At 45.4% G+C, this 88,253-nt stretch carries 80 protein-coding genes and 6 pseudogenes; 51 read left to right on the plus strand and 35 right to left on the minus strand.

Annotated features, from left to right (window positions below):
* Positions 1 to 276 precede the first annotated feature (276 nt).
* The 4 genes from ACLGGO_RS08755 (at position 277) to ACLGGO_RS08770 (ending at position 1,746) form a co-directional block, all read left to right on the plus strand.
* Positions 277 to 750, plus strand: a complete 474-nt coding sequence (locus ACLGGO_RS08755) for a helix-turn-helix domain-containing protein (protein ID WP_446419009.1) — start codon at positions 277 to 279, stop codon at positions 748 to 750.
* A gap of 175 nt (positions 751 to 925) precedes the next feature.
* Positions 926 to 1,270 carry a hypothetical protein gene (locus ACLGGO_RS08760; RefSeq protein ID WP_446338157.1) on the plus strand — a complete coding sequence of 115 codons (345 nt, stop codon included), beginning with the start codon at positions 926 to 928 and terminating at the stop codon, positions 1,268 to 1,270.
* A gap of 82 nt (positions 1,271 to 1,352) precedes the next feature.
* Positions 1,353 to 1,571 (plus strand): hypothetical protein, encoded by a 219-nt coding sequence (locus ACLGGO_RS08765; RefSeq protein WP_446419010.1) that lies wholly within the window; start codon positions 1,353 to 1,355, stop codon positions 1,569 to 1,571.
* A complete protein-coding gene (locus ACLGGO_RS08770) occupies positions 1,546 to 1,746 on the plus strand; it encodes a hypothetical protein (RefSeq protein ID WP_446419011.1) in 201 nt (66 codons plus the stop codon). Before ACLGGO_RS08765 ends, ACLGGO_RS08770 begins: the two co-directional genes overlap by 26 nt.
* A 64-nt stretch (positions 1,747 to 1,810) precedes the next feature.
* Here the strand turns inward: ACLGGO_RS08770 and ACLGGO_RS08775 are convergent, their stop codons facing one another.
* The 4 genes from ACLGGO_RS08775 to ACLGGO_RS08790 all read right to left on the minus strand — a co-directional run bounded on the left by ACLGGO_RS08775 (position 1,811) and on the right by ACLGGO_RS08790 (position 8,087).
* Positions 1,811 to 3,580: a peptidoglycan D,D-transpeptidase FtsI family protein gene (locus tag ACLGGO_RS08775; protein WP_446419012.1), complete on the minus strand. Its 1,770-nt coding sequence runs from the start codon at positions 3,578 to 3,580 to the stop codon at positions 1,811 to 1,813.
* A gap of 114 nt (positions 3,581 to 3,694) precedes the next feature.
* Positions 3,695 to 4,210 carry a hypothetical protein gene (locus ACLGGO_RS08780; RefSeq protein ID WP_446419013.1) on the minus strand — a complete coding sequence of 172 codons (516 nt, stop codon included), beginning with the start codon at positions 4,208 to 4,210 and terminating at the stop codon, positions 3,695 to 3,697.
* 200 nt (positions 4,211 to 4,410) lie between these two features.
* Positions 4,411 to 6,570: a GAF domain-containing sensor histidine kinase gene (locus ACLGGO_RS08785; RefSeq protein WP_446419014.1), complete on the minus strand. Its 2,160-nt coding sequence runs from the start codon at positions 6,568 to 6,570 to the stop codon at positions 4,411 to 4,413.
* Positions 6,571 to 6,854: 284 nt separating this feature from the next.
* Positions 6,855 to 8,087 carry an RNA-guided endonuclease InsQ/TnpB family protein gene (locus ACLGGO_RS08790; protein WP_446338162.1) on the minus strand — a complete coding sequence of 411 codons (1,233 nt, stop codon included), beginning with the start codon at positions 8,085 to 8,087 and terminating at the stop codon, positions 6,855 to 6,857.
* Between the two features lie 253 nt (positions 8,088 to 8,340).
* On the opposite strand from ACLGGO_RS08790, the gene ACLGGO_RS08795 reads away from it, so the two are divergent.
* Together ACLGGO_RS08795 and ACLGGO_RS08800 are read left to right on the plus strand one after the other, a co-directional pair.
* Complete coding sequence (locus ACLGGO_RS08795; protein ID WP_446419015.1) at positions 8,341 to 8,499, plus strand: hypothetical protein; 159 nt, start codon at positions 8,341 to 8,343, stop codon at positions 8,497 to 8,499.
* Between the two features lie 156 nt (positions 8,500 to 8,655).
* Positions 8,656 to 10,371: a glycosyltransferase family 39 protein gene (locus tag ACLGGO_RS08800; RefSeq protein WP_446419016.1), complete on the plus strand. Its 1,716-nt coding sequence runs from the start codon at positions 8,656 to 8,658 to the stop codon at positions 10,369 to 10,371.
* A gap of 159 nt (positions 10,372 to 10,530) precedes the next feature.
* Here the strand turns inward: ACLGGO_RS08800 and ACLGGO_RS08805 are convergent, their stop codons facing one another.
* From ACLGGO_RS08805 to psb27, 6 genes are all read right to left on the minus strand, one after another.
* Positions 10,531 to 11,514, minus strand: a complete 984-nt coding sequence (locus tag ACLGGO_RS08805; RefSeq protein WP_446338165.1) for a heme o synthase — start codon at positions 11,512 to 11,514, stop codon at positions 10,531 to 10,533.
* A 164-nt stretch (positions 11,515 to 11,678) separates the two neighbouring features.
* Positions 11,679 to 12,614, minus strand: a complete 936-nt coding sequence (locus ACLGGO_RS08810) for a COX15/CtaA family protein (RefSeq protein ID WP_446338166.1) — start codon at positions 12,612 to 12,614, stop codon at positions 11,679 to 11,681.
* An 87-nt stretch (positions 12,615 to 12,701) separates the two neighbouring features.
* Positions 12,702 to 13,865 (minus strand): RRXRR domain-containing protein, encoded by a 1,164-nt coding sequence (locus ACLGGO_RS08815; protein WP_446419017.1) that lies wholly within the window; start codon positions 13,863 to 13,865, stop codon positions 12,702 to 12,704.
* A gap of 485 nt (positions 13,866 to 14,350) precedes the next feature.
* Positions 14,351 to 15,592: a response regulator gene (locus ACLGGO_RS08820; protein WP_446419018.1), complete on the minus strand. Its 1,242-nt coding sequence runs from the start codon at positions 15,590 to 15,592 to the stop codon at positions 14,351 to 14,353.
* A gap of 76 nt (positions 15,593 to 15,668) precedes the next feature.
* Positions 15,669 to 17,150: a family 10 glycosylhydrolase gene (locus tag ACLGGO_RS08825; protein WP_446336696.1), complete on the minus strand. Its 1,482-nt coding sequence runs from the start codon at positions 17,148 to 17,150 to the stop codon at positions 15,669 to 15,671.
* A 284-nt stretch (positions 17,151 to 17,434) separates the two neighbouring features.
* On the minus strand, positions 17,435 to 17,833 hold the full coding sequence (psb27, locus tag ACLGGO_RS08830; protein ID WP_446419019.1) for a photosystem II protein Psb27: 399 nt from the start codon (positions 17,831 to 17,833) through the stop codon (positions 17,435 to 17,437).
* 254 nt (positions 17,834 to 18,087) lie between these two features.
* Here psb27 and ACLGGO_RS08835 point away from each other — a divergent pair, with 254 nt between their 5' ends.
* Positions 18,088 to 18,279, plus strand: a complete 192-nt coding sequence (locus ACLGGO_RS08835) for a hypothetical protein (protein WP_446419020.1) — start codon at positions 18,088 to 18,090, stop codon at positions 18,277 to 18,279.
* 135 nt (positions 18,280 to 18,414) lie between these two features.
* On the opposite strand, the gene pstB is transcribed toward ACLGGO_RS08835, so the two are convergent.
* The 4 genes from pstB to pstS form a co-directional block, all read right to left on the minus strand.
* Positions 18,415 to 19,224 carry a phosphate ABC transporter ATP-binding protein PstB gene (gene pstB / locus ACLGGO_RS08840; protein WP_446419065.1) on the minus strand — a complete coding sequence of 270 codons (810 nt, stop codon included), beginning with the start codon at positions 19,222 to 19,224 and terminating at the stop codon, positions 18,415 to 18,417.
* A gap of 149 nt (positions 19,225 to 19,373) precedes the next feature.
* Entirely contained in the window at positions 19,374 to 20,285 is a 912-nt protein-coding gene (gene pstA / locus ACLGGO_RS08845; RefSeq protein ID WP_446419021.1) for a phosphate ABC transporter permease PstA, read from the minus strand.
* A gap of 127 nt (positions 20,286 to 20,412) precedes the next feature.
* Positions 20,413 to 21,363 carry a phosphate ABC transporter permease subunit PstC gene (gene pstC, locus ACLGGO_RS08850; protein WP_446419022.1) on the minus strand — a complete coding sequence of 317 codons (951 nt, stop codon included), beginning with the start codon at positions 21,361 to 21,363 and terminating at the stop codon, positions 20,413 to 20,415.
* A 208-nt stretch (positions 21,364 to 21,571) separates the two neighbouring features.
* The gene (pstS, locus tag ACLGGO_RS08855) at positions 21,572 to 22,708 is read right to left on the minus strand and encodes a phosphate ABC transporter substrate-binding protein PstS (protein WP_446419023.1); all 1,137 of its coding nucleotides are present in this window, start codon (positions 22,706 to 22,708) and stop codon (positions 21,572 to 21,574) included.
* Between the two features lie 240 nt (positions 22,709 to 22,948).
* Between pstS and ACLGGO_RS08860 the strand changes: the two genes are divergently transcribed.
* The 6 genes and pseudogenes from ACLGGO_RS08860 to ACLGGO_RS08885 form a co-directional block, all read left to right on the plus strand.
* On the plus strand, positions 22,949 to 23,191 hold the full coding sequence (locus ACLGGO_RS08860) for a hypothetical protein (RefSeq protein WP_446419024.1): 243 nt from the start codon (positions 22,949 to 22,951) through the stop codon (positions 23,189 to 23,191).
* A 49-nt stretch (positions 23,192 to 23,240) separates the two neighbouring features.
* Entirely contained in the window at positions 23,241 to 24,377 is a 1,137-nt protein-coding gene (gene bioB / locus ACLGGO_RS08865; protein ID WP_446419025.1) for a biotin synthase BioB, read from the plus strand.
* 29 nt (positions 24,378 to 24,406) lie between these two features.
* Positions 24,407 to 24,991, plus strand: coding sequence for a biotin transporter BioY (locus ACLGGO_RS08870; RefSeq protein ID WP_446337846.1), 585 nt, complete (start codon positions 24,407 to 24,409; stop codon positions 24,989 to 24,991).
* Between the two features lie 88 nt (positions 24,992 to 25,079).
* Complete coding sequence (locus tag ACLGGO_RS08875; RefSeq protein ID WP_446419066.1) at positions 25,080 to 25,361, plus strand: hypothetical protein; 282 nt, start codon at positions 25,080 to 25,082, stop codon at positions 25,359 to 25,361.
* 104 nt (positions 25,362 to 25,465) lie between these two features.
* Positions 25,466 to 25,651, plus strand: a pseudogene (locus tag ACLGGO_RS08880) (PfkB family carbohydrate kinase); the annotation flags it as partial.
* A 481-nt stretch (positions 25,652 to 26,132) separates the two neighbouring features.
* Positions 26,133 to 26,402, plus strand: a pseudogene (locus ACLGGO_RS08885) (PfkB family carbohydrate kinase); the annotation flags it as partial.
* A 47-nt stretch (positions 26,403 to 26,449) separates the two neighbouring features.
* Here the strand turns inward: ACLGGO_RS08885 and ACLGGO_RS08890 are convergent.
* Entirely contained in the window at positions 26,450 to 26,725 is a 276-nt protein-coding gene (locus ACLGGO_RS08890; protein WP_446337847.1) for a MoaD/ThiS family protein, read from the minus strand.
* 213 nt (positions 26,726 to 26,938) lie between these two features.
* Positions 26,939 to 28,243, minus strand: coding sequence for a threonine synthase (thrC, locus tag ACLGGO_RS08895; RefSeq protein WP_446337848.1), 1,305 nt, complete (start codon positions 28,241 to 28,243; stop codon positions 26,939 to 26,941).
* A gap of 317 nt (positions 28,244 to 28,560) precedes the next feature.
* Between thrC and ACLGGO_RS08900 the strand changes: the two genes are divergently transcribed.
* From ACLGGO_RS08900 to ACLGGO_RS08970, 15 genes and pseudogenes are all read left to right on the plus strand, one after another.
* Positions 28,561 to 32,175, plus strand: coding sequence for a WD40 domain-containing protein (locus ACLGGO_RS08900; protein WP_446419026.1), 3,615 nt, complete (start codon positions 28,561 to 28,563; stop codon positions 32,173 to 32,175).
* 257 nt (positions 32,176 to 32,432) lie between these two features.
* Positions 32,433 to 32,942, plus strand: coding sequence for a diguanylate cyclase (locus ACLGGO_RS08905; protein WP_446337850.1), 510 nt, complete (start codon positions 32,433 to 32,435; stop codon positions 32,940 to 32,942).
* A gap of 237 nt (positions 32,943 to 33,179) precedes the next feature.
* Entirely contained in the window at positions 33,180 to 33,491 is a 312-nt protein-coding gene (locus ACLGGO_RS08910; RefSeq protein ID WP_446337851.1) for a hypothetical protein, read from the plus strand.
* Between the two features lie 181 nt (positions 33,492 to 33,672).
* A complete protein-coding gene (locus ACLGGO_RS08915; protein WP_446419027.1) occupies positions 33,673 to 35,400 on the plus strand; it encodes a succinate dehydrogenase/fumarate reductase flavoprotein subunit in 1,728 nt (575 codons plus the stop codon).
* Between the two features lie 183 nt (positions 35,401 to 35,583).
* Positions 35,584 to 36,240, plus strand: a pseudogene (locus tag ACLGGO_RS08920) (NAD-dependent epimerase/dehydratase family protein); the annotation flags it as partial.
* Between the two features lie 32 nt (positions 36,241 to 36,272).
* Positions 36,273 to 37,859: a GDP-mannose 4,6-dehydratase gene (locus ACLGGO_RS08925; protein WP_446419028.1), complete on the plus strand. Its 1,587-nt coding sequence runs from the start codon at positions 36,273 to 36,275 to the stop codon at positions 37,857 to 37,859.
* Between the two features lie 16 nt (positions 37,860 to 37,875).
* Positions 37,876 to 39,168, plus strand: a complete 1,293-nt coding sequence (locus ACLGGO_RS08930) for a TIGR04295 family B12-binding domain-containing radical SAM protein (protein ID WP_446419029.1) — start codon at positions 37,876 to 37,878, stop codon at positions 39,166 to 39,168.
* 299 nt (positions 39,169 to 39,467) lie between these two features.
* Complete coding sequence (locus ACLGGO_RS08935) at positions 39,468 to 40,667, plus strand: glycosyltransferase family 4 protein (protein WP_446419030.1); 1,200 nt, start codon at positions 39,468 to 39,470, stop codon at positions 40,665 to 40,667.
* Positions 40,664 to 41,773, plus strand: a complete 1,110-nt coding sequence (locus tag ACLGGO_RS08940) for a CgeB family protein (protein WP_446419031.1) — start codon at positions 40,664 to 40,666, stop codon at positions 41,771 to 41,773. The genes ACLGGO_RS08935 and ACLGGO_RS08940 overlap by 4 nt, the downstream gene beginning before the upstream one ends.
* Before the next feature lie 76 nt (positions 41,774 to 41,849).
* Positions 41,850 to 42,953: a CgeB family protein gene (locus ACLGGO_RS08945; RefSeq protein WP_446419032.1), complete on the plus strand. Its 1,104-nt coding sequence runs from the start codon at positions 41,850 to 41,852 to the stop codon at positions 42,951 to 42,953.
* Positions 42,954 to 43,147: 194 nt separating this feature from the next.
* A complete protein-coding gene (locus ACLGGO_RS08950; protein WP_446419033.1) occupies positions 43,148 to 43,348 on the plus strand; it encodes a type II toxin-antitoxin system VapB family antitoxin in 201 nt (66 codons plus the stop codon).
* A complete protein-coding gene (locus tag ACLGGO_RS08955; RefSeq protein WP_446334605.1) occupies positions 43,345 to 43,710 on the plus strand; it encodes a PIN domain-containing protein in 366 nt (121 codons plus the stop codon). The genes ACLGGO_RS08950 and ACLGGO_RS08955 overlap by 4 nt, the downstream gene beginning before the upstream one ends.
* A gap of 88 nt (positions 43,711 to 43,798) precedes the next feature.
* The gene (locus ACLGGO_RS08960; protein WP_446334606.1) at positions 43,799 to 44,269 is read left to right on the plus strand and encodes a helix-turn-helix domain-containing protein; all 471 of its coding nucleotides are present in this window, start codon (positions 43,799 to 43,801) and stop codon (positions 44,267 to 44,269) included.
* 3 nt (positions 44,270 to 44,272) lie between these two features.
* On the plus strand, positions 44,273 to 44,845 hold the full coding sequence (locus ACLGGO_RS08965; protein WP_446419034.1) for a PIN domain-containing protein: 573 nt from the start codon (positions 44,273 to 44,275) through the stop codon (positions 44,843 to 44,845).
* A gap of 365 nt (positions 44,846 to 45,210) precedes the next feature.
* Positions 45,211 to 45,471, plus strand: a complete 261-nt coding sequence (locus ACLGGO_RS08970) for a hypothetical protein (protein WP_446419035.1) — start codon at positions 45,211 to 45,213, stop codon at positions 45,469 to 45,471.
* Positions 45,472 to 45,734: 263 nt separating this feature from the next.
* Here the strand turns inward: ACLGGO_RS08970 and ACLGGO_RS08975 are convergent, their stop codons facing one another.
* On the minus strand, positions 45,735 to 46,655 hold the full coding sequence (locus ACLGGO_RS08975; protein WP_446419036.1) for a hypothetical protein: 921 nt from the start codon (positions 46,653 to 46,655) through the stop codon (positions 45,735 to 45,737).
* A 182-nt stretch (positions 46,656 to 46,837) separates the two neighbouring features.
* Here ACLGGO_RS08975 and ACLGGO_RS08980 point away from each other — a divergent pair, with 182 nt between their 5' ends.
* Both ACLGGO_RS08980 and ACLGGO_RS08985 read left to right on the plus strand, forming a co-directional pair.
* Positions 46,838 to 47,896 carry a CgeB family protein gene (locus ACLGGO_RS08980; protein WP_446419037.1) on the plus strand — a complete coding sequence of 353 codons (1,059 nt, stop codon included), beginning with the start codon at positions 46,838 to 46,840 and terminating at the stop codon, positions 47,894 to 47,896.
* 92 nt (positions 47,897 to 47,988) lie between these two features.
* Entirely contained in the window at positions 47,989 to 48,783 is a 795-nt protein-coding gene (locus tag ACLGGO_RS08985; RefSeq protein ID WP_446419038.1) for a TIGR04290 family methyltransferase, read from the plus strand.
* Between the two features lie 215 nt (positions 48,784 to 48,998).
* Here the strand turns inward: ACLGGO_RS08985 and ACLGGO_RS08990 are convergent.
* A pseudogene (locus ACLGGO_RS08990) lies at positions 48,999 to 50,118 on the minus strand (AAA family ATPase).
* A gap of 509 nt (positions 50,119 to 50,627) precedes the next feature.
* On the opposite strand from ACLGGO_RS08990, the pseudogene ACLGGO_RS08995 reads away from it, so the two are divergent.
* The 3 genes and pseudogenes from ACLGGO_RS08995 to ACLGGO_RS09005 form a co-directional block, all read left to right on the plus strand.
* Positions 50,628 to 51,092 (plus strand): annotated as a pseudogene (locus tag ACLGGO_RS08995) (NAD(P)H-quinone oxidoreductase subunit 4); the annotation flags it as partial.
* 99 nt (positions 51,093 to 51,191) lie between these two features.
* Positions 51,192 to 52,529, plus strand: a complete 1,338-nt coding sequence (locus tag ACLGGO_RS09000; RefSeq protein ID WP_446419039.1) for an RNA-guided endonuclease InsQ/TnpB family protein — start codon at positions 51,192 to 51,194, stop codon at positions 52,527 to 52,529.
* A 39-nt stretch (positions 52,530 to 52,568) separates the two neighbouring features.
* A complete protein-coding gene (locus tag ACLGGO_RS09005; protein ID WP_446419040.1) occupies positions 52,569 to 52,874 on the plus strand; it encodes a hypothetical protein in 306 nt (101 codons plus the stop codon).
* A gap of 189 nt (positions 52,875 to 53,063) precedes the next feature.
* Here ACLGGO_RS09005 and ACLGGO_RS09010 read toward each other — a convergent pair whose 3' ends face one another.
* From ACLGGO_RS09010 to ACLGGO_RS09025, 4 genes are all read right to left on the minus strand, one after another.
* A complete protein-coding gene (locus ACLGGO_RS09010; RefSeq protein WP_446419041.1) occupies positions 53,064 to 53,216 on the minus strand; it encodes a hypothetical protein in 153 nt (50 codons plus the stop codon).
* Positions 53,217 to 53,385: 169 nt separating this feature from the next.
* On the minus strand, positions 53,386 to 53,844 hold the full coding sequence (locus ACLGGO_RS09015) for a Stf0 family sulfotransferase (protein WP_446419042.1): 459 nt from the start codon (positions 53,842 to 53,844) through the stop codon (positions 53,386 to 53,388).
* Between the two features lie 32 nt (positions 53,845 to 53,876).
* A complete protein-coding gene (locus tag ACLGGO_RS09020; RefSeq protein WP_446419043.1) occupies positions 53,877 to 54,488 on the minus strand; it encodes a hypothetical protein in 612 nt (203 codons plus the stop codon).
* A 148-nt stretch (positions 54,489 to 54,636) separates the two neighbouring features.
* Positions 54,637 to 55,830, minus strand: coding sequence for a DNA double-strand break repair nuclease NurA (locus ACLGGO_RS09025; RefSeq protein ID WP_446334615.1), 1,194 nt, complete (start codon positions 55,828 to 55,830; stop codon positions 54,637 to 54,639).
* 424 nt (positions 55,831 to 56,254) lie between these two features.
* Here ACLGGO_RS09025 and ACLGGO_RS09030 point away from each other — a divergent pair, with 424 nt between their 5' ends.
* A complete protein-coding gene (locus ACLGGO_RS09030) occupies positions 56,255 to 57,328 on the plus strand; it encodes a radical SAM/SPASM domain-containing protein (RefSeq protein ID WP_446419044.1) in 1,074 nt (357 codons plus the stop codon).
* A gap of 153 nt (positions 57,329 to 57,481) precedes the next feature.
* Here the strand turns inward: ACLGGO_RS09030 and ACLGGO_RS09035 are convergent, their stop codons facing one another.
* The 3 genes from ACLGGO_RS09035 to ACLGGO_RS09045 form a co-directional block, all read right to left on the minus strand.
* Complete coding sequence (locus tag ACLGGO_RS09035) at positions 57,482 to 58,363, minus strand: methyltransferase domain-containing protein (protein WP_446419045.1); 882 nt, start codon at positions 58,361 to 58,363, stop codon at positions 57,482 to 57,484.
* Between the two features lie 139 nt (positions 58,364 to 58,502).
* Positions 58,503 to 59,291: an HAD family hydrolase gene (locus tag ACLGGO_RS09040; protein WP_446419046.1), complete on the minus strand. Its 789-nt coding sequence runs from the start codon at positions 59,289 to 59,291 to the stop codon at positions 58,503 to 58,505.
* 120 nt (positions 59,292 to 59,411) lie between these two features.
* Positions 59,412 to 60,731 (minus strand): D-alanyl-D-alanine carboxypeptidase, encoded by a 1,320-nt coding sequence (locus tag ACLGGO_RS09045; protein ID WP_446419047.1) that lies wholly within the window; start codon positions 60,729 to 60,731, stop codon positions 59,412 to 59,414.
* A gap of 216 nt (positions 60,732 to 60,947) precedes the next feature.
* On the opposite strand from ACLGGO_RS09045, the gene plsX reads away from it, so the two are divergent.
* From plsX to ACLGGO_RS09065, 4 genes are all read left to right on the plus strand, one after another.
* Positions 60,948 to 62,033, plus strand: a complete 1,086-nt coding sequence (gene plsX, locus ACLGGO_RS09050; protein WP_446419048.1) for a phosphate acyltransferase PlsX — start codon at positions 60,948 to 60,950, stop codon at positions 62,031 to 62,033.
* Between the two features lie 84 nt (positions 62,034 to 62,117).
* A complete protein-coding gene (locus ACLGGO_RS09055) occupies positions 62,118 to 63,113 on the plus strand; it encodes a beta-ketoacyl-ACP synthase 3 (RefSeq protein ID WP_446419049.1) in 996 nt (331 codons plus the stop codon).
* Positions 63,114 to 63,412: 299 nt separating this feature from the next.
* Positions 63,413 to 65,734, plus strand: a complete 2,322-nt coding sequence (locus ACLGGO_RS09060) for a linolenate 9R-lipoxygenase (protein WP_446334622.1) — start codon at positions 63,413 to 63,415, stop codon at positions 65,732 to 65,734.
* A gap of 27 nt (positions 65,735 to 65,761) precedes the next feature.
* The gene (locus tag ACLGGO_RS09065) at positions 65,762 to 65,980 is read left to right on the plus strand and encodes a hypothetical protein (protein ID WP_446334623.1); all 219 of its coding nucleotides are present in this window, start codon (positions 65,762 to 65,764) and stop codon (positions 65,978 to 65,980) included.
* A gap of 308 nt (positions 65,981 to 66,288) precedes the next feature.
* Here ACLGGO_RS09065 and ACLGGO_RS09070 read toward each other — a convergent pair whose 3' ends face one another.
* Genes ACLGGO_RS09070 through ACLGGO_RS09080 form a run of 3 tightly spaced genes read right to left on the minus strand, consistent with a single transcriptional unit; the run spans position 66,289 to position 68,190 of the window.
* Complete coding sequence (locus tag ACLGGO_RS09070) at positions 66,289 to 67,536, minus strand: hypothetical protein (RefSeq protein WP_446419050.1); 1,248 nt, start codon at positions 67,534 to 67,536, stop codon at positions 66,289 to 66,291.
* Positions 67,476 to 68,006, minus strand: coding sequence for a hypothetical protein (locus tag ACLGGO_RS09075; protein WP_446419051.1), 531 nt, complete (start codon positions 68,004 to 68,006; stop codon positions 67,476 to 67,478). The genes ACLGGO_RS09070 and ACLGGO_RS09075 overlap by 61 nt, the downstream gene beginning before the upstream one ends.
* Before the next feature lie 43 nt (positions 68,007 to 68,049).
* Complete coding sequence (locus ACLGGO_RS09080) at positions 68,050 to 68,190, minus strand: hypothetical protein (protein ID WP_446419052.1); 141 nt, start codon at positions 68,188 to 68,190, stop codon at positions 68,050 to 68,052.
* Positions 68,191 to 68,250: 60 nt separating this feature from the next.
* On the opposite strand from ACLGGO_RS09080, the gene ACLGGO_RS09085 reads away from it, so the two are divergent.
* The 3 genes from ACLGGO_RS09085 (at position 68,251) to psbM (ending at position 70,512) form a co-directional block, all read left to right on the plus strand.
* Complete coding sequence (locus tag ACLGGO_RS09085; protein ID WP_446419053.1) at positions 68,251 to 69,714, plus strand: DASH family cryptochrome; 1,464 nt, start codon at positions 68,251 to 68,253, stop codon at positions 69,712 to 69,714.
* Between the two features lie 228 nt (positions 69,715 to 69,942).
* Positions 69,943 to 70,239, plus strand: coding sequence for a 2Fe-2S iron-sulfur cluster-binding protein (locus ACLGGO_RS09090; protein ID WP_446334627.1), 297 nt, complete (start codon positions 69,943 to 69,945; stop codon positions 70,237 to 70,239).
* A 156-nt stretch (positions 70,240 to 70,395) separates the two neighbouring features.
* Complete coding sequence (gene psbM / locus ACLGGO_RS09095; protein ID WP_446334628.1) at positions 70,396 to 70,512, plus strand: photosystem II reaction center protein PsbM; 117 nt, start codon at positions 70,396 to 70,398, stop codon at positions 70,510 to 70,512.
* Between the two features lie 183 nt (positions 70,513 to 70,695).
* Here the strand turns inward: psbM and ACLGGO_RS09100 are convergent, their stop codons facing one another.
* A complete protein-coding gene (locus ACLGGO_RS09100) occupies positions 70,696 to 71,544 on the minus strand; it encodes a universal stress protein (protein ID WP_446419054.1) in 849 nt (282 codons plus the stop codon).
* A 389-nt stretch (positions 71,545 to 71,933) separates the two neighbouring features.
* Between ACLGGO_RS09100 and ACLGGO_RS09105 the strand changes: the two genes are divergently transcribed.
* The 3 genes from ACLGGO_RS09105 to ACLGGO_RS09115 all read left to right on the plus strand — a co-directional run bounded on the left by ACLGGO_RS09105 (position 71,934) and on the right by ACLGGO_RS09115 (position 74,084).
* Positions 71,934 to 72,497 carry a hypothetical protein gene (locus ACLGGO_RS09105; protein ID WP_446419055.1) on the plus strand — a complete coding sequence of 188 codons (564 nt, stop codon included), beginning with the start codon at positions 71,934 to 71,936 and terminating at the stop codon, positions 72,495 to 72,497.
* A 276-nt stretch (positions 72,498 to 72,773) separates the two neighbouring features.
* Positions 72,774 to 73,370, plus strand: a complete 597-nt coding sequence (locus tag ACLGGO_RS09110; RefSeq protein ID WP_446419056.1) for an SH3 domain-containing protein — start codon at positions 72,774 to 72,776, stop codon at positions 73,368 to 73,370.
* Positions 73,371 to 73,400: 30 nt separating this feature from the next.
* On the plus strand, positions 73,401 to 74,084 hold the full coding sequence (locus ACLGGO_RS09115) for a Crp/Fnr family transcriptional regulator (RefSeq protein ID WP_446419057.1): 684 nt from the start codon (positions 73,401 to 73,403) through the stop codon (positions 74,082 to 74,084).
* 161 nt (positions 74,085 to 74,245) lie between these two features.
* Here ACLGGO_RS09115 and ACLGGO_RS09120 read toward each other — a convergent pair whose 3' ends face one another.
* The gene (locus ACLGGO_RS09120) at positions 74,246 to 76,558 is read right to left on the minus strand and encodes a GumC family protein (RefSeq protein ID WP_446419058.1); all 2,313 of its coding nucleotides are present in this window, start codon (positions 76,556 to 76,558) and stop codon (positions 74,246 to 74,248) included.
* 729 nt (positions 76,559 to 77,287) lie between these two features.
* Between ACLGGO_RS09120 and ACLGGO_RS09125 the strand changes: the two genes are divergently transcribed.
* The gene (locus ACLGGO_RS09125) at positions 77,288 to 78,595 is read left to right on the plus strand and encodes a glycosyltransferase family 4 protein (RefSeq protein WP_446419059.1); all 1,308 of its coding nucleotides are present in this window, start codon (positions 77,288 to 77,290) and stop codon (positions 78,593 to 78,595) included.
* A gap of 317 nt (positions 78,596 to 78,912) precedes the next feature.
* On the opposite strand, the gene fabG is transcribed toward ACLGGO_RS09125, so the two are convergent.
* The gene (fabG, locus tag ACLGGO_RS09130) at positions 78,913 to 79,674 is read right to left on the minus strand and encodes a 3-oxoacyl-[acyl-carrier-protein] reductase (protein WP_446419060.1); all 762 of its coding nucleotides are present in this window, start codon (positions 79,672 to 79,674) and stop codon (positions 78,913 to 78,915) included.
* 89 nt (positions 79,675 to 79,763) lie between these two features.
* Here fabG and trxA point away from each other — a divergent pair, with 89 nt between their 5' ends.
* The gene (gene trxA, locus ACLGGO_RS09135) at positions 79,764 to 80,081 is read left to right on the plus strand and encodes a thioredoxin (RefSeq protein ID WP_446419061.1); all 318 of its coding nucleotides are present in this window, start codon (positions 79,764 to 79,766) and stop codon (positions 80,079 to 80,081) included.
* 103 nt (positions 80,082 to 80,184) lie between these two features.
* Here trxA and psb29 read toward each other — a convergent pair whose 3' ends face one another.
* Positions 80,185 to 80,910, minus strand: coding sequence for a photosystem II biogenesis protein Psp29 (psb29, locus tag ACLGGO_RS09140; RefSeq protein ID WP_446334652.1), 726 nt, complete (start codon positions 80,908 to 80,910; stop codon positions 80,185 to 80,187).
* Positions 80,911 to 81,212: 302 nt separating this feature from the next.
* On the opposite strand from psb29, the gene ACLGGO_RS09145 reads away from it, so the two are divergent.
* The gene (locus tag ACLGGO_RS09145; protein ID WP_446419062.1) at positions 81,213 to 81,827 is read left to right on the plus strand and encodes a CpcT/CpeT family chromophore lyase; all 615 of its coding nucleotides are present in this window, start codon (positions 81,213 to 81,215) and stop codon (positions 81,825 to 81,827) included.
* Between the two features lie 19 nt (positions 81,828 to 81,846).
* On the opposite strand, the gene ACLGGO_RS09150 is transcribed toward ACLGGO_RS09145, so the two are convergent.
* Positions 81,847 to 82,215, minus strand: coding sequence for an STAS domain-containing protein (locus tag ACLGGO_RS09150; RefSeq protein ID WP_006101536.1), 369 nt, complete (start codon positions 82,213 to 82,215; stop codon positions 81,847 to 81,849).
* Between the two features lie 266 nt (positions 82,216 to 82,481).
* A complete protein-coding gene (hemF, locus tag ACLGGO_RS09155) occupies positions 82,482 to 83,516 on the minus strand; it encodes an oxygen-dependent coproporphyrinogen oxidase (protein ID WP_446419063.1) in 1,035 nt (344 codons plus the stop codon).
* Between the two features lie 257 nt (positions 83,517 to 83,773).
* Between hemF and ACLGGO_RS09160 the strand changes: the two genes are divergently transcribed.
* The 3 genes from ACLGGO_RS09160 to rodA all read left to right on the plus strand — a co-directional run bounded on the left by ACLGGO_RS09160 (position 83,774) and on the right by rodA (position 86,915).
* Entirely contained in the window at positions 83,774 to 84,256 is a 483-nt protein-coding gene (locus ACLGGO_RS09160; protein WP_446334655.1) for an SRPBCC family protein, read from the plus strand.
* Between the two features lie 134 nt (positions 84,257 to 84,390).
* Positions 84,391 to 85,458: an Mrp/NBP35 family ATP-binding protein gene (locus ACLGGO_RS09165; protein WP_446334656.1), complete on the plus strand. Its 1,068-nt coding sequence runs from the start codon at positions 84,391 to 84,393 to the stop codon at positions 85,456 to 85,458.
* 197 nt (positions 85,459 to 85,655) lie between these two features.
* Positions 85,656 to 86,915 carry a rod shape-determining protein RodA gene (rodA, locus tag ACLGGO_RS09170; protein WP_446419064.1) on the plus strand — a complete coding sequence of 420 codons (1,260 nt, stop codon included), beginning with the start codon at positions 85,656 to 85,658 and terminating at the stop codon, positions 86,913 to 86,915.
* A gap of 98 nt (positions 86,916 to 87,013) precedes the next feature.
* On the opposite strand, the gene tnpA is transcribed toward rodA, so the two are convergent.
* Positions 87,014 to 87,418: an IS200/IS605 family transposase gene (gene tnpA / locus ACLGGO_RS09175; protein ID WP_446334658.1), complete on the minus strand. Its 405-nt coding sequence runs from the start codon at positions 87,416 to 87,418 to the stop codon at positions 87,014 to 87,016.
* A gap of 77 nt (positions 87,419 to 87,495) precedes the next feature.
* Between tnpA and ACLGGO_RS09180 the strand changes: the two are divergent.
* A pseudogene (locus tag ACLGGO_RS09180) lies at positions 87,496 to 88,253 on the plus strand (RNA-guided endonuclease TnpB family protein); the annotation flags it as partial.

An 88,253-nucleotide genomic window follows, 5' to 3' on the forward strand; every position in this document is an offset into this window, starting at 1 on the left:
TTGGGTAAGACTCTGGCTCCACCCCTAATAATCAAGGCAACCTTTTCACTCACAAGGGTGAACCTGAATCCTTACATACACTCAATTTATATTTTCTTCTATGGCTTCTAGTGCATCATGGCAGGAAGAAGCGATCGCACGCCCCAATCTTCTGGCATCCTAGAGATGATTACCTGTCCCCTAGAACAGCTTCATGCCCCTTTCCCACTTCACCAAAAAAGAAATCCCGCCAGCATCTCAACCCACAGACGTTGATTGGTGTAGAGGTTTTGCAGCATGAAGCCAGATAGCAAGTACCAGCCACTCTGGGCATTTCTGCAAGAGAGTAATCAAGATGAAGTCATTCTCACCTTTGCAGAAATTGAGGAACTCATGAATGACACCTTACCCGACTCAGCACGGAAAAAACGGGCATGGTGGAGCAATCGCAGCAAAGGCGCACTGCAAGCAAATGCCTGGATGGAAGCCGGATATCGAGTTGAGGATGTTGATTTGGAGCAGCAACGGGTAACATTTCGTCAACCTACCGCTAAACCTAAAGTTCAGCGCGTGGGTGACACTGTGCTGTGGAACGCTCAACTCATCAAAGCACTGCGCCGCCACATGGGTTTGACACAGGCAGAGTTTGCTCAAAAGCTTGGAGTGTATCAGCAAACGGTTAGCCAGTGGGAAAATAGCGCTTATGAGCCGACTCTCGCTACATCGAAATATCTAACTTTAATCGCTCAACAAGCTGGATTCGAGTACTGAGAGGAAAGCTAGAGGTTCAGAATATTTTTCAACGGATGTATTGACATTTTACAATGTAAGTTTTACTATAACAAAATACAATCTACATTGTATTTAAGGGTAAATCCTTACTGCGGCTCACCCAAAGTCCTCTCCGTTTTCAAGAGACGGCAACATCTACCCCAACAGTGAAATCATGCAACGCATACGCCATCACATCAACCCCAAAACCTTCGTTATCACCCTTGGGCAAATCGCCAAACTCCTGAGAATCCCCCAAGAGCGCATTCTCAACTGGGAAAAATGGCATAACGTCCTCTGGGTACATATCAAAGGAATCGGTGGTTACTTCGTCAGTTATCGCCAGATTGAACAGTGGATTGCCGCTTGTCGCACGCTTATACGCTACTGTCCCAATCTAAATGCCCTCGATCGCCTATGGCAATCAATCTGTATTGAAGCCCAACGCTATACACCAGAGGCATTATCCCGACTCGAAATAATCCACCAGCAGCGATATGTCTATTTATCCAACCGCTAACAAATCCCAAATCACAAGCCAGCACCAAGTTTGCGACGCTTCCTGCCGACTTGTGACTACCCCGTAAACGGAGACTTTTTCTATGTTAAAACCAAACTGTCCCCCTGGTGAACTCACCTACCAGCAAGGCTATCAACAAGCGTTAGAAGATTTCGAGATCGCGCCTCTGTTCACCCACCTTTCTACCTACTCTGACGCTGACTTTGACGCTACTTGGATGAACCTGACCCAATCGGAACTCGACAGAGAAAGCCGCTATCCTTGGAGGAAATCCGATGAGAAGTCCCCGTCCAATCACTGAACGTGAACAAGCCTTAATTGATCTCTACGGCTACTGTCAACTGGGAATGACGCCGCAACAATTCTACACCAAATGGCAGGTGAATCATGAAACCATCGCCTTTATCTGCGATCGTTCCATGTCTACTAGGGTTTGCTGCACAAGTGAAGAAACCCTGACCCATCAAGGTGATTAGCCAGTCCGCGCAGGCGGACTTTGTTTGTGTAGCAGCGATTTTAATCGCCGTGGCAAAATGACAGTCATTCTGTCGCTATTGTTGGCTGACTTGGCGGAATCTGCTCGATCCCAATTAATACTTCCATGACTGACTTAACAATCGGTGCAGCTACCGTAGAGCCAAAGGCATTTCCCTTCGGTTCATCCACCACCGCCATCACCACATAACGAGGAGAATCCACACTTAAAATTCCCACAAAGCTGGTAATTTTGGCATTAGTAAAATACCCCCCCGTGGGACTGGCTTTCTGAGCTGTTCCCGTCTTTCCCGCCACTCGATACCCTGGAATGTCAGCCGTTTTTCCCGTTCCTTCGCTAACTACTGTTTCCATCATTTCCAGAACGTTCTGGCAAGTGGCGGGCGAGAAGATGGGGCGGGGCGCACTCAGACGTGGTTGCCAATAAAGCTGACCTTGACTATCAAAAAGTCCCTGTACAACATGAGGCACAACCAACTTACCCCCATTAGCTAACGTAGCATGGAGTTGAACAAGCTGAAGCGGCGTTAGGGAAAAGCCTTGACCAAACGCTGTTGTTGCTGGTTCGATCGGGGAACTGGTAAACTTTTGCTGGTTTTTGAGCTGTCCGGCGGTTTCAAATGGCAAATCTGTTTCCAGTTTCTGTCCCAATCCCAATCGTTCTAACCAACCATAATAAACCTCCGGCTTCATTTGTTGCATCATCCGCACCATTCCCACGTTACTGGAATGTTGCAGGATTTGGGCGGGATCGATCATGCCACGAGCTTGTTTATCATAGTTAGAAATGGGCCACCGACCGATCTGAATCGAACCTGTATCGTTGAATACCTGATCCGGACGAACTGCGCCAGATTCCAGCGCGATCGCTACATTCAAAGGCTTAAACGTGGAACCCGGTTCATACAAATCTGCCAATGCCCAATTTTTAAACAAACTAATGTCAGAGGTATAGAATTGGTTCGGGTTATAGGTTGGTTCTGACACCAACGCTAACAAGGAACCATCCCGGGCATCCATAACAATTACAGTACCTCGTTTGGCATTAAATTCCTTAATTTTTTGCTTGAGCGCAGAACGTGCCGCACGTTGTAAGCGACTATCTAGGGTCAGTTGCAACCGCAGATCATCAGAGTGGAGAAATCCTTCTGGAATATGATCAGGCATCAATGTTCCATTACCCGACCGACTCATTCGCAGCGTGCGAACTTCTCGTTCTAACAATTTTTCCTGAGAATACTCAATTCCTGCCTGACCTTGATGATCAACGTTGACATACCCGACCACATCGGCTGCTAACTCTTGCTGAGGATAAAGGCGAGAATATTTAGGAATCAGTTCAATCCCATCCAAACTTAATTGAGCGATTTTGTTAGCCACATCTTCAGTTAATGAACCGCCAACTCGAATTCCCGTATTTTTTTTGTTAAATAGCATTTCCAAATCCGCAGACGACTTATCCAGGATTGGCGCTATCTGAGTGGCTATATTTTGTTTAGGCAGTTTAAACAGTTTGGGATGAACATAAAGGGTATAGACTCGCCGATCCACCGCCAAAACATTCCCATTACGGTCAACAATTGGACGACGGGGAATAAACGGACGCATATAAATCATCTGCTGTTGCCGTGCTTTTTCTTCCAAGCTGGGAGAGATAACGACTTGCAGCCGATATAGATTAAATAAAAGCCCAAAACTCCCTGCCATCATGATTGCCCAAATTAACAGCAATCTAAACCCAGGACGTTGAAAAAGTTTTGACCCTTCCCTAGGCTCAAGGGCATGGTTTGGACCCTTCGCTTTGCTTAAGGGCATGGTTTTAATTTTTGAGTTCTGCATTCGATTACTCATCTTGCCCAACTAAAGTTTAGAGATTAGCTAGGCACAATAAATATATTATCCCCCCTGTCGCCCTATCCCCCTGCAACCTTAGTATCCCAAAGGAGTCTTTGCCAAAGTTTCTGGCTCAGGCTTCTGATTCGGAGATTCCCGGAATTGGCGCTGAGGTGCCGGAGGGAGCAAAATGGTATTGGCGGTAGTGGGTGTCACCAAACCTGTAGCTGGGCGTTCCGCTTGTTGAGCGAGTTGATCTTTGATGATTTCATTCGTCGTTGTCAGGTCACGTTCATTGCGTTGTAGTGTTCCCAATTTCCGGTATTCTTGCGTCCACTGCTGCTGGGTATATACAGTCCAGGAATAAATGGTTAGTGTGGCAATGCCTAGGATCAGGGTGATCACATCTGAACCGCGTTGCAGGATCATCAGCGATCGCAGCCAGCCTGGAGTCCGCTCTCGTGAGGTATTAAGCCGTTCTACTTTTTGCTGGCTGGTTCTAGGCTTCAGGGGGGACAAGTGGCTTGATCGAGATGAGCGCACCCTCGAGTGAACTGGAACTTGGCGAGAGGGACGACGTTGAACTGGAACTTGGCGAGAGACAGCATTCATAAGCTTATGGCAGATATTTGCATTTTGAGTTTTGTGTAGGAGCAGGCTTTACTATTATCATTTTTTACCTCACAAAGGATGCGACTCGTGAGAGTTCCAACCGATTTTTGAGTGCAAGAGTCTTGGCTATTGACTATTGAGTGGGAAATTTCTTTTATGTTTTCCCATCTCCCCCATCTCCCCTATCTTCCAAATCTCCCCTATCTTTCCTGTAAACTCGCTTGGGCGACTTCCCGTGAAAAATCAGAAGCCGGATCGGGGGATTGAGAGGACGAGGGACTCGATTGGATAGCATGAGGATGACGCACTGGGATTTGCAAAATAAACTCAGTCCCTTGACCGGGTTGCGATCGCACGTCTAATTGACCCTGGTGTTGGTTGACAATGGTTTGATAGCTCACGGTTAAACCCAAACCTCGACCTTCTCCAACGGCTTTGGTTGTGAAAAATGGCTCAAAGATACTCGATAGAATGTCTGGATTAATCCCTGAACCATTGTCAGCTATACTAATTTGTACCCGATCCTCCTCTGCGGAAGGGATGCTGGGTAGCCATTGCGTTCGCAGGGTAATTATTTTATCAGAATTAGGCGAACGATCGAGCGCTTCAATGGCATTTGTCAGAAGATTAAGAAATACCTGATTGATGGGCTTAGGGTAACATTCAACATGGGGGAGGTTATCGTAATGCCGCTCTATCTTGATCCTGTTGACAAATTGGTTGTGCAGGATTAATAATGTGTTTTCCAAAGCGGCGTTGATATCGATCAGTTTCAACGAGGCTTCGTTGTGCCGCGAAAATCTCTGTAATAACTGTACGATTTCCTGGATTCGCTGGGTTCCCGATTCCATGGATTGCAAAATTTTTGGTAAGTCCTTGCTTAAAAAATCAATTTCTACCTCCTCTAAGATGTTTTCGAGTGTCGGTGAGGGATTGGGATATTCAGTTTGGTAGGCTTGCACTAAGCGCAGCAAGTCATTGACATAATTTTCTAGGTAAGGAATATTGCCATAGATGAAACTGATGGGATTATTAATTTCATGAGCCACCCCAGCGACCATTCTGCCTAAACTGGACATTTTTTCACTCTGAATCAGTTGGACTTGGGTGAGTCGCAGTTCTTCAATCATTTCTGCCAGTTTTTGGGCTTGCATGGCATTATGTGCCGCTTGTTGCTGGGTGCGGGTATATAAATATGCCTGTTGTAGAGAAATTGCTAGCTGATCGGCAACAGCTTGTGCTAGTTCTTGATCGTGTTTTGACCAATAGCGAATGTAAGCACATTGATTGAGATACAAAATGGCATAGAGTTTTCCATGGGCTTGCACCGGAACCACTAATGAGGATTTGATTTGGGCATGTTGGTACTCTTGGTTGTTTACATCAATCCGCTCATCTTGGGTTACATCAGGAATCACTACAGCCTGTCGGTGCTGAATAATCCACTGTGTAATCGGGCCATGGGGATTGAATGTATCCTTGCAAGGGGCAAAGGGTTGGCGATACACCTCATAGAGATGGTTCTGGTGTAATGAATCGCTGTTATTCTTGGTGATTGGGGTTTCTCGGTTGACAGATGGTACATCTGAAGTCTGGTAATCCTCCACTAAATGCACCAAGCATCGATCCACTGCCAACGCTGAGCACATCTGGGTAATTGCTTCCGTTAATATGGTCTGGGGGTCAAAACTCTGGCGAGTTTGGCTAGTAATATGATTAACGAGCTGCTCCCGAATGGCTTGGTTCTGGGTTTGTTCATAGAGTTGGGCTTGACGGATTCCAATTTCTAAGGATTCTGCTATCGACTCTAAAAATTGAATTTCTGGAGTTGCCCAAAACCGGGGTTGTTCACAAAGACAAGCAATAAATCCAATTCCGTTTTCTTTACCTGTGACGGGAATAAATAAGTTTGCCTTATAGCCCCAGAGGGGGAGATAGGGGACGAGTGATGGGGGATTGGCAGGGGATTTCTGTAAAAGCCGTTGAATTCTCCATCGTAGTCCTGTGGGTGTCAAGTGCGCTGTTCCGTGATTAACGATCCGTTTCCCTTCTGCGATCGCCCGTGCTAGAGTGCCAAAATATTCCAATGGATACTCTCCCAAATATGAAGGCTGATGCTCATGCTGACGGCGTTCGCAGACAATCTCAACTTGCCCTCGTTCTTCCCAATACCAGAAAAAACTACAACAATCAAGTCGAAGCAACGCCGCAATTTCGTCTACGGCTGTTTGCACAACAACTTGCAATTCCAGGGAATTACGGATACGATCAACGATTTTTTGGGTTAGTGCTGCTTGCCTTGGGGGATACTTGATCCAAGCTTGGATCGATTGAAAAGCGTGATAAAAATTAGAAAACACAATGCATTCCTTAAACAATCCTCCGCACCCACCTTGACGGCTTGTCCTGATTTTATAGGCTAAACCGCAAAAAAACCCTATATTAACAATTATGCAGCTAATTTAGTCATACTACGTAATTCTTCAGAATTTATCTGAATCATAAGTAACATTCCGACAACTAGGTCAGGTAAGCGGGTGAATGTCATTCCAGCCTATCTTGGCATCTTCCTTCACTCTCAAGGCAAGTAAAGCGGCGTGTAAGCGCAGTGTAGCGAAGTGCCACCCTTATCGGTTAGAATAAACTACCCAGACCTGCTATCGCAGAGGTCTGGGTTTTCAGTAGCCCTGAAGTCATCAAACAAGTTAAGCTGAACGTATCTGGGAGTTCTGTTTAACTTGCACGATAACCCCGTGCCTCCAGGCTGGTTTATAGACAGCCCCACAAGTGCAATATTATTGGCTCCATTAAAGTCGGCATCCCCATGCCAACCACAATGACCACACCTGAAAGTCTTGCCACTGCGATAAGACTTTCCCTTTACAGGGTGAATGTGTAGGCAGTTGTGACACATTTGGGAGGTATAGGCAGGGGGGATTGGGGTAACTCGAATCCCAGCAGAAGGTGCTTTGTACTCAATAAACATTCGCAGTTGATAAAATGCCCACGAATTTGAGCGTCGCCGCTCTGTCTTGTTTCTCGGCTGCTGGTTAGTTCTGTCCCTGATGCCTGTTAGGTCTTCTATGGCAATTGATGCACTCAGTTCAACTGCCCGTTTGACCACTGACTTAGAAATGTTGTGATTGAGCCATTGCTGATAGCGCTTTTCCCTCCCCGACAGCCGTTTCAAGATTTCTCGACATCTACGCCGAGTCGTCCTTGTGCCTTTCGGGGCACTCTTCTGGAGAGACGCCCTAATCTTGGAAAACTTGTCTCTAACTTCCTGGATACCCGTACCGTCCCACTTTTTTCCTTCCGAGGTAACCGCAATGTCGCGGCGTCCTAGGTCGATACCAATTACTTTATCGGTATCCTTTGGGTCGGGTGCGCCATCCTTAATCTGAATATGCAGGTAGAACTGACAGTCACGGTGCTTGCACAGTTGAGCTGAGGTAGGGTTCCTTCCTTTGAGTTTTCCTCTTTGGTAGTTGCCTACCTTCAACTCAATCCGTTCTCTGCCGTGAATGGTGGCAAGGCTTACCGTCCAGTCTTTCTGTGTGAACCGAAACAAGTCCTTATCACAGTCCATGCTGCTTGGGTGAAACCCTTTAACAGGCTTGCCTTTGTGCAAGGCTACCTTTCGGTTAGCCGCTACTCTTGCACAAGCTCTGACTGCCATGTTTGCCACCAAATTAAATTCGCTTTTGATGGTTTGATAAGTCAGAGATTGGATAGCAATTTTGTTGGTCAGCTTTGGGTTTGTATGTGTGTTCACATAGTTGCAAGCATCCGCAAACGCCTGAAGGGTTGCCTCTAATTTAGCCACTTGTTCAGGAGAGGGTTGGAGCTTTACAACTATCGTGAGAACTTGTTTCATGGCTAAGATTATACCACTCACCTAGCGGGAAATAATGGGAAATACGAAAGGACATTGAGTCCTCGTATTTCCCGCTCTCCCCCTGCGGCTTACCTCCACTTCGTCAAGGTTGAAGCCGTAGCCCCTCGCAATCCCGGTGGGTTGATTCTAGCTGGATTAAGGAAAAAAACAAGTAGTCGTGTTAAAACTATAAAGTTATAGTAAGCTAACATAACGTCTAATTTGACGAAGACCTTAACAAAAGGGGGAGTGTATGACTAAAAAATTACTGAGTTTGCTGCTGGTGTTGGCTTTGGGAGCTACTTTGGGTGCTTGCCAAAATGAAGCAGGCTTAGACGATACTGAACCAGTAGAGGGTGGAGAAGCCATAGAGGAACCCGTTGAGTCTCCTACTGAGTCTCCTGCTGAGTAGCCTAGCCACAGAGGAATAGCGATCGCCCATAGATCGCCCTATCCCTAAAGCTTGAAAGTATTTCTTAAGCCAAAGTGCGATATCGAGACATTCTTGTCAGGTATCGCTTTTTGTTTTCAACCTTGGCACCAGCTTCTTTGCCATAGAGCATCAACCATGAACTCTAAACAACAACGTTGGTTGCACTTAGGGCTACTCATGTTATGGATAGCTCTGGGTACAATCCTGCGCTTGAGTCGTCTTTTGTCTCTACCCCCGTGGACAGATGAATGTGCCACGATGGTCTTTAGTTTAGGTAACAGTTTTCAAACCGTGCCACTGAATCAGTGGATTGGTGCGGATGTCTTGCTCTCTCCTTTGTCGCCTATAGTTGATGCAGATATTAGTTCAGTTGTCAACCATTTAATCCAAGAAAGTACCCATCCACCCATTTATTTTTTCCTAACCCATTGGTGGATAAAGTTCTTTCCCACCGATGACGGATTGGTATCATTATGGGGGGCGCGATCGCTCTCAGCATTGTTGGGAATTGCGGTTATTCCTAGCCTATTCGGTTTGGGGTATCTGGCGTTTGGTTCTCGGTTAGTCGGTCAAATCGCCACCGCAATGATGGCGGTTTCACCTTATGGGATTTTTCTCGCCCAAGATGCACGTCACTACACCTTGGCGATTTTATGGGTGATTGCGTCTTTATCCTGTTTAGTCATGGCGATTCAAGCCATCCACCGTCATCAGCCGTTATCTGTTGGCATGGGATTAGTTTGGGTGGGTGTCAATAGTTTGGGAATCGCCACTCATTATTTTTTCAGCTTAACCCTATGCGCTCAAGGGGTTGTGCTGTTGACGCAGGCTTGGCAACAGGGAAGGAAAGATCCTCAGAGTTTGACGCGATCGCATTGGCGGCGTATCTATGGGGTTTCGGTAGGGACGCTTATCGGCTGTTTAGTCTGGCTACCTGCTTTATACAGTATCTACGGTAGCGAACCCACCGCCTGGATAGCTGACGGGGATCTAACCGGTGAATGGTTAGCACCCATCGGGCGGCTGTTAATATGGGGGCTGAGTATGATCCTGTTGCTTCCTACCGCCACAACTATTTTGCCGATTGGGATTATAGTCTTGTCTGGTATAGTGACGGTTTTATTTACCGTTAGCCTGATACCGAAACTTAGTAATGGCTGGAAACTTCAACAGCATTTTCCCGATCCCCGTTTAGCCTTGCAGGTTTTCAGGGTATATTTAGTGAGTGCGATTGCCTTAGTCTTTGGCATCACCTACGGTTTAGGTATGGACTTAACCCTAGGGGCACGGTTTCAGTTTTTTTACTTTCCGGCTGTAATCTTGGTATTCGCCGGGATACTCGCTGGAGTTTGGCAGCAGGAAACGTTCGATCCAGCTTCTGAGATAAAGCATAGCAAAGCAATTGTGGCAATGATTTGGCTAATGGGATTAATCGGAGGATTTACTGCAATTGGGAATTTAGGATACTTACAAAATCACCGTCCTGATTTACTTGCACCCGTAATTCAAGACGCTTCTCAATCTCCCGTATTCATTGCCACCACTCACAAGCATCATGGACAAACCGGACGACTGATGGGGTTAGCTTGGGAATTTAAACAGTTATCGGATAGGAATGGTTCTGTTCAATTCTTCCTAGCCGATCGCGATCCCCAAAAGAGAACCTATACAGACGCGATCGCACTCTTGCAAAAAACGTTAACTGAACTGTCACGCCCCTTCGATTTATGGTTAGTGGATTTTCGGACTAAGGTTGATTTAGACGCGCAGCATTGTTTTCGGGATCGGTTATCTGGGTCATGGGCTGGTGAATATAAATATAAACTTTATCGTTGTTTGGCAGAAAAATAAAATAATGGGGTTTTCAAGTTAGTGGGATACCTTATTTTATTCCTCATCCCTGATTAATGTACTGTCCGATTTTTTAGGGCTTCTTCTCGTATCTCACCAACCCGTTCAGGTAGTAGAGACGTTCCGGCGGAACGTCTCTACCACAGTTTTTTATTCCCATTAAACCGGAAACGGCAAAAACGGGATAGAACTCACCAAAGTTTGTAAATTGTCAGCTAAAGCTGTCGAGAGTTGCTGGGTGATCGGTAAACTATCAACCACGATGCCAGTACACAAAAGCATCATGTACAGAATAGAGTATTTAAACAGTCCTCGAGCCAGTTGGTTACTGGTTGGGTTTTGTAATAACTGCCACGCTTTTTGCAGAAAAATACTCCCCAACAACAGCGCGATCGCGCCATAAACGACACCCGATACCCCCAACGGATAAATGAATAACAGCGACGCGGGGACAACTAACAACGTGTAAACCCAGATTTGACGGGTTGTAGACTCTTCACCTGCTACTACGGGTAACATGGGAATTCCGACTTTGGCGTAATCCTCGCGAATCATCAAAGCCAGCGCCCAGAAATGGGGAGGAGTCCACAAAAAGACGACAGCAAACAGTAACCAGGCGGGTAAACTCAACTCTCCCGTCACCGCCGCCCAACCCACCAGCGCTGGAATCGCACCTGCTGCACCGCCAATCACGATGTTCTGGGGTGTATGGCGTTTGAGTAAGTGGGTGTAAATCCCCATGTAGAAGACAATGCCCGACATTGCCAATAATGCAGCTAGAAGATTGGCAAATACAACCAATAGGGTAAACGATGCCGAGGCTAAAGCGATCGCAAATAACAAGGCATCACGAGTCTGTATCCGCCCTGAGGGAATCGGACGGTTACGGGTGCGTAGCATCTCATAATCGATATCACGATCATAAATGCAGTTGAGGGCTTGAGCCGAAGCAGCGGCTAAGGTTCCTCCAAGCAGGGTAATGAGTAGCAAAAAGGGATCAACTTGCCCCTCAGATGCCATCCACATCCCGGCGGCTGTCGTAATCAACAGCAGGGGAATGATACGAGGTTTTGTGAGTTGGTAGTAGCTCTGAATCACTTGCCGAACGTTGTCATGTTGACGGGATACAGTTGTCCCAATCATTGAACACCAATTCCTTTTTGTTGAAACACTACGTACACTTTGACACAATCGTCACTTTTATGCTGTAGGGGCATAAGGGAGCGGGGGGCATTGGTGACGGGGAGACGAGATGGGCCAGATGAAGGAGTTAACTCAAAACCTCAAAACTCAAGACTTCCCCAATGCTATAGGCTGGAGTTTGCCACGGCTAGCCCAGTGGTGCGATCGCGTAATGCCAAAACGGTAAAGACAAGCAAATCTCCTAGTAATGCCGCACCTACGGCTTGATGGGACACGGTTAGGGGTTCAACCTGTAGGTGTAACCAGAACGTCGCCACTCCCAGAAGAATCTGTAAAATGACTAATCCACCAGCCAGATTGGCTAACTGTCGCAACAGGGGATGGAGGGCAGGTGTGCGCCATGCCACAATGACAAGAGTCAAGGTGGCTAACGTAGCTGGGACTACACCCGCAATGTGACTATTCATCACGGTGCAAAGTTGAGAAGCGCCAAAGCATTGATGTAATGCCCAACGGGAAGCAACCAAACCCCCCAACAAGCTTTGTAAGTAAACCAAAATAGCTGCCGTCAAACCCAGCCACGGTAAGGGTCCAGCCGCTCCTGTACCCTTGTAAGGCATGAGGGCTGTACCAATAATCAGTAAGGTTGAGAAAAACAACAAGGCTGTACCCAAGTGAGCCGTCACAATATCAAACCGTAACAGTTCGGTAACCGTTAAGCCACCCAAGACGCCTTGAAACACAATTAAACCAAAGGCAAACGTTGTTGCCCAAGGCAGCCACTTGGGTAAAAAACGGCGATCCCACCACGACAAACCCATTAGGGCGATCGTACTGACGCCAATTAATGCAGCATCGAGGCGATGGAACCATTCCAAAAAGACTTGAAAATTCATTTGCTGACTTGGCACTAACTGTCCGTAGCACAGGGGCCAATCGGGACAAGCGAGTCCAGCATTCATCACCCGCGTCGCACTTCCTACTGCCATCAACAGCAATGTAGCGATCGCGATTTTCCAAACAAGGCGGCGGTTACGATCCCTGGCTTGGGAGCGATCGGGGGACTTAATCGTATGTTGATGAAGGACGGATTCAGTCATAGCACTCATCATAAACCTCGTGAGACTCCAGGTTCAGCGTTCGCTTGCGTGCGCGTAGCGCGTAAGCAACCTGGAGGGGGATAGAGGTCAAACCGCTCCACTCAACGTGGACAAGTTTGACAATCCAGTTGAAGGCACAACGATTAAACCTGTGCTTCGCTGCAACAACTGGACTTTTTTAGCAGTAAACTGCCCAATTCGTTTCCAATGGCAATTAGACACAGAAATCTGTGTTTGGGTATCTCCGGAACACCAGCCTGTATAAACTTTTCCAGCTTTTTCAGCAATTACCTTATCACCTTTTCTGATTCCGTGACGAGTGATTGTACCGCCATACTTGCGTCGCTTACCACCCTTTGATGGAGCGCACAAGTGTAATTGTCTGCGGACCATAGGTGGTCTACGAATTGTCGCAAACGGCGCGGGTGTGATTCGGACATCACCTTCCCAGTTTCCATGTTTGTTGGAACCGGAATACCACTCTTGCCATTGGACAAACTCAAACGATGCCAAGCTCACCCCATCAACCGCATGGGTTTCGGGGACTTGGGATGACTTGTTCTTGTCTTTAGACAGCCCTAACCATTTTCTTAATTGGCTAGTTCCATTACCATCGCGCTGCCATCCTTGGTGAGTTTTAACCGGAGCCAACTCGGAGAGCCACTTTAAGACCTTCCGCTGACCTACCATTACCGGAGAAAAACCAACACCAGAACGAGCTGCTCGCCTACCACGGGTTCGATCCACATCAGCCATGACCAACTCGTAATGAATTGAACTGATGGGGAATAGCTTAAACAACTCCTTGATAACTCGAAACTCCAACTGTTTGTTGGCTCTAATTGAAGGAGGCAGTTTAGCCTGTTTGCGGTTATCAAACCTTTTTTGACGGTGACAACGTTTGTTGTAAGGAATTTTGCGATTGATTCGCCGTCCCCGTCTTGAACGGCGCATAGCTTGCCGTAACTCCATTCGGTCTTTGACTGTTTTGAACGGCAGAATCAAATGCGCCATCCATAAGGTAGCACGACTTGATTGAACTCCGATTCCCGAATAGAGTTTTCCTGGATCTAACCCCACAGCAATAGGCTGCAAATCTTTTCCGGATTCAACGCTCAATTGCACCGCAAAGCATTCAATGTCGTTGTGTACGATTTTGGCTTTTCCTTCTTTCAACCAACGTCTAGCTCTACTAGCTTTGGTTGGCATTAAGGGTTTGCCTGATTTTGATAAAACTGGTACTCGTAACATGGATATAATCCTCTGGTGTAGAGACACGCCATGGCGTGTCTGTACGAAGTACATAGTCCCTTCCCGCCATCTCAACGAAGATGTCCTGACTCAACAGCGACTCGACAAAAAGCCTTAGAGATAATCCGAACTAGGGAGGTATCCGGAAGTCTGTGCCACGCTGAGACGATGGTGCGGTATTCGACAGTTTAAATCGCTATTTGTCTAGCAATCCCTGACTTCAACGAAGTAAGTCAGGGTTGTGAATCTCTCCAATGAACTACTCACACGATAACGCGCCAGCACCTAATCTGGGTGAGGAGGGGATGGGGGATATGGGGAAGTGTTGAGTGTTGAGTGTGTAGGGGTGGGTTTCACTACTATCAATTCTGCATCCAGATGTGAATAAACCCGCCCCGACTGAGTGTTGACCCTTCGCCCTTGCTCAAGGGCATGGTTTTAAGTTAACGGCTTATCTCCCCCTGCTTCCCTGCTCTGTTGCACCTCTACTCTCCCTGTTTATCCGTCTTTGAAGTCAATAATGCCGGAATCGTGAAATAAAACGTTGTTCCTACGCCCAGAGATGATTCGACCCAAGTTTGCCCACCGTGATGTTCCACAATTTTCTGACAAATCGATAAACCAATCCCTGTTCCTGGATATTCTTCATTGGTATGTAAACGCTGGAACACCTTAAAAATTCGTTCAAAATATGCCGATTCTATGCCAATACCATTATCCTGAACCCTAAACACCCATTCATTAAACTCAGTGGGTTCTGGCGGAATCGGCGGCACAATAGCGGACTCATAACTTGATGGAGAACTTTTTTGGCGCAATTCTGCCGCAATTTTAATCTCTGGTGCCACCTCAGGGGAGCAAAATTTGAGGGCATTACTGATTAAGTTTTGAAACAGTTGTACCAGTTGGATGCCATCTGCCATGACAATAGGTAAATGTTCGCAGGTAATCACAGCACCCCGTTGTTGAATCACACTGTCTAAATTTGCCAAAACGGACTCGATCACCTGATTGCAGTCTGTTGGTTCAAACTCTGCCCCCTGAGTTTCAACTCGTGAATAGTTAAGCAAATCTTGAATCAGCTTTTCCATGCGATCGCCTGCCTCTAAAATCCGATTCATGTAATGATCAGCTTTGTCATCCAACAAACCCTGGTATTTTTGGCAAAAGAGCTGACCAAACGCCTTCATCGTTTGCAGGGGCGAGCGCAAATCATGAGAGGCAATGCGGGCAAATTCTTCCAAGTCTTGATTCGAGCGGATTAGCTCCCCGTTGAGTTGCTGAAGTTGTTGATTCTGTTGCTGCAATTGCCAATTTTGCTCCACAATTTGCTGTTGCTGGCAGACAATCGTCAGTTGGTTCTTCACCCGCGATAACACTTCTTGCACATGAAAGGGCTTGGTAATATAGTCTGATCCTCCCACCTCAAAGGCTTTTACCTTATCCCATTCATTATCCAACGCGCTCAAAAAAATAACGGGAATGTGCTGGGTTCGTTCATCGGATTTTAAGTGCTGACATAGTTGATACCCATCCATTTGAGGCATCATAATATCCAGCAAAATTAGCTGTGGCAGAGCCTTTTCGATACCCATTAATGCCATTTTTGCGCTAATAGCATTTCTCACCTTATATCCCGCCTCGCTTAGAGTTGTCGATAACAGACGCAAATTGTTGGGTTGATCATCGACAATCAAGACATAGCCGGGAGTTTTTAGGTTAGTCATGGTAAAGGGGTTGAGTCAGGTTCACTAAAATGTCAAAGCTAAACTCATGCTATTACACCGACTGAGGCTTGAAACTTTACTGTAGCCGACAGAACTTGCGATCGCGGTCAAATTCTGGATCTTGCCAGGAAAAGGCAAAATGACTCACGCTACTTATACCAGGAATTCGCTGACGGATTGCTTCCATCTGCTTTTCTAGAGAGGGGCGATTGCTGACAGATTTACCCCAGGTTCCGGCTAGGGCTGGTATTATTTTGGTATTCATCGGCGCCCGATCCACAACTCGTCGGACTAAGTTCTCAATGCAACCTGTGTGACCGCAAACGCCATAAGACATGGGATGCCACTCTAAAGTTGGGGCAAAATGATCCCAAGGCTGCAGTCGGGAATCATACCCTCCTTGACCAACAACTTGATTACCGTCGGGAAAAAATACAGCTCCGGCTTTGATTCCAGCACGCTGAGCGGGTAATGTCGCCATGGACAGAAAATCTAACACCCCTTGAGCTGCATGAGCAACGCTAAGCTGCCACAATTGCCAGTTTAGGGCGGCTGTACTATCTGCCTCGGAGGGCGATCGACCTTGCCACATCGGTGTGGGTTCGTTGGGATAGCGTATCTTGACTGATTCTACATCTTTCGTACTAATTGAACCATCCTGCACGTAGCGTTGAATCAGTTCGCGTCCTTGATTGTTGAGAGCGCGATTATATAAGGCTTGTTGGGAAGCTTCACTATATATCCATAAGTCTTTAACCTTAGTGGCAACCGAATCTGAGCCGCTACCACGAGGATAACGAATATAGTCAAATAACATACCATCAGGGCGACGTTTCGTCACTGCCTGAACCAGTTGGTAGTAATCCGTTTTAGCTTGATTATTATAGGGATCGATAAAGACTTGGGACTGGTCGTGAACAAAGGATAAACTGGTTTGACCTCGACCATTGCGAGCGAGGACACCTTGCCTATCCATACGCTGGGCATAAGTGTAACCGAAGTTCATCGAGAACATCCAAGCATCAACCCGCAATCCCCGTTCATGCCCTTTTTGAATAGTCTGGGCTAATAAATCCACACGTTCATATCCTGGTGTTCGCACGACTGGGGGCCAGGGGGTGGGGTTGTCTGAGGCGGGGAGCAAGACTTGACCATCAGAAAAGACTTCCACATAAACCTTGTTGTAGCCTCGATTTACGATACGGTCAAGAATCTCGTCAATCGCACCCGTGCGAACATCACAGGCATATAGGCGTAGCCATATCGCTTGATCTTGGGGGAAGGTGCGAGAGCGACATTGGCGCAAAACATCAGCATGTTGTTTGACGATGGCTTTATAGCGGTTATCAAAATCTGGGTTCCCTTTGATCGCACCCAGGCGAAGGCTTTCTTTTTGCGCGATCGCATCATCAGCAAATTGGCAATAAGCAGCCGTTTGAGCCTGCGCCGTTTTAGCCGCATAGCCCTGAGTGATGACACTACTTGTCAACAAAGCTGCAACCAGTGAGCGATAATAATATCGCCAATGCCATCCCCTAGGGACAAGACTGTTGGACATTCCTATAAAAACCACAAAAGAACGACAAGTCGGTGTCTTTAGTATTAACAGACGATCGAACGAATCGACAAATTATGCCATAAGGAGTGAACACATCTTTTGTATTGTTCCGGTGCGGAGGGGCATCCCGTGTCGTCAATAAAGCTCATCGCCTCCTAAGCAATAGCTGGATTGGATGAGAAGCCCACACTGCAAGCAGTCAGTGTGGGAGTATGTCACTTCTAAGCCTTGTGTCCTATTTCCGGATCATTGCACTTGGCTCCCCCTGCTCCCCTTAAATCAGGTTAAGCTCCACGTCTTATCGCTCGTTCCACCTGTCGGAATTCTTGATCTAGACGATCTTTGAGCTTCTGGGGTAAGGGACGATTGGGATAGGAGCTATAGTAACCTGCCAGAGAATTGAGGGCTGTTCTCATGGTGGAGAACGAACTTAGGTTAGCCACAGAGCTATCTCGACGATAGCGCGAAATATACTCATTAATGCTTTGACGCGCTTTTGACTGAGCCTCTGATTTATTAGGCGCATCGTCTGGTATTTCAATAGCCGCTCTCAAGGATTCTAAAGCGGTTAGAGTATCTTGGCTATAATTGCCAACCAAACCAGTACTGCTCGACGAACACCCCGTTAGCGAGATCGCAACCACGAGGACAAGGGCAACAAGACGGGATAAGTAGCGCTTCATAAGCATCATTCACAATAGACGAAATTTCAAGGTAAAATTGATCCTAACCCGGATTGGTGTCACATAGTTTTGAGTTTTGACCCTTCACGACCTTCGAGGGCATGGCTCGTGAGTTTTCAGTGTAAGGTAATGAGGAGAGCGAAGCATGAGTGAAGCGAAAACATCTGGAAAAGTGTCGTCACTGAGACGCTCACACTAGCTTTGTCATCTCAAAATATCGTATCCTTGCCAGAGATACTGGATGGGTGTTAACCATGGATTCAAAAACGAACGAAGTCAAACAAATGGCATCTCAATTACTCGCAGGTATGCTGGCTAATCCTCATATTTACACCACAATCAGTGATGAGGGACACCAAGGACAGCTAGAACAGAAACTGATCCTGATGGCGGTGGAGATGGCAGAGGACTTGATTGACAAGGCTGAAAGTCGTCATCCTTCATAAACCCCGTCCTACTTCTTGAGGGCGGGGATTCGCGCGAATTATGTTGAGTTAGCCGGAAACTGTCCAGTCGATTCAATCCCCTTGGGAACAGTATATCCCTAGGGTGAAGCGAGGATTTGTTGGGGACGATGGAACTTAACCGAATCGTCCGCTTACATAGTCTTTCGTGGCTTCCTCCTTGGGATTTTGGAAGATATTTTCAGTTTCGTCATACTCGACTAAGTACCCTTGCTTTCCGCCCTTTTCTGTGGCTTTGGCATTGAAGAAGGCGGTCATATCAGCAACCCTTGTGGCTTGCTGCATATTGTGGGTCACAATCACAATACTGTACTTTTGTTTCAGTTCGTGCATTAAATCTTCAACCTTAAGGGTTGAAATCGGGTCAAGAGAAGCACAAGGTTCGTCCATTAATACCACATCTGGGTTAATCGCGATCGCACGGGCAATACATAACCGTTGCTGTTGTCCCCCCGATAAAGACATTCCGTTGGTTTTTAGCTTATCTTTGACCTCATCCCATAAAGCTGCAGCGCGTAGGGAGTTTTCAACTAATTCATCTAGATTACCTTTATAGTTATTCACCCTGGCACCATAGGCAATATTGTCATAAATTGATTTGGGGAACGGGTTGGGTTTTTGGAACACCATACCAATCCGTCGCCGTACCTCTACCGGATCGACCTTTTTGTCATAAAGGTTTTTCTGGCGATAGTAAACTTTACCCTCAATGTGAAATGAATCAATTAAATCGTTGAGACGGTTGAAGCAGCGGATCAATGTGCTTTTACCACAACCCGAAGGACCGATAAAAGCCGTGATCCGGTTTTTGGGAATTGCTATAGACACCCCCTTAACCGCTAAAAATTTGCCATAGTAAATATCTAGGTTTTCCGTTCGTAAAACCGTTTCTGTTGATTGCTCATTGGCTTGATTTGGCTCGGACATTTTCCGATGAGATTCCATGATAATTTCCACTGATTTTTGAGTTGGCATCTTGTTCCAACAAGTAGGTTTTCTTTAGAACTTAGAACTTTATTGAACTTCAGATTTTATTCTATATAGGTCGGTTAATTTGATAATTCATAATCAATAAGTCAGTAAATGCTTTTCCGAGTTGCCCAGCGAGAAATTACACTGGTTAATAAGACCAAAGCCACCAGGATTAAAGAAGCCGCCCAAGCTAATTCTTGCTGATCCGAAAAAGGCGAGGTGGCAAAATTGTAAACTAACACAGCCAGGGAGGGAGTCGGTTGACATATCCCTGAGGGCCAGAAGAAGGTGAATAGAGCTGTGAAAATCAGCGGGGCTGTTTCGCCAGCGGCGCGAGCAACCGCCAAGGTAGTTCCCGTCAAGATGGCGGGTAAAGCGGCGGGTAGAACCACTCTCAATACGGTTTGATATTCCGAAGCTCCCACACCCACAGACGCCCAGCGCACGTCCTGAGGCACAATTTGCAGGGCTTCATCTGTGGTTCTGATGATGATCGGTAGCATTAGTACCGCCAGTGCTACGCCTCCGGCCAATGCAGAAAAGCTACCTGAACAGGGGATGAATCCAGGTCCAAGCACAATCAGCCCGTAAGCAAATATCCCGGCAATAATTGAAGGGACACCACTCAAAACATTAGTGGCAAAGCGAATCCAGCGAGCAATTGAACCCGAACTAAATTCTGACAGATAAACGGCGGCTAAAACCCCAATGGGAAAACTAATCAGCGCCCCAATCGCAATCACAATCAACGTACCGACAATCGCATTGCCCACACCACCACCGGATAAACCCGCCGCCGGGGGCAATTCCGTAAATAAGTCTAAGTTCAGGCGGTTAAATCCTTTGATGATCACATAGATAATAACGGCAAACAACGGAATCAGGGCAATAACTAGGCAAGCTCCGGCTAGGATAGTCATCACGATGCCAAACAGCGATCGCCCACTCGTGTATGAACGAGTAAAACTGTGAGTGGGAAAGTCTTCAGGTTGTTGATCTTGGATATTTTCTGACATAAAGTTTTCAAGTTTTGACGTTTTGACCCTTCGAGAGAGGGAACCTGGTTTTGAATGAACTTAAAATTCCCTTTGTGAAGACGTTCCACGCCTTACGTCTCTACTTTCCTGCTCCCACTATCTCACCTTAAAACTTCTTAACTTGGCGCACAATCAACTCCGCCAGAATATTAACGATTAGTGTTAAGACAAATAGCACGAACCCGGCATACATTAAAGCCGCAACCTGTAAACCTGAAGCTTCAGCAAATTGATTCGCTAAAAGGGAGGCGATGGTGTTGGCTGGAGCAAGTATAGAAAAATTAAGTTGATTGGCATTACCAATCAGCAAGGTCACTGCCATGGTTTCTCCCATCGCTCGACCTAGCCCTAACATTATGCCACCGACAATGCCCGAAAATGCAGCCGGAATCAGAACCCGAAAGATAGTTTGCCAGCGGGTGGCTCCCAAGCCCAGAGATGCTTGTCGCAGATCTGGAGGTAGAGACGCCAGGGAATCGCGAGAAATTGCCGTGATAATTGGCAAAATCATAATCGTTAAAATAATACCCGCCGGAAACATACCCACCCGTGTAGGCTCTGTACTAAACAGAGGAATCCAGCCGAAGTTGTTATGCAGCCACTCCTCAAGAGGAATCAGGACAGGAATCAAAACATAAATGCCCCATAGCCCGTAAACCACACTGGGAATCGCCGCTAACAGTTCCACCATAAACACCAGAGTCATCCGCGCTGATTTGGGCAGAAAGTTTTCGCTCAAAAACACAGCGGTACCAATTCCCAGAGGTACAGCAAACAGCAGTGCGATCGCGGCACTCATCAGCGTCCCGTAGATCATGGGTAACGCCCCATAATTGTCTTCTACGGGGTTCCAGGCGCTGTTGACCAGAAAATTCAGACCAAATTCCCGGATCGCGGGCAAGGCTTCTATGCCCACTGTGATCGCGATGAAGATTAAAATTCCCGCAACTGACAGCGCCAAGATGCGAGCCAGCCAGACAAACCCCCGGTCCAGAGTCTTTTCAACCCTCGACCGTTCGGGGAGTACTGCTGAATGGGATTCAGCTTGTGTGGTCATAATTGATCAAAGTGAACCAAGTTATCAGAATTTCCACAATACCAGCGAACAGTTCAAACGTAGCATCTGAGGAAGGTAGAGTTTTATGTAGGGGCGGGTTTAACTGTTATCTTTTCTTGTTTACCCTGATGGCACTAAACCCGCCCCAACGAGTGGAATAATTGTGAATAAACTCACAACTGCCTCATCTCCCTCAGGTCGCGTAATCCTATTGCCTAACGTCAATGTCATAATCTGGGCTAATCACATCAGCCGCTTCTGCCACTTTTTCCCTCACATTTTGCGGTAGCTTCACATACCCTAACTCTGGGGCAATTTCTTGACCTTCAGTCAACATATACTCAATTGTTGCTTCTAAAGATTTCGCCGTCTCCGGCTCAGGATAGTCCTGGTAAGCCAAAAGCCAAGTATAGGTGACAATGGGGTAGGATTCCTCGCCTTCGGGATCGGAAATAAATGCCCGCAGGTTTTCTGGCAAAGTCACAGCTTCTAACGTTTTTGACGCCGATTCATCAGTAGGCTTGACAAAATTCCCCGATTGGTTTTCCAAGGCAGCATAGTTGAGGTTATTCTGCTTGGCGTAGCCGTATTCGACATAGCCAATTGCACCGTCTGTTTGTTGAATCTGAGCCGTAACCCCTTCATTTCCCTTTGCCCCAATCCCGGTGGGCCACTCGACGGTTTTGCCTTCCCCAACTTGCTCTTGCCACTCTGGACTAATCGCACTCAGGTGTTTGGTAAAGACGCCTGTGGTTCCACTGCCGTCGGAACGGTGAATCACGTTAATCTTTTCATCGGGCAACTCTACACCCTCGTTTGCCGCCGCAATTGCTGGATCATTCCAGTTGGTAATGTTACCGAGGAGAATATCCACATAGACATCCCGTGGCAGTTGCAGGTTTTCTATCCCATTCAGGTTGTATGCCAGTACGATACTACCAGCCGTCATCGGCAGCATGAGAACGCCTCTATCAACTTGCTCTATTTCTTCGTCCTTCATGGCAACATCACTGGCGCCGAAGTCTACCGTACCTTGGAGAAACTGTTCCACACCAGCGCCACTACCGACGGATTGATAGTTGACCCGGAGTTTGGGATATTGAGTGCTGAGTTCTTGAAACCAGCGCTGGTATATCGGGGCGGGAAACGATGCACCAGCACCAGTGAGCGCTACAGGTTCAGCCAGGGCGAGTTTGTCGCTTCCCTCACCTGCGACACCTGTTTGATCGGTCTCTCCCGTGTCAGTGCTTTGATTTCCGCACGCCGCTAGGCTGACGGCTAGAGCGAGTACAGAAACGGAGCGGACTAAACGAGCTGGATTAATGAAAGCGAGACGGAACACCATTTAACTAAGCCTCAAAGACAATTACACTACGGTAAGTCTCTTGTAGGATACCCCTCATTCGTAAAGAGAAGGTTAACGGGTTTCAATTGAATTTCTGTAGGGGTTTGGTGCCAAAACCCCTAGTATTAATTATCCGTTGACGCTCTCCCTCCTAGAAGAAGGGAGATTCTATGGAAATTTCGTTCCATATATCCCGGTAAACGGGTTCCCAGGCACACGATATTCGCCATCTAGGGCATCGTGTTATCTCCTAACACCCTGTCGATTCAGGGCTGGGCGTTTCAAACCTTTGCGGTTTGGGTTCCGCCGAGTCCCGGCGTACCTGATAAGTTGACTTCGACTTTGCAGCCGCAAGCCAACTGCATTGTATCATACTATCCTGGGGTGTTTATCCGGATAAAAGCCGTCCTAGAAGGACGGGGCTTCAGACCCTTTATTTCCGGTAAGACAGAATTGGTGCAGCATGTCGGATATACGGTATAGTGTGAAGTTGCGGTTCTATCGGTTGTGACATCACGACCAAGCCGTCGAAGTGCAAAGCGAGGGTTTAAGTGTGGTTCAAACGCCATTACGACAGTCTGACAATTCACTCCATCCGGATGGGGCAAATTCCCCAGCCTCAGCGCCAAGCTCAGTGCGAGATTGGCTCGCCTCTGTCGCCCAACGGATCATAGCAGGCGATCGCATCAATCGAGAGGAAGCGTTGAAACTGACGCAGATAGAGGGACAAGACAATATTCTGCTCCTATGTGAAGCGGCTGATCAAGTGCGCCAAGCTTGCTGTGGCAACACTGTGGATTTATGCAGTATCGTTAACATTAAATCCGGTAGCTGCTCAGAAAACTGCGGTTTTTGCGCCCAGTCTGCCCATCATCCCGGAAAGGATTCTCCCATTTACGGACTCAAATCCCCAGAGGAAATACTGGCACAAGCGAAAGCAGCAGATGCAGCAGGGGCAAAACGTTTTTGCCTAGTGAGTCAAGGGCGTGGACCCAAATATCAATCCCCCAAATCTACAGAATTTGAGCAAATTCTCCAAACCGTCCAGCGTATTATTAGCGAAACCAGTATTAAACCCTGTTGTGCTTTAGGCGAAGTGACACCAGAACAGGCACAGGCATTAAAAGAGGCAGGAGTCACCCGATATAACCATAACTTAGAGGCATCGGAGAACTTTTTCCCAGAAATTGTCACAACTCATCGTTGGCGCGATCGCGTCGAGACGATTAAACACCTAAAAGCAGCAGGAATTCAAGCTTGTACGGGTGGCATTTTGGGGATGGGGGAAACCTGGGCGGATCGGGTGGATTTAGCCCTAGCCTTGCGGGAATTAGAGGTGGAATCTGTACCCTTGAACTTGCTGAATCCGCGTCAAGGAACTCCTTTGGCAGAACAGAATAAACTTGATCCATACGAAGCCCTAAAAGCGATCGCGATTTTCCGGCTGATTTTACCCGAACAAATCATTCGCTATGCTGGCGGACGAGAAGCGGTGATGGGCGAACTCCAAGCCCTTGGATTAAAAGCTGGGATTAATGCTATGTTAATTGGTCATTATCTAACTACTCTAGGACAGCCGCCAGAACAGGATCATGCCATGTTAGAGTCATTAGGATTAACGGGAGGCGAAGCACCGATTCCCGGAGAGCATCAATCCCAGACAGTATAGAGGGGGAGTTTAAAACGATTCGCGTAAAAGTGTCTGCTCCCCATGAACTCGTTTGGGCTTTCATTGGCTTATTACTGACTATCGGCGGCACATTTTTAGAAGCCTTCGTGACAAATCCGCCCTGGGATTGGTCAAACCAAGGAATTCAGCCTGTTTCCTTAGGCGTTACCTGTCAGATTGGGGCAGTTCTACTGGTTGGTTGTTTAGGCGGAAAAAATGCAGGTGTCCTGTCTCAAATTGCTTATCTGGTCTTAGGCTTAATTTTACCCGTCTTTGACCAAGGTGGGGGTATAGGCTATTTAAGAGAACCCAGTTTTGGGTATTTATTAGGATTTATTGCCGGGGCTTGGGTTTGTGGTTTTTTGGCATTTCGTCTGCCTTTGCGATTAGAATCGCTAGGGTTTAGCTGCCTTGGCGGCTTATTTACGATTCATATTTATGGTCTAGGCTATTTAACCATTTTCCATCTTATTTTTAATATGACAAGTATGGATGGTTTGTCGCTTATGGATGCGATGTTGAAATACTCGCTTTACCCTTTACCAGGACATTTAGTGATTGTTTGCGCGGTTACAGTTGTGGCGTATACCCTGCGGCATTTATTGTTTTATTAATCATTTCATGATTTTATGCTCAAGGCTTCCTGAATTTACCACTAATGAATGAGACGTGAGCATCCCAGAAGTAAGTACACTGAAAATTATGGAAAATAGCTTATTCGATAAAACATTCCGAGACAGCCAGGGCAATATTGTCATTGCTCAACCGCCAAATCTGCCGCTTTTAGTTGGCATTACAGCGGCTGTACTCAGCTTAATGGTGAAAAGCGGCAATATCCATATAGGTGTAGACGCAATAGCTTTTGGCTGTTTGTTTACTTGGGCGTGGCAGGAGTTATTCGAGGGGGTGAACTACTTTCGTCGGGGGTTAGGTTTACTCGTGCTGATTGGTGTAATCGCTTCCAGGTTTTTCAACAACTTCTGAGTGTTGCTCGGTTTATAATGTTTAGGATAGTAAGCGTACATCGAAACAATATACAGCATTGAACTAGGGAAGTTTAGGAGTACGTCACTAAAACTATTTGTCCGATGAAATCTATCCTAGTTTTCGGTAGCATCAATATTGATTTAGTTACCAAAACTCCCCGCTTACCTGTCGCCGGTGAAACACTACAAGGATCTGAATTTTTTACCGCCCCTGGGGGGAAAGGGGCAAATCAAGCCGCCCCTATCCTACAACAACGGGGCGTTAAGACTGCGATTCTGACCGAAATAATGGGTTTCAAGCCTCCCCCTGCCATCGGGACTTTTGAATTTTCCGGATATTCTCTTTCGTAAGTGTATACTAAAAAAGTAGCCTAGCGCAAAGTGGGATTCGTGAGTACCACCAATCGAGAAATCGATACTTATCACGTAAAGTAGACGCTAGTACGTGAGGCGCGAGAAACCTCTTAAAAAACCCATGGGCTTAAACGAGTGCCGATACCAGAAAAGTAAAAACATTAGTCAATCAATGGACTAAGAACAAGCGTACTGTCGGGCGGACAGGAACGCAGGGAAAGAGAGCAAACGGATGAGTCAGACACTCTCATAAAGTACCATTACGCTTGGGGAGACAAGCCCTCTGGGATCATCTAACTTAGGCTCGACGCTTGGTAGTTTTCTACGGGCTTTTGGTTTAAGGATTGCCGCAAGGATAGGTGGTTGTAAGGTGTGTCTATGAACCAAGAATCCTCGCCCTAAAAGTGCGAGGAGCGTCAAACTGGGGAACCAAGGCGTTTACTGTAGCACCTCATCAGAAAGCTTTTTTGTGCCAGCATTTCCGGTTCAGGTTGTGGATACCACGGCGGCGGGTGATGCGTTTAATGGCGCATTAGCGGTTGCGTTGGCAGAGGGATTATCGATACAACAGGCAGTTATCTGGGGCGCAGCAGCGGGGGCAATTTCAGTTACCAAAGCCGGGGCGCAGCCTTCGCTGCCGAATCGCGAAGCATTGGCACAGTTCCTTACCCATGTAGAGACGTAGAATGCTACGTCTCTACACCAAATTCGTAGCGTTTTTTCTAGTTCAGATTAACCGCCAGCCACAGCAGGTACAATGCTGACTTCATCGCCATCGCTGAGTTGGGTATTTGTGCCATCGAGAAAGCGAATATCTTCGCTATTGACGTAGAAGTTTAAAAAGCGACGAGGCTTTCCTTGATCATCACACAAACGTCCTTTAATTCCAGGACAACTAATTTCGAGAGAGTCCAAAAGTTCAGCAACATTGCCAGCGCTGCATTCAATCATTGCTTTATCGTTGGTGAATTTCTGGAGAGTGGTAGGAATTAGAACTTTTACAGCCATAGATTAGGAATCAGTAGTTAATGGGTAGATGTTGGAAATGTTTCCCAGCACAGACGTAGCATGATATCTCTCAAAACCAGGTTTCTTTGAGCCTAGGGTTGTCGGGGCGGGTTTAGTCACATCTAAATGCAACAGAAACGATAATAGTGAAACCCGCCCCTACAGAAACGCCATGGTATGTTCCAGACGTAGTATGCTACGTCTGGAACATGATTAAACCAGGACTTGTTGCCATTCCAAACGGTCAAGGGTACGCGCCCGTTCTAAGGCTCGCTCAAAACTATCTAATTTCGGTTCAATGGTGAGGGGTTCACCAATATATCCTTGTACCGCTTCTTGGGTTTTTAGTCCATTCCCGGTGATATAGGCAACGGTGGTTTCATCGGGGTCAATTTTTCCAGCTTCCACCAATTTCTTGAGAACGGCTATTGTTGTACCACCAGCGGTTTCGGTAAAGATCCCTTCGGTTTCAGCTAGCAGTTTCATTCCTTCAACAATTTCGGCGTCGGTGACGGATTCAATGGTGCCGTTGGTTTTCTGGGCGAGCTCTAGGGCATAGATTCCATCCGCTGGATTTCCAATCGCGATCGATTTAGCTATTGTACTGGGTTTTACCGGAGTCACGAAATCCCGTCCTTCCCGGAAGGCTTGGGCAATGGGAGAACAGCCTTCGGCTTGTGCGCCACTGAAGCGAACGGCTTTATCGGCGACTAAACCCGTTTTAATGAATTCTTGGAAGCCTTTATGAATTTTCGTGAACAGAGAGCCGGAAGCTAAAGGCGCCACAATATGATCTGGTAGCTGCCAACCCAGTTGTTCGGCGACTTCAAAGCCCAGGGTTTTTGAGCCTTCAGAATAGTAAGGACGCAAATTAATATTGACAAATCCCCAACCCTGGGTATTGGCAACCTCACAACAGAGGCGGTTGACCTGATCATAGTTGCCTTGAACTGCCATTACTGTGGGGTTGTAGATTAATGTGCCTAAGACTTTCCCCGCTTCTAAGTCAGCCGGAATAAATACACAACAATCGAGTCCTGCGTGTGCCGCGATCGCAGCAGTAGAATTGGCTAAGTTGCCAGTACTCGCACAAGATACTGTAGAAAATCCTAATTCTCTAGCTCTAGTCAGTGCGACGGAAACGACCCTATCCTTGAAACTCAGGGTGGGCATGTTTACCGCATCATTTTTAATATAAAGATTTTTTAGACCCAGGCGTCGTGCTAAGCGATGGGATTTGACCAAAGGTGTCATCCCTGTGCCTACATCAATGGGATTGTCCGTAGCTACGGGTAAGAAGGAACGATAGCGCCAAATTGAATTCGGTCCTGACTGAATTGTCTCACGGCTAACGTGGCGGCGCAGGGCGTCGTAGTCATACGTGACTTCCAACGGACCGAAGCAGAACTCGCAAACGTGGATGGCTTGAGGTTCGTATTCGGCGCCACACTCTTTACAGGTGAGGTTTTTGAATGTGGCAGCGGTGCTGGATGTATGGGGGATGGTTGCCTGGGTCATGGGTGGTCTCTCTCTATTCGTCAACGTTTCGCTGATAGTATCACAGCTCAAAACTACCGTCAAACATACCCGACTTTTTTTGTCGGGTTTAAATTTTAGTGATCACGTAGTCCGTAGCTAGGGAAACCAGGGGCTTTATCCATGCAGACAGGAAAGATGCGCGTTACCCTGAGTGCAAGTAACATTAGGGCAATCAGGGCGGGATTTGCACAAACGCTATCATCAATAGCCAAGCCTAAAGTCCCATTACCCGTCCCTATACTCAAAACTCACCCACCCTATCTCTTGTCTCATCTTTCCAGATATCTTCAACAACGATGAATCCTTATCAAGTGGGTGGGAGTCTGCACAAAGATGCTCCCATCTATGTTCAACGAAAAGCCGATCAGCAACTGTATCAATTACTTAAACAGGGTGAGTTTTGCTATGTTCTCAACTGTCGGCAAATGGGCAAATCTTCCCTATTGGTAAGAACCTGCCATCGCCTGCAACAAGAGGGGTTTATTTGTGCCACTATTGATATGACCATGATTGGCTCGGAAACGATTACACCGACTCAGTGGTATAAGGGACTGATTCTGGATTTAAGTCGAAAATTAAAACTATTTAAAACGGTTAATATAAAAACTTGGTGGCAACAGCAAGAGGATATTTCTTTACCCCAGCGATTCAATAAGTTTATCTGTGAAATAGTTTTAAGTCATTTTCCTAACCAAAACCTGATTATTTTTATCGATGAAATCGATAGCATTTTAAGTTTAGATTTCCCCATTGATGACTTTTTTGCCTTAATTCGATATTGCTATAACCAACGCACTTTAGAACCCGACTACAATCGCCTCACTTTTGCCCTATTCGGTGTGGCAACACCCAGCGATTTAATTGCTGACAAAAAACGCACTCCATTTAATATTGGCAAAGCCATCGAACTGCAAGGCTTTAAACTGGAAGAATCTCAACCCTTAGCCCAAGGATTCAGCCAAAAATTTGCTAACCCTCAAGCCATCCTCAAAGAAATATTAGCTTGGACAGGAGGGCAACCTTTTTTGAGCCAAAAACTGTGTCAACTGGTGCTGGAAGTAGCGCAACAGACAGTCAGTGAGCCGCTCAAAATTCCACCAGGAACCGAAGCCTTTTGGGTAGAATCCATGGTGCGCGATCGCATCATTCACCATTGGGAATCCCAGGATGAGCCAGAACACCTACGTACCGTCCGCGATCGCCTCTTGAGAAACGAAGCACGAGCGGGCAGATTACTGGGAATTTATCAACAAGTTTTACAGGGTATTGATATCGAAACAGATGATAGTCGCGAGCAAACCGAATTATTACTATCCGGTTTGGTTGTCAAAGAAAAGGGTATTTTAAAAGTAAAAAATCGCGTCTATAGAGCCGTTTTTAACCCCGACTGGGTTGAGAAACAATTAACCAATCTGCGCCCTTACTCTCAAACCTTAGCAGCTTGGGTAGGATCACAATTTCAGGATTCATCACGACTCTTGCGCGGACAGGCTTTAAAAGATGCCCAAACTTGGTCTCAGGGCAAAAGTTTGAGTGACTTAGATTATCAATTCTTAGCCGCCAGCGAAACCTGCGATCGCAATGAGGTTCAACAACAGATAGAAGCCGAACGCATCAAGGAAGTGGAAGCCCGACTCGCCGCTGAACGTGAGATTGGCAAAAAGCAGCGATTACTGTTGGTAACCTTTGGGACAATGTTGGTTCTCGTCAGTGGATTAGCCGGGGCAATTCTGGTGCAAAATCGCAGGTTAGCGATTAGTGAAATTGAGGCAATTACCACATCTTCAGAAGCACTATTTGCCCTCGATCAACGATTAGATGCTTTAATTGCTGCCCTGAGAGCCAAGCAAAAATTACAAGCCTTAGGTCGAGTGGACACTCAGACAAAAAAAACGGTTGAAAAAGTGCTACGAAAGGCAGTGTATGGCGTCAAAGAATATAACCGCCTCTCTGGTCATCGCCAGCAAGTACATGACGTAGAATTTAGTCCAGATGGTTCAATGATTGCCTCAGCGGGTGAAGACAAAACGATTAAACTTTGGCAACCTGATGGAACGTTATTAACCACAATTCAAGCACACAGCGATACAGTAAAAAGTGTAACATTTAGCCCAGACAGTCAACTCATTGCTTCGGCAAGTAAGGATAAAACTGTGAAACTGTGGCGGCGCAATGGTACGTTAGTTGCCACATTGAATGGGCATAAAAATCAGGTGAATAGTGTCAATTTTAGTCCTAATGGTCAGATGTTAGTCTCTGGTAGTGATGATCAAACGATAAGACTTTGGAGAATTGATCGGACTTGCATTAGTTCTCAATCAACAATCAACAATTCCCAAGAATGCTTTATTCCTAAGATTATCAAAGAACATAGCGCAGAAGTTCGTCGTGTAGCCTTTAGTCCAGATGGTCAATACTTTGCCTCTGCCAGTTGGGATAAAACCGTTAAAATTTGGACAGATAATGGTATGTTGCTAAAAACCATCAAAGGTCATGATAGTTTGGTAAATTATGTAAAATTTAGTCCCAATGGTCAACTTGTGGCTTCAAGTTATATAGATGGAACAGTCAAACTCTGGCAGCCTGATGGGATGTTATTGAGAACCTTAGAAGGACATACTGATGGAGTTTTTGGTTTGGCGTTTAGCCCGGATGGTCAAACCCTTGCTTCTGCGAGTTGGGATCAAACCGTTAGACTTTGGCAAACCAATGGAACCGAACTCACTGTTTTGAACGGGCATCAAAATGGACTCTGGGCGGTAGCGTTTAGCCCCGATGGTCAAATGTTGGCTTCTGCGAGTTTGGATGGCACAATTAAACTTTGGACGCTGGAAAAAACTTTGTTAACGTTTCTCCAAGGACATCAGGATACTGTTTGGGGTGTTGATTTTAGTCCGAATAGTCAAACTCTGGTTTCTGGGAGTTGGGATGGTGAAATAAAACTCTGGCGACGTGATGGTCAGTTGTTGGCGTCTTTTGAGGGGCATGATGAAGCCGTGTTCGATGTTGCTGTTGCTCCCACAGTGAATGCTAATAGTTCCTCTGAAAATGGTATTGTGACGAAGAAAGAAACTAATCAAGGCAATAGCGAAATTATTGAATCACTGCCAACCAATGAGCTAATAATTGCCTCAGCGAGTGTAGATAAAACTATTAAAATTTGGCAGGGTGATGGGACTTTATTGAAAACGTTACGGGGACATAGTAGCACCGTTTACGGTGTAGCATTTAGCCCAGATGGTCAGTTGCTTGCCTCTGCGAGTAGCGATCAAACCGTCAAACTCTGGACGCGGGATGGTAAATTCCTTAAAACCTTAACCGGACATAACGATGCAGTTTATGACGTGGTATTTAGCCCAGATGGTGAGTTAATTGCTTCTGGAAGTGAAGATAAAACGATTAAAATTTGGAAACAGGATGGCAGTTTACTGAACACCTTAACCGGACATGGTGATAGTATTCGTGCTTTAGCCTTTAGTCCCGATAGTCAACGCCTTGCGTCTGCGAGTTGGGACAATACGATTAAACTCTGGACAAGGGATGGCACATTACTAGCCACTCTAAACGGGCATCGCGATCGCGTCAACGATATTGCATTTAGTCCCGATGGGCAAATGCTGGCGTCTGCGAGTTTGGATAAGACGGTGAAGCTGTGGCGCAATGACGGTACACTTCTCGTCACCTTAGAAGCCCATAGCGATCGCGTCTATGATATTACCTTTAGTCCCGATGGTCGCACCCTTGCCTCTGCTAGTGTAGACAAAACTGTAATTCTGTGGGATTTAGACCAAATCATTGATCTCGATCAGGTCTGGACCTTTGGTTGCCATTGGGTGCAGGACTATCTGCGGACAAATTCCCAAGTGAAGGAACAGTCTGCAAAAATTTGTGATAATAGAGGTAAGCCTTAACCTAGCAGGTGTTTTAATTCTTGAGTACTGAGTAGAGATGTTCCGGTGGAACGCCTGGATTTCGGTGCAATGTCTGTACAAAATTATAAGTCATAAACGATAAAGTTTGTTAATGTATGTTACCTTATTTTTAATAAATTAATGTTGTAGTTTAATGATTATTTGTTATGTTTTTATATAGACTAGCTATCTATATTTTTAAGAATACCGTGTGATCAGAAAGAACAGCAAACCTATAATTCTATTCCTTTGATAGTATGGATACTCTGACTCAACTTGCTACTCGCCGTTATTTTGACCAAAAACTCGAACAAGAGTGGCATCATTTAAATGTAGAACAGTCTCCTCTATCCTTAATCTTGTGCGATATTGATTGTTTCAAACTCTACAACAAAGTCTATGGCATAGCAGCAGGAGATGAATGTTTGCGACGCATTGCTTATTGCCTGCGTAGCTGTGTCAAGCGGACAACGGATGTCGTGGCGCGTTATGGGGGAGAAGAATTTGCTATCCTTTTACCTCATACGAATGCCACGGGAGCGTTTCAAGTAGCAGAAAGGATGCGAGACAAGGTTAAATCTCTGGCGATTGAATTTAAACCGCCTGAGACGTTAAAGTTGCCTGCTTCTGTGGTAACGGTTAGTTTAGGTGTGGCAAGTCTGGTTGACCCCCATACTGACATCGATGCCTTGATTATGGCGGCAAATCAAGCCCTGTATCTATCGAAACAGCAAGGACGCGATCGCGTTACCCTGAATTCAGTATAAGTCATAAGTCTGACTTGTTCCTTGAGTGCAACCAAGGGTCATGCATTCGTAGGGGAGAAGCATTCGCGTCCAGATGTCTCGGTTTTCTATCAACGTCCCAACGCGAATGCTTCGCCCAATTCCCAATCCCCAATTGTAAACAGATGTTGCGACCAATTTAAAAATATGTTGAGAAATGCGCCAAACCTCAAATACGGTCTTATCCTGGGAACTTAAAGAAATGTGTCGAGGTTGATAATGGAACAATTTAACAAATATCGCTTGATCTGCACCCTGAGTTTTGGCGATATCTATGGACAAATCATTGTGTGGTTAATCGTCATTTTCATAAGTCTTGCCTCTGCACTGGCGTTGTGGAGTGCCGAGCGCCAAATTTATGCGTTGGCAACGGTGGGATTAGTCTTGGTCTTGTCTTTGCCCTTTTTACTCTTTGCCTTTGTGACCACATTGCTCAATCATATTGAAATATTAGCGATGGAGGAGCAGGAAACAACGGCTGCCAATCGGAGCAGTCGCGGTGCATCCCAACCGGCTCAGGCAACTAGCTAGTCTGAGGAGGAGCTGGGGGAGCTGGGGGAGCAGAGGGGCGGAGGAGATTTACAGATCAGTTATTTCCGCGCCTGCCGCACAAGTACGGCAGGCGCGGAAATCTAAAAAGTTCCCTGCCTTTTGGTGGGGAATTTTAGTAATCGGTCAAGATGGATAACAGCAGAAATTCAATCGAGTTGAGATGCGAGAACACGATGTGATTATTGTCGGCGGTGGTTTAGCCGGGTGTCGGGCGGCGTTGGAAATTAAACGCACTGATCCGAAGCTGAATGTGGCACTGGTTGCCAAAACCCATCCCATTCGTTCCCACTCCGTTGCTGCCCAAGGGGGGATGGCGGCGACGCTGAAAAATGTGGATGCTGAGGATACCTGGGAAGCCCACGCCTTTGATACAGTTAAGGGGTCAGATTATCTGGCTGACCAAGATGCGGTAGAAATTCTCACCCGCGAAGCACCGGATGTGGTGATTTATTTAGAACATCTGGGGGTACTCTTTTCCCGCTTACCCGATGGTCGCATTGCCCAACGTGCCTTTGGGGGTCATTCCCATCGCCGTACCTGCTATGCTGCCGATAAAACGGGTCATGCCATTCTTCATGAACTGGTGAGTAATCTCCGCAAGAACGACGTGACGGTGTACGAAGAATGGTACGTCATGCGGCTGATTTTGGAAGACGGGCAGGCAAAAGGGGTGGTGATGTTCAACATCATGAAAACTCACCTGCAAGTGGTACGGGCAAAAGCGGTGATGTTTGCCACAGGGGGCTATGGACGGGTGTTTAATACCACCTCCAATGATTTTGCCTCGACGGGGGATGGCTTAGCCATGTCAGCTTTGGCGGGGGTACCGTTGGAGGATATGGAGTTTGTCCAGTTTCATCCGACGGGGTTATATCCTGTGGGTGTGTTAATTTCCGAAGCGGTACGGGGTGAAGGGGCGTATCTGATTAATAGTGAAGGCGATCGCTTCATGGCAAATTATGCCGCGAGTAAAATGGAACTCGCCCCACGGGATATTACCTCACGCGCGATCGCATTAGAAATTCGTGCCGGTCGAGGGGTTTATCCGGATGGGAATCCTGGAGGTCCTTGTGTCTATCTGGACTTGCGACATCTAGGTAAGGAAAAAATAATGAGTCGCATTCCCTTCTGTTGGGAAGAAGCCCACCGACTCGTCGGGGTTGACGCGGTATACGAACCGATGCCCGTGCGTCCTACAGCCCATTATTCCATGGGTGGCATTCCCGTCAATACCGATGGACAAGTGCGAAGTGGACCCGATGGATTGATTGAAGGATTGTTTGCCGCCGGGGAATCGGCTTGTGTCTCGGTGCATGGTGCTAATCGCCTAGGGAGTAATTCCCTGCTAGAATGCGTGGTTTACGGCAAACGGACTGGGGCTGCGATCGCGCAATATATTCAAAACCGCAAATTACCGGACATTGATGAACAAATCTATCTCAATGCTGCCCAGAATAAGATTAATGCATTGCTAGGTCAATCCGGAAGCCTACGCATCGATAAACTACGTCAAAACTTCCAAGACTGCATGACTCAATACTGCGGCGTCTTCCGCACTGAGGCATTAATGCAGGAAGGATTGAATCAACTGCAACAGTTGAAACAGCAGTACCAAAATATCTATTTAGATGACAAAGGAAGCTGCTGGAATACGGAATTAATCGAAGCTTTGGAACTGCGGAATCTCATGGTAGTTGGGGAAATCATTCTCACTTGTGCCCTAAATCGCCAAGAAAGTCGGGGTGCCCATTCTCGCGAGGATTATCCCCAACGGGATGATACCAACTTTTTGAAGCATACCCTGGCGTACTATTCCTCAGCCGGAATTGATTTGCAGTACAAGTCAGTGGCGATTAGCCGCTTTGAACCCCAAGAACGAAAGTATTAGGCACTTTTGACACTCCCCCGCTTGAAAGACGGGGGATTCTTCATTCATCCAACCAACCACCAAGCGAGTAGTAAGGCGCGGTTCATGAAGAGTCTGCCTTTAGGATGATGACTCAGAGTATAGATTCAGGAATACTCCTATTTTTAGGACTATAACGGCAATTTATCCTATTTTATTACCAATTTAATTGTTGGGGATGTACGCAACCCAGAGGCAGTCCGAAAAGCACTCAAAGGAATTGATGCAGTCTATCATTTTGCCGCCGTTGTCGGTGTGGGGCAAAGTATGTACGAAATCGTCAACTACACCGATACGAACAATCTGGGCACTGCCGTATTGCTAGAAGCCCTGATTGAGCGACCGATTGATCGGCTAATTGTGGCATCAAGTATGAGTATCTACGGTGAAGGTCTCTACCAAACTCCTGATGGTCGCTGCTGTAAGGGACTTGAACGCAGCCAAGAGCAGTTAAAAGCAGGAGAATGGGACGTCCGCAATCAAGAAGGTGAGGTACTCCAGCCAATTCCCACCCCAGAAACGAAGCAGCCATCGTTGGCATCTGTGTATGCTCTGTCTAAATACGACCAAGAGCAGATGTGCCTGATGATTGGACAGTCTTATGGGATTGAAACCGTGGCGCTGCGGTTTTTTAACACCTACGGCACAAGGCAAGCCCTGTCTAACCCCTATACTGGTGTTCTGGCAATTTTTGCCTCGCGGATTTTAAATAACAACCCGCCCCTGATTTTTGAAGACGGTTATCAACTGCGCGATTTTGTCAGCGTTAGCGATGTGGTTCAAGCGTGCCGACTTGCTCTGGAAGTACCGGGAGTGACTGGCGGCTCGATCCCGAATGGAGAATCTTCTGCGACATGATGCATATGGCGGCGTATTGGGCGCAGCATCGGGGAAAAAAAACGGTGCTGGCGGGGATGGCTCCTATTGACCCAAACTGGCTGCGCTTGATGTGCGATCGCGGTGTATTATCGTCTTTTGATGCCATTGGTCTTCATGGCTTTCCTGGCACTTGGGAATTCGACTGGCAAGAGTGGTCAGTGAATGTTCAGAACGTGCAGGCAGTTCTGAATCAATACGATTTAGAGCCGCAATTGTGGATTACGGAAACAGGATTTTCTACCTGGAGACATGACGAATACGAGCAACTGCGGGCATTTCTCCAAGCACTCGCCGCCCCTGTCGATCGCCTGTACTGGTACTCTCTTTATGACCTGCACTCGGATCTTCCGTCCCAAGAAGGGTTTCATGTGGATGAGCGACACTACCATACAGGACTGGTGCGCCAAGATCACACACCAAAACTGCTTTACCGTTTGTGGGCGACAGGTGGATTGGAGTCTGTGCAAGATATGGGGCAGCTTAAAGCCAGGGAAACCCACCAACATCCCCAATTCCCCATCCGACAGTCTTCGGTTTTAATCACCGGCGGGGCTGGATTTATCGGCACAAATCTGGCACATCGGTTACTCAGTGCGGGTCAACCTGTTGTCCTACTCGATAATCTATCACGACCCGGTGTGGAGAATAATTTGCGCTGGTTGCGCCAACAGCACGGGGACAAGGTAAACATTGAAATCGCCGATGTACGCGATCGCTGGTTGTTACGGCGGGTGCTACAAAATGCCCGGATGGTGTTCCATTTAGCCGGACAAGTCGCAGTGACAACCAGTCTGAAAAACCCCCTCCAAGACTTTCAGGTCAATGCCCTAGGGACGCTAAACTTGCTCGAAGAGATGCGATCGCTCCCCAGTCCCCCCCCTATCGTCTTTACCTCCACAAACAAAGTCTACGGGGGTTTAGAGGACATTCACCTGCGCCGAAATTGTACCCGCTATGAACCCACAGATAGCTTCATTCGTTTAAATGGCATTAATGAAGGGCGTCCCCTGAGCTTCTACAGTCCCTACGGTTGCTCCAAAGGGACAGCCGACCAATACATTATTGACTATGCTCGCACCTTCGGACTACCTGCTGTTGTCTTTCGCATGAGCTGTATTTATGGACCCCATCAGTGCGGCTGCGAAGATCAAGGATGGGTGGCTCACTTTTTGATTCGCGCTCTCAAAAACCAGTCTATAACGTTGTATGGAGATGGGCTTCAGGTACGCGACGTGCTATTTGTGGAAGACTTAATTGATGCCTTTTTGCTAGCGCAGGCAAATATCGATACCCTGACCGGTCAAGCCTTTAATATCGGTGGGGGTTCAGAAAATACAACCAGCTTATTGGAATTTATTGAACTCATTGGCAATGTCCAGGGTCAAGAGCCCAGGGTGCTGTTTGACCAGTGGCGTTCAGGAGACCAACGATATTATGTCTCTGATGTCAGAAAGTTTCAAGCCGCAACCGGTTGGAAACCGCAAGTCAGTATTCGCCAAGGCGTCGAGAAACTCTATCACTGGCTGCTGCAACGAGAGCCATTAGCTGCTGCTGTGCGATGAACGGAGAAACTGCGTTATGAAATATGCACTGGTTAACCCAAACTGGACATTTACCGCCAGCACGTACTTCGGCTGTCGGGAACCTCACCTGCCATTAGAATACGGCTATGCCAAGGTTCTACTGGAGCAAGAGGGTCATCAGGTTATTATTGTAGACGGGCAGTTAGATAATCTTTCCCGCCAAGACATTCAGCAACAGGTGGCAGAGTTTCAGCCCGACTTTACTGTGATCACAACAGCGCCGAGTTATCTGTTCTGGCGTTGTGCGCCACCGGAACTGCGCGTTCCCCAAGAAACTGTCTTAGACTTAAAAGACTGCGGCGGTATCCTGGTTGCTGTTGGACCTCACGCCTCCACAACTCCCACAGCCACCTTGAAAAAGTTAGGGGTGGATGGTGTTGTTTTGGGAGAATGCGAGGATATTCTACCTAAATTAAGTCAAGACTGGCAGACGGTATCCTCGATTTGCTACTGGGATGGCGATAAACCCCGCATCCAAGGCAGTCTCAATGCAACGGATATAAACAGATTGCCAGCCTTACACTGGTCTAAGGATACCATCCAGAAGCATCATCACCATCACCACCGTTTTGACGCCCCCCCTATTGGTTTTGGTGCGGAAATGGAAACCTCACGCGGTTGTCCTTTTCACTGTTCATTCTGCGCTAAAGACAATTTCCGCGATCGCTATCGTAAGCGCCCTCTAGAGATAATTCTCGAAGAATTGGATGGTTTAATTGCTCAAGGTGTGGAATACGTCTATTTTATTGATGAGATTTTCTTACCCAATCGCACTTTACTTAAAGCATTAGTTGAGCGAAATGTCAAGTTTGGCGTACAGACCCGAATTGACCTGTGGACGCCACCTCTGTTGGAATTATTGGGGCGTGCGGGTTGCGTTTCCTTAGAAGCAGGTGTTGAGAGTATTTCGCCCGCCGGACGAGAACTGCTTGATAAACAGTGTAAGTTGTCTACCGATGAACTGACCAAGTTATTGATTTTTGCGAAGAAACATATTCCATTCGTTCAAGGGAATTTGTTAGATAGCAAAGTTGATGATTTAGAAGCTATTGCCGCTTGGCGTCAGCATTTACAGCAAGCAGGGGTTTGGGCAAATAAACCGGTGCCGATGTTTCCCTATCCAGGTTCTCCTGACTATACTAAAAAATGGGGTATTCCCGATGAAAAAGCTTGGGAAAGGGCGAATGAATATTACCTGAATGTTTATGCCGAGTTTAGCGATATTCAGGAACAACAGCCGCTTCCTTTAGCTGAGTTGGAATTTGAGCCGCTGAGTTCTAAAAAATGAGGTTCGTAGTAAGCACTTTAGTGCTAGAAGCGAAGACAGCGCTTACTACAAACTCTAAAGTCAGTGAAGTTAGACTTAGGTTGAATGGTACTCAATTAAGGCTGGTGGGCGATGCCCACCCTACGGTATATCAAAGGTTTCGATGATAAAAGAATGCAAATTTTCAGTGCCATTGAACTCAGAGAGAGCCCGTTGGGTTTCGCTTACGCTCTACCCAACCTACAAAAACTGCTGTTCCCTGTTCCCTGAATTAAATGATTCATGGTAATCAAAAATTAACAATACCAAAACGCATTTTGATGACGGCTGACACTATCGGCGGTGTCTGGACTTATGCGTTAGAATTGGCAGCTGCTTTAAGAAAATATGAGATAGAAATCGCCCTCTGTACCATGGGCGCACCGCTAACCCCGCAGCAATGCACCGCCGTAGATGCTATTTCTAATGTGACAGTATTCCAGAGTGATTTTAAGCTGGAGTGGATGGATAATCCGTGGGATGATGTGCAACAAGCCGGGGAATGGTTGCTGGAGTTGGTAGAACGGCTGAAGCCGGATGTGGTGCATCTCAATGGCTATGCTCATGGTGCATTACCTTGGAGGATACCCGTTTTAGTGGTGGGACATTCCTGTGTTTTGTCGTGGTGGGAAGCGGTAAAAAGGGAAGCTGCACCTACTAGCTGGGAGCAATACCGTGAGCAAGTCCGGCAAGGTTTACAATCAGCAGATAAAGTGATTGCGCCATCTGCGGCAATGCTGGCGGCGCTTGAGCGACATTATGGTACATTGGCGGATGGAAAGGTTGTGCCGAATGGTTGTAATCCCGATCAGTTTTATGTAGCCCAGAAACAAAACGTTATCTTCACGGCGGGGCGTTTGTGGGATGAGGCAAAGAATGTAGGACTATTAAAAGATATTGCGCCTGATTTATCTTGGTGTGTTTGTATTGCTGGGGAACAGCAGCATCCAGAATCCCCCCAACCTTCCTTAAAAAGGGGGGCTATGGAGAAGAGGGATAGATTCCAAAAATTCCGCTTAAAAAGGGAGGCTCAGCCAGAGGATAAATCCCCCCAACCTTCCTTAAAAAGGGGGGCTATAGATAAGACGGATAAGAGGAATAAAACGGATCAAAAGACTGTATGTTGGTTAGGGCGTCTGTCTGCTGAGGAAATGGCGTTTTGGTATGCTCGTGCTTCAATTTATGTATTACCTGCACGATATGAACCCTTTGGGTTATCAGTGCTGGAAGCAGCGCTGTCAGGATGTGCGCTGGTATTGGGAGATATTCCCAGTTTGCGGGAAATTTGGCAGAATGTGGCTGTATTTGTGCCACCGGATAATCGAGACGCCCTGAAAGATGCGATTGAGGGTTTAATTACAGATTCAGCCAAACGCCGTCAACTAGCAAATTTAGCACGCGATCGCGCCCTGAAATTCACACCCCAACGCATGGCAAATAGCTATTTAAACACCTATCAAGCCTTGATTGACCAAAAATGACGCAAAACCCCTTACACATTGTTATGTTCTGTCATTCCCTGTTATCTGACTGGAATCACGGGAATGCTCACTTTTTACGCGGAATTGTGAGCGAGTTGCGATCGCGCGGTCATCAGGTTAGTGTTTATGAACCCCATGATGCTTGGAGTCTCCAAAATCTCTTAGCCGAACATGGGGATGCACCCATTGCCCAATTCAAAGCCATTTATCCGGGTTTAGAGAGTATCCGTTATCATCAGGACACCCTGGACTTGGATAAGGTGCTCGATGGTGCAGATTTAGTCATTGTCCACGAATGGAATAACCGGGAGTTCGTGGCTAGGATTGGCGAACATCGAGACAAGGTAGGTGGCTATCGGCTGTTATTTCACGATACTCATCATCGGTCAGTGAGCGATCGCACGAGTATGGCAGCCTATAATCTTTCTAATTATGATGGAGTCCTAGCATTTGGCAGTATTATCCGCGACATTTATTTAACCGAGGGCTGGACAAAACAGGCTTGGACATGGCACGAAGCCGCCGATACTCGTATTTTCCACCCAATTACAGGGGTTGAATCAGTCGGCGATTTAGTCTGGATTGGCAATTGGGGAGATGAAGAACGAACGGCTGAGTTATACGAGTTTCTGATTGAACCCATCAAGGCGTTAGGAATAAAAGCAAAGGTACATGGAGTACGCTATCCTAAAGACGCGATCGCATCCCTCAACGCCGCAGGAATTGATTATGGGGAATGGTTGCCGAATTACGAAGTGCCGCAAGTCTTTGCTCGTTTTCGCGTTACCATACACGTTCCGCGACGCTTCTATACCCAAATCCTCCCTGGTATTCCCACAATTCGCGTCTTTGAAGCCCTCGCCTGTGGGATTCCCCTGATTTCAGCACCGTGGGACGATGTAGAGGGTTTATTTACACCCGGACAAGATTTTCTCATCGCTCACACGGGTGAGGAAATGCAGCAACACTTAAAAGACGTACTTCACGACCCAGATATAGCACAAAACCTTGCCCAAAACGGACGCCGTACCATCCTAGAGCGACATACCTGCGCTCATCGCGTGGATGAACTCCTGGACATTTACACCACACTGCATTCCATATAGCCTCGTTCCTAGGCTCTGCCTAGGAATGCTCCTGAGGAGGCTCTGCCTCCCGTAGTAAAGGTTCAATCAACTTAATATGACAAAAAAGATTAACATCGCCTTTTTCGGCTCCAGCTTAGTATCCGCTTACTGGAACGGTGCAGCCACCTACTATCGCGGTATTATCCGAGCCTTACACGAGCGCGGACATCAGATTACCTTCTACGAACCCGACGCTTATGAGCGCCAAAAGCACCGTGATATTCCTGACCCAGATTGGGCGAAGGTTGTCGTATACTCAGCAAACGGTAATCAGGGAGTCAACCGCGCCCTTGAAGATGCCAGCAGCGCCGACTTAATAGTCAAAGCCAGTGGGATTGGCGTCTTTGACGAACAGTTAGAAGCGGCTGTTTTAGACATCAAAAAACCCGACGCCCTCGTCGCATTTTGGGATGTAGATGCACCAGCCACCCTTGACCGGGTGCAAAACAACTCTGCTGACCCTTTCCGCCCTCTAATTCCCAACTATGACCTCATCCTCACCTACGGTGGCGGCGAACCCGTTATCAACGCTTATAAAGCCTTGGGAGCGCGTAAATGTATCCCGATTTACAATGCCCTTGATGCCACCACTCACTACCCCGTTTCTCCTGACTCTCGATTTGCGGGTGACCTAGGTTTCTTAGGGAACCGAATGCCAGACCGAGAGACTCGTGTTGAGGAATTTTTCTTTCGGGCAGCGGCTCAACTCCCTGACTATAAATTCATCTTAGGCGGTAATGGTTGGAGGAGTAAACAAATGCCAATCAATGTTAATTATCTGGGACATATTTATACTCATGATCACAATGGCTTTAACTGTACCCCCAAAGCCGTTTTAAATATTAGTCGTGAAAGCATGGCACGCTATGGGTTTTTTCCAGCCACGCGAGTGTTTGAAGCAGCGGGGGCGGGGGCTTGTATCATTACCGATTTCTGGAAAGGGATAGAGCTATTTCTGGAACCGGAGCGGGAAATTCTTGTTGCTGAAAATGGTGATGAAGTTGCTGAAATTTTGCGCCAACTGAGCCCGGAGAAAGCCAATAAAATTGGTGAGGCGGCTCGTCAGCGCGTTTTGGCTGAACACACCTACGCACATCGGGCTGAACAACTAGAAGCCATCCTATTTTCCGGCTTTGATTCCCGAAAAACTAATTCTTGATAAGCTTTAGCTACAAAACAAATCATTCAAGGGCAAACCCAATTGTAGGGTGGGCAATGCCCACCAGCCTTAAATCAGCAACATTGAGCTTAAGTACAAGAGAGTAGATGTAGGTTAGGATATAGTCTGGCTTTCTCTGCCCTATGCCTTATAATTAAATATGTTGTCATAGTTAAATTGCACGATAAAAATAAATGATAACTAACCTTAAAATTGACGAAAAACTTCTTGAAAAAGCTCTTGCTTTGTGCGATCATTCAACAGCAGATTTGGTAATTGAAGCAGCTTTACGTGAATATATTCAACGCCGCAAACAACTGAAACTTTTGGAGTTATTTGGAACTATAGATTATGAAGAAAATTATGATTATAAGCAACAAAGACAAATAAGATGAACGTTATTGTTGACACCTCCGTTTGGTCACTTGCATTGCGGCGCAACACACCAGACGATAGGACTTCTATCGTTAATGTGCTGCGAGAGTTGATTGCAGATGGACGAGTCGTTTTACTGGGAGCAATTCGTCAAGAAGTGCTTTCTGGAATTCGCTACACGGAACAGTTCGTTAAATTACGAGACTATCTTCGTGCTTTTCCAGACTTGGAGATAACCACGAAAGACTATGAACTAGCCGCAGAATTTTTCAACACCTGTCGCCGTCATGGTATTCAAGGTTCAAATACTGATTTTCTCATCTGTGCAGTCGCTCATCATCGTGGCTACAGTCTTTTCACTTATTTCGATAATTGCGTTTAATTCGTTGGCTGTCTATAGTAGTATTAGTGAACCCAAAGGCTATCTCTAGCTTGAACTCAGGCTTACCTCAACATCTGGAGGACTTCCCATGGCGATTGCTACTGCTTACGGCAAACCTTTTATTCCCACAGAATCCGACACCAGGCACTCTCAACAGAGTAGTCGCATCCTTGCTTCTCATATTACCCCTGACAGTGCTACCCATCGTCTCAAAATTGTTGAAGATGACGGCAGTGAGCAAGATGTTGTTATTCCTGCTGCTGCCTTTCATTTGCTTATAGACATCCTGTCACAAATGGCTCAGGGAAATGCCATCTCCCTAATTCCTATCCATGCAGAACTTACAACTCAGGAAGCAGCAGACATCCTTAATGTTTCGCGTCCCTTCCTAGTGAAATTGCTCTCATCCGGTGAAATTCCCTATCGCAAAGTGGGACGACACCGCCGCATCCGCTTTGCAGACTTGATGAACTATAAAGAACAGATTGATAGTCAACGGATGCACGCCCTTGATGAACTCGCTGCTCAGGCTCAAGAGTTGAATATGGGCTATGAGTGACGTATGACATCCAACTTCACAGTCCTCTACGATTCGTGCGTCCTATACCCAGCTCCACTGCGAGATCTGCTGATGCAGTTAGCGCTGACTGACCTCTTCAGAGCTCGCTGGACAAATGCCATTCAAGAGGAATGGAGCCGTAACGTTCTTAAAAATCGCCCTGATTTAACGCTGGAGCAACTTACTCGCACCCAAGAGTTAATGAATAGCTGTGTTCGTGATTGCCTAATCACGAATTATGAAGACTTAATTCCCTCCCTTCAATTGCCTGATCCAGATGATCGACATATCTTGGCAGCAGCAATTAAAGGAAGTGTAAATGTAATCGTGACATTTAACCTTTCAGATTTCCCTGAATCTACACTCAATCAATATGAAATTGAAGCCCAGCATCCTGATGATTTCATCTCTGATTTGATTGATTTGAGACCAGGCAAGGTTGCTGAGGCAGCACAGATATGTCGGAAGCGACTCAAAAATCCACCCAAATCGGTTAATGAATACCTGGAAACCTTGCTGAAACAGGGATTAACTGTTTCTGTGTCGATACTTCGAGAAATCGATGATAAGACTTAGTATAGCAACCGCCATAGCTGTTAGGACACATCATTTAGTAGAGACGTTCCGGCGGAACGTCTCTACAACAGTTCGTTTGTCTTAATCGATGTGTCTACTGCTATACCAGAAATGCGCTTCCAATCCTCATGAGCTGATCTACGTCAATTAACTGTACTTATGTACTAATATTTCAGGTACAGGAGCGGTCACGTCCACTATTGGAGGCGCGAGCGCTAAATCTTCATCAACTCTTCATCCAGATTTGCCATTTCTTTACAGAATTTTACCTTTTGGATAGAGGATGATAAAGGGGAATAATGTTTGCTTATTTTGCCTGGTAAACATTGTGACAAGCAACCTATAAGTTATCTTCGGTCACTAACATGGATTTGACAAACTTATTAAATTTTCTCAATCAAGCTATAGATTCGATTGTTAAAACATCTCCCGATAAAGTCATAGATTATGTAGATAATATTCGTTCAGCCAATCCAAAGTTATCTAAAAAAGAGATTGCCACAAAAATTGTTGATGAACAATCTCTAAGTGCTGTTACAGGATTTGGTTTCGATTGGTTTAGCACAAAAGCTATAGGTAAACTAGCAATTGAATTTTACGAGAAAAGACCAGAGTTGATGAAGTAGCTTTCCCTAGAGTTAGATAACTGATTAGCTCATTAACAACTTCAAATAATTACGTGGCACTTTTCCACAACGGTTAAGAAAGTACCGTAAAATTCTGTTCCCAATAGCACTCATCGCGTTTCAAGATTTGTCTGGTGGTGTATTCTCTTCTGATTGCCAGCCCTGAATAGCAGCAAGCGCTAAATTTAAATACATGTTATTTCCTCTTAACTCTTTCACGGCTTCAGATCCAGCAACTTTTAAGGTGTTAATAATTCGTGCTTTCAGAACTTTATTGTTAACAGTGACATTTTCCGCAATTGTTTTTTTTCCTCTTCTGATATCTCAATTTCATCAAGTTTATCAACGGCAGTTTGTAGTTTTTCCTTTAATTCACTAACAAGAGATTCAATTTTTATAAATTCATCTCTTGTAATTGTATTATTGTGCGCGACTTTACATCTTAATTGATAAAGCTCTTCCCATTTCTTTTGTAACTGACTATCTTCATACTCAACTAAGTCTGAAAAATATCTTTGCCAATTTGATTTAGGAATAAAATTGTTTAGTTCATCAATACTTAAATCTTCAGGACGTTTAGCTTTTTTAATTTTATGGTAAAGTTCGTCAATAGGTTGATTATGATAAGGTTTAAACAAAAAATCCGATAAATGAATGAAATCAACTTCATATAAAAAATTATTCGATTCCTTCCTAGCTATAGCTTTAGTAGTTTCAATAACTGATTTTATCTCTTTGGGCAAAGTTTCCTTTTCCCAATTAACTCCTACATTGGTAATCATAAATTTAGTCAGCAACTTTCGCATAAGATTTTCTATCTCATGGATCAGGGGATATGCTTGGAGCGAATAGTAAGCCGAAATATCATCCCACAGGCAATTAAGTTGTATAGGCAAAGCATGAAATACTGTTCTAATACTTTTGAGAAATTGACTGTAATCATTTAAATGATCTTCAAGTTTATTTTCCCAATTATAATTAAACCTTAAATGGAAAAATCTTTCGTTTTTTAATTCCCTGACTTGAATGTCGTAATAAACAATTATTTCCCTATATTTAATTTCATTGTTTTCTACACTAAATTCAGAATTAGCTTTTAACAAATGCTTTAAAGCTTCAATATTTTCACAAAAAGCACCTTGTTTTTCGATAGAGACTAAATACTCAACTCTCAAAGTATCCATTGTTTATATAATTCTCTAGAGCTTGTTTTGTCTTTAAAAAAAAATAATTCATTCGGTTGGCTGTTTACCCAAACTTTTAGCCTGTATTGCCGCTCAATTTAGAGTAATATAGTTTAAATCTAGTATATAGCCTTTTTAAAATCAAGTGAACTCCTATAGCGGACAGCCCTATTAAATAATCAATGAAAATCGTCATCCTAGGATTATCCATTACCTCCTCGTGGGGAAACGGACACGCGACAACCTACCGGGGACTGGTGCGCGAACTGGTCACACGAGGTCACGATGTTCTATTTTTAGAGAGGGATGTACCGTGGTATGCAACTAACCGAGACCTTCCCAATCCGCCTCATGGTCACACCCAGCTTTATGCCAATCTTGACGAACTCAAAGATAGCTTTACCCAAACAGTACAAGATGCTGATTTTGTCATGGTGGGGTCTTATGTGCCAGAAGGTGTCGCCGTAGGGGAATGGGTAACCGCAACAGCACAGAGAGTTACAGCATTCTACGATATCGATACGCCCGTTACCCTCGCCAAGTTGGAACGGGGAGATACAGAATATCTCTCACCTGACTTAATTCCTCAATACAACCTATACTTATCCTTCACAGGGGGTTCAACCCTACAGCGTCTGGAACAGGAGTACGGGGCGCATAAGGCAAAAGCCCTCTATTGTTCAGTTGACCCAAGCTTGTATTATCCACAGGAATGCGATCAAACCTGGAATCTGGGGTATATGGGTACTTACAGTGATGACCGACAACCGCCCTTAGAACGCTTACTCTTAGAACCCGCCCGTCAGTGGGGAGAAGGGCGCTTTGTGGTTGCAGGTCCTCAATATCCCTATACAATTCAGTGGTCGAGTAATGTGGAGCGCATTGAACATCTCCCACCGGCTGAACATCAACGCTTTTATAATGCCCAGCAGTTTACGTTGAATATTACCAGAGCGGATATGGTGCGGGCGGGATATTCCCCCAGTGTGCGTCTGTTTGAAGCGGCGGCTTGTGGAACGCCGATTATCAGCGATTATTGGCAAGGATTGGAGACGATTTTTGAGATTGACAAGGAAATCCTGGTGGCTTCCTCTCCAGAAGACGTTCTCAACTATTTGCGGGAAATACCTGACTCAGAACGTCGTGCTATTGGTCTTCGCGCCCGTAAGCGCGTCCTAGCAGAACATACGGCTGCTCATCGCGCCTTAGAATTAGAACAGTATATTATGGCAGCGAGATGATCAAATCTTCAGATTTCTCTGACTCATGAGGGATGACAGGAATCTAGATAGGTTTGATAGGGTTATCAGTTATGAAGATAGCCTAGTATTGGATGATCAATCCCCCTAAATCGGAAAATTTACCAGACGCGATCGCACAACTCGCCCCTTGGTTCCACAACCTCCATCTCCCCAATGGCACTCAAACCGCACCCAATCATTTCCTGGGTGATTTTCCGGCGTTTAAATGGCAGCAACTTGCCCCCCACCTACCGGAAAAATTAGACGGCTGGCGGGTTTTGGATATTGGCTGTAATGCTGGATTCTATAGTTTTGAACTTGCCCGTCGTGGTGCAATAGTAACCGGGATTGACCATGATGTCCATTATCTGGCACAAGCTCAATGGGCGCTTAAGCAATTTGACTTAGCGGATCGGGTTGAGTTTAAGCAAATGCAAGTTTATGACTTAGCTCACATTGAGGAAACCTTTGACCTAGTTTTGTTTATGGGGGTTTTCTATCACCTACGCTATCCCTTACTTGCCCTAGATATTGTGGCACAGACGGTTAAACGCTTGTTGGTATTCCAAACCCTTAGCTTACCCGGTGAAGATATTTTCCAGGATACAGGCGATCGCCAAATTAATGATCGCGATGCTTTAAATCAACCGGGGTGGCCCAAAATGGCGTTTATTGAACATCACTTTGCTGGTGATCCTACGAATTGGTGGATTCCTAATCATGCAGGGATTGAAGCAATGTTACGTTCGAGTGGTTTGCAGGTTATCGGATATCCGGGACACGAGATTTATTTATGTCAACCCGATGCGTCTAATCCGGCTTGTGTCATGTCTTGGAATCAAAAAGAATTACTTGCTGCTACGGGAAAACCATGGCATTTGGCTTAGACTCAGTTGAGAAATAGTTCAACGCGATCGCGGCTTGAGAATATGTATAATTTACGGCTAAAATGAGATGCCTGTCTAGTGGGATTTGCTTGACGTATTAACGCTGTGCTACCTGATCAATTAAGGTTATCGTTACCGACTGCTGCGGCGTTTAGGACGAGAAACAGGAGGAATGGGTTCATAAGACTTGAGTCCCTCATCTCTCATACCTAAAACTACGGCTTACGAGAAATACTTCGTTCAATCGCTCCCTTTGATGTGAGTTTACCTAAGGAAGCCGAGGCGTATAGTTTCGGGAAATTCTCAATATCTTCCACAGGTGTCAATTGGCTTTCTCCGGTTTCAGCATCTCGATATGCCAAAATCACAAACGGCATCATCTCTGGGTCAAGGGCATCAAGTAAAGCGGGGTTATGAGTTGTCACTAATATATCAATTTTGCGCTTTTCCCCAATTTCTTTAAGCATTTTTAGAAGTAAACCAACACGCGACGGATGGAGTCCGTTATCGACTTCTTCAATTACCAGTTGACTGCCTTCTGGTCGCGTCAATAGTGCTGTCATGATAGCTAAAAAGCGCAACGTTCCATCAGACATGCCCCACGCATCAACGACTGTGATGTCCCATGGATGCCATTCTTCTTGACAGTAAAGCATAGCATCATTTCCAAACCGACCCACAGGTTCTGCCCATACTCTCTGAATATCGCCTTCTGGTAAATGCCTTAAGTATGTCTCAACAGTTGAGTCAAACTCCTGTTTCTTTTCATCTGATAATGCTGCTAGTACACCAGCGATATTAGATGCATCGCTTTCAAATCGGTCAGAAAGCCTTGAATAGTTTCGCATCCGTGAAATATCAGGATTTAGAATAAAAATATTATCAAGCGTTTTCCAAACTAATTCTACACCTGCAACAACGTCCTGAGAATATCTGCTGTCAGACTCAAAATCGAACCTTTTATGAATAAGATGAGGCATAAGAGTTGTCTAATAATCTCACGTATGGCGAAGTTCCTACAGTAATACTATAGGAGTAATCTTCATTTGTATTTTTTTTATTTATAACCAACATACTCAACGTGAATTGTTTTTCTCGTTCTTCGGCTTTTCGTGCCGCCCACTCAACACCACCCCGAATTGGTGGAATTAAGCGATCGCCTTCTAAAGCTGTTTTAATTTGGAGATTGGATGCAATTCGATTTAAAAATTCAAGTGCATCAACAATGTTAGACTTCCCACTCGCATTCGCCCCAATCAAAACCGTCAGCGGATCAATTGGTAATTCCGCATACTTAAAACTTTTCCAATTTTTAAGAATCAGCTTCTTTAGCATTCCTATCTAACAACCTCCTATTGGCTTGGTACACCTTAATTGGTGCATTAGCATTGTAGGGGCGCACCGACGTGCGCCCATCAAACCGTCCAATCTATCCCACAATTTTAGCTGTGTCAGTCCACTACCTTCTTGGATTGAAAACAAATAACTTGGTTCGGGCGGGTTTAGTGACATCAGGGTGAGGCACAAAAAGATAATAGTCAAACCCGCCCCTACATTTAGGCATCGCGCTACTCTACATTCCGCCACCCTACATTCAGATGCAAGTGTTGACAAATTTTACATTATGCTGTAAAGACTTCGCTCAACCACTCCCCAACCTGAGTCGAAGGAAAACTTTGTATTAGTCCTGTTTATCGTGAAGATTTGGTATATCTGTGTTTCACCTCTTCTCAAACCTTTACCAAACTTAATACAATGTAACCAACAGTAACGATAGGTATATATCCTTAGTCATGATTGGCAGTCAAATTCCCTGGATAACGACGATTATTGTATTGCCTCTACTGGCGTCTCTAGCATTACCGGGAATGAGTGGGTTTGTCGGAGAATTGTCTATCTTCCTCGGCATGTCTACTAGCGATGCCTATAACTCATCCTTTAAAGTGGTCATGGTGCTGCTAGCCGCCGTGGGATTAATCCTCACTCCCATCTATCTACTCTCCATGCTGCGTCAGGTGTTCTACGGTACAGCTAAGGCGGAATTGGCAATGGATAATTATTTTGGAGATGCCAACCCACGGGAAATATTTGTCGCCCTGTGCTTGTTAATCCCAATTGTCTGCATTGGTTTATATCCCAAAGTTGCTACCCAAACCTATGATGTCAAAACCGTGGCGGTAACGGCTCAAGTGCGTGAAGCTCTGCCAGTCGTTGCTCAAGAACGGACAAACCTGTATTCTGGTAAATTCAACAGTTTCGCGAGAGTCCCCACCCTCGAAGCGAGTGCGCGTTCAGCAAACGATGCTTAGGGTGGGGAGGGATAGCGGGATGCCGGAGGGGCGAAGGCATCCAAATACTTGTCGCTAGTTCACGAGAGTGTTAATATAGAACAAGTTCGTGAAAGTGTTATGCAACAAGTCCTAACTGCCAAATTAAAACTAGAAGTCACCCAGGAGCAAAAAGAACAACTCCGGGTGACTTCTTTGGCATATAGGGATGCACTGAATTATACGTCCGGTGTTGCCTTTGAGATGGGTAAAACATACAACGGCACGAAAATTCAGAAAGAAGTGTATTACATACTTCGCGAAAAGTTTAATCTTCCATCTCAGATGGCTTGTAACGTTCCCCGACAGGTTGGGGCAACATACAAATCTTTGCGAACAAAGTTGAAGCAAAACGAGGAGGCAATTAAAGCAGGTCGCACTCCTAAGCGGTACAAAGGATTAGATGTACCGCCTAAATTTGTTTCCAGAACCTGCACCTTAAACTACCAGAAAGATTATTCATTCGCTAAAGATGGTCAGGTGGGTATTACCACTACGACGGGTCGCATCAAAGTGAGCTACAAAGGCTACTCCAAGCATCTAGAAATGATTCAGTCTGGAGTAGCAAAGATTGGAGCTGGAAAGATTTGGTACTCTAAACCGACTAAGACCTACTACCTGCTAGTTAGTATGGAATTAGAAGTACCAGACCTGACCCCCAATGACATTAATAGAGTCGTTGGAGTGGATGTAGGGCAACGGTATATTGCTGTTGCAGCAGATACTCGCAACAAGACTCAGTTTTTCAGTGGCTCTCATGTGAGACATACGGCTTCTCGTTATGTAAAAGCGAGAAAGTCCTTACAGCGTAGAGGCACCCGTAGTGCAACTCGTAGATTGGTTGCATTGTCTGGACGGGAGAGACGGTTCATCGCTGACACGAATCACTGTATTGCCAACCAAGTGGTAACACCTGAAACCTTGATTGGATTGGAGAATTTAACCCACATCCGAGAGCGGACAAGACAGAAGAAAAAAGGCAAAAAAGCATCCAAGAAACAACGCAGGGCTAATAGCAATAGAGCTAAATGGTCATTTGCCGAACTACACGGCTTCATTGACTACAAAGCTGTTCTCAAAGGGAGTCTTGCCGTTAAAGTGGATGCTCATTACACTTCTCAGGCTTGTCCGCACTGCGGTCACACATCTAAAGAAAATAGACCCAATAAAGGTCTAACTTTTGTGTGTCAGCAATGTGGTTATACTCTCCATGCCGATTTAGTGGGTGCTAGAAATGTTGCACTTAGAGTGTTGCTCTCTCGCCAAGAGTGGGAGAGTACGGGGCGTATTTCAGCCGTCCCTGATGTATCTGGTGATGAAACCAAAACTGATTGCCGCTTAAGGTATTCAGGGCTGAGGTGGAGCCAAGATGCAATCCCCAACTTCAACGAAGTGACACCTCAAGGCGGAACGGAGTAAGTTGGGGTAGTTGAAGGAATTGATAATGCGATCGCGGCGTTGCAGGCGCAGTTAGAGCAAAAACAACAACAGCTACAGCCTTTCGTCAAACCCAAGCAACCCTTGACGTTAGCTGACGAGGTTGAGATAGCCACTCAACAGGCTTATGATCATGCCAATCGGATTAATGAACTCGCCACAGAACTGGTGGAAGAACTTAGGGCTTTAAAATCGATCGCCAATGATATGAGTTCCAGCTATTGGCAGTTGCATCACAAGCCATTTATTACCGGGTTTAAGGGTACGTCTGTTCCCTATCTGCGAGCAGATCAGGGGGTTTTAATGATTGGCAAAGTCATTATTTAGAGCTTGCTGAACAAGAACTGTTGTAGAGACGTTCCGCCGGAACGTCTCTATTAAATAATGTGTCCTAACCGCTATGGCGGTTGCTATAATTGAGACAAACAGTATTTGAGTCCTATCGGATCGTGTAAATAGTGGCAATAATCCCCCAAAAAGTTAGACAATACTCTGATTTAGGGTGTTTCTAATCCTTTAAAGTTTGAGAATTTTTTTGACATCACTTCTAAGTTCTCCATAGAGCTTCAAAAAATTCTCTGGTATATAACTATAGTATTGACACCAGCGCTCATTAATATCACTAAAATGCCGATTAATCGGCATTTTAATTTCGTAGCTCTCAGGCAAAGAATCAATTTCAATGAAACTTATTAATCCTAGAATTGTCTCTTCAAAGGATTGAATAAAATCCTCGTATACAATTTCAGAAAAATCCACATAATTTTCGGCAAAAAACTTTTTCCACTTTTGGTTGCGAGCCTCAATTCCCTGCTTATATCTGTAGATATTCAGAGGTTTAAAAGCTAATTTTTTTTGGCGTTTCGGAGATCAGATTTTCGTTAGTTTTGACCCATTTTTGCGTTTGGTAAGCAATTTCAGTAGATACGGCTTGTTTGACTAAATTTCTACGCCATATATAGATAAAATAAGGATTAGGAAATATAGTCGAAATTATTTGCCAATCAGATTGCCTGCTCAAGCCCAAGTATTTTCGGGCTAGATTGATAAAATTCCGGAAATGCTCCCAGTGAATTTTTATGCCAAAAATTCCATTTTGGCTTGTCCCTTTCTGAAGTACTTGAGAAAGGTAATCTTGAAAACCGTTGGCACTATCTTGAGCAATATACTTTTCAATTTTAGCCGGATGAAAATACTCCAATGGTTTCCCACAAAAGCCTAGATCGCTTAGCGTTGAACATAAGAGAGTGCTGCCTGATCGTCCTGTGGAACAAACAATGTAACTTTTGTTGATCATAACTAATTTTAAAGAAATTATCCTCTATATTATTAGCCCACTAATTGCAAACCAACGTGTTTAATAAAAGCATACCAATCTTGACTAAAGCCTTTAAATTCAACATCCTTGAGGGTAAATTTTATGTGAGAATCTTCGATTGGCAACGATACCATATTATAGGCATCAGGTTTATTGGTTAATAGCACCAGTTCAGTCCCGGCGGGAATCGGTTGCAGGGCATTTGGACTTAGATACATAGATTGAACCGGGGCACGCTTAACTACGGTATCCACGTTAAAGACAACTTTGATCAACCCCCCTTGAGGCGGCAATGTTTTTCGGTAAACCATCATTTTGACAACATCTTTTTCTATTTGCTTTGAGAGCATCTGTGCCACTGTTTCTGTTGGTCTCAGGGGTTCTTTGGTGATTTGAACATGCTCAATAAACGCATACCAGTTTAAACTTCTGCCCTGAAAGCCAATATCCTGGAAACTGATCCGAATATGTCGGGTTAGATCTGGGGGAGTGTAGGATTGTAGGACTAATAGGGTGCTAGCAGGAATGGGCTGAAGTTTATAGCTTGGCAGTAAACTGGATTGAATGGGTTCTTGTTTAAGAATTGTATCTTGGGTAGACAGCATTCGGACTAAGCTAACCATAGTTTGATAGTTCCTTTAATTGTCATTCGTCATTTGTAAAATTATGCCCACTCTTAACACTTGATCGGGGCGGGTTTAGTCGCATCTGGGTGAGGCAATAAATGATAATAGTGAAACCCGCCCCTACACAAATTCTTTCCCTTCATTCTTAGGAAATACTGCCACGCTTGCGGGCTTCTTTGTAGGATATTCCCACATTTCTTAACCCAGCGCGAATCATCTGCTGTTCTAATAAGCTAAAAAAGCGGACGCGATCGCCTCCTCGAACCACAGCCTGATTATGGGCTTCTGCTATAGCAATGGGATAGCCATAGCCTTTGTAAACCTGTGCCAGCATTAAACTTAGAGATTGATTGAATAACATAGTATCCTGTGCTACCCATTCTGGGACTTCGATGCGGGCAATTTCTGTACCAACGTGAACATAGCAGAAATAAATCCGGTGATGATCGTATAGATCCAAAATTCGCACCGAACTGCGAAATAAAGGACTACGTTGTCCGGGTTCAAGTAAACTCGACCAAAGCATCGTATCACGTAAGGGTTCAACAACCTGACAAGGCAATTTATCAGTAACAGAGGCGCAATGGTTGATACAGTTGGGGGTGTCATAAGCACAGGCTTGTAACCGGAGAAAATGCAGGGCTTCGTTGCTGCGAGACGCACTCAAATAGCCCATCAGCGGTACATTGACTGATCGCAACTGATCCCAAGCCGCTAGAATCGGGGGAAGGATGCGATCGCGCGCTTCTGTGGGTAAGGATTCCAGAAACCAGTAAATCAGTGATCCATCCACCATCGCCAGATTAGGAATATCAAAGTGAGAACCGGGCGGATTGACCCAGCGACACGCCATTTCTGCCAATACCGATACCTCAGACACAGTGCGACGATACCCCATCCATTCTTCGGTACGAATCCCCCATTGGCGGGATATATATAAATCTTCCGGTCGGTAAAAGACTTCGGGTAGGCTATCCAAGAGCGGGTGTAAACTTTGTCCATAGTGCAACATCACCCGACCGACGTTAATTAAATAACAATAGGCGATTTCGTGATGGGAGGGAGACATTTGAGACCCATCGGTGGCAAAAACCGTATGGCTTTCGGGAGGGGAATCCAGATCAAGGCGAGTATCCAGGGGTTCGACGGGAACAGCCGCCGTAAAGGTTATGCGATCGCGCCATTGCTGGTGGGATTGAATCAGCTCATCTTGTCGGCGATTAGTCTCCAGCAGCAGCTTTTGCGCCAGTTCCCAGCGTTGGCGACTTGCTAGCGCCTCCCCTTTCAGGTGCTGGCTAATTCCAGGGATTTGTTTCGCGAGTTTCGTGAGATCGAGCATATAATTATAGTCATCCCGGCAGAATAAGTATCATTATTTTATTTTTATTTAGTATTTTCGGTAATAATAATTCAAACTATTGCTTAAACCAGCCAAATACCGACTCTTCAGTTAATTAGTGTATCCAATTTTACAATTATCAACTTCATTTAGGATAAACTTCACGCGGTAAATATTAAGTTATATAAAAAAACTTGCATTTATCGCGGTAGTCATCCTAGAGTCAACACAATCCAGTTAATATTCATGAGAGTATTGTGGAATCCAGGTAGAAAAAGCTCGATAACTGCGACTTAATTTAGCTCAAAGTTGTGTAGCGAATAATCGGAAAACTGTTTCCCATGAATAAGGAGATTTCAAATAAAAAATAAATTGATGCCGTTGGCATAAAGTTTGTTAATCAATAATACTGACGAGGTACACTATGGATGTTGCAACCCTTTCCAAACTTGGTGTAAAACATGCTGAAAATGCCGTAGCCGAATCCCTGCGGATTCAAACCGGATTAGATTGGACAAAGCCGGTTACGTTCTACGGGATTATCAATGAACGTTGTAATGTTAAATGTCGCCAGTGTGAGTATTGGCGACTCCCGAAATATAAGGACGAAATGACGGTAGAGGATTGGAAACGCGCCCTCCTCAGCATAAAAGACTTTGTGGGTGAGTATTCCATCAACTTTAGTGGCGGTGAACCTTATATCAAAAAAGGATTTCTAGACATACTGGCGTTTGCCAATAGTAATGGTATTCACTGCGGTGTGACCACAAATGGCTCATGCATGACCCAGGAAAACGCTGCCAAAACTGTAGCAGCGCGTCCCTTTAATGTAAATATGTCAGTGGATGCACCCAATGCAGAACTCCATGATTACCTGCGGGGTCAACCTGGTTTATTTACTAAGCTTTCTAACGGCATTAAGTATCTACGTCAGGAACAGGAAAAACAAGGCATAAGTTTTCCAATTATTGTCAAACCGACACTTAATCGCCTCAATTTCCGTTTAATGCCCGAACTGGTAGAATGGGCGCAACAGATTGGGGCTACGGCTGTTAATTTCCAGCCCGTCAATCTTTGGACACCAGAAACCTATAATGAACTGTGGCTGAAAGCCGAAGACTATGACGAGTTTGCCCAGGTAATTGAGCGCCTGATTGAAATGAAGCAAAACGGTGCGCCGATTATGACGGGTGATGATGTTCTGCGGCTTTTCTTACCTCACTTCCGTGAAGACAAAGCACCTGAATCCGTTCGCCCCTGTCGAGTTGGGCTTCGCAATTTCTGGATTGAAACAGATGGGAATGTGAAACTCTGTAATGATTATCCGGTCATTGGTAATGTTAAACACCAGAGTGCTAAAGAAATCTGGTATGGAGAAAAAGCCAAAGAGATTCGCCAGCAGACATTGGACTGCGGTAAACTTTGTTTGATTACCTGTGTGTCGCAAAAGACGCTTAAGGATAAGGTTTTGATGGGAATGAAGCTACTGAAGAATTGACTAAAAATTAGGGAGCATCCCTCGGCTAGAGAACAGAACTGGACTAGGTTCTCTAGGCGAGGGATTTCATTTTTGTTTCACATAACTGGTTCGATAGAGACGTCCCGTACTTGGGGTGATAATAAAATTTTATTACAAATTTGCATAAAACTTTTACGCAGGTTTCATCAAATACGCCCGTTGCATATCTCTAGCGTTAATGGAGATTCTTACTCGATTTAGATTAAATTTTTTGGAAAAATCATTGAGTTTATCTTTGATTAGTTTATTTTTACTCATAACACCAAAATTATAAAAAAGCCTGTCTAGGGTTAGGGAACGACCAACATAGTCTAACTTCAGCATTGTAAAGCCAGCCTGAGTTGCCATTTTTTCTAGAGTCTGGCTGGTAAAAAAGTAAATATGTCCATTGCAACTTAGGCTTCTTTCTCTTTTGCCCAACAATTTGAACACTAATGTGTCGTATCTGGGCGTTTCTACGACAAAGACACCACCTGGCTTCAAGATGCGATAAACTTCTTGAAACGTCCTATATGGATCAGGTACATGTTCTATAACATGAATCATTAATACTACATCGACTGACTTCTCGCTAATTTCTGCTTTTTCTAAGATGCTAGGAATAGCTTTTATGCCAAAATGAGATTCTGCATATTTACATTGGCCTAAGTTAGGTTCAACTCCCATTACCTGCCATTCATCTTTTTTAAAAAAGTTTAATAAGTAACCAAAACTACTGCCGATCTCAAGTAGTTTGCCTTTTTGGGGATAATATTCATTCAGAAATTTTTGGGTTGATTCATAATCTTTAACCTGAAGTGATTCTTTTTCTAACTTTTGTCGATCTGGATTAGATAGAACCCAATCTGGATTCCACGTCTCGATCCCTACATGATCCGCATCTTTTGACCTAGGGTTAGCATACATCAAATTACAACAGTTACACTTAACAATTTGACTGATTTGAGCTACACCAGGTTCAAATAAAATAGTGTAGTCATCGCTACCGCAGAGATTGCATCTAACATATTGCATACCTCATGGTTCCTTATACTTAGCTCAATTTTTCATCCCATTGTACATGAAGTTGCACTAGATGTGACGTTCTTAAGCTAAACTTTAGCTTTTTGGCAAGGGTGCAAGACGTCAATTTCAGGAAACCATGATCTGAACTCTATTGAGACCAAGCGGAGAAATCCTGAGCAAACTGGGACAGAGACAATAACTGAATTCTCGGATGATGGCGAACCTCGTCTCGATGCGCTGCTGTGTTATAGCCCCAATCTGCTAAATACAGTCTCACCTGAGCCAAGTCTGATTGCTGTTCCACTGATAGTAGGGTATTCAACCGATCTTCTACAAACCAAAGACTTGCAGATTCATCTGTAAATTCTTGTATCAGTTGTCGTAGTGTTTGGTATTTGGGACGTTTAATTTCTTTGCCAATAATTCTATCCTCTGATAGTTCGATACCTTGTTGTTGTAATAACTGCTTTGCAAAGCGCCCTTCTTTTGTAGTTACAATAAAAACCTGCGTTGGTGTTTCTAATATTTGCTGTAAGCGCTCAATCACCCCAGGATAAAAGCGGTGCAGTGCTAACCAGCTTTCTAAATCAGTAGTAATCCATTCATCGCGAATTTTATCTAACTGTTGACCCAAGTTTTGTGGTTGCAAGTTTTCGGAATCAACACATTGGTGCAAAACAGTTGACCAATCTTGCAAAATTTGGGATTCTGAAACGCCTAAAAGTAAAACTCTCACTAAAACAGGCATTTCCCACCCTGTTTCAATAACAGGGCGCAAGCGGTAAAATTTTTCGGCTAAGTCTGGCGGGGGTGTTGTGTTTTTAGGTTGCCAAATTTTGCAGTAGGTACGCCAAGCCGTTTGGAAATATTCCAGAAGTCCATCACAGATAACGCCATCAAAGTCGAGGGCGAGAATAGTGGGAGTATGAGTTAACATAAAGCTATTTGAATGATGAATAAGAATCCAGGTGATTTAAGGGCTGGTGGGCAATGCCCACCCTACGGGATATCAAGGGTTTCGGCGCTCCAACAGGGCAAATTTTCAGTGTCATTGATCTTAATTGGCAATAACCTGATTGCGCTTGGGATCGCCAAGTTGGGAACGGGATTGAGAGCTTTTCGGGTTGAGACTGGGTTGATTGCCCCATTTTTGGGTAAGCTTGTCTAACAATTGGTCTTGCTGTTGGCGAAATTCCCAGACGTTATTACCACCATTAATAATCGCAAACCAAACCCGATCGCGATCGCGCGTTGGCATCACCCCCGCTAAAGCACTCACCTGGCGTAGGGTTCCGGTTTTCATCGCGGTTCCCTCTGGCAGGTTGCGAGCATAGATTGTCCCGTTTTTATCCCGCCCAGCTAGGGGGAATAGATCAATAACACCTAAGTTATGAGGTATTAATATTTTTTCTAGTGCTATCAGCATAGCTGTAGCCGCACGGGGAGAGATTTTGTTTTCTGTTCCTAACCCCGATCCATTGATCAGTTGGATTTCCCCTTGAGGTACATTAGCTAACTTGGCGGCTTCTTTGGCAACTACCTCAGCCCCACCAACAGCATCGGCTAAAATCTGAGCCATGCCATTGTTACTATAGATGTTCATTTCTCTGAGGATTTCCGCCAAGGGTAGGGATTGGTGACGTAATAGTATCCTCATGTCGTCAGGCGGAGTTTTCACCGTTTTGATTTGACCGCTAATCACCAGCTCAGGTTTGGGGGTTCCGGGAGACATTCTGCCATGGTGAGTGATAATAGAACGAGACCAGGTTTTGGCATTCAATCCTGTCTTTAGCAACTCACCCGATCGCATCTGATTTTCTTCGTAGTTGAGATGAAAATTGCCAGCAATGACTAAATTGCCATTGACGCGGCGAATACCAAGCTGGTTGAGGCTGTTTCCTAGGGCGATCGCTTCTTCCCAAACAAACAACGGATCACCACTGCCTTTAATTACCAAATCTCCTTCTAATATGCCATCACGGATATCACCTGTAGCACCCACTTGCGTCTCAAATTTATGATCAGGTTTCCATTGACTTAACGTCACCAATGTGGTAGCAATTTTAGTCAATGAAGCAGCAGGGAGGGGAACTTTACCCTGATGTTCTGCCATAACATTCAGCCCTGATTGTATCCAGATTCCTTGATTGTCTGCTAGTGAACCTTTGTTTCTTAGGTCTTGGAGATATTGATTAATCGTCGCTTCGGCGCTAGGGTCAGGCTTGGGCAGAGTAAACAAGGAGGTTTCTTGCCATGGCAAAGGTTGGACAGTCTCCACCTTATCCAAATCCAACGTAGCTGCCTGCATCCCCACAATCTTGACCAATAGCGCGGCTATCGAAGAAGCAATCAATCCAGCACCAATTCGTTGTAACATTCCGTTTCTCCTCCACGGTGCTTTATTGTACGAAGTGGATGGCACCGATGAAAAGGTTTCTTCAGAGGTTTTTCTGAGAGATCAGCACTTTTAAGTGCGTTGTAGGGTGTAGAGTGTGGGGCTTCTCGCCAAATAAGCTAAAACAGGATTACTCAATCAACGTTCTAGAGGTGAGGGCTTCTGTTAAAATCTTTAAGGTTTCTATCTCTTTGAGCAATGGCATCTCGCGAACGGATCGCAATCGACGCGATGGGAGGGGATCACGCTCCCTCAGAAATTGTGGCTGGAGCTATCCGAGCCCAAGAAGAGTTGGGCGTAGAGGTTATATTGGTTGGCGATACTCAGGCTATTGAAGCGTCCCTGAAAGAACACAAAAGTCCCTGCCAGCTAGAAATAGCTCAGGCGGAAGACGTAGTTGCCATGGAAGAGGAACCCTTGGTGGCGATAAAACGCAAACCCAAGGCGTCAATCAACGTGGCGATGGATTTAGTCAAAACCAAGCAAGCGCAAGCTGTGGTGTCGGCGGGGCATTCTGGCGCAGCTATGGCAGCAGCATTACTGCGTTTGGGACGGCTCAAGGGCATCGATCGCCCAGCGATTGGTGCCATGTTCCCCACCCTCATAGCTGGAAAGCCAGTGATTATACTAGATGTGGGTGCAAATGTGGATTGTCGTCCCAAATATCTGGAGCAATTTGCGGTGATGGGCACGGTATACAGCCAGTATGTGCTAGGAATACCAGAACCCAAAGTCGGGTTGCTCAATATCGGGGAAGAAGACTGTAAGGGGAATGATTTAGCAATTCGGACTCATCAACTGCTACAGGACAATCCCAGAGTTTCCTTTCTGGGTAATGCTGAAGGGAGAGATGTACTCTCAGGTCAGTTTGATGTGATTGTCTGTGATGGCTTTGTCGGCAACATCTTACTCAAGTTTGCTGAAGCCGTGGGAGAAATCGTCTTGCAAATTTTGCGGGAGGAATTGCCCCAAGGCTTACATGGTCAACTGGGGACGGCGATTCTCAAGCCGAATCTGAAGCGGATTAAGCAGCGTATCGATCATGCCGAACATGGTGGTGGGTTGCTATTGGGAGTGGATGGAGTCTGTATTATTAGCCATGGCAGTTCTCAAGCACCGTCTATTTTTAATGCGATTCGCTTGGCAAAAGAAGCGATTGATAATCAGGTGCTGGAGCGAATTCAGTCTACTGAGATCAAAGCGGCGAAACAATCGGTAACCCGGAATATGGGCACTGAAGCCTTAGAGGTGACCAATGAGCCATCAGAGGAGGCTACAGGTTAGCTTGATGCGATCGCGATGAGAATGCAAGCAGACGCGATAGTGGGGCGGGAAGTGAATTGGCGGTTTCTTTGATGGAGAATCATTTTGAATCAACTAGGCACAGGGATTGCGATTACCGGGAGTGGTTCGGCGACACCCGATGTTATTTTGGATAACCATCAACTCAGCCAGATAGTTGAGACATCAGATGAGTGGATTGCCACGCGCACAGGAATTCGTCAACGGTGTCTAGCTGACGCTCAAGCCAGTTTGAGTGGGTTAGCAGCCCAAGCGGCAAAGCGGGCGATCGCGATGGCGGGAATTGAGCCTGAAGCGTTACAGCTCATTATTCTGGCAACGTCTACACCTGATGATCTGTTTGGTACGGCGAGTCAAATTCAGGCGTTACTCGGCGCATCTAATGCTGTTGCGTTTGACCTCACGGCGGCTTGTTCTGGCTTCGTGTTTGGTTTAGTAACCGCCGCCCAGTTTATCCGGACTGGAGTTTATCAAAATATTTTATTAATTGGTGCGGATATGTTGTCGCGCTGGCTGGATTGGTCCGATCGCGGCACCTGTGTATTATTTGGTGATGGCGCGGGGGCTGTGGTGTTACAGGCAAATGAGCGCGATCGCTTATTAGGATTCCAGATTCGCAGTGATGGCACTCAGAATAAATGCTTACAGTTAGCTTACAAACCACAAACCCAGCAACTTGTCAAGGACATCGAAGTCGGTCAAGGAAATTTTGCGTCGATTACCATGAACGGCAAAGAAGTCTATCGATTTGCCGTACAAAAAGTGCCAGAAGTGATTGAAAAAGCGCTATTTCAGGCGAATCTTACCGCAGAGGATGTAGACTGGCTGCTACTTCACCAAGCCAATCAACGGATTCTGGATGCAGTTGCTCAACGGTTGAAGATTCCCAGCCATAAGGTTTTGAGTAATCTGAGTCAGTATGGGAACACATCCGCCGCGTCGATTCCCTTAATGCTCGATGAAGCCGTGCGATCGGGAAAAATTCAACCCGGTGATATTATTGCCAGTTCCGGTTTTGGTGCGGGATTAACCTGGGGGGCAGCTATTTTTCAATGGGGATGATAAGATCCCACTCATCGTCGGCTGATGGCTCATTTTGCCATGCAAGTGTTACCTAAAATCCCACGAAATGAACCATGCCCGTTTTTTTAAATGTATAGAAAAGATAAGGTTATGGCGGTTGGCCAACAGGATATGTTATTAATTAATTAGTCCATGAATATCTAGAGAATCATCGAAAACTATCGAACAGGAATACTGGAAATATAATTCTCGAATGAGGTAATAGGACTTTCAGCGCATAGTGGTTGAGTTTATTTTGCACCGTATTGGACAAAACTAACCTATTGGGGGATTAAATTATGGATTTAAATACTCACTTGAAGTTATTAAGTAGATTGGATTCGGAATCTCAAAAAATCATGCTTGAATTGCAAGCCATGTTCTCTGCTGCAGGTCTTGCAGTAAGAGGCCGTGGAACGCATACTGACGGAATTATAGTCAAGGGAAACTTAACAGTACTGTATAGTAGTGATGTCCCCTCTCATTCGCTATTCACACCGGGTAAAAAATATGATGTCATTTTTCGTCATGCAAATATTGTGGGTGGTGCAAAAGATGACGCTCTTATAAACGGTCGTGGTTCAGCTATTAGAATTGGAAATATAGGTGATGACCTAAGTAAGCCCGGACTACTGGATCTTGTACTCAATACCGGTGAAGTTTTCGGACTTCCAACAGCCCGATTATATCATCAATTTTTTGGTTCAGATTTTCATCAAAAAAGTGACATGCTTGCCAGTGGCAGTTTAAGAAGGTATGGAGTGGAAGCAGCCTTGCGCAATCCAGATTCGTTTACTGAATTGTACTATCACACACAGCTTTGTTTTGAATGGGTGGATTCCAAAAAGAAATCCCGTTATGCCCGCTTTCGCCTTTTAAATCCCAATCAAAGCACGGAAGGCGGTTTATTAGATGAAAATGTTGAAATAGGTCCTAGACTGGTATTACCCAGAGAACGGGGCGATACTCGCGAAAAAAATTACCTGAGAAATGAGTTTCGCCAACGATTGACTGGCGGAGCCATAGTGGAGTACGTCTTGCAAGCCCAATTCAGATCAATTGAGGAAAAGGCATTAGATTGCAGTAACCCATGGGATCCAAATACCTATCCTTGGCTCGATATAGCAGCCATAGTGCTTGATCAAGATGAATCTGAAAATGATCATTTTCAAGAAATTGCCTACAATCCAGGCAATACTCACTTTGATTTAAGACTTCCCGATTCATATAGTGTAGATGATTTTGCATCACTGGGAGTGTCTGGTGCATTAGTTCATTATTTCGGCTCCATTGTTCGTGCTGAACGCACTCAGTATTTGTATGGAAGTAAGGATGATTTGCCTGGAAAACCAGTTTATTTCCCTCTCCCGGTGACTGAAATACCTTCAAAAAGATTCCTTTTCCTATTAGAAAAATATAATTTTCTTACAGATAAATTATACCCTTCAGATGGTGACCACGATAAGATTGAAGCACTTGTTTCAGCCATGCCTACTACGGCTTTGGATTTGGCGGTTGGCAGTATTGAACCCAGCGATATTCCTGACAGCTACTTTTTGGAACGTCGGCTCAATGGGTACAATCCAGGTGCGATTCGCGAATCCTCTGGTCAAGAAGGCTGGACACATGAGCTTACTCACAATCTAGCAAAATATGACATCAAGCCAGGTTTGCACTTTCCTGATTTTGTTCAATGTCGGCTTGTTGTTGATAAACAAAATGGTATCAAGTTGCATTCGATTAAAATAGATGACAATGAAATTACACCGTGCCAAAAACAATGGCAACATGCTAAGCATGTCTACCTGGAGGCCGAATTTGTTTCACAAGAACTGAAACTTCATTTAGCCCGTTGTCACTTTAATATTGAACAATACGTTATGGCTATCAAGAGAAGACTCGCACCCACTCATCCTGTGCGGGCGTTTATTGATCCTCATCTTGAAGGGCTGATGTTTATCAACTCATCATCTGTTCCAAAGATTATCGGTTCTACAGGTTTCATTCCTATCGCCTCCATGCTAACGCAGGGTTCTATTGTTGATGTAATTAAAAATGAGTTAAGTAAACTAAGTTATATGTGGAATCCAATCGCTGATTTGCCACGTGATATTCCCGGAGACCTTTTTACACCTGCAGCAACAGCCTATTGGGAACTGCTTAAAGATTATGTTGAGAAAGGTTTAGTACAACCATTTAAAGATGAACTTTGCACTGAAGCAAATGCAACTCAGATTGACGAACTTTTTGCTGAATTAAAACAACGAAGTCTTTACTCCGGAGACCAATCACCCAACTACGATTCATCAGAGCTTAAAAGTCTGTTGATGTACATTATCTACCATTCAAGCTTCCTGCACTCATGGGCTAACTTTAAACAATATGATGATGCTGGAAATCCTAATCATGTAGCAATGGGCGATTATAGTCAATATGACCAACAGATGCAGGACAAGATACGCTTCTCTCAACGGTCTTTAACATGGGTGCTTTCATCAATTCGATACAACCCAGTTGTAGTATACGGATCGGATTTACTCAAACAGCTCATTCGGGAAAAATTATCAGTATTGGAACCCGGACTTCCATTAAAGGATCTTATGATGAGTATTAATATTTAAACCGCGTCCAAGTTGAAACCTGGAGTTTTGGCACTCCTTGAGGTTAACCTAGTAACAGACCATTTATGGCAATGGTTACGTGAAGATGTAACTTATCACAATTGCTATGACAGCAAAGCGGCATTGATCAAACAGGTCGTCTGGTTTGAACAACAAATCAATGCATTTCCCCAAGCTATTTGTGAGCGCTTATGGGTAACAACTCATCTTCAACCTGAGCAGGAAAAACTACGGATTTCTCCTTAGCCTTTGTTTCCTATAGCAGGTCGCTAGGGGTCTATTTACAACTCCCGTACCTGAAGCCGAGTCCAGACGAGATGTTCGTACCTTCAAAGTGTAACTAAACGCCTAGCGCAGCGCTATAACTGAATAATATGAAGTTTAAATGCACGAGAGCTTATCATTTTTTTTGAGGTTGAAGGGGTGAAATCTTTACTTGCCCCTGTGATTGGCACACAATGGCGGTATCAGAGTTTGACGCGATCGCACAATTCCAGATGGTGCCCAAAACTTGCCTATGGGAGGCAAGACAGGGGTCAAATAAACTTGTTTCGTCACATTTTTTCAAACACGAGCGCTCGCACTATTCTTACAGGAGCTAAATGGGTACGATTGTTAAGGGTGTGAGCGCTCAAATGGATACAGCATAAGGCTTTAGCCTCGGTATAGTACATCTGCACGGTAGGGACTTCTCTTTTAACTTTTAGGTTAACTTCAAGGAGTGCCAAAACTCCAGGTTTCAACTTGGACGCGGTTGAATACCAATCAGTCAGGTTACAAGTCGGACAACAGAGAGAGTAACCCCGACGTACCAGTCCATTTTCTAATAACAGAGGAAGTTTTTGCTTAATAATTTGGTCAGCATCTTTTTGATTCAATCGGCGTTGTTTCGTAAGAAACGATTTAATATTGTCCCTATATAAACCACCTTGTTCTGCCCGATGAGTAACTAAAGCCGAAAGAATGTCTGCTCCTTGTTTATCAATCAAACGTATTACTTTGTCAAATCCGCCGAATCGCTGAATACATCCTTGAACATAGCGAGTATGCTTGTTTGGTTTAACCTCAAAACCAGCCTGTTTAAGGTGTCGGGAAATTACAACATCGTCGGGATGAACGAAAAAACAGCATTCTTTCCCTGCTAATCCTGTTCCAGTAATACCCTTAGTCTCTGCCCGTACAGCTAAATAGTCTCTTAACCATGCCTCTCCCCAATCATCTTGCTTATTCTCCGCACGCTCAATTCGCCATAATTCATTTGTCAGCAACTTTGATGCTACTCGTGTCGCCGGAAGTGAGAATTTTTTACCGGAAACAAACCTAATTTCCGCATCGTAACCAAAAGTAAAATTTGTATTGTCATGTCCAAAAGGTACAGGTGGAGCAAACCGAACAGAACTGTCAGGATTAACTAATCGCGTGAAATTGATAGTTCCTTCATAGGTACGTGAACCTTGAAGCCAATCAAAACGAAAATCTTGATAAGACACTTTGACATAAATTTCTTTACCTGCTGTGGCAAAGGCATTTTTTAGATTACTGAACAAAACACTTGCATCTTTACGATTAAGCGGAGTTTTCACGAATAATGCTCTGATGGATGGCATCAACTCTACGATTAGGGAAGCATGATGCTCAAGATCTGATAAAAAGGCATCCCTGGGCAAAAATATTTTGTTTTGTCGAACAAACCATTGATAATTCCAAAAAGATGTTGGTATCCCAATGTCATGACCATCATCTAGGAAAAGATTAAGTGTTGTACGAGGTAATTTTGATAAAACTGAGTAGTAATTCCACATTGTAAGGCAATTTCTAAGTTGAAAGTACCATCAGAGTCTACTAGACGAATATTGCTGTCATTTAAGCCACCGGGGTATAAGTGTTGAAGGATTAAACCGATATGAGAAACTGTTCCATCACGCAAGCGGAGAAAGTCATATCGAGCTCCTTGAATATGCCTTTGAACTTCTGGAGAATAAATAGAGAGTAGTAAACCTGTTGATTGTTTTAAAACTTGCGACACGTATGATGGAATTCCTTCTCTTGGAATCAGGATATAATCAGGGTTTATCGACTTGAGTGCAAACCTCAGAGTATCAGCTTCTTCTTCATTCTCAGGTACGGGAAAGATAGTATTTGCTGCACCACCCCAGACGTGAGTGTAGAGAGTCACTGCATCCATTAACTTATCTCGATTCCGAATCAAATAAACCAGGCGTAGGGGGCGTGATTTTAGCTTAAGAGTAACTTCTCGTTCATGCAGTGACATAATTTAACTGTGGTTGGTTGTTTCAAGGTAATCCATTAATCAGCTAGGGAACAAGAGTGACGGAAGCTGATGATTGATTGCTCTTTATCCGTTGTAACTTAGATATTGCTGCACTGGCACTAAAGTGCCAACTACGAACGGTGCGATCGCGACTATCCCAATTCTCCTGATAGGATGACAACACAGCCAGAGTTAAATTTCCGGTACTCTAAAGAAAGAACAATTACACGTTCCATCAACTGCTGTGAGTGAAAAACGAATTCTCCTATGGTATCGCAATGACTTGCGCCTGCATGATCACGAACCCCTACACCAGGCGCTTCAGACAAAGGCGCAGGTAATTCCCTGCTACTGCTTAGACGATCGCGTCTTTGGTAAGACATCCTTTGGATTCCCCAAAACTGGGGCATTTCGCGCTAAATTCCTACTGGAAAGTGTAGCCGATTTGCGAGAGGGTTTGCGATCGCGTGGGAGTGATTTACTGGTGCGTCGGGGTTTACCAGAGATAGTAATTCCCGCTTTGGCAAAACAACTCGGTATTACTGCGGTTTATTTTCACCAAGAAGTTACCGCTGAAGAAGTGGCGGTAGAATCTGCACTCAAAAAAGCCTTATCTGAGATTGGTATAACTGTACAAACGTTCTGGGGAAGTACTCTCTACCATCCCGACGACTTACCGTTCAGTCTCTCAAAAATTCCCGAACTTTTTACCAACTTTCGCAAGCAGGTGGAGAAAAAATCCACAATTTATCCCCCCTTTCCCACTCCTAAACATTTACCATCTCTCCCCTCTGTAGATGTTGGAAAATTACCCCAACTCGCTAATTTTGGACTAGAACCCCCTATAGTTGACAAACGGGCAGTATTACAATTCAAAGGTGGAGAAACCGCCGGATTAGCCAGACTCAAAGACTATTTCTGGAAAAAAGACTGTCTCAAAGTTTACAAACAAACCCGCAATGGTATGTTGGGGGCAGATTACTCCTCTAAATTTTCGCCCTGGCTGGCATTGGGGTGCTTATCACCACGTTTAATTTATGAACAGGTTCAGCACTATGAACAGAAACGAGTCAAAAATGATTCAACCTACTGGTTAGTATTTGAGTTAATTTGGCGAGACTTTTTCCGATTTATTTGTGCTAAACATGGGAACCGAATCTTTCGCAAATCTGGCTTACAAGGTGTACCCATTCCCTGGAAAGAAGACTGGGAGCGCTTTACCCTTTGGCAGCAAGGAAAGACAGGTTTTCCCTTAGTTGATGCCAATATGCTGGAACTTACTGCAACTGGATTTATGTCCAATCGGGGACGACAAAATGTTGCAAGTTTTCTCACCAAAAACTTAGGAATCAACTGGCAAATTGGCGCTGAGTGGTTTGAATCGCTGCTGATTGACTACGATGTTTGTAGCAATTGGGGTAACTGGAATTATACGGCGGGAGTGGGTAATGATGCTCGTGGGTTTCGTTATTTCAATATTCAAAAACAGTCGAAAGATTATGACCCCCACGGTCACTATGTCAAACATTGGCTACCCGAACTGGATTCCTTAACCGCCGCTAAAGTACACCAACCTTGGACATTAACCTCAGCCGAGCAAAAACAGTTTGGGGTAAGAATTGGCGTAGATTATCCTAATCCAGTTGTGGACTTAATGCAGTCGGTTAAAGCAAACGAGAAAGTTTACAACGCCGCATTGAGCCGTTGATAACATTGCCGATTGGGGAAGAGGGCAAGTGTTGGATATCGCCGTCTGTATATCAAAAATCATCATAACTGACGTCCCCTGCATCCCTACACCGTTGTACCCTACGACTATCTTGATAATTCGTTAGCCTAGAAGAAAGTCAGTTGTTGTCGATGTGAATCAGAGGATTAAGTATCCTGAGTGCAAATTCTTCTAGGATATATCAGGAGTGATGTAGCGGAGAACTAGATGGCTAATATTAAATTTGTCAAGGAAGACCAGGAAGTCATTGCAGCAGATGGGGCAAACTTACGTGAGAAAGCCCTGCAAAACAAGATTGACCTGTATACCTTCAAAGGGAAGTTGATGAACTGTGGAGGCTATGGTCAATGTGGTACCTGCATTGTTGAGGTTGTCGAAGGAATGGAAAATCTCTCACCTCGAACTGAGGTAGAGCAGCGTAAACTAAAGAAAAAACCGGAGAGTTACCGATTAGCCTGCCAAGCCTTGGTCAATGGACCAGTCAGCGTGAAAACTAAGCCCTGAAGCTGCGGGAAGCAATGTTCTAGACATTCCATGGCACTATGGCGAGCAGGGGGAGACTGTAGCTGATTAGTATTTGGAGTCAAGCTGCACGATTGGCAGAAGCCAATGATATTCTAAGAAGAGCGGTTCAAAACCAATTGTAGAGGCACTAGTTCAATGCAAGTTAATGATTTAGGGTTCGTTGCCAGTCTTCTGTTTGTGCTGGTTCCCACCGTTTTTTTGTTGATTCTGTATATCCAGACAGCTAGCCGAGAAAGTAATAAAAATCCCTAGCCTTAGCTGTCTACCTTCCGCCCATGAGCTCCCCGACTTCTTCAAGAAGTCGGGGAGCTGACACTCAATCTGCTGTGCGGGCTAACAACAGGGGACAATTCCCATACACCCGCACATAGTCCGACAGTGAGTAGTGAGTAGGGTGGGCATTGCCCACCAACCTTACGGAGCGTGCCATTGTACTCAATCCGGTGTGCGGGCTAATAGCACAGGACAATTCGCATACACCCGTACATAGTCCGACAGGGAAGTCCCTAGCAATCGGTCTAAATCAGGGAGAGACATAGCAATAGTGGGACGGCGTTCAGGAGAACCCAAGATCAATAAATCCACATTCATTTCATCGGCTAAGCGGCAAATCTCTCGTCCCGCCTGACCTTGACTATTGATACATTTATAGGCAACGCCTTGCTTTTTCGCTTCCGCCGCCGCCGATGCCAAAACGGGATCGGTTTCAGGAGTGGTTATCGGTTCACCCGATGGCGTTTTTTTGTCGGGGTTGACGTGAACCAAATAGAGTTGACCGCCTTTGACATCCCGAATCAAAGATAGCGCCAAATCTAAGCTTTGTTTAGCACTCTCCGATTTATTCATCGCCACCATGACTCGCTTAATCCGTTTGACGTAGATCTCGTCTTTCACCAATAACATGGGACGGGAGGACAATTGGAAGACATATTGGCTGACAGAGTTTTCCAGGATAGATTCCAGCCGTTTGAGTCCTCTGGAACCCATAATGATCAGGTCAGATTGCTCTTCCTGCGCCACTTGTAGCACTACGTCTTTGGGATCTCCCTGTTTGAGCCGGGGCGTGATTTTATTGGGATCGATTTTGAGAGACTTAACCGCGTCTGCCAAAATCTTACCGCCCTCTTCCAGTTTGGCTGACATGGCTTCAGCACTAACTTGGGGTGTGACTACATGGAGAACCGTAACCGATGCTTGTTGCATGATCTGGATTTCGGTCAACATATTAAACATTTCTTCACATAATCCCCGACCGGCAACAGCAAGCAAAATTTTTTCAATCATGGTTTGAATCGTTTTAAGTGGTTAAGATGAGACTTTCGCCATTCCAGGAGAGCCAGAACTATATTAGGGTAAATTCCGCAAGCCCCGGAAGTAGTAGTTGTTTCCCTGACAAGGCATCAGTCCTCAGGGTTATCTGATTTGCTCCTTCTAAAAATAAGGATACTGGGGATCGGGATTTCAAAATTTGACAATTTGTCAACGACTGGAGGGAAACAGGGTTGTAGGGGCGGGTTTTACCAATAACGTTCTGGAGACAACCCTTAACTTATGTAAACCCGCCCTTTCTTAGGCGTGCAGGGGGATTCCAGACGTAGTAGGCTAGGTTTCTACACATTGCTCACATTCGTTAAGGTAGAACAGTCTATAGTATTCATCGAAAAGAAATCTCCATGAACCTTTCAAGACTCTGGCGGGTAATTATTACAGTAGTATTAGTTCTGGGACTCTATATGCCCCCAGTGACGGCGGCTGAAACCCTCTCCACTGGAACTGATACGTTTAATGCTTTGGTACAAAACTGCCTGGAACTCCAAGGTGAGACATCTCTCAATGCTTGTGATCAAGCCATTGAACTGCATCCGGATGACGTGATTCCTTGGTATGGGCGTTCTCGCGTATTATCGACTTTAGGACAACAAGAAGAAGCCAATCAGTCTTATGCCCGGGTGCGGGTGATTCAAGCGTACTATAGTACGATCGCGCAACTGCTTGCCCAACGGGAACAGATTGAGTCGTTGATGCAAAATGAGGAGCAATTCTCTCAACTCGAAGCCGCGATTAACGGTGAGGATGTAGAGCAAGGGCAGTTAGAACAACTGCAACAGCTTAAACAACAGATTCTCACACTCCGGGACAATCCTAGCCTTCTTGATCAAGAAATAGCGGATGCGATGCTTCAGGTACGCGATCGCTTGGCTGATATTATTGAGCAAATTTCTGCGACTGCATCATAACTGGGTGCAAGCTTTGCGGAATTCCTGGGCGCAAGCCTTGCGCCCCTACAGGACTAAATACAAAAACGGACGATAGACAAAATATATGCTTAAAACAAAGTCGCTAGCGTCGTAAGTGTCATGTCTTTGATTGTAGAGTTCGACGACTTGTTGTTTGAACTCGCCAAGATCAACCGGATGATTTATCTTTATATTCAACTTGAGATAGATGAAGTTACTTTCACTTTATAGACAATTAGGAGTTGTATAGAAGTATTAAAGGATAAAGTAGCTAAAATGAAATATCCGAAAAAGACTTGGCAACTCCTAGGATTTACGACAATCTATTCGCTGGCACTGACCATTTTTCCCAAGGTTGCCAGTGCGAATCAACCACCATCTGTACAGCGTTCTGATGACTATCAGGTTGCCCAAATGACTGATTGCCGAGAGGTGGATGTTAATACAAGGCTGAATATACGACGACAGCCGGATGGGCAGGTTATTGGGACTTTGGAAGATGAACAAACCGTTAATATTATCGGTGAACCTGAAAATGGATGGGTGCAGATTGACGCCCCTGAGGATGGTTATATTGCGGCGAGATATTTAACCTATTGTACGGGTGCAGTACCCCCATCCCAACCTGTTACCCAAACAACGCCGACTACCTCAGGAAGTGGGCAGGTTTCCACTGTACCCGGTAGCAACTGCCGTCAGGTGGTTTCGCCAAATCTATCGGTGCGATCAGAACCGAATGGCGAAGTGATTGGTACATTGGATGAAAATCAGACGGTTTATATTGCCAACGAAGGGTACGATGGCTGGGTGCCCATTGAAAGACCCATAGATGGCTATGTGAATTCGGCAAGTCTAGGCTACTGTTATCAGTAACCTTTTAATCTAAGTAGCAGGTTTTGTACTGTGAGTCAACCCTCTCAACAGCGGGACTTTCTCGCCAATACTCAACTCTGGCGAGGTTTGCCGGATGAGCAGTTAGACGCGATCGCGACCATTGCGATCGCTAAATCCTATCATAAAGGAGAGGTTATTTTTGTCGAAGGGGAGGAGGGTAGCGGATTCTTTGTGGTGAAATCCGGTAGAGTGAAAGTATTTAAGCTATCGGCAGAAGGGAAAGAACAGATATTAGAATTTTTTGGGGTGGGAGAACATTTTGCCGAAGTACCCGCCTTTGATGGTGAATGCTTTCCTGCATCGGCTACGGCTTTAGAGAAAACAGAATTATTATTTTTTGAGCGCACCACTTTTTTAGCCTTGCTGGCTCAACAGCCAAAGATAGCGATTAATATGTTAGCCATTTTTGCGCGACATTTGCGACGCTTTGCCCGATTAATTGAAGATTTATCGTTAAAGGAAGTTCCGGGGCGATTGGCGGCTTATTTGCTCTATTTAAGCGAAAGTACTGAGCATTTAGAGCAAGTCGAATTAGATATTACCAAGACTCAACTAGCATCCTTATTAGGCACAATTCCTGAAACCTTATCACGGGTGTTTGCCAAGTTGAGCCAGGAAGAATTAATTTCGATAAATGGGTCTAGGATTCGGTTATTAAATCCAGAAGGGTTAAAGATTTTATCCGAACGATAACGGATCGCGTCTGGATTGGTGAGTGGGGAAGCAGGGGAAGCAGGGGAAGCAGGGGAAGCGGGGGGAGCCATAGTACATTTTCCCTGATAGCGGTGCAAGGGTATAAAAGGGTTTAGTTCCCTCGAAGGTGGTGAAGGGTCAAAACGTCCCCTACTCCCTTTCTACACCGTCGTTTCCTGGGGAACTTCACGGTAATAGCGATGATAATAATCATAAGAACTTGTAGTATAACTCTTCACTCTATTCGCCACCATTCCCAATACTCGGGCATGAGAGGTTCTCAATCCAGATAACACCTGCGTCAGTACTGTCCGATCTGTTCTCCCCAATCCCACCACCAGAACAATTCCATCCGTATGCGCTGCCAATAACCGCGCATCAGCTAAACCTAACATCGGTGGTGTATCAAAAATAACTAAATCAAACATTTCTTGAAACGACTCAACTAAATGCTGCATCTTTTGAGAACAGAGAAGTCGAGTTGGATCAGGTGGAATTTGTCCAGCGGTTAACACAAACAGATTCTCCTCCAACGACGATGGCTGAATCACATCTTTTACATTAATGTCACTGGAAATAACATGACTTAATCCCCACACATTGGGTAAATCCGTCATCACATGCACTTGGGGACGCCGCAAATCCGCATCCACTAATAATACCCGTTTTCCCATCGCAGCGGCGGCTTGTGCCATAAATGTCGCTGTTGTGGATTTGCCATCAGCCGGAACCGCCGAACTAATCACCACCGAACGAATCGGCACATCGGGACTAATAAACTGAAGATTAGCTTGAAGCGAACGAAATGCCTCTAAAAATGGAGAAGCGTGATAACGATAAGCGGATTTATTCAGAGGAGATACCAATGGCGGAGTTCCGGCTTTCTCGGCTGTTTTAGCAAGTTTACTCTGTTTCTTCAGAGGCTTGTGAAAAGGAATCGTTCCCAAAACTGCTAACTTAGTCTCTTCCTTCAACTCCTCAGCAGAGTGAAACACCTTATCTAACTTTTCGGCTAAAAACCCCGCCCCAGCACCTGCCAATAATCCCGCCACTGCCCCTAAGGCTAAACCACGGGGTACATTAGGAGAAATGGGCATTTGGGGTTGTTGGGGTTCGGCAATAAGTTGCCAAGGTAATGTCTTTTGTGCGGCTTCAATTTGTAGCGTCTCCCGCACCGCCAGAAAGCGATTTAAACTCTCGGTGGCGACTTTCAACTCCCGTTGTAAATCCGTGTACTGGCGGGCAATTACCGCCAAATTCTTAAGCTGCTGACTCATCAACTGTTCAGCTGTCGCGATCGCACCAGAGCGCACTTCTAGCATGTTAATTTGGTTCCTCGTCTCTACAAGCTGCTGAGTCAGCGCCAAACGCATAGAACTGGGTGAGGCTAGAGATTCCGGATTTTCGGGTACAGCGGTGGCGTCAGAGCCCAAAACCGTCCTCGCTTCCTGACTCAGCAGGGGAAGTAAATTTTGTTGCTTCTCCCGCAGCGCCTGAATAGTTGGACTCTCTTCAGTAAACCGCGCCGACTCGCTAGCAATTTGACTTTCAATTTCCGTCAACTGATTCAGCAACTGCTGATAACGGGGGGCTTCTGAGAGGGCGGAAGCCGCGATCGCCTGTTCTGGGGATAGTCCTAATTCTCCTAACTGACTTTGAAGTTGCACCGACAGGGTACGGGCTTCATCCAGTTGAGTTTGGGTGTCTTGACGTGCTTGGACAATGGCGCTAACTCGATTGGTCAATACTTGACCCTGACTATCAGGATCAACTAGATTATAATCTTGGCGAAATCTCTGTAGTTTTTGCTGGAGACTATCCACCCGCTCCCGGAGTTTTGGCAGTTGCTCTTCCACAAACTCAATCCCCTGTCGGGTACTCGTCTGCTGTTCAGAGAGCGAGTAGTTCATGTAGCCTTGAGCAACTTGCTCTAGAATAAATTTAATTTTCTCCGGATTAGAATCTTGGTAACGGACTTCTAAAATTTTAGTTTGTTGCAGCCGATAAATCGCCAGTTTGCTGCGAAGCGTATTATAGTCAATCTCTGGATAGCGAGACTGAATTTGCTCGACAATCGGAGTCATCACCTGAGGACTCCACAGCACCTGAATCTGGGTTTCGTAGTCTAAACTGTTGGCTTGACCCCCACCCGATTGATTCAGAGATTCACTAATCTGCTCTAAGTGATCTTCACCGGAAACTGACCCCACTAGTAACTGAAATTTGCCTTCGTAGTTAGGCGTCTGCTGCAAGACTTTGGTGACAATTCCCGATGTCACCGCGATCGCCACGCCAGCGATAACCAAAGCTCGCCGCCGCGCGATCGCGAGAATCTGACGCAAGTCCAGCTTGTCATCCTCTGTCTCAGCAAAGCCATGCATGGGCACAGGAGGCAATTGTGATAGTCGTTGTCCATTACGCTGGGGTAGTAATGACTGATACTCTCCATTTGAATCCATAATTGAGTTAAACATTGGCGTTTATAAGACAGACCAACCTCCCGGAGGATGTTCGGATACACAAACCCAAACTGATCTCTCGATGAATATCATTAACTCGGTGTCGTAGATGCAAAAATTATTAGCCAGAGAAAATTTTAGGTAGCTTCTGTCAAACTTTACTTGCTCTCAAGAGGAAGAGTCTTTTCTCTCCCCTTACCGTTACCCTTGGGGCGTGCTGAATCGTCAGATACTGTAAGATACCTAATACACTAATAGCATAATAGTAAATTGATAAGCCTATTAGCAACAAGCTCGCCAAAAAATCTAAGTGGGCTTGCTCAAGACATCGTTGGAAACCTTATATAATAGGGCTTTGGTTAAAAATAGTACAGATGCTCTACTTTAGCTCACCTAGAGTTTATACTCTAGACAGGGATATTATTTTTAACTCTAGGGGGTAGACTAGTTGGATAGATTATTGAACTATTTAATTCATCTAGAGTTTATACTCTAGACAGGGATATTATTTTTAACTCTGGGGGATAGAGTAGTTTTATAGACCATAAAATCGTTGCAACATAAAGGTATTACCCTAAAACTTGAAATCATCCAGATCATTTTAAGATAGGAAATATGAAGCAATTAGATATTTAGTGAATTGTAAAAACCGAATACCGTTAAAATCCGGATATAAGTCAATGAATGCGTAAACTGTAGCGTATTATAACTCTCAGTTCAAGTTCTCATCAGTAACACAGTAACATGAGCAATAACGAGACTCCCCTATGGCATAGTAAACCCCTGCGGTTATCGATTGTAACTCAGTTTTATCCCCCTGACTACGCCGCAACCGGACAGCTTATCGAAGAACTTGCCGTTGAGTTAGGAAAACAGGGTCTGTTGGTGCGAGTGTTTACTGGACAACCAGGCTATGCATTTCACAGCCAGTCAGCACCAGCGAGGGAGCATTTTCAGCGACTTATGGTTCAGCGATCGCGGGCGACTCGGATTTGGTCGAAGCGTATTCGTGGCAAAGCCCTCAATGGGCTGCTCTTTTGTCTGCGGGCTGGACTTCATTTACTCAAAACCAGTAGTCATGGGGACATACTCCTGTTAACCACCGCTCCTCCTTTTTTACCGATTCTCGGATACTTAGCGAACAAGTTATTTGGACTTCCTTATGTTTGTTTAGTCTATGATTTATATCCAGATGTTGCCGTCGAACTCAACGTTGTTCCCCATCGCCACTGGTTAGTTAGACTCTGGAATAAAGTGAACTGTCATATATGGAAACAAGCTCAACAAATTATTGTTTTGAGTCCGTCAATGCAGGATAGAGTCGTTGCTAAATGTCCCCAACTTAAGGATAAAATTACTGTTATTCATAATTGGGCAGATGCCAATTGGATTGTACCGATTGCCAAACAGGATAATTGGTTTTCCCACAGGTTCAATCTAGTTGATCGGTTTACGGTACTCTATTCCGGGAACATGGGTCGCTGTCATGATATGGAAACCATTTTAGAAACTGCTCAACTGTTACAACACGACCCAATTCTATTTGTTTTTATTGGCAATGGCGCTAAACGTGAAACCTTTGAAGCCAAAATTCGTCAGCTTGGCTTAAATAATTGCCGATTTTTACCCTATCAAGATAAACAAAACCTGCCCTATTCTCTCACCTCAGGAGACTTATCCTTAGTCAGCATCAGTCCAGGGATGGAAGGCTTAGTCGCGCCCAGCAAACTTTACGCCGCCTTAGCCGCAGGGCGTCCAGTCGCCGCGATTTGTGAACCGCAGTCTTATTTGCAAGGGATTGTGAGTGAGGCTCAATGTGGTGCAGCGTTCAGTAACGGCGATGCGGCGGGTTTGGCAGAGTTTATTCGCCGCTTGTCCACAGATGAACCCTTAGTCAAGCGTATGGGTGAAGCCGGTCGTCGTTATTTACAATCCAATTTCACCCCTGATCTGATTGCACAAGAATACTCAAAGTTATTGCATCAGTCTGTCTTTAAAGGTTGGGAATCATCAGAAGTATCCCTTCAGTATTCAAGCTTCCGGTGGAAATAAATTGACCTCTTCCGGGTATAGCAACCGCCAAGGATGTTAGGAAATATATGACTCTCCGGAGACGTAAGGCGTGGAACGCAAAGAGAGAGTGTGTTTGTCCTAATCGATGTGTCTACTGCTATATAAACCCAGGATTTAAATTTAAAAGGATACTTTGGGACGGTACTGAAGTACAGTCCCTTCGTTTCTTTTTACTAGAGTTCAGACTAAATCCAAAAACAGGCCACGGCACTCCCCAACTCAATCAAAGATTTTAGTTGGGGAGTGCTATCACTTTTAGGTTCCAGGGTAACGGTAGCAAACCCCACGGCGATCGCTCACGCCATAACCATACCGCCATCGACATTGAACACCTGCCCAGTAATATAAGCGGCGGCTGGATCAGCGGCTAAAAATCTCACCATGCCCGCAATTTCCTCAGGCTTCCCATAGCGACCTAGTGGAATATATTTGATAATATCCTCAGATTTAATGTCTTTGGTCATATCGGTTTCAATAAATCCGGGTGCCACAGCATTCACGGTAATCCCGCGAGGTGCTAATTCCTTCGCCACGGTTTTGGTAAACCCAATGACTCCAGCCTTGGCTGCACTATAATTCGCCTGACCCGGATTGCCCATTTGTCCAGCAACGGAGGCAATATTAATAATCCGACCTGATTTTTGCTTGAGCATGATTTTACTGGCTGCCCGAGTACAGAAAAAGACACCAGTCAGATTCAGGTCAATCACCGCCTGCCAATCGTCGGGTTTCATCCGCATCAAGAGGGTGTCGCGGGTAATGCCAGCATTATTCACCAGTACGTCTAGGCGACCAAATTTGTCTTTCGTTTCCTTGACGAGAGTCTCGACATCTTCCAGTTTCGAGACATCTGCCTGAAGCGCGATCGCATCTCCTCCGGCTTCTGTAATTGCGGCGACAACTTCATTGGCAGCCCCACTGGAACTGGCGTAGTTAACCACTACCTTCGCGCCCTCTGCGGCTAATGCCAATGCCACAGCGCGACCAATTCCCCGCGACGCCCCAGTGACAATCGCCACGCGATCGCTGAGTTGGGCAGATGTCTGTGATGCTTCCATAAAAAATCTCTCTCTCTACTAGCTGAAGTCAGCTTTTAGCATTTTGCACTAGAATCGAGCCAAACAACTAATAACCGTGATGTTTTGTTATGGCAGTAAAAAAACAGTTTGCCAGTTTTCAGGAACTCCTCTCTGGATCTGATGTACCCGTTTTGGTCGATTTTTACGCGACCTGGTGTGGTCCATGTCAGATGATGGCACCGATCCTCGAGCAAATTGGTGTCCAGCTCAAGGGTAAGCTAAAAGTGGTCAAAATTGATACAGACAAATACCCCCAGATTGCCTCTGAGCACCATATTGAAGCCTTACCCACCTTGATACTGTTTAAGGGTACCAAACCCGTAGAACGCATTGAGGGACTAGTCTCCGAAAAGCAGCTTATAGAACGACTACAACCCTTAATCTAAGTGTAGAGACGTTCCGTCGGAACGTCTCTACCAACGCGGAACTTGGTACTAATTTTAAGCTGGATCAAGAACTAGATCCGTCCTCCCCACGCCCTGATCAGCTTCACGATGCTGTCGTGGATTCTGGGGAATCACTGGGCGGAATCGTAGCTTTATTCTTTTCCTGTTCCCGCTGTTCCCGTTTTTTGCGATCAGCTTTGATGGCATCTTCGAGGACAATCTGAGCTTGAGCCATTTTTTCCAGGTTACTGCGATACAACTCCAAGTCTTTTTGTAATTTCTCTTGGGGAAGATGCAAGGTTTGACCGATTTTCTGGAGAGTTTCCGTAGACTGTTTCGCGTCTTTGACTAACTCCGGATCTGCCTGTTCCAGAAGGGTATACAAGCCAATCGCAAACAGGCGAGAGTATTTAAACTTAGGATTATCTGCGATCGCGGCAACCGTGGTATGAATATCCTCAGAACCCTCTAGGGGCGTTGGCGAACTAAACCAGTTAACCAGTTCTTTCCCCGATAAACGCCCTACTGCCGCTTTCAGTTTTTCGGCATCATGCTGATACTGTTGCGGATTGCTGCCCACCGCCTGACACAGCGCGTCAAAAATGGATTCTTTATCCCGTTCCGGTCGATAGCCTTGCATGAAGCGGTTAAAGGAAGCGACTACGCCCAAGGCATAGATTGGATCGTACTTAAAATCCCCATTGACCGCCAGCAAATGCATCTCGACCATCAATTCTTCTACCACCCGTCGGTAAATCGAGTTGATTGGGCGGGTGTGATAGTTATAAAAATCTCGTTTCGTATCCGAGACGGTGCGAACGTTACTCACAGAGCAAAATATAAAGGATATTTTTTACCATTGTCTCGCTTGAGGGACTCAATTCCCTAGAACCAGAAGAGATGACTCTCTCCTTTGCCAAGCTACTACTCCACTCCTTTCGGGCGCATCCACTACGATGAACGCTTGGTTTTCACCCTAGGGGGTAGAGTCCCAACCGAGTCATTCCTTCCATCTTACCAGTTATTCCCGTACTCGCACTTCCTACCGTTCGTCTTCGATACTATTGGGCGAAACTGAAAAATCAGTATAATGTTTTTTGGCTTGACGCTGTTAATGTAAACCCTTGACTTATGACTCTACCGCCAGAACTGATCACCCTGGCAAGCTACATGGCTGGTGAATTTGACAACCAACAACAGGCGTTGGCTGAACCCGTCTGGTATGTTCATTTACATCTCTGGCAACGCCCTATCCCCTTGTTTAGCGAAAACAGCCTCACCCTCTTTGCCGAACAAGCACCGATTACTAACCTCAACCGCCCCTACCGTCAACGGATTTTCCGGCTGTATCAAAGTGACCAACCCTCCACTGGGTTACAGGTACAGTATTATCAGATAAAAGAGCCAGAAACCGTTCGCGGTGCAGGTTGCCATCCCGAATTGTTGCAGCAGCTTACCCCCGAAGATATTACCCTTTTACCCGATTGCCGTCTGAACGTGCAGATGCACCAAATTAGTTTAAATAATTACGAATTTACTACCACTTCAGTCAGTGAGCACCCTTGTTGCTTTAGTTATCAAGGCAATAATTACCAAGTATCCCTAGGCTTTGAAGCAACAGCCGATGAATTTCGTAGCTACGATAAAGGCATCGATCCCAGTACCGGAAAAGCCACCTGGGGAGCCTTGCTTGGTCCATTTCGATTCACAAAACGTCAAGACTTCACGGCTGAACTGCCAATTTAATTAATATGAATCCCTTTCTTCAGGTTGCCATACTCCGGGGTACACCTTCCAAAGCTTCTTGCTCCGTTTCAAAAATTTCAAACACGGAGTCCATCATCGTGACTTCAAACACCAGTTTGGCTTCGGGATGGACATTACAGATGCGAAAGCTACCTTTTACCTTATCGGCATCTCGCATACCAGCGACTAGAGAGGTTAAACCAGAACTGTCAATAAAGTTAACCTGACTGAGATTAACCACCACATGGCGGCTGAGTTTGGAAATACATTCTTGTAATTTCAGGCGAAATTGCCAAGCTGTGGTGATGTCGAGACGTCCAATTGGCGCCAAAACAATAACCGTTGTACCATCTTTGGTTGTGTGTGTTTTTTGATCAATATGAATCATCGTTTACCTCGCGTGAGACTCCGACTTCAGCGAAGTAAGTCGGAGAGTGTCGTTTGTTCGACAATCCCTGACTTCAACAAAGTAAGTCAGGGTTGTTGAAAAGACCTCCTTGAGCAGCAGTAGCTCCCCTTGACATCACAAGAGGAGCCATAAAGGGTTTGGGTATCAATTCCGTTACTTAGGTGTTGGGCGAATTGTTGAAACAACAAGTAACTTAATTTGGCAACCTACGCTACTTATCCCGTAGTTTAACGCAGATGGTTAGATTAGGTCGAAGGAGTCCAGTTTACCCAATCTTGAGGTTTGAGAAAGATTTCATAAAGTTCAGCCTCTGGTGTATTCGGTTCGGGTTGGTAGCCATATTCCCAACGTACCAAGGGAGGGAGAGACATGAGAATCGATTCGGTGCGTCCGTTCGTTTGCAAGCCAAAGATCGTTCCCCGGTCATAAACTAGGTTAAATTCAACATACCGCCCCCGACGATAAAGCTGGAAGTTGCGTTCGCTTTCGCCATAGTCCATACCCCGCCGCCGCTCGACAATGGGCACATAAGCAGGCAAAAACGCATTACCACACTCCTGCACCCAGGCAAACAGTTGTTCCCAGGTTCGGGGTGGTAACGCCCCCAGTTCCTTGCTGTAAATGGCTGCTGATTTTTCTGGGTGGGGACCTTTATACAATTCCCCGCTTCCGTCTTGATAATCAAAAAACAGTCCGCCAACGCCTCGTGTTTCTTGACGGTGTTTGAGATAAAAATATTCATCACACCAGCGCTTGAATACGGGATAGTACTCTGAGTGATGCTGATCACAGGCTGTTTTTAGTGTTTGATGGAAATGAGCCGCATCTTCAGCAAAGGGGTAGTATGGCGTTAAATCTGCCCCTCCACCAAACCACCAAACCGGTCCTGCTTCAAAGTAACGATAATTTAAGTGAACCGTGGGGATATAGGGATTGCGTGGATGCAGCACCATGGATGTACCCGTGGCATAAAATCCATGACCTGCGGCTTCTGGACGTTGGGTTAAAATCGAGGGCGGAAGCTGAGTCCCCCACACTTCAGAAAAATTAACACCCCCCTGTTCAAAGACAGCGCCATCCCGGATGACACGAGAACGACCCCCGCCTCCTTCTTCTCGCTGCCAAGAATCTTCCTGGAACTGACCCGTACCATCAAGTTCTGCCAAGGATTCACAAATAGTGTCTTGAAGCTGCTGCATGAACTGCTTCACTCTATCCCTAGAGTCAGTGGCAGGTAATGAAGGATTCGGATTTGTTGTCGGTGTCTGAGTTGCGGTCATAATTTCAATAGTAGTAATACAGTATTACCCAAACCTGAAGACTATTGTTGGGTATTTTAAGGGTTCCAGCGTTTATTTTACAGGTTTCTGGTGTCAACTATCCAAACTAATTGCTAGACAATAGAGTGGGGGCTTGATTGTGCTGTCTACCGCAACTGTGCTAACCGGGAAAGACGTTATTGGTTTGATAGTCATCAGAACCGTGGCTTGCCGAACTATGATAAACATTGCTGAAGCGTCGCGATAGGAGGCGTGTTGTGATCCTAAATTTTTCTTTTAAGTTAATCGCTGGTCAAGAGGGTCTTTGGTGCAAGTTTTCCCTCTTTCGGACTTATCGCGCCCTCAGTCAGGCTCCAGTGGACGTTCTTTGGCAAAAATTAATCAATTTGGCAGATGTCTCCTGGAATCCTCTGCTATGTAGCACTAATGCGCCCAGAGGATTAATCCCTAAGCCCGGTTTAATTTACCAGGTGGTGACGCGCTTAATTCCCATTCCTGTGCGAGTTTTTGTCGAACGGGTATTGCCCGGTGAATTAATCAGCGTCCGGATGTTAGCCATTCCGGGGGTAGAAAATCGAGTGACTTATCGGGTGGAGTCAGGCTTGTGTGGGACTTACGTATCCTTTTCGGTGACAATGCGGGGATGGCTATCCCCCTTGCTGTGGTGGTTTATTCGCCCCTATGCTGCCCGTGTCGCTGCTGAATTGGCTCAAGCGGCAGAACAGGGAGCGGTTCTTTGATCAAATTTTGAGTTTTGAGTGAGGAAATTCTTTGACAGGTGAGGAATGAGTAATCAGCCGTAACCTATTAAGATATTAAGATTAATGAAGATGTTTGTCCCGGCACATTGTCACCCTAGGAACTTTTCCTGATTATGGTTGATATCCATTCAGTCTTAGACGTACTACGCCCTGTACAAGACCCTGAACTCCAAAAGAGTTTGGTGGAATTGAATATGATCCGCAATGTTAAAATCGACGGCGGGACGGTTAGCTTTACACTCGTGTTAACCACACCCGCCTGTCCATTGCGTGAGTTTATTGTGGAGGATTGCCAAAAGGCGGTGAAGCAGCTTCCGGATGTGGAAGAGGTTGTGGTAGATGTGACAGCCGAGACACCGCAGCAGAAATCTTTACCCGATCGCCAAGGGATTGATGGTGTCAAAAATCTAGTCGCTATTTCCAGTGGTAAGGGCGGTGTAGGCAAAAGTACTGTGGCTGTGAATGTAGCCGTTGCCCTTGCCCAGACAGGAGCCAAGGTGGGTTTGATTGATGCTGATATTTATGGACCCAATACCGCTGCGATGCTAGGATTAGCGGATGCCAAGGTTATGGTGCAACAGGGTCCTCAGGGAGAGGTACTCGAACCCGCCTTTAATCACGGGGTTAAATTGGTATCGATGGCATTTCTGATTGACCCCGATCAGCCAGTAATTTGGCGCGGACCGATGTTAAATGGTATCATTCGCCAGTTTCTGTACCAGGTGAATTGGGGAGAATTAGATTATCTGATTGTGGACATGCCACCGGGAACTGGGGATGCTCAGTTGACCTTAGCCCAAGCGGTACCCATGGCTGGGGCAGTAATTGTGACAACGCCGCAAAATGTTGCCCTCTTGGACTCCCGTCGCGGTTTGAAGATGTTCCAGCAATTGGGCGTTCCGGTATTGGGCATTGTCGAGAACATGAGTTATTTTATTCCACCCGATCTGCCGGATCGCCAATATGATCTGTTTGGGTCAGGTGGCGGCGAAAAAACCTCTCAGGAATTAGGGATACCCTTGCTGGGATGTATTCCCCTAGAAATTAACCTGCGACAAGGCGGCGATCGCGGCTTACCTATTGTCGTGGCTGAACCGGAGTCCCCATCAGCCCAAGCGCTAATCGCGATCGCTAAAAGTATTGCGGCGAAAGTATCTGTTGCTGCCCTTAGCCACCGTTGATAGTTGGTTGAATTCGCAGTAGAAAAAGTAGGAGTACAAGGGAAAGCCTTCTTCCCTATTCAGCAATCTATTCTTCCCTATTTTCAGATAGCCTAGGATTTGATCAGGAATTATCCAAAATCTTTTTGAGAAATTCCTGACCCTTACATCTGAAGAGCGCTAATTGCTCTAAACCTCAATCCCATTCCCCAACGATTATGTTCCAAAAGTCATTGACCCGTACCCAAATGCGCTGGCTTATGTTCCTCAGCCGATGGCAGGAATTAGACTGGCAGCTATTATTTGTCAGCATTGCTCTCACCTTCCTGGGTGGGGTGATGATTCGCAGTGCCGAATTTAATGAAGGGCTAACCGATTGGTGGTGGCACTGGATCATTGGGGGTATTGGCTTAAGTTTATGTCTACTCATCGCGCGATCGCGTTACGAAATCTTACTCCAATGGCATTGGATGGTTTATGCGATGACGAATATCTCGTTGTTTGCGGTGATGATTATGGGGACGACGGCAAATGGCGCACAACGGTGGCTGAATATCCTCGGCTTTCACGTTCAACCGTCGGAATTTGCCAAACTGGGTTTGATTATCACCCTGGCTGCGATTATCCACTGGCAACCGGCTTCAACATTAAATGCGGTCTTTCGAGTCTTAGCCATTGCGGCGGTTCCCTGGCTATTTGTATTTTTAGAGCCAAACTTGGGAACATCATTAGTATTTGGTGCGATTACGATGGGGATGCTCTATTGGGGAAATGCTAATCCGGGATGGCTAATCCTACTCGTGTCTCCCATTGTCTCCGCGATCATGTTTAATGTGTTTTTGCCCGGGTGGTTTGTTTGGGTAGCCGCGATGGCATTGATTGGTTGGCGTACCTTACCGTGGCCCCTATTTGGTGGGATTGGGGCATTGGTTGGCAACACGATTTCGGGGGGATTGGGAAACCTGTTATGGGGATTGCTCCAAGACTATCAAAAAAACCGACTGATTCTTTTTCTAGATCCGGATAAAGATCCCTTAGGTGGAGGATATCACTTGATTCAGTCTCGAATTGCAATTGGCGCAGGTCAACTCACAGGGCGAGGACTGTATCAGGGGACACAAACCCAACTCCAGTTTATTCCTGAACAGCATACGGACTTTATCTTTTCTGCCATTGGTGAAGAACTCGGGTTTATCGGCTGTTTGTGCGTTCTATTTACCTTTTGGCTCTTGTGTTTACGGTTAGTGATTATCGCCCAAAATGCTAAGGATAACTTTGGCTCACTATTGGCGATTGGTGTGCTATCGATGATTGTGTTTCAAACTGTCGTGAACATCGGCATGAATATTGGTTTAGCACCCATTACCGGGATTCCCCTGCCATTGTTAAGTTATGGGCGATCGGCATTACTGGCAAACTTTTTAGGCATTGGATTAGTGGAATCGGTTGCCAATCACCGACACCGATTGAAGTTTTAGCGATTTGTCATTTTCATCAAAATTCCTTCGATGCGGGAAACCCCGTGTCTTTAGACCGGGGAGGAACGCACGCTAGCGGTTTTAACCGCATGTAGTTTTTAACCGTGATGAGGGTCGTTAATGTATCTCTGGATTGTTGCTGCACTGACATTGCCTGCCGTTGAAAAAAAGTAGCTATTTGTCCACAAAGAGGGGAGTTTCTTGAGTTCAGGAAACTCCTTTCTAAGGTAGTTGGCACTCCGTCCTTTGAAGGCTTTTGCTACCTGGTAAATTGCGTCTGTCGGATGAATTTCAACAAACAGGTGAATGTGGTCTGGTGCAACTTCAAGCGCTCTAATGTGCCAACCCTTTTCTGTGGCTAATTCACTGAATATCTCAAATATTCTATCACGAATCTTTCCCACTAGCACTTTTTTGCGACGCTTAGGTATCCAGAGAAGGTGAACGACACACAATCCAATAGCGTGGTTGTAGTGCCTATACTCGTATGAATTTTTTCGCATTTGCGTTTTTCCGGGTTGACTGTTGTTTTAATTGTAGATTACAATCAAATAAACGACAAAACTCACTCGTTAAAGCGATGGCTAAAAGCAAGAAGCCTAGGGGAGTACAACAGATGTTGTTACATCCCGAAAAAGAAACAAAAGCCGTCCTAGAATATCTATGTGAGCAGTCAGGAAAACTCTATAACATGGGCGTGTACTTTGCCCGTCAGACTTTTTTCAAGACAAGCAAACTCTTGACTGGAAAGTTTGACTTGATTTATGAGCAAAGCGTGGGAAAGAGTAAAATCGCTCAGTCCCTACCCTCAACACCAGCACAGCAAACACTATTAAGTGTCGCTGAAGCGTTCAAATCCTACAAAAGGTTGCGTCAAGCTTGGTTCAAAGGGCAATTACCAAATAAGCCTAAGCCACCTAGTTATTTAAAAGGGTCAAGACTGTTCAAGGTAGCTTATCCCAATTCAGGAGGACAGAAGCCTAAGCTAGTTGATGGTCAACTTCAGTTCTCACTGGGTTTAACCGTTAAGCGTTGGTTCGGAATTGATAGCTTCAGGCTACCTGCTCCAAGCAACCTTGATATTGCTAAGGTCAAGGAATGGACTATTTTACCTAAAAATGGTGTTTTTTACCTGGAGGCTTCCTACGAAATTCCCAAACAGGAGACATTCGTAGGGATTGACGACCAAGCATTAGCAATTGATTTAGGTACAGCCGACAATCTAGCTGCTTGTGTTGATACTCTGGGCAACTCTTTTCTAATTGATGCCCGTGCCATGAAAGCATTTAATCAATACTGGAATAAGCAGGTTTCGACCAGGAAAGAAGGAAAACCACA

The sequence above is a fragment of the Coleofasciculus sp. genome (assembly GCF_046565525.1).
Lineage (GTDB): Bacteria > Cyanobacteriota > Cyanobacteriia > Cyanobacteriales > Coleofasciculaceae > Coleofasciculus.

Bases quoted from the DNA above. Each gene is read 5' to 3' on its own strand.
- ACLGGO_RS09125 (WP_446419059.1), top strand. From the start codon at position 77,288: ATGAGCAATAACGAGACTCCCCTATGGCATAGTAAACCCCTGCGGTTA.
- ACLGGO_RS08775 (WP_446419012.1), bottom strand. From the start codon at position 3,580: ATGCCCTTAAGCAAAGCGAAGGGTCCAAACCATGCCCTTGAGCCTAGG.
- ACLGGO_RS08910 (WP_446337851.1), top strand. From the start codon at position 33,180: ATGGAACAATTTAACAAATATCGCTTGATCTGCACCCTGAGTTTTGGC.
- ACLGGO_RS08965 (WP_446419034.1), top strand. From the start codon at position 44,273: ATGACATCCAACTTCACAGTCCTCTACGATTCGTGCGTCCTATACCCA.
- ACLGGO_RS09035 (WP_446419045.1), bottom strand. From the start codon at position 58,363: ATGCAATATGTTAGATGCAATCTCTGCGGTAGCGATGACTACACTATT.
- ACLGGO_RS08820 (WP_446419018.1), bottom strand. From the start codon at position 15,592: ATGACTAACCTAAAAACTCCCGGCTATGTCTTGATTGTCGATGATCAA.
- ACLGGO_RS08985 (WP_446419038.1), top strand. From the start codon at position 47,989: ATGATCAATCCCCCTAAATCGGAAAATTTACCAGACGCGATCGCACAA.
- ACLGGO_RS09045 (WP_446419047.1), bottom strand. From the start codon at position 60,731: ATGTTACAACGAATTGGTGCTGGATTGATTGCTTCTTCGATAGCCGCG.
- ACLGGO_RS08980 (WP_446419037.1), top strand. From the start codon at position 46,838: ATGAAAATCGTCATCCTAGGATTATCCATTACCTCCTCGTGGGGAAAC.
- ACLGGO_RS08825 (WP_446336696.1), bottom strand. From the start codon at position 17,150: ATGTCCAACAGTCTTGTCCCTAGGGGATGGCATTGGCGATATTATTAT.
- ACLGGO_RS08800 (WP_446419016.1), top strand. From the start codon at position 8,656: ATGAACTCTAAACAACAACGTTGGTTGCACTTAGGGCTACTCATGTTA.
- ACLGGO_RS08890 (WP_446337847.1), bottom strand. From the start codon at position 26,725: ATGGCTGTAAAAGTTCTAATTCCTACCACTCTCCAGAAATTCACCAAC.
- ACLGGO_RS09060 (WP_446334622.1), top strand. From the start codon at position 63,413: ATGGATTTAAATACTCACTTGAAGTTATTAAGTAGATTGGATTCGGAA.
- ACLGGO_RS08875 (WP_446419066.1), top strand. From the start codon at position 25,080: ATGGAAAATAGCTTATTCGATAAAACATTCCGAGACAGCCAGGGCAAT.
- ACLGGO_RS08935 (WP_446419030.1), top strand. From the start codon at position 39,468: ATGACGGCTGACACTATCGGCGGTGTCTGGACTTATGCGTTAGAATTG.
- tnpA (WP_446334658.1), bottom strand. From the start codon at position 87,418: ATGCGAAAAAATTCATACGAGTATAGGCACTACAACCACGCTATTGGA.
- ACLGGO_RS08900 (WP_446419026.1), top strand. From the start codon at position 28,561: ATGAATCCTTATCAAGTGGGTGGGAGTCTGCACAAAGATGCTCCCATC.
- ACLGGO_RS08835 (WP_446419020.1), top strand. From the start codon at position 18,088: ATGGATTCAAAAACGAACGAAGTCAAACAAATGGCATCTCAATTACTC.
- pstS (WP_446419023.1), bottom strand. From the start codon at position 22,708: ATGGTGTTCCGTCTCGCTTTCATTAATCCAGCTCGTTTAGTCCGCTCC.
- ACLGGO_RS08915 (WP_446419027.1), top strand. From the start codon at position 33,673: ATGCGAGAACACGATGTGATTATTGTCGGCGGTGGTTTAGCCGGGTGT.
- ACLGGO_RS08930 (WP_446419029.1), top strand. From the start codon at position 37,876: ATGAAATATGCACTGGTTAACCCAAACTGGACATTTACCGCCAGCACG.
- ACLGGO_RS08815 (WP_446419017.1), bottom strand. From the start codon at position 13,865: ATGTTACGAGTACCAGTTTTATCAAAATCAGGCAAACCCTTAATGCCA.
- rodA (WP_446419064.1), top strand. From the start codon at position 85,656: ATGTTCCAAAAGTCATTGACCCGTACCCAAATGCGCTGGCTTATGTTC.
- ACLGGO_RS09070 (WP_446419050.1), bottom strand. From the start codon at position 67,536: ATGTGGAATTACTACTCAGTTTTATCAAAATTACCTCGTACAACACTT.
- ACLGGO_RS08975 (WP_446419036.1), bottom strand. From the start codon at position 46,655: ATGGATACTTTGAGAGTTGAGTATTTAGTCTCTATCGAAAAACAAGGT.
- thrC (WP_446337848.1), bottom strand. From the start codon at position 28,243: ATGACCCAGGCAACCATCCCCCATACATCCAGCACCGCTGCCACATTC.
- fabG (WP_446419060.1), bottom strand. From the start codon at position 79,674: ATGGAAGCATCACAGACATCTGCCCAACTCAGCGATCGCGTGGCGATT.
- ACLGGO_RS09165 (WP_446334656.1), top strand. From the start codon at position 84,391: ATGGTTGATATCCATTCAGTCTTAGACGTACTACGCCCTGTACAAGAC.
- ACLGGO_RS08795 (WP_446419015.1), top strand. From the start codon at position 8,341: ATGACTAAAAAATTACTGAGTTTGCTGCTGGTGTTGGCTTTGGGAGCT.
- ACLGGO_RS08760 (WP_446338157.1), top strand. From the start codon at position 926: ATGCAACGCATACGCCATCACATCAACCCCAAAACCTTCGTTATCACC.
- ACLGGO_RS09030 (WP_446419044.1), top strand. From the start codon at position 56,255: ATGGATGTTGCAACCCTTTCCAAACTTGGTGTAAAACATGCTGAAAAT.
- psbM (WP_446334628.1), top strand. From the start codon at position 70,396: ATGCAAGTTAATGATTTAGGGTTCGTTGCCAGTCTTCTGTTTGTGCTG.
- ACLGGO_RS09110 (WP_446419056.1), top strand. From the start codon at position 72,774: ATGAAATATCCGAAAAAGACTTGGCAACTCCTAGGATTTACGACAATC.
- ACLGGO_RS08945 (WP_446419032.1), top strand. From the start codon at position 41,850: ATGACAAAAAAGATTAACATCGCCTTTTTCGGCTCCAGCTTAGTATCC.
- ACLGGO_RS08905 (WP_446337850.1), top strand. From the start codon at position 32,433: ATGGATACTCTGACTCAACTTGCTACTCGCCGTTATTTTGACCAAAAA.
- ACLGGO_RS08960 (WP_446334606.1), top strand. From the start codon at position 43,799: ATGGCGATTGCTACTGCTTACGGCAAACCTTTTATTCCCACAGAATCC.
- ACLGGO_RS08765 (WP_446419010.1), top strand. From the start codon at position 1,353: ATGTTAAAACCAAACTGTCCCCCTGGTGAACTCACCTACCAGCAAGGC.
- pstA (WP_446419021.1), bottom strand. From the start codon at position 20,285: ATGTCAGAAAATATCCAAGATCAACAACCTGAAGACTTTCCCACTCAC.
- plsX (WP_446419048.1), top strand. From the start codon at position 60,948: ATGGCATCTCGCGAACGGATCGCAATCGACGCGATGGGAGGGGATCAC.
- ACLGGO_RS09020 (WP_446419043.1), bottom strand. From the start codon at position 54,488: ATGGTTAGCTTAGTCCGAATGCTGTCTACCCAAGATACAATTCTTAAA.
- ACLGGO_RS08755 (WP_446419009.1), top strand. From the start codon at position 277: ATGAAGCCAGATAGCAAGTACCAGCCACTCTGGGCATTTCTGCAAGAG.
- ACLGGO_RS08925 (WP_446419028.1), top strand. From the start codon at position 36,273: ATGATGCATATGGCGGCGTATTGGGCGCAGCATCGGGGAAAAAAAACG.
- ACLGGO_RS09145 (WP_446419062.1), top strand. From the start codon at position 81,213: ATGACTCTACCGCCAGAACTGATCACCCTGGCAAGCTACATGGCTGGT.
- ACLGGO_RS08770 (WP_446419011.1), top strand. From the start codon at position 1,546: ATGAGAAGTCCCCGTCCAATCACTGAACGTGAACAAGCCTTAATTGAT.
- ACLGGO_RS08780 (WP_446419013.1), bottom strand. From the start codon at position 4,210: ATGAATGCTGTCTCTCGCCAAGTTCCAGTTCAACGTCGTCCCTCTCGC.
- ACLGGO_RS08790 (WP_446338162.1), bottom strand. From the start codon at position 8,087: ATGAAACAAGTTCTCACGATAGTTGTAAAGCTCCAACCCTCTCCTGAA.
- ACLGGO_RS09090 (WP_446334627.1), top strand. From the start codon at position 69,943: ATGGCTAATATTAAATTTGTCAAGGAAGACCAGGAAGTCATTGCAGCA.
- ACLGGO_RS08940 (WP_446419031.1), top strand. From the start codon at position 40,664: ATGACGCAAAACCCCTTACACATTGTTATGTTCTGTCATTCCCTGTTA.
- ACLGGO_RS09075 (WP_446419051.1), bottom strand. From the start codon at position 68,006: ATGTCACTGCATGAACGAGAAGTTACTCTTAAGCTAAAATCACGCCCC.
- pstC (WP_446419022.1), bottom strand. From the start codon at position 21,363: ATGACCACACAAGCTGAATCCCATTCAGCAGTACTCCCCGAACGGTCG.
- pstB (WP_446419065.1), bottom strand. From the start codon at position 19,224: ATGTCCGAGCCAAATCAAGCCAATGAGCAATCAACAGAAACGGTTTTA.
- ACLGGO_RS09105 (WP_446419055.1), top strand. From the start codon at position 71,934: ATGAACCTTTCAAGACTCTGGCGGGTAATTATTACAGTAGTATTAGTT.
- ACLGGO_RS08805 (WP_446338165.1), bottom strand. From the start codon at position 11,514: ATGATTGGGACAACTGTATCCCGTCAACATGACAACGTTCGGCAAGTG.
- ACLGGO_RS09150 (WP_006101536.1), bottom strand. From the start codon at position 82,215: ATGATTCATATTGATCAAAAAACACACACAACCAAAGATGGTACAACG.
- ACLGGO_RS09040 (WP_446419046.1), bottom strand. From the start codon at position 59,291: ATGTTAACTCATACTCCCACTATTCTCGCCCTCGACTTTGATGGCGTT.
- ACLGGO_RS09100 (WP_446419054.1), bottom strand. From the start codon at position 71,544: ATGATTGAAAAAATTTTGCTTGCTGTTGCCGGTCGGGGATTATGTGAA.
- ACLGGO_RS08950 (WP_446419033.1), top strand. From the start codon at position 43,148: ATGATAACTAACCTTAAAATTGACGAAAAACTTCTTGAAAAAGCTCTT.
- hemF (WP_446419063.1), bottom strand. From the start codon at position 83,516: ATGACCGCAACTCAGACACCGACAACAAATCCGAATCCTTCATTACCT.
- ACLGGO_RS08810 (WP_446338166.1), bottom strand. From the start codon at position 12,614: ATGACTGAATCCGTCCTTCATCAACATACGATTAAGTCCCCCGATCGC.
- ACLGGO_RS09025 (WP_446334615.1), bottom strand. From the start codon at position 55,830: ATGCTCGATCTCACGAAACTCGCGAAACAAATCCCTGGAATTAGCCAG.
- ACLGGO_RS09120 (WP_446419058.1), bottom strand. From the start codon at position 76,558: ATGTTTAACTCAATTATGGATTCAAATGGAGAGTATCAGTCATTACTA.
- ACLGGO_RS08970 (WP_446419035.1), top strand. From the start codon at position 45,211: ATGGATTTGACAAACTTATTAAATTTTCTCAATCAAGCTATAGATTCG.
- psb27 (WP_446419019.1), bottom strand. From the start codon at position 17,833: ATGAAGCGCTACTTATCCCGTCTTGTTGCCCTTGTCCTCGTGGTTGCG.
- ACLGGO_RS09015 (WP_446419042.1), bottom strand. From the start codon at position 53,844: ATGATCAACAAAAGTTACATTGTTTGTTCCACAGGACGATCAGGCAGC.
- trxA (WP_446419061.1), top strand. From the start codon at position 79,764: ATGGCAGTAAAAAAACAGTTTGCCAGTTTTCAGGAACTCCTCTCTGGA.
- ACLGGO_RS08955 (WP_446334605.1), top strand. From the start codon at position 43,345: ATGAACGTTATTGTTGACACCTCCGTTTGGTCACTTGCATTGCGGCGC.
- ACLGGO_RS09000 (WP_446419039.1), top strand. From the start codon at position 51,192: ATGCAACAAGTCCTAACTGCCAAATTAAAACTAGAAGTCACCCAGGAG.